General features: G+C 70.4%; 86 protein-coding genes and 6 pseudogenes (1 of these 92 only partly in view). 30 read left to right on the forward strand and 62 right to left on the reverse strand.

Translation table 11 applies throughout. The features are described from left to right. Nucleotides 1-1,903 carry the end of a GH92 family glycosyl hydrolase gene (locus ACZ6S6_RS08695; RefSeq protein ID WP_469704440.1) on the forward strand. 1,943 nt of this gene lie to the left of the window's left edge, so the window shows 1,903 of its 3,846 coding nt (coding positions 1,944-3,846); the start codon falls outside the window, past its left edge; the stop codon is at nt 1,901-1,903. 87 nt (nt 1,904-1,990) lie between these two features. Here ACZ6S6_RS08695 and ACZ6S6_RS08700 read toward each other — a convergent pair whose 3' ends face one another. The 3 genes from ACZ6S6_RS08700 to ACZ6S6_RS08710 form a co-directional block, all read right to left on the reverse strand. Continuing rightward, nucleotides 1,991-3,058, reverse strand: coding sequence for a WxL protein peptidoglycan domain-containing protein (locus ACZ6S6_RS08700; protein WP_469704441.1), 1,068 nt, complete (start codon nt 3,056-3,058; stop codon nt 1,991-1,993). Between the two features lie 74 nt (nt 3,059-3,132). Beyond that, nucleotides 3,133-5,109: a purple acid phosphatase family protein gene (locus ACZ6S6_RS08705; RefSeq protein ID WP_469704442.1), complete on the reverse strand. Its 1,977-nt coding sequence runs from the start codon at nt 5,107-5,109 to the stop codon at nt 3,133-3,135. A gap of 138 nt (nt 5,110-5,247) precedes the next feature. Continuing rightward, nucleotides 5,248-6,459: a HupE/UreJ family protein gene (locus ACZ6S6_RS08710; RefSeq protein WP_362965896.1), complete on the reverse strand. Its 1,212-nt coding sequence runs from the start codon at nt 6,457-6,459 to the stop codon at nt 5,248-5,250. Between the two features lie 238 nt (nt 6,460-6,697). Here ACZ6S6_RS08710 and ACZ6S6_RS08715 point away from each other — a divergent pair, with 238 nt between their 5' ends. Then, nucleotides 6,698-7,366 (forward strand): type 1 periplasmic-binding domain-containing protein, encoded by a 669-nt coding sequence (locus ACZ6S6_RS08715; RefSeq protein WP_362965894.1) that lies wholly within the window; start codon nt 6,698-6,700, stop codon nt 7,364-7,366. 217 nt (nt 7,367-7,583) lie between these two features. Here ACZ6S6_RS08715 and ACZ6S6_RS08720 read toward each other — a convergent pair whose 3' ends face one another. Further along, nucleotides 7,584-8,648, reverse strand: a complete 1,065-nt coding sequence (locus ACZ6S6_RS08720) for a lytic polysaccharide monooxygenase auxiliary activity family 9 protein (RefSeq protein ID WP_362965892.1) — start codon at nt 8,646-8,648, stop codon at nt 7,584-7,586. A 201-nt stretch (nt 8,649-8,849) separates the two neighbouring features. Beyond that, nucleotides 8,850-10,346 carry a hypothetical protein gene (locus tag ACZ6S6_RS08725; protein WP_469704443.1) on the reverse strand — a complete coding sequence of 499 codons (1,497 nt, stop codon included), beginning with the start codon at nt 10,344-10,346 and terminating at the stop codon, nt 8,850-8,852. Between the two features lie 282 nt (nt 10,347-10,628). Between ACZ6S6_RS08725 and ACZ6S6_RS08730 the strand changes: the two are divergent. Next, nucleotides 10,629-10,979 (forward strand): annotated as a pseudogene (locus ACZ6S6_RS08730) (transposase); the annotation flags it as partial. 151 nt (nt 10,980-11,130) lie between these two features. Here the strand turns inward: ACZ6S6_RS08730 and ACZ6S6_RS08735 are convergent. After that, nucleotides 11,131-11,775: a histidine phosphatase family protein gene (locus ACZ6S6_RS08735; RefSeq protein ID WP_469704444.1), complete on the reverse strand. Its 645-nt coding sequence runs from the start codon at nt 11,773-11,775 to the stop codon at nt 11,131-11,133. 218 nt (nt 11,776-11,993) lie between these two features. Beyond that, a complete protein-coding gene (gene yicI, locus ACZ6S6_RS08740; RefSeq protein WP_469704445.1) occupies nt 11,994-14,249 on the reverse strand; it encodes an alpha-xylosidase in 2,256 nt (751 codons plus the stop codon). 303 nt (nt 14,250-14,552) lie between these two features. Here yicI and xylA point away from each other — a divergent pair, with 303 nt between their 5' ends. From xylA to ACZ6S6_RS08765, 5 genes are all read left to right on the forward strand, one after another. After that, nucleotides 14,553-15,722 carry a xylose isomerase gene (gene xylA / locus ACZ6S6_RS08745; protein WP_469704446.1) on the forward strand — a complete coding sequence of 390 codons (1,170 nt, stop codon included), beginning with the start codon at nt 14,553-14,555 and terminating at the stop codon, nt 15,720-15,722. Nucleotides 15,723-15,868: 146 nt separating this feature from the next. Continuing rightward, entirely contained in the window at nt 15,869-17,131 is a 1,263-nt protein-coding gene (locus ACZ6S6_RS08750) for an ABC transporter substrate-binding protein (protein WP_469704447.1), read from the forward strand. Between the two features lie 9 nt (nt 17,132-17,140). Continuing rightward, nucleotides 17,141-18,100 carry a carbohydrate ABC transporter permease gene (locus ACZ6S6_RS08755; RefSeq protein ID WP_362967498.1) on the forward strand — a complete coding sequence of 320 codons (960 nt, stop codon included), beginning with the start codon at nt 17,141-17,143 and terminating at the stop codon, nt 18,098-18,100. Nucleotides 18,101-18,105: 5 nt separating this feature from the next. Continuing rightward, nucleotides 18,106-18,960, forward strand: a complete 855-nt coding sequence (locus tag ACZ6S6_RS08760; protein WP_362967496.1) for a carbohydrate ABC transporter permease — start codon at nt 18,106-18,108, stop codon at nt 18,958-18,960. A 14-nt stretch (nt 18,961-18,974) separates the two neighbouring features. Then, nucleotides 18,975-20,354, forward strand: a complete 1,380-nt coding sequence (locus tag ACZ6S6_RS08765; protein ID WP_362967494.1) for a GH1 family beta-glucosidase — start codon at nt 18,975-18,977, stop codon at nt 20,352-20,354. Nucleotides 20,355-20,427: 73 nt separating this feature from the next. Here the strand turns inward: ACZ6S6_RS08765 and ACZ6S6_RS08770 are convergent, their stop codons facing one another. Beyond that, complete coding sequence (locus tag ACZ6S6_RS08770; RefSeq protein WP_469704448.1) at nt 20,428-21,657, reverse strand: ROK family protein; 1,230 nt, start codon at nt 21,655-21,657, stop codon at nt 20,428-20,430. Between the two features lie 333 nt (nt 21,658-21,990). On the opposite strand from ACZ6S6_RS08770, the gene ACZ6S6_RS08775 reads away from it, so the two are divergent. Both ACZ6S6_RS08775 and ACZ6S6_RS08780 read left to right on the forward strand, forming a co-directional pair. Continuing rightward, nucleotides 21,991-22,842, forward strand: coding sequence for an FG-GAP repeat domain-containing protein (locus ACZ6S6_RS08775; protein WP_362962827.1), 852 nt, complete (start codon nt 21,991-21,993; stop codon nt 22,840-22,842). A 108-nt stretch (nt 22,843-22,950) separates the two neighbouring features. Continuing rightward, nucleotides 22,951-23,868 carry an FG-GAP repeat domain-containing protein gene (locus tag ACZ6S6_RS08780; RefSeq protein WP_362962825.1) on the forward strand — a complete coding sequence of 306 codons (918 nt, stop codon included), beginning with the start codon at nt 22,951-22,953 and terminating at the stop codon, nt 23,866-23,868. 131 nt (nt 23,869-23,999) lie between these two features. Here ACZ6S6_RS08780 and acnA read toward each other — a convergent pair whose 3' ends face one another. Beyond that, nucleotides 24,000-26,717 carry an aconitate hydratase AcnA gene (acnA, locus tag ACZ6S6_RS08785; protein WP_362962824.1) on the reverse strand — a complete coding sequence of 906 codons (2,718 nt, stop codon included), beginning with the start codon at nt 26,715-26,717 and terminating at the stop codon, nt 24,000-24,002. Between the two features lie 443 nt (nt 26,718-27,160). On the opposite strand from acnA, the gene ACZ6S6_RS08790 reads away from it, so the two are divergent. Further along, the gene (locus ACZ6S6_RS08790; RefSeq protein WP_362962822.1) at nt 27,161-27,772 is read left to right on the forward strand and encodes a hypothetical protein; all 612 of its coding nucleotides are present in this window, start codon (nt 27,161-27,163) and stop codon (nt 27,770-27,772) included. A 100-nt stretch (nt 27,773-27,872) separates the two neighbouring features. Here the strand turns inward: ACZ6S6_RS08790 and ACZ6S6_RS08795 are convergent. From ACZ6S6_RS08795 to ACZ6S6_RS08810, 4 genes and pseudogenes are all read right to left on the reverse strand, one after another. Beyond that, nucleotides 27,873-28,013: pseudogene (locus ACZ6S6_RS08795) on the reverse strand (ATP-binding protein); the annotation flags it as partial. A 212-nt stretch (nt 28,014-28,225) separates the two neighbouring features. Further along, complete coding sequence (locus ACZ6S6_RS08800; RefSeq protein WP_362962820.1) at nt 28,226-28,633, reverse strand: winged helix-turn-helix transcriptional regulator; 408 nt, start codon at nt 28,631-28,633, stop codon at nt 28,226-28,228. Between the two features lie 213 nt (nt 28,634-28,846). Next, the gene (locus tag ACZ6S6_RS08805) at nt 28,847-29,281 is read right to left on the reverse strand and encodes a VOC family protein (RefSeq protein WP_362962818.1); all 435 of its coding nucleotides are present in this window, start codon (nt 29,279-29,281) and stop codon (nt 28,847-28,849) included. A 9-nt stretch (nt 29,282-29,290) separates the two neighbouring features. Then, nucleotides 29,291-30,034, reverse strand: coding sequence for a TetR/AcrR family transcriptional regulator (locus ACZ6S6_RS08810; protein WP_362962816.1), 744 nt, complete (start codon nt 30,032-30,034; stop codon nt 29,291-29,293). Nucleotides 30,035-30,279: 245 nt separating this feature from the next. Between ACZ6S6_RS08810 and ACZ6S6_RS08815 the strand changes: the two genes are divergently transcribed. The 6 genes from ACZ6S6_RS08815 to ACZ6S6_RS08840 all read left to right on the forward strand — a co-directional run bounded on the left by ACZ6S6_RS08815 (nt 30,280) and on the right by ACZ6S6_RS08840 (nt 36,668). Next, nucleotides 30,280-32,550, forward strand: a complete 2,271-nt coding sequence (locus ACZ6S6_RS08815) for an MMPL family transporter (protein WP_469704451.1) — start codon at nt 30,280-30,282, stop codon at nt 32,548-32,550. Between the two features lie 250 nt (nt 32,551-32,800). Next, entirely contained in the window at nt 32,801-33,604 is an 804-nt protein-coding gene (locus ACZ6S6_RS08820; protein WP_362962812.1) for a class I SAM-dependent methyltransferase, read from the forward strand. Between the two features lie 142 nt (nt 33,605-33,746). Continuing rightward, entirely contained in the window at nt 33,747-34,157 is a 411-nt protein-coding gene (locus tag ACZ6S6_RS08825; RefSeq protein WP_469704454.1) for a VOC family protein, read from the forward strand. A 37-nt stretch (nt 34,158-34,194) separates the two neighbouring features. Next, nucleotides 34,195-34,677: a helix-turn-helix transcriptional regulator gene (locus ACZ6S6_RS08830; protein WP_469704455.1), complete on the forward strand. Its 483-nt coding sequence runs from the start codon at nt 34,195-34,197 to the stop codon at nt 34,675-34,677. A 372-nt stretch (nt 34,678-35,049) separates the two neighbouring features. Further along, nucleotides 35,050-35,673, forward strand: coding sequence for an RNA polymerase sigma factor (locus ACZ6S6_RS08835; RefSeq protein ID WP_362962808.1), 624 nt, complete (start codon nt 35,050-35,052; stop codon nt 35,671-35,673). Then, on the forward strand, nt 35,670-36,668 hold the full coding sequence (locus ACZ6S6_RS08840; RefSeq protein WP_469704456.1) for a hypothetical protein: 999 nt from the start codon (nt 35,670-35,672) through the stop codon (nt 36,666-36,668). The genes ACZ6S6_RS08835 and ACZ6S6_RS08840 overlap by 4 nt, the downstream gene beginning before the upstream one ends. A 156-nt stretch (nt 36,669-36,824) precedes the next feature. Here ACZ6S6_RS08840 and ACZ6S6_RS08845 read toward each other — a convergent pair whose 3' ends face one another. The 3 genes and pseudogenes from ACZ6S6_RS08845 to ACZ6S6_RS08855 all read right to left on the reverse strand — a co-directional run. Next, entirely contained in the window at nt 36,825-37,475 is a 651-nt protein-coding gene (locus ACZ6S6_RS08845) for an MOSC domain-containing protein (protein ID WP_362962804.1), read from the reverse strand. A gap of 61 nt (nt 37,476-37,536) precedes the next feature. Then, on the reverse strand, nt 37,537-37,863 hold the full coding sequence (locus ACZ6S6_RS08850) for a hypothetical protein (RefSeq protein ID WP_469704518.1): 327 nt from the start codon (nt 37,861-37,863) through the stop codon (nt 37,537-37,539). Between the two features lie 73 nt (nt 37,864-37,936). Further along, nucleotides 37,937-38,326: pseudogene (locus ACZ6S6_RS08855) on the reverse strand (hypothetical protein); the annotation flags it as partial. Between the two features lie 297 nt (nt 38,327-38,623). Here ACZ6S6_RS08855 and ACZ6S6_RS08860 point away from each other — a divergent pair. Next, a complete protein-coding gene (locus tag ACZ6S6_RS08860) occupies nt 38,624-40,153 on the forward strand; it encodes a helix-turn-helix domain-containing protein (RefSeq protein ID WP_362962800.1) in 1,530 nt (509 codons plus the stop codon). Nucleotides 40,154-40,837: 684 nt separating this feature from the next. Here the strand turns inward: ACZ6S6_RS08860 and ACZ6S6_RS08865 are convergent. The 7 genes from ACZ6S6_RS08865 to ACZ6S6_RS08895 form a co-directional block, all read right to left on the reverse strand. After that, nucleotides 40,838-42,604 (reverse strand): hypothetical protein, encoded by a 1,767-nt coding sequence (locus ACZ6S6_RS08865; RefSeq protein ID WP_469704458.1) that lies wholly within the window; start codon nt 42,602-42,604, stop codon nt 40,838-40,840. Between the two features lie 314 nt (nt 42,605-42,918). Next, nucleotides 42,919-43,554 carry a response regulator transcription factor gene (locus ACZ6S6_RS08870; RefSeq protein WP_362962837.1) on the reverse strand — a complete coding sequence of 212 codons (636 nt, stop codon included), beginning with the start codon at nt 43,552-43,554 and terminating at the stop codon, nt 42,919-42,921. Further along, nucleotides 43,554-44,762 carry a sensor histidine kinase gene (locus ACZ6S6_RS08875; RefSeq protein ID WP_469704459.1) on the reverse strand — a complete coding sequence of 403 codons (1,209 nt, stop codon included), beginning with the start codon at nt 44,760-44,762 and terminating at the stop codon, nt 43,554-43,556. Before ACZ6S6_RS08875 ends, ACZ6S6_RS08870 begins: the two co-directional genes overlap by 1 nt. Nucleotides 44,763-45,032: 270 nt before the next feature. Then, nucleotides 45,033-45,680: a DedA family protein gene (locus ACZ6S6_RS08880; protein WP_362962794.1), complete on the reverse strand. Its 648-nt coding sequence runs from the start codon at nt 45,678-45,680 to the stop codon at nt 45,033-45,035. 33 nt (nt 45,681-45,713) lie between these two features. Next, nucleotides 45,714-45,923 (reverse strand): DUF2283 domain-containing protein, encoded by a 210-nt coding sequence (locus ACZ6S6_RS08885; RefSeq protein ID WP_469704462.1) that lies wholly within the window; start codon nt 45,921-45,923, stop codon nt 45,714-45,716. Between the two features lie 50 nt (nt 45,924-45,973). Next, on the reverse strand, nt 45,974-47,095 hold the full coding sequence (locus tag ACZ6S6_RS08890; RefSeq protein WP_469704521.1) for a DmpA family aminopeptidase: 1,122 nt from the start codon (nt 47,093-47,095) through the stop codon (nt 45,974-45,976). Nucleotides 47,096-47,240: 145 nt separating this feature from the next. Then, complete coding sequence (locus tag ACZ6S6_RS08895) at nt 47,241-48,581, reverse strand: multidrug effflux MFS transporter (protein WP_469704464.1); 1,341 nt, start codon at nt 48,579-48,581, stop codon at nt 47,241-47,243. A gap of 46 nt (nt 48,582-48,627) precedes the next feature. Here ACZ6S6_RS08895 and ACZ6S6_RS08900 point away from each other — a divergent pair, with 46 nt between their 5' ends. Beyond that, a complete protein-coding gene (locus ACZ6S6_RS08900; protein WP_469704466.1) occupies nt 48,628-49,185 on the forward strand; it encodes a MarR family winged helix-turn-helix transcriptional regulator in 558 nt (185 codons plus the stop codon). A 72-nt stretch (nt 49,186-49,257) separates the two neighbouring features. Here ACZ6S6_RS08900 and mnhG read toward each other — a convergent pair whose 3' ends face one another. The 6 genes and pseudogenes from mnhG to ACZ6S6_RS08930 form a co-directional block, all read right to left on the reverse strand. After that, nucleotides 49,258-49,611 (reverse strand): monovalent cation/H(+) antiporter subunit G, encoded by a 354-nt coding sequence (mnhG, locus tag ACZ6S6_RS08905; protein WP_362962786.1) that lies wholly within the window; start codon nt 49,609-49,611, stop codon nt 49,258-49,260. A gap of 5 nt (nt 49,612-49,616) precedes the next feature. Continuing rightward, nucleotides 49,617-49,943 (reverse strand): MrpF/PhaF family protein, encoded by a 327-nt coding sequence (locus ACZ6S6_RS08910; RefSeq protein WP_362962784.1) that lies wholly within the window; start codon nt 49,941-49,943, stop codon nt 49,617-49,619. Then, complete coding sequence (locus ACZ6S6_RS08915; protein ID WP_469704468.1) at nt 49,940-50,584, reverse strand: Na+/H+ antiporter subunit E; 645 nt, start codon at nt 50,582-50,584, stop codon at nt 49,940-49,942. Before ACZ6S6_RS08915 ends, ACZ6S6_RS08910 begins: the two co-directional genes overlap by 4 nt. Then, nucleotides 50,581-52,233 (reverse strand): Na+/H+ antiporter subunit D, encoded by a 1,653-nt coding sequence (locus ACZ6S6_RS08920; protein WP_362962780.1) that lies wholly within the window; start codon nt 52,231-52,233, stop codon nt 50,581-50,583. The genes ACZ6S6_RS08915 and ACZ6S6_RS08920 overlap by 4 nt, the downstream gene beginning before the upstream one ends. 128 nt (nt 52,234-52,361) lie before the next feature. Then, nucleotides 52,362-52,943 (reverse strand): annotated as a pseudogene (locus ACZ6S6_RS08925) (Na(+)/H(+) antiporter subunit C); the annotation flags it as partial. Continuing rightward, the gene (locus tag ACZ6S6_RS08930; protein ID WP_469704470.1) at nt 52,940-55,864 is read right to left on the reverse strand and encodes a Na+/H+ antiporter subunit A; all 2,925 of its coding nucleotides are present in this window, start codon (nt 55,862-55,864) and stop codon (nt 52,940-52,942) included. The gene ACZ6S6_RS08930 and the pseudogene ACZ6S6_RS08925, both read right to left, overlap by 4 nt. A gap of 357 nt (nt 55,865-56,221) precedes the next feature. Here ACZ6S6_RS08930 and ACZ6S6_RS08935 point away from each other — a divergent pair, with 357 nt between their 5' ends. The 5 genes from ACZ6S6_RS08935 (at nt 56,222) to ACZ6S6_RS08955 (ending at nt 61,693) form a co-directional block, all read left to right on the forward strand. Then, on the forward strand, nt 56,222-59,071 hold the full coding sequence (locus ACZ6S6_RS08935) for a nitrate- and nitrite sensing domain-containing protein (RefSeq protein WP_469704472.1): 2,850 nt from the start codon (nt 56,222-56,224) through the stop codon (nt 59,069-59,071). Then, complete coding sequence (locus tag ACZ6S6_RS08940; RefSeq protein WP_123463130.1) at nt 59,068-59,505, forward strand: roadblock/LC7 domain-containing protein; 438 nt, start codon at nt 59,068-59,070, stop codon at nt 59,503-59,505. Before ACZ6S6_RS08935 ends, ACZ6S6_RS08940 begins: the two co-directional genes overlap by 4 nt. Then, complete coding sequence (locus tag ACZ6S6_RS08945) at nt 59,502-59,909, forward strand: DUF742 domain-containing protein (protein WP_385026019.1); 408 nt, start codon at nt 59,502-59,504, stop codon at nt 59,907-59,909. Before ACZ6S6_RS08940 ends, ACZ6S6_RS08945 begins: the two co-directional genes overlap by 4 nt. 6 nt (nt 59,910-59,915) lie before the next feature. Next, nucleotides 59,916-60,485, forward strand: a complete 570-nt coding sequence (locus tag ACZ6S6_RS08950; protein WP_469704475.1) for a GTP-binding protein — start codon at nt 59,916-59,918, stop codon at nt 60,483-60,485. A gap of 74 nt (nt 60,486-60,559) precedes the next feature. Next, entirely contained in the window at nt 60,560-61,693 is a 1,134-nt protein-coding gene (locus ACZ6S6_RS08955) for an FAD-dependent monooxygenase (protein WP_362962770.1), read from the forward strand. A gap of 90 nt (nt 61,694-61,783) precedes the next feature. On the opposite strand, the gene ACZ6S6_RS08960 is transcribed toward ACZ6S6_RS08955, so the two are convergent. Together ACZ6S6_RS08960 and ACZ6S6_RS08965 are read right to left on the reverse strand one after the other, a co-directional pair. Next, nucleotides 61,784-62,185: a RidA family protein gene (locus tag ACZ6S6_RS08960; RefSeq protein ID WP_362962768.1), complete on the reverse strand. Its 402-nt coding sequence runs from the start codon at nt 62,183-62,185 to the stop codon at nt 61,784-61,786. Then, nucleotides 62,182-63,309 carry an acyl-CoA dehydrogenase family protein gene (locus ACZ6S6_RS08965; RefSeq protein WP_469704476.1) on the reverse strand — a complete coding sequence of 376 codons (1,128 nt, stop codon included), beginning with the start codon at nt 63,307-63,309 and terminating at the stop codon, nt 62,182-62,184. Before ACZ6S6_RS08965 ends, ACZ6S6_RS08960 begins: the two co-directional genes overlap by 4 nt. Before the next feature lie 196 nt (nt 63,310-63,505). On the opposite strand from ACZ6S6_RS08965, the gene ACZ6S6_RS08970 reads away from it, so the two are divergent. Then, on the forward strand, nt 63,506-65,143 hold the full coding sequence (locus ACZ6S6_RS08970) for an AMP-binding protein (RefSeq protein WP_469704477.1): 1,638 nt from the start codon (nt 63,506-63,508) through the stop codon (nt 65,141-65,143). Nucleotides 65,144-65,147: 4 nt separating this feature from the next. Further along, nucleotides 65,148-65,963 carry a PaaX family transcriptional regulator gene (locus ACZ6S6_RS08975; protein ID WP_362962762.1) on the forward strand — a complete coding sequence of 272 codons (816 nt, stop codon included), beginning with the start codon at nt 65,148-65,150 and terminating at the stop codon, nt 65,961-65,963. A gap of 11 nt (nt 65,964-65,974) precedes the next feature. Here the strand turns inward: ACZ6S6_RS08975 and ACZ6S6_RS08980 are convergent, their stop codons facing one another. Beyond that, the gene (locus ACZ6S6_RS08980; RefSeq protein ID WP_469704478.1) at nt 65,975-68,290 is read right to left on the reverse strand and encodes a bifunctional salicylyl-CoA 5-hydroxylase/oxidoreductase; all 2,316 of its coding nucleotides are present in this window, start codon (nt 68,288-68,290) and stop codon (nt 65,975-65,977) included. 4 nt (nt 68,291-68,294) lie between these two features. Then, entirely contained in the window at nt 68,295-69,122 is an 828-nt protein-coding gene (locus ACZ6S6_RS08985; protein WP_362962758.1) for an enoyl-CoA hydratase family protein, read from the reverse strand. A 211-nt stretch (nt 69,123-69,333) separates the two neighbouring features. Between ACZ6S6_RS08985 and ACZ6S6_RS08990 the strand changes: the two genes are divergently transcribed. Then, nucleotides 69,334-69,789 carry an ATP-binding protein gene (locus ACZ6S6_RS08990; protein WP_469704479.1) on the forward strand — a complete coding sequence of 152 codons (456 nt, stop codon included), beginning with the start codon at nt 69,334-69,336 and terminating at the stop codon, nt 69,787-69,789. A 103-nt stretch (nt 69,790-69,892) separates the two neighbouring features. Here ACZ6S6_RS08990 and argF read toward each other — a convergent pair whose 3' ends face one another. The 18 genes from argF to ACZ6S6_RS09080 all read right to left on the reverse strand — a co-directional run bounded on the left by argF (nt 69,893) and on the right by ACZ6S6_RS09080 (nt 89,791). Next, nucleotides 69,893-70,897: an ornithine carbamoyltransferase gene (gene argF, locus ACZ6S6_RS08995; RefSeq protein ID WP_362962754.1), complete on the reverse strand. Its 1,005-nt coding sequence runs from the start codon at nt 70,895-70,897 to the stop codon at nt 69,893-69,895. 172 nt (nt 70,898-71,069) lie between these two features. Further along, nucleotides 71,070-72,302, reverse strand: a complete 1,233-nt coding sequence (locus tag ACZ6S6_RS09000; protein WP_362962752.1) for an arginine deiminase — start codon at nt 72,300-72,302, stop codon at nt 71,070-71,072. A 103-nt stretch (nt 72,303-72,405) separates the two neighbouring features. Further along, the gene (locus ACZ6S6_RS09005; RefSeq protein ID WP_469704480.1) at nt 72,406-75,075 is read right to left on the reverse strand and encodes a polynucleotide kinase-phosphatase; all 2,670 of its coding nucleotides are present in this window, start codon (nt 75,073-75,075) and stop codon (nt 72,406-72,408) included. Next, nucleotides 75,072-76,547, reverse strand: a complete 1,476-nt coding sequence (locus ACZ6S6_RS09010; protein ID WP_469704522.1) for a 3' terminal RNA ribose 2'-O-methyltransferase Hen1 — start codon at nt 76,545-76,547, stop codon at nt 75,072-75,074. Before ACZ6S6_RS09010 ends, ACZ6S6_RS09005 begins: the two co-directional genes overlap by 4 nt. Nucleotides 76,548-76,590: 43 nt before the next feature. After that, a complete protein-coding gene (gene mmuM / locus ACZ6S6_RS09015; protein ID WP_469704524.1) occupies nt 76,591-77,523 on the reverse strand; it encodes a homocysteine S-methyltransferase in 933 nt (310 codons plus the stop codon). 201 nt (nt 77,524-77,724) lie between these two features. Then, on the reverse strand, nt 77,725-78,648 hold the full coding sequence (locus tag ACZ6S6_RS09020) for an LLM class F420-dependent oxidoreductase (RefSeq protein ID WP_362962746.1): 924 nt from the start codon (nt 78,646-78,648) through the stop codon (nt 77,725-77,727). Nucleotides 78,649-78,747: 99 nt separating this feature from the next. Continuing rightward, nucleotides 78,748-79,311 (reverse strand): DUF6099 family protein, encoded by a 564-nt coding sequence (locus ACZ6S6_RS09025; protein WP_469704482.1) that lies wholly within the window; start codon nt 79,309-79,311, stop codon nt 78,748-78,750. A 125-nt stretch (nt 79,312-79,436) separates the two neighbouring features. Then, on the reverse strand, nt 79,437-79,796 hold the full coding sequence (locus ACZ6S6_RS09030) for a nucleotide pyrophosphohydrolase (RefSeq protein ID WP_362962742.1): 360 nt from the start codon (nt 79,794-79,796) through the stop codon (nt 79,437-79,439). Then, complete coding sequence (locus tag ACZ6S6_RS09035) at nt 79,793-81,160, reverse strand: AAA family ATPase (RefSeq protein WP_469704484.1); 1,368 nt, start codon at nt 81,158-81,160, stop codon at nt 79,793-79,795. Before ACZ6S6_RS09035 ends, ACZ6S6_RS09030 begins: the two co-directional genes overlap by 4 nt. Before the next feature lie 154 nt (nt 81,161-81,314). Next, the gene (locus tag ACZ6S6_RS09040; protein WP_469704486.1) at nt 81,315-81,713 is read right to left on the reverse strand and encodes a cell division protein SepF; all 399 of its coding nucleotides are present in this window, start codon (nt 81,711-81,713) and stop codon (nt 81,315-81,317) included. 104 nt (nt 81,714-81,817) lie between these two features. After that, nucleotides 81,818-83,092 (reverse strand): cytochrome P450 family protein, encoded by a 1,275-nt coding sequence (locus ACZ6S6_RS09045; RefSeq protein ID WP_469704487.1) that lies wholly within the window; start codon nt 83,090-83,092, stop codon nt 81,818-81,820. After that, entirely contained in the window at nt 83,089-83,703 is a 615-nt protein-coding gene (locus ACZ6S6_RS09050) for a GTP-binding protein (protein WP_362962734.1), read from the reverse strand. Before ACZ6S6_RS09050 ends, ACZ6S6_RS09045 begins: the two co-directional genes overlap by 4 nt. Next, nucleotides 83,681-84,034: a DUF742 domain-containing protein gene (locus ACZ6S6_RS09055; protein ID WP_469704488.1), complete on the reverse strand. Its 354-nt coding sequence runs from the start codon at nt 84,032-84,034 to the stop codon at nt 83,681-83,683. Before ACZ6S6_RS09055 ends, ACZ6S6_RS09050 begins: the two co-directional genes overlap by 23 nt. Beyond that, nucleotides 84,031-84,456, reverse strand: a complete 426-nt coding sequence (locus ACZ6S6_RS09060) for a roadblock/LC7 domain-containing protein (protein WP_362962730.1) — start codon at nt 84,454-84,456, stop codon at nt 84,031-84,033. The genes ACZ6S6_RS09055 and ACZ6S6_RS09060 overlap by 4 nt, the downstream gene beginning before the upstream one ends. Then, a complete protein-coding gene (locus ACZ6S6_RS09065) occupies nt 84,453-85,823 on the reverse strand; it encodes an ATP-binding protein (RefSeq protein ID WP_469704490.1) in 1,371 nt (456 codons plus the stop codon). The genes ACZ6S6_RS09060 and ACZ6S6_RS09065 overlap by 4 nt, the downstream gene beginning before the upstream one ends. A 95-nt stretch (nt 85,824-85,918) precedes the next feature. Then, nucleotides 85,919-86,917, reverse strand: a complete 999-nt coding sequence (locus ACZ6S6_RS09070) for an MBL fold metallo-hydrolase (protein WP_362962726.1) — start codon at nt 86,915-86,917, stop codon at nt 85,919-85,921. A gap of 470 nt (nt 86,918-87,387) precedes the next feature. Then, the gene (locus tag ACZ6S6_RS09075) at nt 87,388-88,563 is read right to left on the reverse strand and encodes a Gfo/Idh/MocA family protein (protein WP_362962724.1); all 1,176 of its coding nucleotides are present in this window, start codon (nt 88,561-88,563) and stop codon (nt 87,388-87,390) included. A 427-nt stretch (nt 88,564-88,990) separates the two neighbouring features. Continuing rightward, complete coding sequence (locus ACZ6S6_RS09080; RefSeq protein ID WP_362962722.1) at nt 88,991-89,791, reverse strand: DeoR/GlpR family DNA-binding transcription regulator; 801 nt, start codon at nt 89,789-89,791, stop codon at nt 88,991-88,993. Between the two features lie 185 nt (nt 89,792-89,976). On the opposite strand from ACZ6S6_RS09080, the gene ACZ6S6_RS09085 reads away from it, so the two are divergent. Beyond that, entirely contained in the window at nt 89,977-90,861 is an 885-nt protein-coding gene (locus ACZ6S6_RS09085; RefSeq protein WP_362962720.1) for an SIS domain-containing protein, read from the forward strand. 169 nt (nt 90,862-91,030) lie between these two features. Here the strand turns inward: ACZ6S6_RS09085 and ACZ6S6_RS09090 are convergent, their stop codons facing one another. The 3 genes from ACZ6S6_RS09090 to ACZ6S6_RS09100 form a co-directional block, all read right to left on the reverse strand. Next, entirely contained in the window at nt 91,031-91,582 is a 552-nt protein-coding gene (locus tag ACZ6S6_RS09090) for a hypothetical protein (RefSeq protein ID WP_469704493.1), read from the reverse strand. A gap of 247 nt (nt 91,583-91,829) precedes the next feature. After that, nucleotides 91,830-94,535: a cellulose binding domain-containing protein gene (locus ACZ6S6_RS09095; RefSeq protein WP_469704495.1), complete on the reverse strand. Its 2,706-nt coding sequence runs from the start codon at nt 94,533-94,535 to the stop codon at nt 91,830-91,832. 189 nt (nt 94,536-94,724) lie between these two features. Next, nucleotides 94,725-95,414 carry a TetR/AcrR family transcriptional regulator gene (locus ACZ6S6_RS09100; RefSeq protein ID WP_362962714.1) on the reverse strand — a complete coding sequence of 230 codons (690 nt, stop codon included), beginning with the start codon at nt 95,412-95,414 and terminating at the stop codon, nt 94,725-94,727. A 70-nt stretch (nt 95,415-95,484) separates the two neighbouring features. Between ACZ6S6_RS09100 and ACZ6S6_RS09105 the strand changes: the two genes are divergently transcribed. After that, nucleotides 95,485-96,498: an NAD(P)-dependent alcohol dehydrogenase gene (locus tag ACZ6S6_RS09105; protein ID WP_362962712.1), complete on the forward strand. Its 1,014-nt coding sequence runs from the start codon at nt 95,485-95,487 to the stop codon at nt 96,496-96,498. A 120-nt stretch (nt 96,499-96,618) separates the two neighbouring features. Here the strand turns inward: ACZ6S6_RS09105 and ACZ6S6_RS09110 are convergent. The 8 genes and pseudogenes from ACZ6S6_RS09110 to ACZ6S6_RS09145 form a co-directional block, all read right to left on the reverse strand. Further along, nucleotides 96,619-96,705 (reverse strand): annotated as a pseudogene (locus tag ACZ6S6_RS09110) (IS5/IS1182 family transposase); the annotation flags it as partial. Between the two features lie 25 nt (nt 96,706-96,730). Then, entirely contained in the window at nt 96,731-97,327 is a 597-nt protein-coding gene (locus tag ACZ6S6_RS09115) for a hypothetical protein (protein ID WP_362962710.1), read from the reverse strand. A gap of 177 nt (nt 97,328-97,504) precedes the next feature. Then, entirely contained in the window at nt 97,505-98,092 is a 588-nt protein-coding gene (locus tag ACZ6S6_RS09120; protein WP_469704497.1) for a hypothetical protein, read from the reverse strand. Nucleotides 98,093-98,305: 213 nt separating this feature from the next. Beyond that, nucleotides 98,306-98,737 carry an SHOCT-like domain-containing protein gene (locus tag ACZ6S6_RS09125; protein ID WP_362962706.1) on the reverse strand — a complete coding sequence of 144 codons (432 nt, stop codon included), beginning with the start codon at nt 98,735-98,737 and terminating at the stop codon, nt 98,306-98,308. A gap of 17 nt (nt 98,738-98,754) precedes the next feature. Continuing rightward, the gene (locus tag ACZ6S6_RS09130; RefSeq protein WP_362962704.1) at nt 98,755-99,015 is read right to left on the reverse strand and encodes a hypothetical protein; all 261 of its coding nucleotides are present in this window, start codon (nt 99,013-99,015) and stop codon (nt 98,755-98,757) included. Beyond that, on the reverse strand, nt 99,012-99,374 hold the full coding sequence (locus tag ACZ6S6_RS09135) for a DUF2089 domain-containing protein (protein ID WP_362962702.1): 363 nt from the start codon (nt 99,372-99,374) through the stop codon (nt 99,012-99,014). The genes ACZ6S6_RS09130 and ACZ6S6_RS09135 overlap by 4 nt, the downstream gene beginning before the upstream one ends. A 438-nt stretch (nt 99,375-99,812) precedes the next feature. Further along, complete coding sequence (locus tag ACZ6S6_RS09140) at nt 99,813-100,214, reverse strand: Zn-ribbon domain-containing OB-fold protein (RefSeq protein WP_469704500.1); 402 nt, start codon at nt 100,212-100,214, stop codon at nt 99,813-99,815. A 158-nt stretch (nt 100,215-100,372) separates the two neighbouring features. Next, complete coding sequence (locus tag ACZ6S6_RS09145) at nt 100,373-101,077, reverse strand: TetR family transcriptional regulator (protein ID WP_363075872.1); 705 nt, start codon at nt 101,075-101,077, stop codon at nt 100,373-100,375. A 107-nt stretch (nt 101,078-101,184) separates the two neighbouring features. Between ACZ6S6_RS09145 and ACZ6S6_RS09150 the strand changes: the two are divergent. Beyond that, nucleotides 101,185-101,378 (forward strand): annotated as a pseudogene (locus tag ACZ6S6_RS09150) (electron transfer flavoprotein subunit beta); the annotation flags it as partial.

The raw sequence follows: 101,378 nt of genomic DNA on the forward strand, positions 1-101,378 counted from the left end.
GAACCTGGCCGCGGAGATCCCCGCCTCGCGCTCCTTCGGCCGGGTCGAGGACAAGGCCCAGGACACCTGGGACGACCTGCTGGGCAAGGTGGAGGTCGAGGGCGCGACCGCCGACCAGCTGACCACGCTGTACTCCAGCATGTACCGGCTCTACCTCTACCCGAACTCGGGCTTCGAGAAGGTCGGCGGCAAGGACAAGTACGCCTCGCCGTTCTCACCGCAGGTCGGCTCGGACACCCCGACCCACACCGGCGCCAAGATCGTCGACGGCAAGGTGTACGTCAACAACGGCTTCTGGGACACCTACCGGACGACGTGGCCGGCGTACTCCTTCCTCACGCCGAAGAAGGCCGGCGAGATGGTGGACGGCTTCGTCCAGCAGTACAAGGACGGCGGCTGGATCTCCCGCTGGTCCTCGCCCGGCTACTCGGACCTGATGACCGGCACCTCGTCGGACGTCGCGTTCGCCGACGCGTACGTCAAGGGCGTGAAGTTCGACGCGGAGGCGGCGTACGACGCGGCCCTGAAGAACGCCACGGTCGTCCCGCCGTCCTCGGGCGTGGGCCGCAAGGGCATGGAGACCTCTCCGTTCGTCGGCTACGCGAACACCGGCACGCACGAGGGCCTGTCCTGGTCGCTGGAGGGCTACGTCAACGACTACGGCATCGCCCAGATGGGCGAGGCGCTCTACAAGAAGACGCACAAGCAGCGCTACAAGGACGAGTCCGAGTACTTCATGAACCGGGCCCGCAGCTACGTCGAGCTGTTCGACGACAAGGCGGGCTTCTTCCAGGGCAAGGACGCCAAGGGCGACTGGCGGCTGCCGTCCGACCAGTACGACCCGCGGGTCTGGGGCTACGACTACACCGAGACCAACGGCTGGGGCTACGCCTTCACCGCCCCGCAGGACAGCAAGGGCCTCGCCAACCTGTACGGCGGCCGGGACGGTCTGGCCAAGAAGCTGGACACGTACTTCGCCACCCCCGAGACGGCGGGCCCGGAGTTCGTCGGCAGTTACGGCGGCGTCATCCACGAGATGACGGAGGCCCGTGACGTACGGATGGGGCAGTACGGCCACAGCAACCAGGTCGCGCACCACGTCACGTACATGTACGACGCGGCCTCGCAGCCGTACAAGACGCAGGAGAAGGTCCGCGAGGTCCTGGGCCGCCTGTACACGGGCAGCGAGATCGGCCAGGGCTACCACGGCGACGAGGACAACGGCGAGCAGTCGGCCTGGTACCTCTTCTCCTCGCTCGGCTTCTACCCGCTGGTCATGGGCAGCGGCGAGTACGCGATCGGCTCCCCGCTGTTCACCAAGACCACGGTGCACCTGGAGAACGGCCGCGACCTGGTCGTCAAGGCACCGAAGAACAGCGCGAAGAACATCTACGTCCAGGGCCTGAAGGTCAATGGCAAGAAGTGGACGTCCACCTCGCTGCCGCACGACCTGCTGGCCAAGGGCGGCGTGCTGGACTTCGACATGGGCTCCAAGCCGTCGGCCTGGGGCACCGGCAAGAACGCGGCACCGGTCTCCATCACCAAGGACGACGAGGTGGCGTCGCCGAAGAAGGACGTCCTGAAGGGTGCGGGCGCCCTCTTCGACAACACCTCGGCCACCTCGGCATCGGTCGAGTCGGTGGAGCTGCCGGCCCCCGCGGGCACGAAGGCGGTCCAGTACACGCTGACCTCGGACACGGCGGCGAAGGCCCCGACGGGCTGGGTGCTGCAGGGATCGGCGGACGGCACCTCCTGGAAGGACCTCGACAAGCGGTCCGGCCAGACCTTCGCCTGGGACAAGCAGACCCGGGTGTTCTCGGTGCGGGCGCCGAAGGCGTACGCGAAGTACCGGCTGGTGAACACGCGGGCGGCGACGCTGGCGGAGATCGAGCTGATCTCCTGAGTCCTCCGCCGAACGCATGAGGACGGGCCGCCCGCACACCGGGCGGCCCGTTCCCGTGTGCGCGGCCGGCCGGCCCGCTCCGGGCCCTCAGGAGAGCTGGTCGGTCTTGTCCCGCAGGGCTTGTTCCACCGCCTCACGCACCCGCTCCTCCTCACGCCGGGCGCGGCGGACGCGCGCCCGTCGCCGCAGCACGAACCCCGCCGCGGCCGCGCCCAGGAGGAGGACCAGGAGCAGCAGGAGGGTCCAGGGAACGGCCCAGCCGTGGGCCGTGGTCCGGACGGGGTCGAGTGCGGTGGTGGAGCCGGCGGCGTCGGTGACGAGCGGGGTGACGGCGACGGTGGCCGTGAGCCGGACGGCCGGGGTGACGTCGTGGACGGGGACCGTGACCTTCCAGCGCTCGCCCGGCAGCAGCTCCGGCGGCGCGGCGACGGTGCCGGCATCGGTGCTCAGTGTCCCGAAGGGGCCGTTGAGGGTGACCTTCTGGGTGCCGGAGAGCAGCGCGTTGCCGGTGTTGTGGAGGCTGTAGGTCACCGTGGCGTCGCCCGAGGCGAACGGGTTCGCGGAACCCCGGTAGTCGACGTGCACGTCCTCGACGGCGAGTGCGGGCCGCAGGGCGCCGCTGACCCGCAGCTTGATCCGGATGCCGAGGCGGCGGTCGACGGCGATGCCCTCGGTGTCGTCGGACTGCTTGAGCGACGTCAGGATGCCGCCCACGTAGTCGCCGGGGGTCGCGTTGTCCGGGACCTTGACGGTGAAGGGGATCTCGGCGCTCTTGCCCGGGGCTATCCGGACGCTCTTGCGGCCGGCCCGGACCCAGGAGCCGATGGAGCGGGACTTCTTCCCCTCGGTGAGGAGGTCCAGCTGGCCCTTCTCCGCCGTGAAGCCGTCGGCGGCGTAGACGGCGAGGTTCAACGGGTCGGTGCCGTGGTTGGCCACGACCAGGGCATCCTCGGCTCCACCGCCGGGGTTGACGGCGTAGCCGAAGCTCGACCGGTCCTCCCCGTAGTCGTTGGCGGCGGTCCGGACCGTCCAGGTGACGTCGCCCTCGGCCGCCCGTGCCGGGCCGGTGGAGGTGCCGAACGCCAGGGCCGCGAGGAGGACGAGGAGTGCGGTGCGGACGGCGGCGGTGCGGCGAGGTGGTGCCACTGCGTGCATGGGGTCTCTCTCGGAACGGCGGCGTGGCAGGCTGCGGCGTACCGGAGCCTGCCACGCCGGTGGAGCGGGGAGGGTCAGCTGCTCAGCGCGGTGATGGTGAGGGTGGCCCGGTAGCCGCCCTTCTGAACGGAGTCCGGGATCCTCAGATCGAGGTCGGCGCCCAGCTTGGCCGTGCCGCGGGCGTGCCCCTGGGGCGCGGAGCCGAGGCCCCGGGAGAGGGCCAGGCCGTCACCCTTGCCGCCGTAGCCGGAGGGGACCGACGCACCGGCCTTGGCTCCGGCGCCCTGGTCGAGGAGGTACGGCGACCAGCCGAGGTAGGAGCCCTCGAAGGTCTTCTCGGCGTCCTTGAACTGGCTCACGCCGGCCGAGACCGCCCACGGGGAGAGGGACCGGCGGGTGTCCGACACGAGGATCGGGTTGATCTTGCCGGAGGCGGTGAAGTGGTCACCGTTCTCCTCCTTGGCCGTGCCGAGGTCCACCAGGCCGTTGTAGCCGTCGATGGTCCAGCCGAACTCGCCCGGAGCCGGCTTCGGCACGTTCACCTGGAGGGACTGGCCGTCACCGTTGTACGGGTGGACGCTCACCTTGTCGACGACCGAGCCGACCGGCTGGGCGGCGGTGGTGTTCTTGCACCAGTCGCCCTTGGAGACCTGGGAGTTGGGGGCGTCGCAGCTGCCGCTGCGGATGTTCTCCACGACGAGCTTCTCGTCCCGCACCTGGACCTTGACGTAGCTGCGGACGTGCTCCTGGTTCTGGACGGAGTTGTACCAGTAGCTGTCCGGGTTCAGCGGGTCGGCGCCGTTGCCCGCGCCGCTGGTGCCGCTGGAGTCGGGCTGGGTGATGTCGTAGTACTTCGAACCCGAGGCCGAGTTGGCCGTGACGTAGAGGACGCCGCCGGGGCCGGGGTAGACGTCGGCCGCGCCGGGCTGCTCCCCGGGATCGGCCTTCTCACCGTTCTTGATGAGGTAGCTGCGGGAGTAGCTGTGGTCGTGGCCCTGGAGGACCATGTCGACGCCCAGCTTGGAGAAGGTCGTCGGGAAGTCGACCCGGCGGGCCTTGTTGTCCTTGTCCTTGGCGTGCGAGGCCGGCGAGTAGATCGAGTGGTGGTAGACGAGCACCTTCCACTTGGCTTCGGAGCCGTGCTCGTTGATGACGTCCGTGACGTACTTGGTGTGCGCCTCGTCGCCTCCGCCGCCCTGGGAGGTGGCGTAGCTGTTGCTGTTGAGGTCGATGAACAGCACATCCTTGTAGATGTACCAGTAGTTGCCGCCCGAGGTGTCGGACGCCGGGTTGCCGTTGGAGTACAGCGCGCCCGAGTTGTCGGTGTTGGGCGTCGAGAAGTGCTGCTCGTACGCCTTGCCGCCGACGTCGTGGTTGCCGATGGTGGCGGCCCAGGGGTACTGGCGCAGCTGGTCGGGCGCCAGGAAGGAGTTCCACTGGGACTCGTTGTTGGCGCTCTCGACCTGGTCGCCGCCGGAGACCAGGATCTCGGCCTTCGGGTTGGCCTTGGTGGCCACGTCCAGGGTGTCCTGCCAGCCGGCCTGGTCCTGCGCCAGGTCCCCGGAGGAGCCTATCTGCGGGTCGCCGAGGAACAGGAAGTCGTACTCGCCCTCGAAGTCCTGGGTCGCGAAGGAGTACGCCTTGGACCAGTTGCCCTGGGTTCCGACGCGGTAGGAGTAAGCGGTGTTCTCCTTGAGGCCGGTGAGCGTGGCGCTGCGGTTGTAACCGCCGCTGGCCGCGATGTTCTTGGCGCCCAGGGCGTCGAAGACGGCGGAGCCGGCGGGGAACTCGCCACCGGTGAGCTGCGCGGTGGGGGCGAGCTGGACCTTCTGGGCGGTGTCGGCGGAGGAGTACCAGCTGACGGTGCGCTGGGTCTCGTTGGCGCCGACGCCCAGGACGATCCCGGAGAGCGTGGCGGATTCGGCCGCGGCGGCGGGCGAGGCCTGCCCGCCCGCGAAGGCCACGGCCAGACCGAGGAGGACGGCGGTGGCGCCGGTGGCCACACGGTGCCGCACAGGCCCTCGGGCCCGCTGGGAAGCGTTCGTTCTCATGAAGTATCGATTCTTTTGTGTACAAACGGTGGGCACGAAGTGCACACGCGAAGGAGGACACCAAGTTCTCCGCACGAGGTGAACGGCCCGCGAATGCGATGAGGGTGGAGGCTGAACATCAGCGCTGACCTGCGGTTCCTACGATTCGGTCACGCGCTGCACGAACCAGGCGAGGCCCATCGCGGCCACCCCCGCCGACAGCGCTCCGGTGACCCACCGGGCGGCCCGCGGCGATCGGCGTCCGAGCAGCAGGAGGAGCGGGAACAGCACGGCGATGAAGCCGAGTTGGACGGCCTCGATGCCGATGTTGAACACCAGCAGGGACCACAGCAGAGTCCAGGACCACGAGGCCTCGATGCCGAGGGCGCCCGCGAAGCCGAGGCCGTGCACGAGCCCGAAGCAGAACACGACGCCGAGCCGGGTCCACCCGGCCCGGTCCAGGGCGAACCGGCTCCCGCCCGGCGCCCGGAGTTCCATGACCTGGCCGCCGCCCCCTCGCAGGCGCCACAGGTGCCAGCCCGCGACCACGGCGATGGACAGTGCGATGACGGGCTCCACAAGCCCCGCGGGGACGTCGACCAGCCCCAGGGCGGCCAGCAGGAACGTCACCGAGTGGGCGAGGGTGAACGCGGTGGCGGCGAGGACGACTTCGCGGGGGCGCCGGGATCCGGCGATGAGGGCGAGCAGGAACAGGATGTGGTCGGTGCCCGTCAGCAGGTGCTCGGCGCCGAGGCGGAAGAACTCCCAGAAGCGCTCCGTCCAGGACTGGCTGATCGGGAAGGACGGGTGCCCGCTGTCGAGGGCGGCGCTGCCGGTACGGCCGTCGACGTCGTAGGTGACGATCGTCTTTGTTCCCTTGACGTAGCCCTCCGGGTCGGGGAAGAGGGCGCTGCGGATCTCGTGGTCGCCGGTGCCGTGTCCGGCGCAGGTCCAGTCGAGCGCGATCAGCGCGTAGGGCACGCCCTCCTCGGTGCCCATCCGGAACCCGCCGACGGGAGCGGGCTCGCAGGCGGTGCCACCCGTGGTGACCGAGAAGCGTTGGGTGACGTAGTCGACGACGGTCTCGCGGTGGGAGTCGAGGGCCGCGGCGCGGGCGCGGGCGTCCCCGTCCTCGAACGCGTCGGTTCCGGCGCGGAAGAGGGGGTCGTCGGAACCCGCGTCCGCGGCCGAGACGACGAGCAGGTCGTACTCCAGCTTCAGTTCGGTCCGGAGCGGGCCGTCACCGTCGGCGGTGACGTGCGCGTACACGACGGAGGTGAAGCCATGGGCGGCGGCGGGCCTGACGAGGCCGAGGAAGAGGAAGGCCGCCGCGGCGAAAACGAGCAGCAGGCGGCGGACACGGTGCGACATGAGTCTCCTTGGGGTTACCCGTGCACCGTGCTGGTCGCGGATGAACCGACGACGACCGGTCAGCGAACCATGAGAAAACAAACGTTCGAAAGCGGCCGGATCGATGGAGATCGTGTGGAACGGACGCGCAGGATGTGGGAAAAGCCGCTCCGCACCCGGCTCCGTCCAGCTCCCCGCCCGGCTCCGTCCAGCTCCTCGCCGGGCAGCCGCCACGCTTCCCTCCCGGAGGACGATCGCCTTGCACCGCCCGCCCCTCGCCGCCGTACTGGTGGTGGCCACCGCCCTGCTCACCGGATGCGCTTCGGGCGACGACTGGTCGCAGCGGCGCCCCAGCCCTTCCGCCGTCGGCGCGCTGGGTGCGGGCTTCACCGGTCCGGGCAGGTCGCCCGCACCGGAGTCGACGATCACGCCGGGCCCGGGTTCGTGGTCCGGGGTCCGGCCCGCGCCCGGCACCCGTGTCGTCCTGCTCAGCGCGGGCGGCGACCGCCCGGCGAAGACCCTGGCGAAGGCGGTGAAGGCGTGGGCGAAGGACGCGGACGTGGACCTGCGCACCGTGACCGCGTCCGGCGCCGCCGACCTCCTGCCCGCCGTCGAACGGGCCCTGGAGCTGCACCCGGATCTCGTCGTCAGCGCGGGCAACGACCTCATCGATCCCCTGACGACGGTCAGCCCGAGCCATCTCGCCCAGCAGTTCCTGGTCGTGGGCGCGGAACTCGCCGAACCCACCGAGAACGTGACGGCGGTCGACTGGTCGGGGGCCTCGTTCCGCGGCGAGGGACTCGGCATGTCATCGACGTACGACCCGGCCTCGTTCACCGACGCCCGCTGCGCGGCGGCCATCCGGGCCGGCGCCGCGGCGGTACTGACGGGACACACCGGGATCGTGGTGTGGCTGGACGAGTTCTAGGGGGCCGCGGGGCCGGACGGGACTTCGCGGACACGACGTGGGGCCGGTCTCATCGCCGAGGAATCGCGCACGGACGGCCGGTCTCATCGCCGAGGGATCGCGCGCGGACGGCCGGTCTCATCGCCGAAGGATCGCGCACGGACGGCCGGTCTCATCGCCGAAGGATCGCGCACGGACGGCCGGTATCCCCCCACGAGATGCCGGCCGTCCGCGTTCCTCACCCCACTGTGCAGGCGAGTTCGGTGGCGGGATCGGGGTCGCCTCCGGTGGAAACGTACCCGAAGGTCGCGGACTGCCCCGGGTCGAGGGATCCGTTCCAGTCCACGTTGTGGACCATCACGTCCTGGCCCTGGACGGTCATCGCACCGCTCCAGAGGCTGTCCACGCTCTGCCCGTCCGGCTGGGTCCAGCCGACCATCCAGCCGAGCATCGGTACGTCACCGGTGTTGGTGACGGTCACCTCGGACTGGTAACCGCCGCTCCAGCTGCCGGTGGTGGCTAGCGTCGCGGTGCACAGGCCGGGCGGCGGTTCGGTCGGGATCGTCGGGTCCTTGACCCCGGTCACCTCACCGTTGCCCCCGTCGAAGACCACGTCGGAGCAGGAGTAGAACGTCTCCTGGCTGTCGGAGCGCTCCCACACCATGTAGATGATGTTGCGGCCGTCCTTGCCGGCCGGAAGCGTCCCGGACCAGGAGTAGTTGGCCTCCACCGTCCCCGGAGTCCCGTTCAGCGGCGGGTGATCGACGTCGAGGAAGGGCGCGTCCTCCATATCGTCCCAGGTCAGCGGCTGCGTCGGGTCGTAGCCGTCCTTGGTGATGTAGACGTGGAACGAACCGGGGTGCGCCGCCCAGGCGTTGTACGCGAAGTCGACGGTCGCACCCGAGGTCAGATGGGTCAGCGGCCAGTCGGCGCTGGGCGTGTTGAAACCGGTGAAGTTGGGGTTCCCGCCGCTGCACAGCTCACCGTCCGGCACGAAGCCGCGGGTGCGGCCCGCGCCGTCGGAGCGGAGCACGGAGAACCAGTTGTAGAACGGCGTGGTGCCGCTCTCCTGCGCGGCGGCCCGGCAGGCGGGGTTGACGGGTTTGATCTCCCCGGTGTCGGTGAGAGCGTCCTGCCAGCACAGGAAGGTACGGCTGGCGGGCTTCATCGGCGTGCCATGGGCCTCGGCCCGGCCGCCGGAGGAGACGACGACCAGCCCGAGGGCGGGGAGGGTCGTGAGGAGGGCGAGCAGGGTCAGAAGCAGTGCTCTGGGCCGGGTAGAGGCCAGTAATCGGTCGATCACGATGTAGGTCCCTTCGCTGCGATGGCTTGGGAGCGCTCCCACTGCCCGGGGAGGCTAGCGCGGCGGAGCGGGACTGTAAACGGCCCCGGTTCCGGTTTTCGGCGCCCGCTGCCGCGGGTGGGTCCGGGGCGGGCGCCGGCGGGACGGGGCGGGCGGGCGCCACGTTCCGCTCATGCCGCAGCCGAGGGGCCAGGGCGCCTCTCAGAGGAGCTGATCCGGCGGGATCAGGAGCTGTTCCGCGGCGACACGGACCAGCGGAACCTCGCGGGCAAGATGGAGGTCGTCGGTGTAGGGGCTGTAGCGGCGGGTGGAAGCCTTGCTGTGGGTGATCGCGCAGCGGACGATGTATATGCGCGATGCCGTCTCGCGCTTCAGCCTCGCCTCTCCATCCGCGTCGAGTGGGCTCGTGAATTCCAAGTGGGGGACATCGACAAAGGGGAGGTTCCCGGCAGCGAAGTACTCGACAGTGCCCACGTCGCGCATGTCGAGCCGACTGAGGTCGGCGGCAAGCCGGCGCACGTCGAGGGAGACTTCGAGTAGATCCTGCACGGCCCTCAGTTCGGTGAACCTCACCTCGTCGTCCTTCACGCCGAGCAGGTCACGGGCTTGCTTCGCGGCCTTGCGGATGCCGTCGACGGGGCGCTGCAGAACACCCCCGACGGCCGCGACCCTCCGGCTCAGATTCTCGAACCACGCTTCCTCCATCTGGTACTCGAGCACGTGGTAGTACCCCATGAACGCGGCGAAGGGGTTGTCCGCAGCGATCGCCCGCAGATACCTCAGGGACAACTCCTCATCCGCAGCAGCGAGCGCACCGAGGAGCCGGTCACCCATGTGGCCGGTGGGGCTCCCCTGACCGATGGCGTCGACGAACTCCGCTGCCCGACCATGCAGCTGTCGTATGAACCGCGGCTGTGAAGGAGAGCTCTCCAGACGGTCGACGTCCAGAACCGGGGCGAGAACCACGTCGCTCTCATAAGCGAGGCGCGTGCGGAAGCTCGTCGCCAGCTTCTCAAGCTCGTCTGTACCTGTTCCGCGAGGACCTTCAAGACGTAGGGAGACGAGCTCTGGGCGGGCCATGACGCGCAGCAGACGCACTGCGGACACGCGGGTACGCGCACCCTCGGCGAGCCCCTTCTTCTCCTCCTGTTCGATCAGGAACTGGAACAGACGCTGCCGGTCCAGGAACTCCGTTCGTTCGAAGCCGACGCGGCGGAGCGCCAGACGCAGCAGCAGATCAATCGACGGGGGCCCCACGGTGACCGTGCACTCCCCGGCCGCGGTTCTGACCTTGTATGTCACGCTCTCGCCCTGCGGCCTCCTAAGCACCTCATGGGGCGTCTCGTCGCGGACCAGCATCTCCAGGGTGGCGGGTCCCTCGACCTGGGTGTCGGGCCTTCCTCTGGAGGCGATGAGCCGGTGGGCCGTCTCCACGATCGCGTCGAATCCGACCTCCGCCTCCCAGTCAGCGCGAGGCCGGTCGGGGGCGCGCCGGTAGGCATCACGGAGGACGTCGTCAATGTCATCGACACCGGTTCCTCCGCTCTCCAGGGTCGCGCCCAGCACGAAGACGAGGCGGTCGGCCGGTTCAGTCCGCGGTTCATAGTCGACGAGCTGTTGGCTCAGCACCCACACGATCGCCTCGGCGACCTCCTCAACATCAGAAAGGTCCGACAGCGGCCCGAAGTTGTCCCGCACCTTGCCCCCAGGAGATGGATCGCGCGGACCGGCCTGACAGCTCCTTCAGGAGCGATGCGGAACCGTCGCGATGCCGACGACAAGGCCAGCCGATCAATGTATCAGCGGCCAAGGCCCAACGCCCCAAATGATCTTAGTGAGCAGGGCTCGGTTCAGGCTCGTCGGACGCTCTGGATTTCAGCTGGCTGGTTCAGGCCCTGTCGGGAAAGTCGGGATGGTCCGTACAAGGCGAAGCAAGATCATGCAAGTCATGGCACGGCCAGGGATCGCGGGCGTGACGGGTTATTCGGGGTTTTCAAATCCCCGGCAAGCCGGATCATCGATCACCTCGGGCCGATGCTCACCCTCCAGCCCCGCAAGCGGTTCGCGAAGGACACCGTGCTGATCGTGGACGGCACCATGGTGCCCACCCGTGATCACTCCATAGCCAAACAGTCCAAGAACTACCGATACTCCACCAACCACCAGGTCGTCATCGACGCCGACACCTGCCTGGTCGTCGTGGTCGGCCATCCTCTACCCGGGAACCGCAACGACTGCAAGGCGTGGGAGGAGTCCGGCGCGAAGGCCGCCGTCGGCCATGCGCAGCAGTTAGGCGCAGCTGGCGCAAATATCCCTGATGGCTGGTTTCCTGCGCGGAAACCAGCCATCAGGTGTTTCAAGCCTCAAGTCACGGGTTCCAGGGCCCTGTTGCCATGTCCCGCCGGGGAGCTTCCGCGCGGGTGCCTTCGATGTTCTTCCCGCAGACATTCCGCACAACCGACGGCGACCCGCCCGTTCAGCCTCAGGCCCGCTCCGGTGTCTCCGGAACGGCCGTGGGGAACAGGCTCTCCGGCAGGGTCACGTTCCACGCCGTGATGACCGGCTGGCCGTGCTCCCGGCCGAGCCGGGACACCGCCCCGGTGGCGAGCTGGAAGAGCGTGCCCTCGGCCGGGGTCAGGCCGAGGTAGCGGGCGGTCAGGACGCGCAGGAAGTGGGAGTGGGCGACGAGCACGATGTCCTCGTCACCGGTCCGTTCGGCCCCCTCCCGGACCTCCGCCAGCACCCGGTCGGCCCGCTCCCCCACCTCCGCGGGGGTCTCCCCCGGATGCGCCTCGGGGCCTGCGGTGACGCCGTCGGTCCAGAGGTTCCAGCCGGGGCGGGTGAGCCGGATGTCGTGGGTGGTGATGCCCTCGTAGCCGCCGTAGTCCCACTCGCGCAGCTCGGGGGTGACCCGGGGCGCGGCGAGCCCGGCGAGTTCGGCGGTGCACCGGGCCCGTACGGAGGGGCTGACCAGGGTGAGGGCGATGTCGCGGTCCGCGAGCAGCGGCGCGAGGGCGCGGGCCTGGCGTTCCCCGAGGGGCGTCAGGGGCAGGTCGGTGTGGCTCGTGTGCTGTCCGTTGCGGGACCACTCGGTCTCGCCGTGCCGGATCAGGATCAACTCGCCCATGTGAAGGCCATCCGCTCTCTGTGCCGTTTCCGCTCACCGAAGCCGCCCGGCGGGACCGGGCGGCTTCACACGCTGTCAGCGGTTCGAACCCGCTGATCCACGATCGCATTCCGGCCGTGGCGAGGGCGGCGGCGCGCCCGGAGACACCCGGATACCGCCGCGCCCTGCCCGGCCGGCCTGTCGGATCGGGCCGGGCAGGGCGGTCCGGTCCGGCTCGCTCAGCCCTTGGTGACGTCCAACGCGGTCCCGCCGACGACCACGACCTCGTACGGCCGGTCCGTGTCCGCCGTGACGCGGAGCGTGTCGTCCTCGCGGACCAGGTGGTACGTGGCGGCGGGGGCGCCGGTGAGGTCGGGGACGGTCACCGTGCGGGTGAAGTCGCCCAGGCCCTCGGGGGCGTACACGCGCAGCTCCAGGTTCTGCGTCCAGTCGCCGTCGGGGCGGGAGATGTCCGCGCCCAGCGGCAGGACCGCGCCGGGGCGGACCAGGAGCGGGAGGCTGTCGAAGCCGTGGGTGCCGTGGTGCCAGCCGGGCCCGGTGACCGTCTCGCCGGTCAGGAAGTGGGTCCAGGTGCCCTCGGGGACGTAGTACTCGACCTGCCCGTCCTCGCTGAAGACCGGCGCGACCAGGAGGTCGGGGCCCAGCAGGTACTGGCGGTCCACCGTGCGGGTGGCCGGGTCGTCGGGGAACTCCAGCAGCATCGGCCGCATGGTGGGGACGCCGGTGCGGTGGGCCTCGACGGCCGCGCCGTACAGGTACGGCATCAGGCGGTGCTTCAGCTCGGTGAACTGCCTGGCGACCGCGACCGCCTCGTCGCCGAACTCCCACGGCACCCTGTAGGACGAGGAGCCGTGCAGACGGCTGTGCGAGGAGAGCAGGCCGAAGGCGAGCCAGCGCTTGAAGACCGCCGGGTCGGGGGTGCCCTCGAACCCGCCGATGTCGTGGCTCCAGAAGCCGAAGCCGGACAGGCTCAGCGAGAGGCCGCCGCGCAGCGACTCGGCCATCGCGCCGAACGAGGACCAGCAGTCGCCGCCCCAGTGGACGGGGAACTGCTGGCCGCCGGCGGTGGCGGAGCGGGCGAACAGGACCGCCTCGCCTTGGCCGCGCTCCTTCTCCAGGAGTTCGAAGACGGCCTTGTTGTACAGGTGCGTGTAGTAGTTGTGCATCCGCTCCGGGTCGGAGCCGTCGTGCCAGACGACATCGGTGGGGATGCGCTCGCCGAAGTCCGTCTTGAAGCCGTCGACGCCCTGGTCGAGAAGGGTCTTCAGCTTGCTCTGGAACCAGGCGGTGGCCTCGGGGTTGGTGAAGTCGACCAGCGCCATGCCGGCCTGCCACTTGTCCCACTGCCAGATGTCGCCCTCGGAGGTGAGGACGAAGTAGCCCTTGTCGGCGCCCTCCGCGTACAGGGCGCTCTTCTGCGCGATGTACGGGTTGATCCAGACGCAGATCTTCAGCCCCTTCTCCTTGAGCCGGGTGAGCATGCCGACCGGGTCGGGGAAGGTGTCCGGGTCCCATTCAAAGTCGCACCACTGGTACTCGCGCATCCAGAAGCAGTCGAAGTGGAACACCGAGAGCGGGATGCCGCGTTCGGACATGCCGTCCACGAAGGAGGTGACGGTCGCCTCGTCGTAGTCGGTGGTGAACGAGGTGGTCAGCCAGAGGCCGAACGACCAGGCCGGGGGCAGGGCCGGGCGGCCGGTGAGCGCGGTGTAGCGGGTGAGGACGTCCTTGGGCGTGGGGCCCGCGACGACGAAGTACTCCAGGACCTGGTCCTCGACGCTGAACTGCACCTGGCCGACGGCCTCGGAGCCGACCTCGAAGGAGACCTTGCCGGGGTGGTTGACGAAGACGCCGTAGCCGCGCGAGGACAGGTAGAACGGGACGTTCTTGTACGCCTGTTCGCTGTTGGTGCCACCGTCGGCCTGCCACATGTCGACGACCTGGCCGTTCTTGACGTACGGGGTGAACCGCTCGCCGAGGCCGTGGATCGTCTCGCCGACACCGAGGGCGAGCTGGGCGAACATGTGGTGGCTGCCGTCCCGCACGGTGGCGAAGGCGGTGCCCTTGCGCCCGGCGGCGGTCAGGAGCCGGCCGTCCGCGTCCAGGAACTCCAGGCCGAAGTCGCCCCCGGTGGGCAGCCGGAGGGTGAGCGGGCCGCTGGTGAGTTCGGCGGCGGGGCCGGCGTCACGGGTGGTGGCCGTGGCGTCCTCGGTGGCGCCGGGCAGGGCGAAGTCCGGGCCGGGGCGGCGCTTGCCCGCGAGGTGGGTGACGCGGACCCCGATGACACCTTCGGCGGGGGCGTAGGCCTCCACCGTGATCAGGGGCGCGTTGAGCGTGTCACCGCGCCGTGTCACGCGCTTGACGGCCGCGTGAACGGTGAGTCGGTCGGCGTCGATCCGCAGGTCACGGAGGTCGGTGGCGTACGAGGCGTCCACACCGTCTCGCATCTGCCAGAAGCCGTCGGTGAACTTCATGGGGGTCTTCCTTAGCCGGTACGGGGGTGTTCTGGGTGCGTCGTCAGGAGTCCTGTTCCGGTTTTGATCGTACACAAAACAAATAATTTTCGAAGCGCTTCGACAGTGCCGAAATTGGCGGTGCGGCCCACCTGGATCTCCAACCAACAACCTCCCGGCGCACGCTCAGGTTGGCTCTACGTGACGGGATTGCCACAGGAAGGGTCTAGAAACAAACGCCAAGATGCCGTATTAGTACTGCCAGCAAACAAATCGGTCGGACGGCAGCCCAGCCGTCCGGGCATGTCGACAAGAGGCAGCAGAATGTCGAACCGCTTCACCCCCACCCCCGCCGACAGGTTCACCTTCGGACTCTGGACTGTCGGCTGGCGCGGCAACGACCCCTTCGGTGACGCCACCCGTCCCGCCCTGGACCCGGTCGAGTCCGTCGAGCGCCTCGCGGAACTCGGCGCGCACGGTGTGACGTTCCACGACGACGACCTGATCCCGTTCGGCTCGACGGACTCCGAGCGCGCCGCGATCGTCACGCGCTTCAAGGACGCCCTGGACCGCACCGGTCTCAAGGTTCCGATGGCGACGACGAACCTGTTCACGCACCCGGTGTTCAAGGACGGCGGGTTCACGTCCAACGACCGTGACGTGCGCCGGTTCGCGCTGCGCAAGGTCATCCGCAACATCGACCTCGCTGTCGAGCTGGGCGCCGGGACGTATGTGGCGTGGGGCGGCCGTGAGGGGGCGGAGTCCGGCGGGGCCAAGGACGTACGGGTCGCGCTGGACCGGATGAAGGAGGCGTTCGACCTGCTCGGCGAGTACGTCGTCGGTCAGGGCTACGACCTCCGGTTCGCCATCGAGCCCAAACCGAACGAGCCGCGCGGCGACATCCTGCTGCCGACCGTCGGCCACGCCCTGGCCTTCATCGAGCGCCTGGAGCGCCCGGAGATGTACGGAGTGAACCCCGAGGTCGGCCACGAGCAGATGGCCGGGCTGAACTTCGCCCACGGCATCGCACAGGCACTGTGGGCGGGCAAGCTCTTCCACCTCGACCTCAACGGCCAGTCCGGCATCAAGTACGACCAGGACCTCCGCTTCGGCGCCGGCGACCTGCGCCAGGCCTTCTGGCTCGTCGACCTGCTGGAGAGCTCGGACTACACCGGCCCGCTGCACTTCGACTTCAAGCCGGTGCGCACCGACGGCATCGACGGGGTCTGGGAGTCCGCGAAAAACTGCATGCGCAACTACCTGATCCTCAAGGAGCGCGCGCTGGCGTTCCGCGCCGACCCGGCCGTCAAGGAGGCGCTGGCCGCCTCCCGGCTGGACCAGCTGGCGCAGCCCACCGCCGCCGACGGCGTGGCCGGGCTGCTGGCCGACCGCTCCGCGTACGAGGAGTTCGACGTGGACGGCGCGGCCGAGCGCTCGATGGCGTTCGAGGCGCTCGACCAGCTCGCCATGGAGCACCTGCTCGGCGTCGGCTGACGCCTCCGGGGTGCCCGGCGGACCGCCGGGCACCCCCGACTCCCCGGGTGCGGGCCTGCCGGATCCGTACCCGGGCGGACGGACTCATCCCGTCGGGACACAGTGGTCCCCCCGGGCCGGCACCCCTCTCACGCAAGGGCACCATCGTGAAAGCACCTTCCCCGGACGGCCTGCGCCAACGGCGCCGTCGTCACCACCGGCGGGTCATCGTTCCGCTCACCGTCGTCTCCGCGCTGGTCGGCGGCGTCGTGCTGGCCGGCTGCGGGCAGCAGCGGGACCCGGACGTGTACACCGTCATGAACTCGTCGACCGACGAGTCCTACCACCGCTGGGACGCCCAGACGCTGGCCCGGTGCGGCAAGCAGCTCGGGGTGAAGATCGAGCAGCAGAGCGTCCCGGCCGCCCAGGTGATGACGAAGGCCCTGCGGATGGCGTCCTCGAAGTCGCTGCCCGACGTCCTTCAGCTGGACGCCTCCGAGATGCCGACGTTCGCCGAGGCCGGCGGCCTGATCCCGCTGGAGGACCTCGGGCTGACCACCACCGACATCCCCCGGGGAATCGTCAACTTCGGCTCGTACGAGGGGACGTACTACGGCGCGGCGCGCACGGTGAACACCCTGGCGCTGTTCTACAACAAGGACATCCTCGACAAGGCCGGTCTCGAGGTGCCCGCCACCTGGGCCGAGATGCGGTCGACGGCTAAGGAGCTCACCCAGGGCAAGCGGTACGGACTGGCGCTGAGCGCGGGCGGCGCTGAGGACGGCGTCTTCCAGTTCACCCCGTTCATGTGGTCCAACGGCGGCGACGAGACGAAGCTCGACAGCCCGCAGGTGGCCGGGGCGCTGGACTACTGGAAGGGCCTGCTCAAGGACCGTTCGCTGTCCAAGTCGACGGTCAACTGGACCCAGGCCGATGTGAACGACCAGTTCATGGCGGGCAACGCCGCGATGATGATCAACGGCCCCTGGCAGGTGGAGACCCTCAACTCCAAGAAGGGGCTGAACTGGGGCATCGCCCAGATCCCGGTCCCGAAGGCCGGGGACGACTCGGTCGGTCCGCTGGGCGGCGGGATTCTGACCGTGCCCAACACCGGTGACAGCGCCCGCGAGCAGATGTCGGCGAAGATCATCGGCTGTATGGCGGGCGAGCAGGAGCAGATCACCTACGCGCTCAACAGCTGGATGGTCCCGGCCAACGAGAAGGCCGCCGCGGTGTGGCGCAAGAAGGTCCCGGAGCTGGCCGCCCTCTCCGAGCAGGTCGCCACCGCCCGTTCGCGTACCGCGAAGCTCGGCGCGGGCTGGTCGTCCGTCTCCCTCGCGCTCCAGAGCGCCTTCCAGTCCGCCCTCACCGGCGAGTCGAGCGAGGCCGCCCTCAAGCGCGCCCAGCAGCGCGCCACGAGCGGGAACTGAGGTACAGCAATGTCGACCACCACCGCCTCCGCAGCCGCCGGTCCGGCGCTCCCGGCCACCGCGGTCACGAAGCCGCCGAACCCGGCACGCGTCCGCCGCCGCAGGCGCCTGGCCCAGTGGGGCTTCATCGCCCCCGCCGTGATCTTCATGGCGCTCTTCTTCGGCTACCCGCTCGTCCGCAACATCGTGATGAGCTTCCAGGACTACTCGCCGTCCACGTTCTTCACGGGCGAGTCCCCGTTCAACGGAACGGCCAACTGGAGCAACGTCTTCAACGACGAGCTCTTCGGCAAGGCCCTCTGGCACACCGTCCTGTTCACCATCGGCTCGCTGATCGGGCAGTTCTGCGTCGGTCTGGGTCTCGCGGTGTTCTTCAGCCGCCGCTTCCCGCTCAACGGGATCCTGCGGTCGCTGATCCTGCTGCCGTGGCTCGTCCCGATGGTCGTCTCCGGTGTCGTCTGGCGGCGCATCCTCGACCAGGACACCGGCGTCCTCAACTCCTTCCTCGGCACGATCGGCGTCGGCGGCGACACCCCGTGGCTGACCAGCACGAGCATGGCGCTGATCTCGGTGATCCTGGTGAACATCTGGATCGGCATCCCGTTCAACATGGTGATCCTCTACGGCGGCCTCCAGGAGGTCCCCAGGGAGCTGTACGAGGCCGCCTCGCTCGACGGCGCCTCGGCCTGGCGGACCTTCCGCTCGATCACGCTGCCGATGCTGCGCCCCGTCATCACCGTGGTGCTGGTGCTCGGCTTCATGTCGACGGTGAAGATCCTCGACCTGATCCTGGCGCTCACCGACGGCGGGCCCGCCGACTCCACGCAGACCCTGGGCACCCTCACGTACCAGAACTCCTTCGTCCAGCTGGACTTCGGAGCGGGCGCCGTGGTCGGCAACATCCTGATCCTGATCTCCGCCGTCTTCGCGGTGTTCTACCTGCGGGCCAACCGCAACGAGGGGAAGTGACCGGCATGGCGAGCACTGTGCGTACCCCCGCCGCCCCCACGCGTCTCACCGGCCGGCCGAAGCGGCGCTGGGGCGCCATGGCCTTCGGCGTCGTGGTGCTGTGCGTGATGCTGTTCCCGCTGTACTGGATGGTGAACACCGCGCTCCAGCCGGCGTCCGGACTGCTGGAGGTCAGCCCCTTCCCGCACAGCCTGGACCTGTCGGGCTTCCGCTCGGCCATCACCGACCAGGGCCGCAACCTGCTGACCTCGCTGGCCGTCGCGCTCGGCGCGGTGATCATCTGCCTGGCCGTCTCGGCACCCGCCGCCTACGGGCTCGCCCAGTTCAAGCTGCGCGGCACCAGGACGATCGTCTTCGGCACCCTGATCACCCAGATGGTGCCGGGCATCGTCATCGCCAACGCCCTGTACAGCGCGTACGTGGACATGGGCCTGGTCAACTCCTACGCCGGACTGATGCTGGCCGACGCCTCGCTCGGCATCCCGTTCGCGATCGTGCTGATGCGGTCGTTCATGGTGTCCATCCCGCGCGAGGTCATCGAGGCGGCCGAGGTCGACGGTGCGGGCCGCTTCCGCACCTTCGTGCGGATCGTGCTGCCGATGAGCCGCAACTCCCTCATCACGGCGGGGCTGTTCTCGTTCCTGTACGCGTGGAGCGACTTCATGTTCGCGCTGACGCTGAACACCACGGACGACGTCAAGCCGATCACGCTGGGCATCTACCAGTACATCGGCGCCCATGTCGGCGACTGGGGCTCCGTCATGGCGGCGTCCGTGCTGTCGGCGATCCCGGCGGCCGTGCTGCTCGTCCTTTCCCAGAAGTACATCGCCGCCGGGATCACCGGCGGCTCGGTCAAGTGAGGACTGCGTTTTTCATGACTGACTTCCCCGTGTTCCCGCCCGGCTTCGTCTTCGGCGCGGCCACGGCCTCGTACCAGATCGAGGGCGCCGCGCGGGAGGACGGCCGCGGGCCGTCCATCTGGGACACCTACAGCCACACGCCCGGGAAGACCGACGGTGGTGACACCGGTGACGTCGCCTGCGACCACTACCACCGCTACCCCGAGGACGTGGCGCTGCTGCGCGAGCTGGGCGTGGACTCGTACCGCTTCTCCATCGCCTGGTCGCGCGTCCAGCCGGCCGGCGGCGGTGCGGTCAACCCCAAGGGGCTGGACTTCTACTCCCGGCTCGTCGACTCGCTCCTCGAAGCGGGCATCGAACCGGCCGCCACCCTCTACCACTGGGACCTGCCCCAGGCCCTGGAGGACCGGGGCGGCTGGCGGGTGCGCGAGACCGCGGAGCGGTTCGGGGAGTACGCCGGGATCATGGCGGAGCACCTGGGCGACCGGGTGCCGCGCTGGATCACGCTCAACGAACCGTGGTGCAGCGCGTTCCTCGGCTACTCGGTGGGCCGGCACGCGCCCGGCGCGAAGGAGGGGCGCGGCGCGCTGGCCGCCGCGCACCACCTGCTGGTCGGCCACGGCCTGGCGATGAAGGAGCTGCGGGCGGCCGGGGTCCGCGAGGCGGGCATCACGCTCAACCTCGACCGCAACGTCCCGGCCACCGAGTCGGACGCGGACCTGGCCGCCGTCGTCCGCGCGGACACCCAGCACAACCTGGTGTGGACCGAGCCGATCCTCGCGGGCCGCTACCCGGCGACCGAGGAGGAGACCTGGGGCGAGCTGATCACCGCGCAGGACTTCCGGCGCGAGGGCGACCTGGAGCTGATCTCCCAGCCGATGGACTTCCTGGGCGTCAACTACTACCGCCCCATCGTGATCGCCGCCGCCCCGCACCGCGAGGCGGACCCGGCGCTGCGCGTCGCCACCGACAACCGGTACAGCGAGGGCGAGTACCGGGGTGTCCGGAAGACGGCGATGGGCTGGCCGGTCGTGCCGGAGTCCTTCACCGATCTACTGACCGCGCTGAAGCAGACCTACGGGGACGCGCTGCCGCCGGTGCACATCACGGAGAACGGCTCGGCGGAGTTCGACACCGTGGACGCGGACGGCTCGGTGCACGACACGGACCGGGTCGACTATCTGCGGACCCATCTGACGGCGCTGCGGGCGGCGATGGACGCGGGCGTGGACGTCCGGGGCTACTACGTCTGGTCGCTGCTGGACAACTTCGAGTGGGCGCTCGGGTACGCGAAGCGGTTCGGCGTCATCCGGGTCGACTACGACACGCAGGAGCGCACGCCGAAGGACAGCTACCGCTGGTACCAGGGGCTGATCGCGGCGCACCGGGGATAGCCCGGGGCGCGCAGAAAGCCGCCCCGCCCGCCGGACGGCGGGCGGGGCGGCTTTCTGCGCGCCCCGGAGCGGGTCAGCGCGCCGCGTACGCCGCCGGGTCGGCCAGGACCCCGCGCACCACCCGGGCGGCCGCGCCCCTGGCCGCGTCGCCGGAGAGCGAGGAGGCCCGCAGTCCGCTGCCGTTGCCGTGCCACCGCCCCGACACCACCCGGTCGGCGAGCTGGGCCTGCGCCGCGTCCGCGAGCCACGGCATCAGATCGCGGTAGATGCCGCCCAGCACGACGGTGTCCAGGTCGAAGAGGTTGACCGCGCCGGACAGCACCAGGCCCATCCGGTCCCCCGCCGCCCGCAGCACTTCCAGCGTCCTCGCCTCGCCCGCGCGAGCCGGCCTCTCCAGCTCGACGAGGCCGCGCACGCCCGCCGCCGGGTCGATCCCGGCGGCCCGCAGCAGCGCCGCCTGACCCGCGTACTGCTCAAGGCAGCCGTGCGCCCCGCACCCGCACAGCGGGCCCTGCGGATCGACGACCACATGCCCCACCTCGCCGGCGAAGCCATGGGCGCCGCGCAGCAGTTCGCCGTGGAGCACCAGCGCACCGCCGACGCCGATCTCGCCGGTGAGGTAGAGGAAGCAGCCGCCGCCCCCGAGGGCACCGAACCAGAGCTCGGCCAGCGCCGCCAGATTGGCCTCGTTGTCCGAGCTGACCGCCAGCGCCCGGCCCGCCGGGCGCAGCGTGCTGAGGGCCTGGCCGAAGATGCCTTCGGCCGCGATCCGGTACCAGCCCAGGTTGGGCGCCTTGCGGACCATGCCGCCGGAGACCAGTCCCGGCAGCGCCAGCTCGACGCCGACGGCCCGCAGCCCCTGTTCGCCGGTCGAGGTGATGACCCGGTTGGTGAGCCGGGCCGCGTGGGCGAGCACCTCGGCCGGCGGGGTGTTCCGGTTGTCGATGTGCTCGGTGACCCGGACCCGGTCGGTGCCGGTGAGCCCGACCGCGCAGACCGATACGTAGTCGATGTTGATCTCGACGCCGAGCCCGGCCGGACCGGTGTCCGACACCTTCAGCACCGTGCCGGGGCGGCCGGCGCTGCCGCTGAACGTCTTGCCGGACTCGGTCAGCCGGCCCAGGGACAGCAGCTCCTCGACGAGCGAGGACACGGCGGCGCGGGTCAGCCCGACCCGGCTCGCCACCCGGGCCCTGGTCACCTCGCCCTCCTCCAGTACGGCACGCAGGACGAGGCCGAGGTTGTGGCGGCGCACGGACTCGGTTCCGGCCTTGGTGCCGGTCGGGGTGGCATGGATCTTCATCAGGCCTTCGAGCGTAGGGCCTCGCCCGCCGACGCCGCGCACATGTCCGGAGCGGCTGCCGCTCGCCGCGGGATGTGACGATCCGGTCGCACGGCATTCACCGCCCGGCCACGGCCGGGCTCCCCGGCCCGACGACGGCCTGCCCGTATCCCCTTCCTGACCTCGTCCGATCCCACAACACCCGCATATCCGGGCGAAGATGTCGCGGTGGCATCATTTCGCCAAACCCTTGGACACGTGAGGGACTCGTGAAAGGATCACCCTCAATTCCGTGGCGTGTCCCCGTATCCCGCGGCGCGTCACGCCTCGTCCCACCACCCATGGAGAACACACGTGGCCAAGACTTCTGGCCGTCGGCCCGGACGGGCTGCCGCCCGTCTCGCCGCCGCCGCGATAACCGCGGCCCTCGTCGGCACCGGTACCGCCGCCTTCGCCGCAGAGCCGGGTGACGCGCCCATGTTCGGCCTCGCCGGTCTGGACAGCGCGGGCACCTCGTACTACTACACCCCGTCCGGTGACGGCGGCCTCGAGAAGCGTGTCCAGCTCGACACCGGCTGGAAGGACGTCAAGTTCCTCGGCCGGGTCGACAACAACGCCGACAACGTCGCGGACGGCCGCTGGCAGCTCAGCACCAACGGCGACATCCACTACTACGCCAACGACAACTCCGCGGCGAAGAAGATCGGCTACGGCTGGGGCATCTACAACAAGCTGGTGTCCCCCGGCCAGTTCGGCGGCGCCGAGGGCGGCGACCTCCTCGGCCGCGATGCCAAGGGCGACCTGTACCTCTACCTGGGTTACGGCGACGGCACCGTCACCAAGCGCATGAAGGTCGGCTACGGCTGGGACATCTACAGCGAGATCGCCGGCAACGGCGACCTGACCGGCGACGGCAAGAACGACATCGTCGCCCGCGACAAGTCCGGTGTCCTGTGGCTCTACAAGGGCACCGGCAACCAGCACGACCCGTACGCCAAGCGCACCAAGATCGGCAGCGGCTGGAACCAGTACAACGCCCTGTTCGCCCCCGGTGACATCGACCTGGACGGCATCGCGGACCTGGTCGCCCGGAACGCCGCCGGCGAGCTCTACCTGTACAAGGGCACCGGCAACGCCGCCGCCCCGTACAAGCCCAAGGCAATCATCGGAACGTCGGGCTGGAACACCTACCGCCTGTTCTTCTGACCAAAAGAGCAGGTTTCGTGCGCAAAATCGTGACACGATTCGGCTGAATCCGTGGCCCGCCGTCAACTCGTGGCGGGCCACGACCGATCACGATCCATGGAGTACTTCGTGGCCGAAACCGCTGGCCGTAACCACAAGCGCACAGCCGCTCGCGCGGCAGCCGCGGCGCTCACCGCCGCCCTCGTCGCCACCGGCACCTCCGCCGTGGCCGCAGACTCCCCGCAGCCGTCGATCAGCGCGGCGCAGCAGCCGTCCGCCGCGGCTACGAAGGCGGCTGCGGCCGTCGCCCCCAACTTCGCCCTCTTCGGCGTCAACTCCGCGGGGACCGCGTACGCCTACAGGTCGAACCTCAAGGGCGGTCTCACCGCCCGCAGCCTCAACGGATCGGGCTGGACGGGCGTCAACGCCATGCTCCAGGTCGCCAACACGCAGAAGAGCAGCGGCGACAGCGACGGCATCTGGTTCCGTGAGAACAACGGGAACCTCGGCTTCCTGAAGTTCAACACCGACAAGCCGGTCGAGGCCGGCTACGGCTGGAACATCTACGACAAGCTGGTCTCCCCTGGCAACATCGGCGGCGCCGTCGCGGGCGACATCCTCGCCCGCACGCCCGGTGGTGACCTCTACGTCTACCTCGGCTACGGCACCGGCAAGGTGACAGCCCGTATCAAGGTGGGCTACGGCTGGGACATCTACAGCGAGATCGCCGGCAACGGCGACCTGACCGGCGACGGCAAGAACGACGTCGTCGCCCGCGACAAGTCCGGTGTCCTGTGGCTGTACAAGGGCACGGGGGACCAGAAGGCGCCGTTCGCCAAGCGCACCAAGATCGGCAGCGGCTGGAACCAGTACAACCGGCTGGTCTCCACGGGTGACATCACCGAGGACGGCCGGACCGACCTCCTCGCCCGGAACGCCGCGGGTGAGCTCTACCTGTACAAGGGCACCGGCAAGGCCGCCGCCCCGTACGCGGCCAAGGTGAAGGTCGGCACGAGCGGCTGGAACAGCTACAAGTTCCTCTTCTGAGCCACTCGGCAGTTCCGCGCGGACATGTTCCACCCGGCGGATGAGAGCCGGAACGTGCGCACCGGGACATGAGAGAGGGCCGCATCCCCGTCGCCGGGGATGCGGCCCTCTCGCCGTACTGCCTGCCGGCCCTACTTGCGGATCAGGCTGCGGAGCACGTACTGCAGGATGCCGCCGTTGCGGTAGTAGTCCGCCTCACCGGGGGTGTCGATGCGGACGACGCCGTCGAACTCCACACCGGTGTCGGTGGTGACCTTGACGGTGCGCGGGGTGGTGCCGTTGTTCAGCTCGGTCACGCCGGTGAAGGAGAAGGTCTCCTCGCCGGTGAGGCCGAGGGACTCGGCGGTCGCGCCCTCCGGGTACTGGAGCGGGAGGACGCCCATGCCGATGAGGTTCGAGCGGTGGATGCGCTCGTAGGACTCGGCGATGACGGCCCTGACGCCCAGGAGCGCGGTGCCCTTGGCGGCCCAGTCGCGGGACGAGCCGGAGCCGTACTCCTTGCCCGCCAGGATGACGAGCGGGGTGCCGGCGGCCTGGTAGTTCTGCGAGGCGTCGTAGATGAACGAGACCGGCGCGTCGGCCTGGGTGAAGTCGCGGGTGAAGCCGCCCTCGGTGCCCGGCGCGATCTGGTTGCGCAGGCGGATGTTGGCGAACGTGCCGCGGATCATGACCTCGTGGTTGCCACGGCGCGAGCCGTAGGAGTTGAAGTCACGGCGCTCGATGCCGTTCTCCGTGAGGTACTTGCCGGCCGGGGTGTCGGCCTTGATCGCACCGGCCGGGGAGATGTGGTCGGTGGTGACCGAGTCGCCCAGCTTCGCGAGGACGCGGCCGCCGGTGATGTCCTCGACCGGGGTCGTCTCCATCGTCATGCCCTCGAAGTACGGGGGCTTGCGCACGTAGGTGGACTCGGAGTCCCACTCGAAGGTGTTGCCGGTGGGGATGGACAGCGCCTGCCACTGGGCGTCGCCTGCGAAGACGTCCTGGTAGGACTTGTTGAACATGTCCTCGCCGATGGTGTTCGCCACGACGTCGTTGACCTCGGCCTCGGTCGGCCAGATGTCCTTCAGGTAGACCGGCTTGCCCTGCTGGTCGGTGCCCAGGGCGGCCCGCGTGATGTCGGCCCTCATCGAACCGGCGATGGCGTAGGCGACGACCAGCGGCGGGGAGGCCAGGTAGTTCATCTTGACGTCGGGGTTGATACGGCCCTCGAAGTTACGGTTGCCGGAGAGCACCGAGGTCACGGCCAGATCGTGGTCGTTGACCGCCTTGGAGACCTCGTCCAGCAGCGGGCCGGAGTTGCCGATGCAGGTGGTGCACCCGTAGCCGACGAGGTTGAAGCCGAGCTTTTCGAGGTAGGGGGTCAGGCCCGCCTTGTCGAAGTAGTCGGTGACGACCTTCGAACCGGGTGCCAGTGTCGTCTTCACCCACGGCTTGCGGGAGAGACCCTTCTCGACCGCCTTCTTCGCCACGAGCGCCGCCGCGACCATGACGGTCGGGTTCGAGGTGTTGGTGCAGGAGGTGATCGCGGCCACGGCGACGGCGCCGTGGTCGATCTCGTACGTCGAGCCGTCGGGGGCCATCACGGTGACCGGCATGTGCGGCCCGTCGTCCGGCGTGTTGGGCGGAACGTCGGAGGCGGGGAAGGACTCCTTGCCGGTCTCGTCGACCGTGTCCACGTAGTTGCGGACGTCCTGCGCGAACTGCTGGGAGGCGTTGGCGAGGACGATGCGGTCCTGCGGGCGCTTCGGGCCGGCGATGGAGGGGACGACCGTGGAGAGGTCGAGCTCCAGCCGCTCGGAGAAGTCCGGCTCGGCGGCCGGGTCGAGCCAGAGGCCCTGCTCCTTGGCGTACGCCTCGACGAGCGCGACCTGCTGCTCGTCGCGGCCGGTGAGGCGCAGGTACTTCAGCGTCTCGTCGTCGATCGGGAAGATCGCGGCGGTGGAGCCGAACTCCGGCGACATGTTGCCGATGGTGGCGCGGTTCGCGAGCGAGGTGGCGGCGACGCCCTCACCGTAGAACTCGACGAACTTGCCGACGACACCGTGCTTGCGGAGCATCTCGGTGATGGTCAGCACGAGGTCGGTGGCGGTGGTGCCGGCCGGGAGCTCGCCGGTCAGCTTGAAGCCGACGACGCGCGGGATGAGCATGGAGACCGGCTGGCCGAGCATCGCGGCCTCGGCCTCGATGCCGCCGACGCCCCAGCCCAGCACGCCGAGGCCGTTGACCATGGTGGTGTGCGAGTCGGTGCCGACGAGGGTGTCGGGGTACGCCTGGCCGTTACGGACCATGACCGTGCGGGCCAGGTGCTCGATGTTGACCTGGTGGACGATGCCGGTGCCCGGGGGGACGACCTTGAACTCGTCGAAGGCGCTCTGGCCCCAGCGCAGGAACTGGTAGCGCTCCTTGTTGCGGCCGTACTCCAGCTCGACGTTCTGGGCGAACGCGTCCTTGGTGCCGAACTTGTCGGCGATGACGGAGTGGTCGATGACCAGCTCGGCCGGGGCGAGCGGGTTGATCTTCGCCGGGTCACCGCCGAGCTCCTTGACGGCCTCACGCATGGTGGCGAGGTCCACGACACACGGCACACCGGTGAAGTCCTGCATGATCACGCGGGCCGGCGTGAACTGGATCTCCTGGCTGGGCTGAGCCTGGGAGTCCCAGCCACCGAGCGCCCGGATGTGGTCGGCGGTGATGTTCGCGCCGTCCTCCGTGCGGAGCAGGTTCTCCAGCAGCACCTTCAGGCTGTAAGGGAGGCGCGCGGAGCCCTCGACCTTGTCCAGCTTGAAGATCTCGTACGACTCGTCGCCCACGCGCAGCGTGCTGCGGGCGTCGAAGCTGTTCGCCGACACGACAGTCTCCTTCATCAATGTGCGCGTAACTCCGCGCCGCGCCTCACTACGGCGGGCGCCGCGTGGTGCTGCCTACAGCCACCCGGCCATCCGCTAAGGTAAGGCTTAGTTAGGTAGCCCTCACCGTGCGGCGGCCCGCTGTGCGCCTTCGGCATATATCTCGATGTCGAGATAACTCTAGTACATCGCCGGGGAAGGGTCATGTCGGGGCGCGCTTGACCGTCCCGTCTCAGTCGATCTGGTTCCAGTCTCAAATGATCTGGTCCGGTCCGCTCGGCGTCTCCGATGATCTGGTCCGCCAGACACCTGCCGGGCGGGAGGCAGCCCTCGCCGATTGAGCGCGGAGGCTGCTGGGGGCTCGTGCGTGGAGTTGTCACCGGTGACTGCGATGATCGCCCTGGCCAGCGTGGGCACGCTGGAATCGCGACTCTGGGGTGGCTCGAATGGATACGTGGCAGGAGCTTTCGGCGCTGGTGGAAGAGCGGCTGAAGGCGGTGTCGTCCGGCGAGCGTGGCGTGTTCGCCGCCAGCATCGCGGAACGCCTGATGAGCCGGCACGAGGCACTGCCGGAGGACGAGCAGGCGCCGTTCACCGTGAGCCTGCGACCGCTGCTGAATTCCGTGTGGGAGGGGGTCCTGGGCGACTCGACGGCGTTCTCGGTGGTCAAGCGCGGTGTCGGCGAGTACATGCTCAGCGAGTACTGCCACAACGACGGCCAGGACGGGCCGGACGACGCGGACGAGTCTGCCGCAGCGGCGACCTTGTATGCCGCACATGCCTACCTGTTCACCTGTCAGGAATTCGCCGTCTGGAACAGCGACCGGGCAGTTGAGGCGATCGACCAACACCTTCAGTACCTGGCTGATCAGGAAGAAGACGAACTCCCCGTCGACACGGACGAGGCGCTCACCTCCGAGTTGCAGCGGCAACTACGGGATCTGGACCTCATCGCACGCTACTCAAAGGATCTTCGCCACGCCGGCTTGGGACTGCCCGTCGACACGTCCATCCGACTCCGGGTGGAGCTACGCGCTCCTCTCTCCAGCCGTGAGTGAGCCCGCAGGGAGTCACCGCCTCGCCCTCGGGTGGGTCACACCACTGCTGGCCTGCGTCGACCAGACTGTTTGAGACGGGCTGTCTTTTCGCGTCTGTGCCGCGTTCGATGGCTGCGAGCCGGTTCTTGAGCCGGTAGCTGGGGCCGTTGATAGAGATGGCATCGCAGTGGTGAAGGAGTCGGCCGAGGATGGCGGTGGCGAGGACTTCGTCGCCGAACGCCTGTCCCCATTCGCTGAAGGTCGACCAAGCCGCTCGTAGCGCGGGCCACATCAGCCCACGTGAGCCACCCGCCTGACACCCCGGCACCGAGGTCCGCGCTGTCTCACGGAAGACAGTCCAGCCAGGTCAGCCCCGCCCCCGGCGACTGACTTCACTGAGACAGGACAGCGCTTGACCGCCCCCATCCGACCGAGGCGTTCACTCAGCGAACCCGGCCGCGGATTCCGGTTGTGTCAGCGGTCGGCCGTCTCTTCCTGGCCGCACTGGTTCGCACGGTCCACCTCGGCCATGTGTTCCTCGGCCCACGCACGGAGCATGGCCAGCGGTTGTTCCAGCGTCAGGCCGAGCGGGGTGAGCCGGTAGTGCACGCGCGGCGGCACGGTCGCCTCCACCCGACGGCCGACGAGGCCGTCACGGGTCAGCCCTCGAAGGGTGACCGAGAGCATCTTCTGCGAGACGCCGGTCATCCGGCGCTGCAGTTCCGCGAAGCGGACCTCCCCCGGGGACGCCTCCGCCAGCACTTTGATGGCCATGGACGTCCACTTCGTACCGATCCGGTCGAGCAGACGGCGGGTCGGACACTGCGGGTTGAACAGATCTCCACGATCCCCATGAGGGGGAGGCGGCGTCGAGGAGGTCACCTGGGGCTCACCACCTGTGGCAGAAGTGCGGTCTTGGCCCTCCCACAGTAGTTACGCTGCACCGCCCCGAGGAACTGCTCGCCCTTCTGGAACCGTTCCTCGCCTCGGCGGGGTCCACCGCCGGTCCTCGCGCGGGCCACGTGTGAACCACCCGGCGCCGCAGTCGGTGGCGTCCCCGTCCGGACCGGGGTGTCCTGCCCCAGACGCGGCCCGTCAGTCGAGACAGAACTCGTTGCCCTCGATGTCCTGCATCGCGAGGCACGACTCGTCGTAGCCGTCGGCACGCAGGAGTTGCACGCGCACCGCGCCGAACGCGAGCAGTCGTGCGCACTCGGCCTCCAGCGCGGCGACGCGCTCCTCGCCCACGAGCCCGGTGGCGACCCGGACATCGAGATGCACCCGGTTCTTGACGGCCTTGCCTTCGGGAACGCGCTGGAAGAACAGCCGCGGGCCCACACCTGAGGGGTCATGGCAGACGAACGCCGCACCCTGACGCTCGGGCGGCAGCGAGCGGTCGAAATCGTCCCACGTGGCGAACCCCTGCGGCGGCGACGGTACGACGTACCCCAACACCTCGCACCAGAAGCGAGCGACGCGCTCGGGTTCCGCGCAGTCGAAGGTGACCTGGACCTGCTTGATCGACGTCATCGGGCCAGCTTACTGACGCGTACTGATCACGGGGATCTGTCGGCGGACATCGTCCAGCAGGTTCCGCATCGCGATGCGGAAGATCTCGGCCTGGTGGTCGCCGAGGAAGGCCGCGTGCCCGAACACCTCCAGGATGACAAGGCCGTTCAGGTGCCCCCACGCGCTCATCAGGAGAGCGGTCGCGGGGGGCGGCAGATGTCCCAGACCGTAGTGCGGCAGCTGTTCCAGATGCGCCCGGAGCCCGGGTGAGAGCGCGGGGGTCTCGGCGGCGGCGAGCTGCGCCTCGCTGAACCCGTCGAACATCTCGCGCTCGAAGATCGCGCTCATCCGGCGCATCGCCCGGGTGGTCGGGCCGTCGACGGGTGCCGCGTAGTCCCGCAGCGGCGTTCCGTAGAGAAGCTGGAAGCGCTCGGGGTGGGCGACGGCCCATCGGCGGTAGCCCTCGGCCGCGATCACCAGGCGTGGCAGGGCCGGGTCGTCCGGCTCGGTGTCGACGGCAGCCTGCACGGCATCGGCCAAGTCGCCGTACGCCTTGGTGATGAGCTCGGTGACGAGAGCCTCCCGGCTCGGGAAGTAGTGGTAGAGCGCCTGCACGGTCATCCCCAGGTCCCGGGCGACCGCGCGCAGGGACAGGGCCGCGGGGCCGTTCTCGGTGATGTGGCGCTCGGCCGCGTCCAGGATCTCCCGGGTGGCGGCGGCCCGGCGGCGCTGGCGCAGGGTGGGCGGGGCCGTTGCGTGTTCGTCGGCAGGCATGCGGGGGACGGTACGGCGGTCGCCGTATGCCGGGCAAGAAGAACTTGCCTGCCGTGAAGAAAATCTCACACTGCCAAATCTTCTGTCCCGTCACTAACGTCACTCGCGGCGACAACGAGTGCGACACCGCACCTGATTCGGACGGGGCGAAGAGCTCCGCGGAGCAGTGCGCCGGCAGCACCCCCTTGCTCGACTCCGGCCGCTTCGAGCCGACTTCACCGTATGGACACCTAAGGAGATCGTGCGTGTTTGAACGCATAGCCGAACTGGCGATTCGCCGGCCCCGGCTGATACTCATCGTCGCCGTCGTGGCTGTCGCCCTCATGGGCGTCCTGGGCTCCGGCGCGTTCGGCAAGTTGCTCGGGGGCGGCTACGACGACCCGGCCTCCCAGTCCACCCGGGCCGGGAAGGTCATCGACGAGAAGTTCGGCGGAGAGACGAACCTGGTCCTGCTGGTCCGCGCCTCCGAGGGCCGCGTCGACGCCCCGGCCGCGGAGCGGAGCGGCCGGGCGCTGCTGGCCGGCCTCAAGAAGGAGAAGAGCCTGGAGAACGTGGTCTCGTTCTGGGACACGGGCAGCGATTCCCTCCGTTCCGAGGACGGCCGCGAGGCCATGGTGCTCGCCCACGTGAAGGGGGACGACACCGAGCGGGACGAGAACGCCAAGAGCGTCATCGACGCCTACACCGGGCCGTACAAGGACACGCTCACGGTCCGGGCGGGCGGCGCCGCCGCCGTGACCAGTGAGATGGGGAAGCAGTCGGGCGAGGATCTCCTCCTGGCCGAGGGCATCGCCATACCGCTGACGCTCGTGCTGCTCCTGATCGTCTTCGGCAGCGCGGTCGCCGCCCTGCTGCCGCTGGTGATCGGAATCATCGCCATCGCGGGCACGTTCGCGGAACTCTTCCTCCTCGGCAGCGTCACCGATGTCTCCGTCTTCGCCGTCAACCTGACCACGGCGCTGGGGCTCGGCCTCGGCATCGACTACGCCCTGCTGATGATCAGCCGGTTCAGGGAACAGCTCGCGACAGGCGCGGGCGTGGACGACGCCGTCCGGCGGACGGTGAGCACCGCGGGCCGAACGGTCGCGTTCTCCGCCGCGACCGTGGCGGCCGCGCTCGCCGCCCTCCTGGTGTTCCCGCAGTACTTCCTGCGCTCGTTCGGCTACGCCGGGGTCGGGGTCGTCGCCATCGCGGCCCTCAGTACCCTGTTCGTCATGCCCGCCCTGTTCGCCGTCCTGGGTCACCGGGTCAACAGCGGGCGGATGCCGTGGGCGAAGCCGGGGCGCTCCAGCACCCGGGCACCGATGTGGGGACGGCTGGCCGGAACCGTCATGCGGCGGCCCGCGCTCACCGCGCTGCCCGTGCTCGCGGTCCTGCTGGTCGCGGCGGGCCCGCTCCTCGGCATCACCTTCGGCACCCCGGACGAACGCGTGCTGTCCCCGGACGCCGAGAGCCGTCAGGTCTCGGAGGTCCTGCAGAAGAAGTTCAACGGCAATGACGACGCGGCCCTCCACGTCGTCATCGACACATCGGTGAGCAAGGCCCCTCTGACGTCGTACGCGGTCGAACTGTCCGGTCTCGACGGCGTCGCCCGCGTCGAGACCAGTGCGGGAACCTACACCGCCGGACGGTCCGCGGCCGCCGGCCCCGGCGACACCGCCCTCGGCCGCCCCGACGCACAGCGGATCAACGTGGTGAGCGCCCTGCCGCCGAAGTCGGACGAGTCCCAGAGCCTGGTCGGCGAGGTGCGGGCGGTCGCCCCGCCCGCCGGATCACACGCCCTGGTGGGCGGAACCGACGCCGTACTGGTCGACGCCAAGGGTGCGATCGGCAATCGCCTCCCGCTCGCGGTGGCCCTGGTCGTCCTCACCACGTTCCTGCTGCTCTTCCTGTTCACCGGCAGCATCGTGCAGCCGCTGCGTGCGCTGGTGCTCAACGTGATCAGCCTGGGAGCGACCCTCGGCGTCATGACCTGGATCTTCCAGGACGGCCACCTCTCCTCCCTGCTCGGCTTCACAGCGCAGCCGATGGAGGTGTCCATGACCGTGCTGATGTTCTGCATCGCCTTCGGCCTCTCCATGGACTACGAGGTCTTCGTCACCAGCCGCATCAAGGAACTCCACGACCTGGGCGAGGACAACGAGTCCGCCGTGACCAACGGCCTCGGGCACACGGGACGCATCGTCAGCGCGGCGGCGTGCCTCCTGGCGGTGAGCTTCTTCGCCTTCGGGACGGCCGAGCTGAGCTTCATGCAGCTGTTCGGCCTGGGCAGCGGCCTCGCCATCCTCATCGACGCCGTCGCGGTACGCGGCATCCTGGTGCCCGCCGCGATGCGGCTGCTCGGCCGGTCGGCCTGGTACGCGCCCGGCTTCCTGCGCACGTTCCACGGGCGGTTCGGCCTCAGCGAGGGCGGCCCCGCGCCCGAACCGGCAACGGCCGCAGCCGCAGCCGCAATCGCCGGCTCGCCGGAGTACGTGACCGAGCCGCCGTACGCGAAGGACTCGACGCAGGTCTGACCACACCCGGTCCGGATGCCCCGCGAAGGTGCCCGCCTCCCCCACCGGAGGCGGGCACGTTCACGCGGCATCCGGACCGGGTCGGGGCGGATGGTGCCGGGCATGGTGAACTTCGAGTCCGGCGGACGGAACGGGTCCGACAGACGGAACGGGTCCGGCGGGCAGATCGGGTCCGACGGGCAGATCGGGTCCAGCAGCGGATCGGGTCCAGCGGCGGAGACGCGGGCGGAGAGAGACGGTGGGGCAGGGCATGACCGAGCACGGCAAGGACCACGGGTATCTGCTGGACAACCAGCAGTCGGAGGCGGGCGTCCGGTTCGGCGCGCTGGCCGAGCTGTTCGACCCGGTGACATTCCGGCACATCGACCGGATCGGCATCACCGAGGGCATGCGGTGCTGGGAGGTCGGAGCCGGCGGCCCCTCCGTTCCCGCGGGTCTCGCCGAACGGGTCGGCGCCACCGGGCAGGTCGTCTGCACCGACATCGACGTGTCCTGGGCCCAGGACGCCGCCTCCGACGTCGTCGAAGTCCTGCGCCACGACGTCGCGGCCGATCCGCCGCCGCCGGGTGGTTTCGACCTGGTGCACGCCCGGCTGGTCCTGGTGCACGTCGTCGACCGCGCCGAGGCACTGCGCCGCATGGTCCAGGCGCTGCGCCCCGGTGGTGTGCTGCTCCTGGAGGACGCCGATCCGGGGCTGCAGCCTCTGCTGTGCCCGGACGAGTCGGGCCCCGAACAGCGGCTGGCCAACCGTCTGCGGTCCGGGTTCCGGAAACTCATGGCGGCGCGCGGCGCCGATCTCTCGTACGGCCGGACGCTGCCCCGGCGGCTGCGCGAGGCCGGCCTGCTCGCCGTGGAGGCGGACGCCTGTTTCCCGATCACCTCGCCGGCCTGCACCGTTCTTGAGGCTGCGACCGTACGGCAGATCCGTGGCCGACTCGTGGCCGCGGGGATCGCGACCGACGAGGACATCGACCGCCATCTGGCGAACGTCGCCACCGGAGACCTCGATCTGGCGACGGCCCCGATGATCTCCGCCTGGGGCCGGCGCCCGTAACCGGCCGGGAGCCTTCGGCCGGGGTGCGCGCGAGGTGTGCCCGGGAGGGCACGGGGGTGGCGCGGCGGGCCGCGCGGTGGACGGCCGGATCGGTCAGGATTGGAGAAGCGAGGGTCGCGCGACCTTGCGTAGCCTGACCGTCATGGACATCACCATTCACACGAGCGCCCTCCCGCACGACGACCCGGACGCGTCCCTGGCCTTCTACCGCGACACCCTCGGCTTCGAGGTCCGCAGTGATGTCGGACAGGGCAGGATGCGCTGGATCACGGTCGGCCCGGCGGGTCAGCCCGACACGTCCATCCTCCTGGCGCCCCCGGCCGCCGACCCCGGGGTCACCGAGGAGGAGCGCCGCACCATCACCGAGATGATGGCCAAGGGCACCTACGGGTGGATCCTGCTGGCTACCCGGGACCTCGACGGAACCTTCGAGAAGGTGCAGGCGGGCGACACCGAGGTCGTCCAGGAGCCGACCGAGCAGCCGTACGGAATCCGCGACTGCGCCTTCCGCGATCCCGCGGGCAACATGGTCCGCATCCAGGAACTCCGCTGAGCCGTCCCGGTTTCCGCACCCGCCGGCAGTCACCGTCATGAGAAGGAGTCCTCTCGTGTGCCATCCCTCGTGGGCGCGGGCCCGCGCCGCAGAGCAGCGACTGCGCGACCTGGCACTGCTGCGCCGGGTCCGCGACCGGATCGACCGGGAGTACGCGCAGCCGCTGAACGTGGAGGCGCTCGCCCGCGGCGTGAACATGTCCGCAGGGCACCTCAGCCGCCAGTTCCGGTCGGCGTACGGCGAGTCGCCGTACTCGTACCTGATGACGCGTCGCGTCGAGCGCGCGAAGGCGCTGCTGCTCCGTGACGGTCTCAGCGTCACCGAGATCTGCTTCGCGGTCGGCTGCGCGTCGCTGGGCACCTTCAGCACCCGCTTCACCGAGCTGGTCGGGATGCCGCCCAGCGCCTACCGGCGCCGTGCGACGGGCGCCGCGGCGGGGATGCCGCCCTGCGTGGTGAAACAGGTGACCCGACCGGTCAGGAATCGAGAGGCGCCCGCCCCGGAGCCACAACTAGCGTGATGGGCTTGGCATCCATCGAATCCATCGCCCTCGAAGTGGACGACCCCACGGTCTCCTAGCGCTTCTCCACCTCCACCTCCGCCTTCGGACTGCATACGCAGCTGCGCCTGCGGGCCTCGGAGGCACCCTGGCCAAGGACGTCGGGGTCTCCCCCGACGGCACCGGATCTCACCGGATCTCACCGGATCGTGATCGGCGGCAACGCCGGTTCCGTTCACCGGCCCGGACGGGTTCGCCCGGGGGGCCGCGTCGCCGGCGCTCACGCCCTGACGGCCCCTCGCGAGCCACTCCCGCGGCGAGCGCGAACGGAACCGTCGCCCGGTGACAAGTACAGGGTGAGACCGTCGCCCGGCGGTCGGAGACGGAGACTCCGTGAAACCGGTTGTCCGGCAACATAAGGGGCGCGGTGACCGCGCCCCTGAGCACGAAGGCGACAACGACAGCGACGCCCAGCTGACGCGGTCGGCGGCCGGCGACGCTGCGGCGTTCACCCCGCTGGTGGAGAAGTACTCGACCGTCCTGCATGGCTACTTCGCCCGGCGCATGCCCGGCGCGGCTGACGATCTGCTGGCCGAGGCATGGTTGCAGGCGTTCGCCGCACGGTGCACGTTCGACCCCGCACGCGGCTCGGCGAGGGGCTGGCTGTTCGGGGTGGCCCGCAACGTACTGTCCCAGCACCTGCGACGGGCGGGGCGGAAAGAGGCCGTACCGGGACCGGAGATCACCGACCCCTGGCAGGCGGTGGACCAGCGGCTCGACGCGGCCGCACTGGCACCGGCCCTGCGCCAGGGGCTGGCCGAACTTCCGGTCGAGGAGAGGGAGTTGCTGCTCCTGGTCAGCTGGGAGCAACTCACCCCTGCGGAGGCGGCCACCGCTGTGGGCATCCCCGCGGGCACGGCCCGCTCGCGGCTGCACCGGGCCCGCGGCCGGCTGCGCGACCGGCTCGCCCCCCACCCGGTGGGCCGGCAGCTGAGCGTGACGGGAGACCTGGCGTGAGTCCGTACGACGCCATGGGGCGGACCGGCATGAATCCGTACGACGAGGTGGAGCAGACCGGCATGAGGACACACGGCGTGAAGGAGAGCGGTATGGACGAGCGAGGGACGCTGCTGGACTTCCCGGGCGCCGATGAACTGGTGGCCGCGGGGCAGGTCGAGCAGCCGTCGGCACAGGCACTGTCCGACGCGCTGGCGCGGGTCGAGACGGCGGTGGCGGTGGCGGCGGAGGCGGCCGGGCACGGGACGGGCGCCGTTGCCGTGACGCCGGTCCGGCGGCTGTCCCCGCGCCGCCGGATCCTCGTCGGCATGTTCACCGCCGCCGCGGTCGCGGCCGGCGCGGTGACGTACGCGAACGCCGGTGACGGGTCCGCGGCGCCCACGGGCCCGCAGGGCGGGACACAGGCGGCCGGCGCGTCCGTCTTCCTGAACGACATGTCCACCGTTGCCGCAAGCCAGTCGGTCACCACGGGGAAGTACTGGAAGACGCACACGCCGATCGGGGACACCTACCTCTCGCAGTCCATGGACTTCTACGTCACGAACGGCGGCAAGGCCTACAAGAAGGGTCGCCGGCCGGACTGGGCGTTCGGGCCGAAGGACGTCGACTGGAAGGGTCTGGATCAGCTGACCACCGACCCGGCGAAACTGCTCCAGCTGCTGCAGGCACCGCCGAAGGCCAAGGCCATCGCCCCCTTCGACCAGGCGACCGCCCTGCTCGGCGACGCCCCTGCGAGCCCGAAGCTGCGGGCAGGGGTGTTCAAGGCGATGGCCGGACTGAAGGGCGTCAAGCTCGTCGGGTCCGTCAAGGACAGCACCGGACGCGGCGGGACGGCCCTTGAGTTCCAGGAGGCCAAGAGCCTCGGCCGGGTGACCGTCGACCCGAAGACGAGCGCGATCCTGGAGTACACCTTCACGTGGACGTCGGGACCGAGCAAGGGCAAGGTCACCCACCACACGATCCTGTCGATGGGCTTCACGGACAAGATCGGCTGAACCTGATGGCGGGACAGGACGAGCGCTGAGAAACGGGGCAGGGTGGCGGGTGGCGTACGCGCACAGCTCCCCCACCACCCTGCCCCGCCACCCACTCCCATCACCGGCTCCCGTCGCCCGCTCCCGTCCCCCACTCCCGCCGCCCGCTCCCGTCCCCTACGCAGAGGTCCGCCGACGGACCAGCTCCTTGCCCTCCTCCGGCAGCGCGTCGGCGGCCAGCAGCCGCGGCAGCAGGTCACCCTCCAGGGTCATGGCCCGGAAGACGAGGGCTACGGTCACGTCGTGATCCGGCCGGTGCACGACCTCGACCGGGTCGTCGGCGCGGATGTCGCCGGGCTCGATCACACGCAGGTACGCCCCGGGCAGCGCGGCCTGCGTGAACCGCTTGATCCAGCCGTCACGCCCCAGCCAGCCCTGGAACGTCCCGCACGGGATCCGCGCGCAGGACACCTCCAGGATCACATCCGGCCCGATCCGCCAACGCTCGCCGATCAGGGCGCCGTTGACGTCCAGCCCAAGGGTCGTGAGGTTCTCCCCGAAGACTCCGTTGGCCAGTGGCCGGCCCAGCTCGGCCGCCCAGCCGTCGAGGTCCTCGCGGGCGTAGGCGTAGACGGCCTGGTCGGAGCCGCCGTGGTGCTTCACGTCGTAGACCCGGTCACCGGCGAGGCCGACCGCACCGGTGCCCTTGGGGCCGGGGGCCGTGACGGCGACCGGCCCGTCGACAGGCCGCTTGTCGATACCGGTCGAGCTCAGCCCCTTCCAGGGGTTGGGACGGGGGCGACCTGTATTGACGGAGAGCAGCTTCATTCCGGGACCATACGACCGTCCCCGCGCCGGGGCGACACATTTATCCTGCCGTTCAACCCCGTCAGGGGCTGACGTAGTCGCCCCAGCCGAATGTGGCAACGTAGGCCCGCCGGAGGGCATCCCCGCCACGTCCGCCCCGGAGGCGAATGACCGCCCATGCGAGGGCAAACCCGGCGATGACGCACCCGGAGACGATCAAGGTCCAGCGAGGGCCCGCGGAACTGGCGATGACGACCAGGGCGATGACCGTCACGAACAGTCCGATGTGGGCACCGCCGACGTCTGCGCGCAGTGCTTTCCGTATGGCCTGACGGTCAGCACGGATGTCTCGGGTGTACCGGTCCGACGACGCTCCGGCGTCCTCGCCCGACTTGCTGTCATGCGTCATGAGATCCACCCGTCGAAGTCGTGCAGCCCACGCCACGAGCAGATGACGACGCTCCGTCACCGGTGTCGGCGCGGTGGGTCAGGTGGCCGTCCGTGAGCCGCCAGAAGTGCTGGTGAGGAGTCAGCTGCCAGGTTTCGTCGGCGGTGATCGCCTGCGTGATCCATTCGTGTAGTTGCGGGAGGGCGTGCGCTCGCAGAACAGCGCGGGTGGCAGCACGTTCAGTGGCTTCGACCGGGTGGACGTCAATGCTGAAGCCGACCATGTCCGGATGGATGCCGCGGCCGTAGTTGCGGGGGTTCGGAGCGACCCATGCCGCTCCCAGGACGATGGTCCCGCTGTCATGCCCAGAGAGGAACCGCAGGTCCGTGACGTGGGTCAGGTGAGGGCCGAGACACTCGTTGATGTCGGTGGTGGTCAGTGGCCAGGCAAGGTGCCGGGGCAGTCTTCGATTTCGGGCGGACATGACAGGCAGAATGGCAGAAGGTCACTATCGGCTTCACGGGCGTTCCGTTCGGCGGCGGCTCGACCTTGTGCCGCAGCTCCACGAACATCCCGCCGCCCGACGCCGACCACTCGGCACCGGCGACCGCACCCGATGGACACGCTCCACGTGCCGAACCCGCACCAGGGGCGGACCATGGAGTCGGGCGACAGCGCCCGTGCTCAGCCGCGCCCCCGCGCTGCGGCCCTGCACCCGCCCGTCACTCGAACACCACACCCCACCAACAGCCTCATCTCATATCTGAGATAGCCTTTCGGTATGTCAGACGACTACCTCGTACGTATCGGCAAGCTCATCCGTGACGCCCGTCAGCACCGGGGCTGGACACAGAGCCAGCTTGCCGAGGCGCTCGCCACCAGCCAGAGCGCCGTGAACCGCATCGAGCGCGGCAATCAAAACATCAGCCTTGAGATGATTGCCCGTATCGGTGAAGCACTCGACAGTGAGATCGTGTCGCTCGGCTACGCCGGCCCCATGCACCTGCGGGTGGTCGGCGGGCGCCGGCTGTCCGGCGCCATCGACGTCAAGACCAGCAAGAACGCCTGCGTGGCGCTGCTCTGCGCCTCGCTGCTCAACAAGGGCCGTACGGTGCTGCGCCGGGTGGCCCGCATCGAGGAGGTCTACCGCCTCCTGGAGGTGCTGAACTCCATCGGGGTGCGCACCCGGTGGATCAACGACGGCACCGATCTGGAGATCGTCCCGCCCGCCCGGCTCGACATGGACGCCATCGACGCGGACGCCGCCCGCCGGACCCGGTCGATCATCATGTTCCTGGGGCCGCTGCTGCACCGGATGGACCAGTTCAAGCTGCCGTACGCGGGCGGCTGCGACCTCGGCACCCGGACCATCGAGCCGCACATGATCGCGCTGCGCCGCTTCGGCCTGGAGATCGCCGCCACCGAGGGCATCTACCACGCCCAGGTCGACCACGCCGTCACACCCGGCCGCCCGATCGTGCTGACCGAGCGCGGTGACACCGTGACCGAGAACGCGCTGCTGGCCGCCGCCCGGCACGACGGCACCACCGTCATCCGTAACGCGTCCTCCAACTACATGGTCCAGGACCTCTGCTTCTTCCTGGAGGCGCTGGGCGTACGGGTGGACGGGGTCGGCACGACCACGCTGACCGTGCACGGTGTGCCGACCATCGACGTGGATGTCGACTACTCCCCGTCCGAGGACCCGGTCGAGGCGATGAGCCTGCTCGCCGCCGCCGTCGTGACCGAGTCCCAGCTGACGATCCGCCGGGTGCCGATCGAGTTCCTGGAGATCGAGCTCGCGGTGCTGGAGGAGATGGGCGTCGACTGCGACCGTACGTCGGAGTACGCGGCCGACAACGGACGGACCCGGCTGGTCGACCTGACGGTCAGGCCCTCCAAACTGGAGGCGCCGATCGACAAGATCCACCCGATGCCGTTCCCCGGCCTCAACATCGACAACGTGCCGTTCTTCGCGGCCATCGCCGCCTCCGCCCACGGCCAGACCCTCATCCACGACTGGGTCTACGACAACCGCGCCATCTACCTCACCGACCTCAACCGCCTCGGCGGCCGGCTCCAGCTCCTGGACCCGCACCGGGTGCTCGTCGAGGGTCCGACCCGGTGGCGCGCGGCCGAGATGATGTGCCCGCCCGCACTGCGGCCGGCCGTGGTGGTGCTGCTCGCGATGATGGCGGCCGAGGGCACCTCCGTACTGCGCAACGTCTATGTGATCAACCGCGGCTACGAGGAACTGGCGGAGCGGTTGAACTCGGTGGGTGCGCAGATCGAGATCTTCCGGGACATTTAATACGCGAGTGCCGCCGCACTCCTCCCTGACCTGCTGCCCAGTGGGTCAGGGAGGGGTGCGGCGGCATCTCTGGGACTTCTCTGGGACTTCTCCGGAACTTTGAGCCCGCGGGGCGGGCTACGGGCCCACGCTCCACAGGCTCTGCCGACCAGCCGTGGCTACGCGAAGATCGCGTCGATGGCGGCGCTGCCCCGTGAGCCGACGCGAGGCAGGGAGTGGGAGTACTTCCGCAGCGTGAACCCGGGATCGGAGTGTCCCAGCCACTGCGTCAGGGAGACGATCGATTCTCCAGCCTCCAGTTCCTCGGAGGCGTAGAAGTGGCGCAGGGCGTGGAAGCCGTGCTCCCAGGAGGGCTCCTACATGCGAGCACCGTCATCGTTCCGCTCCTCCAGCGGAGCGAGCACCCCCGCTGCGGCAAGAGCGGGCTTCCACACGTAGGAGTTGAAGCAATTCCGGTTGATGGCCTTCCGCTCGCGTCCCGTCACCAGGAGGGGGCCTTGGCCCAAGGCCCCCTCCAGCAGTTCACCCGTCGCCTCGTCGGTGACAGAGTTACCGGGCGCCGCCTGGTGACGGCGTGACCCTGGGAGCCCGTCGCGACGGCTCCCCCCAGTCATCGTCCCGATGTGCACGTCTCTGCCGCCCTGCCCGGTTCGTTCCGGGTGGCGTCCGGCTGTCCGCCCTCGTTCACCGCATCCCCGCCCTGTTACTGGTGTTGTCGGCCCGGCCTCGCTCGCCCGTGGCAACCGCACCCCCGATGACCTGGCCGAGTGCCGTCCCGCCAGCCATGTGCCTGATGAAGAGCCCGCCGTCTCCCACGTTGACGATCTGCTGCTCGAAACGGTCCGTCCGGTAGCCGCTCTGCTCCAGGGCGTCCCGGACGCCCGAGGCGATCCGGTCCTGAACCGTCTTGATGTACCGGCTCACGTCCATCTCCTGGAACAGAGAGGAAACCGGTGCGCTGCCCATCTCCCGGACGGACTTGACGGGTGCACCCGGCATCGCGCTCTCCGGCTCCGTCAACCAGGTCCGGAACACCATGAGACCGGTGCGCAGAGCCGAGATCCCGGTGGCCGCCGAGACACTCGGTGCCGCGAAGAAGGCCCTGACGACATCGCTCGGCCAGTCCCGGGCGGCCACGGACGTGCTCGGCCCGAGGAGGAGCGCCCGCAACACCGTGCGTGGCAGGTCCCGCACCCGGCCGGAACGGGCGGCTACCGCATCGACCTCCATGAACGCGTCCTTGATCGGACCGAGCACATGCGGAGCGACTTCCAGGACGAGCATCCGCCCCTGTGTGTGCACCCGCACGAAAATGGTGACCACGACCTGTTCGTCCCACGCACCGATCCTGACGCGCAGGAAGTGGCGGCGGGCCTCGGCCCCCTCGTCCACCGACGCATCGATGTGCTGCCGAATCTGCTCGCGTCCGAAGACGGCCGCATCGCCTCGGGCTGCGCCGGGAGGCAGATAGACGAACTCCTCGATCTCCAGGTCCTTGAGCCTGTCCCTGCCGGTGCGGGACGCCGACTCACGGAGCGACTCCAGACGCGGCCTGATCAGATCAATGATGTTCCGCGGCGTGAGGACGGTGTCACCGGCGGCACCCTGAACCGGAATGGTCGCTTCGTCGGCGCCCTCGTCACGCTTGCGCTGCAACTCCAGGGCCAGCGACCAGGGTTGATGCGGGACCCCCGCACCGACGAAGGGGAGCTGAGGGTTGTAGACCGCCCCTGACGCGTGCTGTTCGCTCGCGATGAGCCGCTGCAGCCGAAAGTACCGCTCCGAGTCCGGCAGCTGAACCGCACGGCCTCCCACCTGTCGGAGACGGAACGTCTCCGCGGCGAGAGCGCTGCGGAGGGCCAGGGTCACACGAGCCCGATGCACCCATACGACGAACGCGATCAGCAACGGAAACAGCACGACGGCGGGAGTGCTCCTCCATGCGAACAGGGCCGCGATCCAGTAGCCGGCGTTGAGTGCCCAGAACACGAGTGTGAGGACGACGGCCCACACCTTGCGGATGAACCGCAGCTTCCGGATCCCGTCGAGCAGCGGCGCCCCCATGTATCGGTCGACCGGGAGACCGGAGACGTATCTGGCCAGCAGCATGCCCAGGCACACCAGGGCGTACCACGGCGCCCAGAGGTGCTCGAGAACAAAGCCCGGGACCGGGAGCTCGACCCAGTCGAGCTTTTTGCTTCCCGCCGTCGCGAAGAAGCCGATCCAGACGACCAGCAGCGCGACTGCGGCCATGACCTCCTGACGCCGGGCGCGCAGTGCGTGCGCAAGCACGGACAGGACGTCAACTCCCAGCGAAGGTGCGACGGTTCGTTCCTCGTGCCTGACGAGTTCGTCGACGACCTGCCGACGGAAGACCGGGCTCAGATAACTTCCCGCGCAGAGCAGCCTGGTGGCCTCACTACCGGCATGACGCGGTGATGATCCATTCATGGTTTCCCATTCAATTTTCCCGTAAGGCCTTGCCCCAGATGGGTCGTTTACGCTAGCCGGTCCCTGTCAGGGATCCAAACGGAAAGGGCGCTAGTCCCCGAAAGATTGATTTCTCCACCGGGGAGCGTCCGGAGCGGAACCTCCCGCCGCTGCCCGCACGCGGACCATGGCGAGCCGTAGTAGCGGAGGCAACCCGACACAAGCCGACCGGCCGCAGGACGTGGACGAGTTCCCCCGTCTGCTCAAGGACATCCCGTGACCGTTCCCAGGCCGTCTCAGCGTTGCCAGGCACTGAGCCTGGTCCGGGACAGCCCTTAGGACTCCAGATAACGCAGTACGGCGAGAATGCGGCGGTTGTAGCCGGTGGTCCGGGGGAGTTCGAGCTTGTCGAAGACGGCGTTGAGATTCTTCTCGACCGTGCTCATCGAGATGTGCAGCTTCTCGGAGATGGCCGCGTTGGTATACCCCTGCACCAGTTCCTCAAGGACACTGCGCTCGCGTGGGGTCAGCCGGGCGAGCGGGTCGACGTGCGTGGTGCGGAACACCAACTGGCGTACCACTTCAGGGTCGATGGCGACGCCGCCGCCGTGGATACGATCCAGCGCGTCGAGGAACTCCTCCACCTGCGCCACCCGGTCCTTGAGCAGATAGCCCACCCGTTCGGCGTTTTCGGACAGCAGCTGGGCTGCGTAGTTGCGCTCGATGTGCTGGGAGAGCACGAGGACGCCGATGTCGGGCCAGCGCTTGCGCACCTCGATCGCCGCGCGCAGCCCCTCGTCCGTGTGGGTGGGCGGCATCCGGATGTCCAGCACGACGATCTCCGGAGGCTCCTCCTCGACCCTCCGCAGCAGGGTCTGCGCCTCCCCCACCGCCGCGCGCACGTCGTGGCCCTCCTCGATGAGCAGGCGAACGAGCCCTTCCCGCAGGAGAGTCGAGTCCTCGGCCAGCATTACGCGCACGGCAGCTCCGCGATGATTTTGGTGGGGCCCCCCGAGGGGCTGTGGACATGGAGGCGTCCGTCGAGCGCGTCGACCCGGCTGACCAGCCCGTTGAGCCCGCTGCCCGCCGCGTTCGCACCCCCGACGCCGTTGTCCTCGATCTGGACGACGAGGAGGTTCGGGTACTGGCGGACGTCTACGGAGATCGCGCTCGCCGTCGAGTGCTTGGCGGCGTTCGTCACGGCTTCGGAGACGATGAAGTAGGCGGCGGTCTCGACCGACGGGGGCAGCATCCCGGTCAGTCCGAGATCCATCCGAATGGGGATGCTGCACCGATCGGAGACACCGCCCAGCGCCTCCTGGAGGCCCAGGTTGTCCAGCGCGGTCGGGTAGACGCGCCAGGCCACCTCCCGCAGTTCGGTCAGGACCTCCTGCGATTCCTTGTGCGCCTGGAGCAGTAGTGCGTCGGCCTGCTCGGGCGTACGGCCCCGGCGGGCACGGCCCAGCAGCACGGCCAGGGCCACCAGGCGCTGCTGCACGCCGTCGTGGAGGTCGCGCTCGATCCGGCGGCGCTCGGCGTCGACGGCCTGCAGCACGGCGGCCCGGCTGGTGGCCAGTTCGTCGATGCGCTGCTGGAGCAGTTCCCGTTCCGAGGGACCGAAGCACTCCCGGGCGAGGCGCGCGTCGAACGCCTCCAGCGAGAACAGGCCCTGCACGTCCAGGAAGAGCAGCACACTGCCGAGCAGCACCTGGGTGAGCAGCTCCTGCCAGCCGAGCGTGCCGCGCACCACCCCGCCGAGCAGCAGCCCGGCCAGGACCACGCCGAAAAGGAGCAGCCCGGTCACGATGCCGGTGAGCATCCCGACGTAGGTGCGGGTCGCGAGGTACCGGAGGATGCGCTGACCGGCGATGTGGCGGGCGGGGAAACGGTCGCCGAAGAAGAACGAGCGCCGCCGGCGTTCCCAGGAGGTGAGCCGGCGGGCGCCGCCGGTCAGTACGACCAGCGCGTGCCGGCGCGTACGGGGCCACAGCAGCGCGGGGCCGAGCACCGTGCCGACGGTGAGGAAGTAGAGAAAGCCGACCAGGGCCGTACAGCAGCCGACGAACAGCCCGACGGCCCTGCGAGGTAGGGCGAAGGGCGCCCGCGCCGCCTCGCCGGGCGCGGGGCCCGGTGCGGAGTGAAGGTAGTGACCAGTGACGTCTGCTGAATCCCCCTGCACGGTCAGCGAGCGTACTCGGGCCGCGCAGCCGGGGCAAAGCGTTGCCCGGGGGGACAGGGACGGAGCGTGAACGCTCACGAGGAACGCTCGTGCTGCGCCGATGAGTTGCGCGAACGGGCCCTGACCACCACGTACAGCACCAGGGCGAGGGCGACCAAGACCAGGACGACCTTGCTCAGCGCACCGGTGTACATCTGCCCACCCGCTGGATTCGTGGTACCTGAATGAAATTTCGCAGAACATGAATGACAAGCAATCAGCGACGGCCGGTTACATGCGGTGGCGGCCCCGGGAGCGCGACATACGGGAGACGAAGAAGTACCCGATGGCCATGACGGCGAGCAACGCCACCGCCTTCGACACCATTCCGCCGTATTCCTCCACCAGCGTCCAATTGTCCCCCAGCCAATATCCCGCCATGACGAACGCAGCGTTCCAGATGAGACTTCCCATCGCGGTCAGCCAGATGAATGTGACCACCGGCATACGCTCGATTCCCGCGGGCACGGAGATCAGGCTCCTGAGCACGGGCACCATGCGGGCGAAGAACACCGCCTTGCCGCCGTGGCGGGCGAACCACGCCTCCGCCTTGTCGATCTCGTGGGCCTTGACGAACGGGATCCTCACCATGATCCGCCGGGTCCGCTCGCGGCCGAGGGCCGCGCCGACGAGGTACACCACCAACGAACCCACGACCGACCCGATCGTGGTCCACACGATCACGGCGACCGGGCTCATCCGCCCCTGTCCCGCCGTGAATCCCGCCACCGGGAGCACAACCTCGCTGGGAATGAAGGGGAGGACGGTGTCCACGGCGTTGGTCAGGCCCGCACCCGGCGCACCGAGGGTCTCCATGAGGTGGACTGCCCAGCCGGCGACCCCGCCGGCCGGCTCCGCTCCACTGATCGCTGCCATCATGACCATCACGCTACGAGCGGGGGAGGCCGCGCACTATGCGGCCAACCATCGAACCGCCCTGCGGAAAACCGTAGGTTCGCCGGATGGATTCGGGCATGCGCGCGCCACCGCGCCGGGGGCGGGGTGGGAAGCGAAGCAATGTTTTGAACTGACCGCCAAGACCTCGATACCGATGAGGCGGCCCCGACCGTCGAAGTCGAGGTTGATCATGCCGTCGCCGTCCACCGGATCGCAGGGATACATGCGTGCGGAGTTCTCGGCCGCACCAACCGGCCATCAGCCTGGAGGTCTGGTCAAAGACCCGGTTCGTGGGCGAGGGCAGGCCCGGCCCCGCGTGCCGCCAGCAGTTCGGACACCCTGTCCAGCGGCAGTGCCTGGACGTGGTGGCCGTCGCGGCCGGTCATCGAGTGGGCGCCGGTGAGCACGTTGAGCACCGCCTCCTCCACCGACTCGACGACCGCGCCGTAGAAGGGGTCCATCCGGCCCCACGGCACGAAGCGCATCGACTCGTACGGGGCGCTGCCGTCGTTGGCGGGGAACGTGCTGGTCAGCGCGGACTCGTTGGCCGTGGAGAAGGCCAGGAAGATGTCCCCGGAGAAGTGGCTCCCGGTGGTGCCGGTGCGGGCGAGGCCCAGGGTGACGCGGCGGGCCAGCGCCTCGCACTGTCCCGGGAGCAGCGGGGCGTCCGTCGCCACCACCACGATCACCGAGCCCGCACCGGGCGGCACCTGGCGCTCGCCCTCCGGTGCCGGGCCGGGGCTGTCGGGCAGTTCCGGGCCCACCGGCACACCGGCCACCACCAGTTCGCGCCGCGTACCGAAGTTGGCCTGGACGAACGCGCCCACGGTGTAGCGGTCCTCGCCGTACTCCACCACCCGCGACGCGGTCCCCGAGCCGCCCTTGAAGCCGTAGCAGCGCATCCCCGTCCCGCCGCCGACGCAGCCCTCCTCGACCGGGCCGGTGGACGCCGCCTCGATGGCCGCCGCGGCGTGGCCGGACTCCACGGCCGTGCCGTGGATGTCGTTGAGGTGGCCGTCCCAGGTCTCGGTGACGACCGGCAGCAGCCACTCCGGCGCCATGCCCCGGCAGTTGGCGCGCACCCACTCGATCACGCCGCGGTGCACCGGGCCGACCGCGTACGTATTGGTGATGAGCACCGGCACGGCGAGTGAGCCGCTCTCCTCGATCCAGGCGGTGCCGGTCATCTCGCCGTTGCCGTTGAACGAGTGCCAGCCGGCCGCGCAGGGCAGGCCCACAGCGTCCCGGCCACGCGGCAGGAGCGCGGTCACTCCGGTGCGCACGTCGTCGCCCTCGCAGAGGGTCACATAGCCGACCTCGACACCGGGAACGTCCGTGATCGCGTTCCACGGCCCCGGCTCGCCGGTCAGGGGTATGCCCAGCTCGCGTGCCCTCATGCGGTTCTCGTCCACAGGTTCTTCCCTCGCGCCGTCGTCAGCCATGCGCGCAGAGAATACGGGACCGGCCCGGCGCCCCGGCAGGAACGGTTCAGGCCGTCCGGTGCGCCTGGCGGTAGATGTTCCTCCGGCTTGTTCGTCGCTGTCAGGGCCGTTCGCCGGCGGCCGATTCGGCGGACTCCGCTGATCCGGCCGGTTCGGCGGCGACCTCGCCGTGGCTCAGCCACGGCCGGGCGAGCAGGATCAGGGCGAGGCCCGCCAGGGCGAGCGCGGTGAGCACGATGACGGCCATGGGTGTCGAACTGTCCTCGCCGAAGACGCCGACGAGCGGTGCGGCGAGCGCGCCGAACAGGAACTGGAGGCCGCCCAGCAGCGCCGACGCCGCACCCGGCGCAACGCGCCCCAGGGTCTGGCCGATGCTCATCGTGGCGGGGAAGACCAGGCCGATGCCGGCCATGGTGACGAAGAGGCAGATCCAGGTGGCCGCGAGGGTCTCCCCGGCCAGGGCCGGGACCACGAGCAGCGCCACGGCGCCGGTGCCGGAGACCGTGAGCCCTGCGATCAGGAGCGTGTTCATCCGGACCCGGCGGGAGAGCCGCGCGAACGTGACACCGGCGATGAGCATCCCCACCGCGTTCGACGCGAAGATCAGCGAGTACACCGTGGCCGAGACACCGTGCACGTTCTCGAAGACGAAACTGGATCCGCTGATGTAGGCGAACAGCGCCGCCGAGGTGAAGCCGAGCACGAGCACGTACCCCATGAAGGCCCCGTGGGTGAGCAGTGCGCCCATCGTGCGCAGGGAGCCGGCCAGTCCGCCGCTGTGCCTCCGCTCGGGCGGCAGCGTCTCGGGGACCTTGCGCAGTACGGCGGCCAGGAGCAGTGCGCCGATCACGGCGAGGACCAGGAAGACGGTGCGCCAGGTCGAGAACGACAGGACGGCGCCGCCGATGACGGGTGCGGCGATCGGTGCGATGCCGATGATCTGGGAGAGCAGCGCGAAGTAGCGCGGCACGTCCGCGCCCCGGAAGCAGTCGGTGATGACCGCTCGGGCCAGTACCATGCCCGCCGCGCCCGCGACGCCCTGGAGGAAGCGGGCCGCGGTGAGCAGTTCCACGTTCGGTGCGACGGCGCAGAGCAGCGAGAACAGGATGAAGCCCGCGACTCCGGACAGCAGGAGCCGGCGGCGGCCCCAGCCGTCGCTCATCGGGCCGATCAGGAGCTGCCCCACCACCAGGCCGGCCAGGAACGCGGTCAGGGTGAGCTGCACGGCCGAGCTGTTCGCATGCAGCGCGGCCCCCATCGAGGGGAAGCCGGGCACGTACATGTCGGTGGCCAGCGGTGCCACGGCGGTGAGTGCGCCCAGCACGGCGACCAGGGCGGAGACCTGCTTGGGCGAGGCGAGCGGGGTGAGCGGCCGCGTTGCGGCGGAGGGCGGCGCAGCCTGGGACGCCGCCTCGTCGGAGGCGGGGGAAGGGGTTAGCATGGGGTGAAAGATAACCGATGGTTCACTGGTTAACAAAGGAGTGCTGGTGCAGTCCCATCCCGATGGTGTCCGCGATCAGTGGGTCAGCCGCAACCCCGGCCTGGACGCCTCCGCCATGGAGGTCGTGGCGCTCGTCAAGCAGGTGTCCTCGCTCTTCGACCGCGCCCTCGAACCGCTCTACGAGGGGGCCCCGCTCACCGCACCGGAGGCGGACCTGCTCATTCCGCTCCGCTGGGCGACCGAGCCGTCCATCGCCCGCCGGCTGGCCGACAACATGGGAATGTCGCGGGCCGGGGTCAGCAAGACGCTGGCCAAGCTGGAGAAGCGCGGCCATATCGCCCGCACTCCCAATCCGGCCGACCGGCGGGCCGCGCTGGTGACCATCACGGAGTCGGGGAAGCAGGCCATCGACGAGCTGTTCCCGCGTCAGCTCTCCGTCGAGGCACAGATGTTGTCAGGGCTCGGCACGGACCGGGCGAAGGTGCTCGACGCGCTCGCCCGTCTCGCCGAGGTGATGGAGGACGGGCTGGCCAACCGGGTACGCGGTCACGGCCGCGACATCGGCCTCGGTCTGTCCAACATCCGCGGCGCCCAGGCGCCTTGACCGGGCCGACCTCCTCGCCGTCCTCCTCCTCGCCGTCCTCCACCTGCCGCGTCGCCCGGCGGCGGAGAACGCCTAGTTCTCTTCCGTCAGTTGCTCGTCCAGCTCGTCGAAGAGAAGCTGACCGTGTTCGACCTGCCCCGTCCGGTACGCCGAGCGCGCGACCAGGTGCGAGGCGACCGGGCCGGTCAGCAGCTGGAAGAAGCCGATCAGCCCCAGGGTCGCCATGTCCATGCCGCTGCGCAGCCGCAGCGCGACCCCCGCCAGCACGATCAGCATGCCGAGCGACTGCGGCTTGGTCGCCGCATGGCTGCGGGACAGGACTTCCGGCAGCTTCAGCATGCCGATCACACCCAGCAGGCAGACGGCCGCGCCGATGAGGACCAGGACCGCGCCTGCTGTGTCGGTGATCTGAAGCCAGACACTCATGGTGTTTACCTGCCTGTCCTCTTGGGGCCGTCGGCGCGCGCGCGGCCCGGCGGCCGGTCGCGTACGGCGATGAAGCGCGCGATGCCCACCGAACCGGTGAAGCCGAGGAAGGCCAGCACCAGCATGATCGGGAAGTAGAACGGGTCGCGTGCGAAAGCCGACTTGGCGCCGAGGCCGGCGATGATCAGGGCCGCGCAGACATCCAGTGAGATCGCGCGGTCCAGCATGGAGGGGCCCAGCCAGATACGGGTCAGCAGACCCGCTCCGGCGATGACGATCACGACGACGGCCGCGATGAGCAGCACCCGGTCGACGGTCTCCGGAACGCTCATGCGTCCTCCCCCTGGTCTCCCGGCTGCTCGCCGGTGTGTGGTGCGGTCGGTGGCGGAACGGCGACGCGGGCGATCTCGTCGCGGGTGCCGAAGGCCCGGACGGTCAGCTCCTCCAGGCGCCACACGGAACGCCGGGCCGCGTCCAGTTCGGCGGGCCGGTCCGCGTCGAGGACGTGCAGGAAGACGGTGGCCGTGGCGCGGCGCACCTCGACGACCGATCCGCCGGGCACGTTGGACACCGTGACGGCGGTCGCCGTGAGCATCAGGTCCGAGCGGCAGCGCAGGGGTACGGCGATCACGGCGGCCTGGTGCGGCCCCTCGGCGAAGATCTGCCGGGTGACCCGCACGGCGGAGGTGTACATGTGGAGGAGCAGAAAGCCGGCCAGCCGCAGGATGCCCCAGGGGTGCAAACGAAGCCCGAGGTCGACCTGCGGCAGCGGGAACGCCAGGCAGACCGCGATCGCGACCACCGCGCCGGTCAGCAGATTGGCCCAGTGCAGGCCGGACCAGAGCAGTACCCAGATGACGGTGAGCCAGGCGATCAGCGGCAGGTCGAGCACCCGCCCGCGGCGGCCGCCGAACTGGCAGCTGAACGGCGGCAGGTCCTTGTCCCGGTAGGAGAACCTGATCAGTCGTCTCACCTTCCGAGCACCGCCTCGATATAGGGGGAGCGTGCGATGAGTTCGGCGGCCGAGCGGTCGGTGTACGAGGTCAGCGGCCCGGCGAACACGGTGAAGGCCAGTCCGAGCGCGACCGTCGCGGCGGTGGCCCAGGTCATCCGCCGCGGCAGCTTCGTCGTCGTGGTGACGGCGTGACCGTGCAGCGTGGCCGCCACCGCGCGCCCGGCCGGCTGGTGGCGGGTTCGTACCCCTTCGTCGCCGGTGCCGGGCATCCGGTCCGGGCCCTCGTCGGCGTCGCTGTCGTCCTCCTCGTCGGACTCCAGGACCGTGCCGTCCAGCGCCTGCCCGGGGGGTGCGGCCCGCCAGAACGCCAGGTTCCACACCTTGGCCATCACGTACAGCGTGAGAAGGCTGGTCGCCGTCGATCCGATGACGAGGGTCCAGGCCCAGACACCGCCGTCGGCGACACCGGCGCGCATGAGCCCGAGCTTGCCGATGAATCCGGACAGCGGCGGGATCCCGGCCAGGTTCATCGCGGGTACGAAGAAGAGGACGGCCAGGAACGGTGCGGCTTTGGCGATCCCGCCGAGCCGCGTGAGTTCGGTGGTGCCGCCCCGCCGTTCGATCAGGCCGGCCACCAGGAAGAGCGTGGTCTGCACGGTGATGTGGTGGACGACGTAGACGATCGCGCCGCCGTACGCCTCCCGGGTGGCGAGCCCGATGCCGAAGATCATGTAGCCGATGTGGCTGATGAGGGTGAAGGAGAGCAGCCGCTTCAGGTCGGTCTGGGCGACGGCCCCCAGGATGCCGACGACCATCGAGGCGAGGGCGGCGGCCATCAGCAGATCGCCGAGCCGGTTGCCGGGGAAGAGCAGAGTCTCGGTGCGCAGCATGCAGTAGACGCCGACCTTGGTGAGCAGTCCGGCGAAGACCGCGGTGACCGGAGCGGGCGCGGTCGGGTAGGAGTCGGGCAGCCATGCGGCGAGCGGGAAGACGGCGGCCTTGATGGCGAAGACGGTCAGCAGCATCGCCTGGATCAGGGTCTGGACGCCCAGCGGGAGTGCGGCCAGGCGCCCGGCCAGCTGGGCGAAGTTGGCGGTGCCGGTGGCCGCGTACGTCATGGCGATGGCGGTGAGGAAGAGCATCGAGGAGAAGAGGGAAATGATCACGTAGGTGGAGCCCGCGCGGACCCGGGAGCCGGTTCCGCCGAGCGTGAGCAGGACGAAGCTGGCGACCAGCATGATCTCGAAGCCGACGTAGAGGTTGACCAGGTCACCGGCGAGAAAGGTGCAGGAGACCCCGGCGACCAGGATCAGATAGGCGGGGTGGAAGACCGCCACGGGTGTCTCCTCGTCCCGGTCGGCCATGCCCTGGCCGATGGAGTAGACGAGGACGCAGAGGGTGACGGCGGAGGAGACCGTCAGCATCAGCCCGGAGAGCCGGTCGGCGACCAGGGTGATGCCGAGCGGCGGCGCGAAGTCGCCGAGGTTGACGGTGAGCGGGCCGTCCATGTCGGCGGCGATCATCAGGGTGACCGAGAGGCCCAGTACGGCGGTGAGCACGGCGACGCTGATGAAGCGCTGGAACTGTTTGAGCCGGGTGCCGAAGGCGAGGCTCAGGCCGGTGGCGCAGAGCGGCAGCAGCACCGGCAGCGGGACGAGTTCGTTCACCCGGTGTCTCCTCGGTTCGGGTCGTCGGGGGTGGTGCCGGGAGCGGTATCGGGAGTGGTGCCGGGGGTGGTATCGGGAGTGGTGCCGGGTCCGCCCGGTGCGGCGGGGCCCGGTTCCTCGGGAGTGCCGGGGCTCCCGTCCTCCGCCTCCGCCGCGTAGTGCTCCGGGTCCGCGCCCAGGACGTCGTGCCACAGGTCCCCGGACGCGTCCCGGCCGCGGGCCTGGAGGGCGCGGTCGGCACGCAGCCTGGCTCTCAGCCGGCGGCGCTCCGCGCGGTAGCGGCGGCGCTCCTCGTCCGTACGCTCCGACTCGGCCCGGTACTGCTCGCGCAGTTCGTCGCGCTCCCCCAGCACCTCGGCGCGCAGCACGATGCGCCGGTCCTCGTCGTCGTCGTGGACCTCGTCCGTGCCGGTCAGCTGGTGGCTGCGGTAGGCCATGGCCAGGAGGAACGCGGTGGTGGCGAGGGTGATGACGATGGCGGTGAGGGCGATGGCCTGGGGCAGCGGATCGGTGACCTCGCTCAGCGCGACGCCGTAGAGCAGGGGTTCGCGGCCGGCCGCGCCGGTGGCGGACAGGACGAGCAGGTTGATGCCGTTGCTCGCGATCACCGCGCCCAGCAGGATCCGGGTGAGGGGCCGGGTGAGCATGAGGATGCCGCCGACCGCGCACAGCACCGCGGCGGTGGCGAGGAGCGAGGCGCTGACGGTCATGGCGCGGAGCCCTCCGTCCCGGGCTCCGGCCGGACAGCCGGACCGGCCGCCCGGCCCGTCGCCTGTTCGGCGGCCCGCTCGATCTGCCGGTCGATCTTGGCGCCGAGGGCCCGCACGATGTCCAGCACCACGCCCAGCACCAGGAGATAGACCCCGAAGTCGAAGATCACCGGCGTACCGAATTGGTAATCACCGATCAGCGGCAGATGTCCGTGGTGGGTCCAGGCGTGCAGGACCGTGCCGTGGGCGAGGCCCAGCAGGGCGACCCCGGTGGAGAGGAAGAGGCCGAGGCCGGTGAAGAGTCCCGGCTGCAGCGGGGCGGCCTCGGCGAGTTCGAAGCGGCCCCCCGCCAGGTAGCGGGTGATCAGGGCGACTCCGGCGACCATCCCGCCGACGAAGCCGCCCCCCGGCATGTTCTCGGCGCAGAACAGCAGGTACACCGAGAGCACCAGGATCGGGTGGAACAGCAGCCGGGCCACCACCTCGAAGACCACGGAGCGGTGCTCGGGCGCCAGCGTGGCGCCGGCCGCCAGCCAACCGCGCTCCGGCGCCCCCTCGTCGCCGTGCGGCAGCCCCGCCAGCCGGGTCGTGGTCACCGACCAGGCGGTGCGCCCCTGTCTCTCCGGGGGCGCACCGGCTCCCTCGGCACGGCGGTGCAGATAGATCAGGCTCGTCACACCGATCGCCGCGGCGGCGAGCACGGCGGACTCCCCCATCGTGTCCCAGGCCCGCAGGTCGACCAGGATGGTGGCCACCACGTCCTTGAGCCCGTGGTGCGCGGTCTCCTCGACCATCGCTGCGCCCGCCGGCTTCGCGGTACGCGCGGCCGCCGCGACCCATACCACCACGCTCAGGGTCGCCGCCGCGGCCAGCGCCACCGGGATGCGCACGGCACGGCGCCAGCCGCTGACGGACTCCTGGAAGTGCACCGGCATCCGTCGCAGCACCAGCACGAACACGATCATCGACACGGTCTCCACACAGAACTGCGTGAGCGCCAGGTCCGGACCACCCTGGACGACGAAGAGCAACGCGGTCCCGTATCCGGTGAGTCCGCCCAGCACCACGGCCTTCATGCGCCGTCTGACAGTGAGGCAGAACAGTGCCGCCGCACAGGTCAGTACGGCGACGGCGCCCTGGAGCGGTACGTCCCAGAGCCGGGGCGCGACGGCGCCTTCCCAGGGGCGGTCCACACCGAGCACCGCCAGCTGCCCGCCGAGCATCGCGAGCAGCGTGGTGGCGAGGTAGACGGAGAGCGAGCCGCGCTGGACGAATCCGGTGATCTGGAGGGAGAGCCGCTCCAGGCCGAGCAGCAGATGGCCGAAGACGTTGTCGGCGGTCGGCCAGGCGATCCGCCGGGAGAGCCGGGTGACCTCGCCGCGCCACACGAAGAGCGCGGCGCCGCCCGCCAGGGCGAGGGCCGAGAGCAGCAGCGCGGTGCCGAATCCGTGCCAGAGCGCGAGATGGTACGGGTGCGCGGGGGCGGGAAAGGTGTCCGCGTACGCGCTCAGCAGCCGGTCGGTCCACCCGACGCCGGGCCCGAGGACCAGCCCGCAGGCGGCGAGCAGCGCGGGCGGGGCGAGGAAGGCCCAGCCGACCCGGTGGACCGGGGTGTCGGTGACGCCGGGCTTGCGCAGGAAGGCCCCCCAGACGAACCGGGCGGTGTAGGCGACGGTCAGCATCGACCCCACGACGGTGATGCCCAGCGCCCAGCGGTCCGCGGGGCCGCCGTGCAGCAGCGCCTCGAAGGCGGCCTCCTTCGCGGCGAAGCCCAGCAGTGGTGGCAGGGCGGCCATGGACGCGGCGGCGATCACGGCGACGGCGCAGACGTGCGGCAGCGCCCGTCCGACGCCGGAGAGTCTGCGCAGGTCCCGCGTGCCGGCCGCGTGGTCGACGATGCCGGTGACCAGGAACAGCGGTGCCTTGAACAGGGCGTGACCGAGGATCATCACGGCGGCGGCCAGCGCCGCGTCACGGCTGCCGACACCGGCGAGCAGCGTGAGGAAGCCGAGCTGGCTGACGGTGCCGTAGGCGAGGACGAGCTTGAGGTCGTTGAGCCGCAGCGCCCGCCAGCCGCCGAGCAGCATGGTCGCGGCGCCGAGGACCATCACGAGGGGCCGCCACACGGGCACGTCGGCGAATCCCGGTGCGAGGCGGGCGACCAGGTAGACGCCGGCCTTGACCATGGCGGCGGCGTGCAGGTAGGCACTGACGGGGGTGGGCGCGGCCATGGCGTTCGGGAGCCAGAGGCTGAACGGCCAGATCGCCGACTTGGACAGCGCCCCGCACAGGATCAGCACCACGGCCACCGAGACGGCGATGCTCGTCGGGGGCGGGTCGGCGAGGATCGCGGAGATCCGGTAGGTGCCCGACGCCTGACCGACGATCAGGAAGCCGACCAGCATGGCGAGGCCGCCGAAGGTGGTGACGGTGAGTGCCTGGAGGGCGGAGCGGCGGCTGTGCCGGTGCTCGCTGTTGTATCCGATCAGCAGGTAGGAGAAGACCGTGGTCAGCTCCCAGAACACATAGAGCGAGATCAGGTCGTCGGTGAGGACGAGAGCGAGCATCGCCCCGGCGAAGGCGAGCAGGTTCCCGGCGAATCCCGCGAGTTGCGGGGTGTCGTCGGTGAAGTACGAGGCGCAGTAGAGCAGGACGAGCGTGCCGATACCGGCCGCGAGCAGCACCATCAGTTCGGCGAGCGCGTCGAGGCGCAGGCCGAGGGCGACGTCATAGGCCGGGATCCAGTTCCACGACCAGGTGACCGAGGATCCGGAGGCCGCGGTGTCCCACTGGGCGAGGGCCCAGCAGGTGGTGGCCGCCGGTGGCAGGGCGAGTACGACGAAGGCGCGCCTGCCCAGTCGCCGGACCAGCGGGCGGGCGCACGCGGCCAGGACGAAGTGGCAGACGATGAGCGCGGTCATACGGCTCCGCGGGGAAATGCGGCGCGGGGTGTCGCGGAACAAGGGGTCGCGGAACAGGGGGTCATCGAACGGACAAAGGGCACTAAATACAGATATATCCCTGAACCGGCTTCACCCGTACGGCGCGCCGCGCCCACCCGGTCGCACTCAGATCGGTCGCGGCAGCTCCGCGCGTAGATGGTGAAGATGTGAGTGATCGATGTTGTTCATGTGAGCCCGCTTCCTTTTCATTTTTACAGTGTGGCTAATATCTATCTGTCGAAGTTCTAAACGGATTTGACCAGTCGTGAGGCTGGCATCATCGCCAAGGAGCATGCCCTGCGCACGCGCGCGTCTCGGCGGAGCGACTCGACCACCATGTCGCTGCGGACGGCCCTGCTCGTACTGGCCATCGTCCCCGGTGTCGCACTGGCCGCCCTCTGGGCCGTCACCAGTGGTCAGACTCTGCTCGACTTCCAGAGCCAGGCAGCCCAGGGGCAGTTGGCCCAGAAGGCCGGCCAGCCGTCCAATATCGTGTATTACAACCTGCAGGAGGAGCGTCGGCTGAGCGCCGAGACTCTGGCCCGCCACGGAGGTGTCACCGACGCGCTGCGCAAACAGCGCAAGCTGACCGACGAAGCGATCACCAGCTTCCAGTCTCTCTCGGGCGTGACCGCCGACGACGCACCCGGCGAGGTCCGGGACGCGGTCGGCCAGGCCCGCGACGCGATCAATCAACTGCCCGCGCAGCGCACCCTCGTGAACGAGGGCGGCAATGACCAGCAGAAAGCCGTGTACGGCTACTACACGGATCTGATCGCGGTCGACCTGAAGCTGTTCACCGCGCTCAGCCATGTGGACAACGGCAAGATCACCACACTCTCGCAGCCGCTGGTCGACCTGTTCTGGGCCAAGGAGATGATCTCGCGCTCGGACGCCCTGCTGGCCCGTGGCTGGCCGAAGGGCAAGCTGAGCACGGAGGACCTCCAGCAGATCCGGCAGGCCGTCTCCGGCCAGTCGTTCCAGTACTCCGACAAGGTCGCCCCCTACCTTCCGCCCGACGAGAAGGCGATGTGGGACGAGATCGCGAGCAGTCCCGCCTGGAAGACCAAGACCCAGGTGGAGACGCAGGTGCTGCGGCCCGCCGACCCGGACAGTGCCGGATTCGTCAGCCTCGGCGCCCAGGAGAAGACCTGGCGCGGCGCGATGGACCAGCTCACACCCCAGCTCGTGAAGCTGATGGAGCACCGCACCGCCCTGGTGGTCGAGAACGGCAAGGACAGCGTCATCTCACTGCTGATCAGGGTCGTCCTGACCACAGTGATCGGCCTCCTCGCGGTCATCGCGGTCATCTGGATCACCTGGCGCCTCACCCGTAACCTGCGCCGCCGAATCGGCCGGCTCCAGGAGCGGGCCGAGGAGCTGGAGAAGACGCTGCCCGATGTCATCGACCGGCTCGCCCAGGGCGAACGCATCGATGTCGAGGCCGAGGCCCGTGCCATCGCGCACGACACCAAGAGCAGTAAGTCGGACGAGCTGACGCAGCTCGGCAACGCCCTCAACCTGGCCCGCACCAGCGCCGTGCAGGCGGCCGTCAAACAGGCCGACCAGCACCGCGGCTTCGAGCGGCTGCTGCAGCGCATCGCGCGCCGCACCCAGCAGTTGATCGGCCAGCAGCTGAAGAAGCTGGACGAGCTGGAGCGCAAGCACGAGGACCCCGAGATCCTGGACGGCCTCTTCGACCTCGACCACCTCACCGCCCGGCTCCGGCGCTACGAGGAGAACCTGGTGATCCTCGCCGGCGGCTCCCCGCACCGGCGCTGGCGCAAGCCCGTTCCGCTGCTGGACGTCATGCGTTCCGCCCAGGGCGAGGTGCAGGACTACCGGCGCGTGGTGCTGGATCTGGACGGCACCCCGTGGCTCACGGAGCGGGCCGTCGGACCGGTCTCCCACGTGCTCGCCGAGCTGATCGAGAACGCCCTCAGCTTCTCCAGGCCGCCGAGCCCCGTCGAGGTCAGGGCCGCCCGGGTGAGCCGGGGTCTGGCCATCGAGGTCGAGGACCGCGGGCTCGGCATGGACGAGCAGCAGCTCTCCGAGGCCAACGAGCTGATGAGCCGTCCGCCCAGGATGGACGTGCTGGCCCACTCCGACGACATCCGTCTCGGCCTGTACGTGATCGCACGCCTCGCCGACCAGCACGGCCTGCGGGTGGAGTTCCGCCCCTCGGCCTTCGGCGGCACCCGCGTCGTCGTGCTCGTCCCCGACGCGCTCACGGTCCCCGAGCCGCGCACCGGCCCGGTGGGCGTGCCGTCCCCCGAGGAGGCCGTCCCGGCCCCCGCGCCGGCCACGCCCCCGGCGCCCGCCGCGACCGGCGACGGAGAGGCGCTGCCCAGCCGGGGCCGCGGCCAGGCCCTCGCCGGGGTCACCGCGCTGCACGCCTCCGGCGCACCCTTCGACGCCACCGCGGCCCCGTACACCGCGGACCCGTACACCGTGGCGACCGAGCCCTTCCCCGACCGGGAGGGGCCGCAGCCGCAGCCCGCGCCCGCCGACGACCCGTTCGGCGACACCGAGCACCCGTTCCCGCCGTACACCGGAACCGCACCCGGGACATCCCCGTACGGTTCCGCCGGACCGGCTTCCCCGTACGGCGGCTCCCACGAGGACCCGTACGCCCCGGCCGAACAGCCGTACATGAAGGCTGAGGGCCAGTACCCCGTACCGCACCAGCCGTACCCCACGCCGGAGGAGCCGTACATGACTCCGCAACAGCCGTACACGGGACCGTACCCGGCGGGCGTCGCCGGGGACCCGAACGGATTCCCGCTCCCCGGTGTCCGGCAGCCGGAACCGGCCGCCGGACACCACGCACAGCTGCCGGTGGCCGAGCCCGACCATCCGGCTCCGCCGTCGCCGGAGGCCATCGCTCCCGATGGCGGGTCCGGCCGGCCCGCGCTGCCGGCCCCGGCCGCCGCGGAACCCCCGTTGCCGCGCCGGGTGCGGCAGGCGAGCCTCGCCGACGAACTGCGGATCGCCCCGGCCGCCCGGCCTGCCGCGTCGCAGTCGCCGAACCGGGACGAGAACCCACTGCTCCGGCCGGCCCCCCGTCGGGCCGGAGCCGCGATCGGAGCCTTCCAGCGCCGGTCCCGCGCCGCCCGCGCGACCGATGAAGCGCCGACGGAGCCCGACCCGCCCTCCCGCCATTCCACGAGAGAAGAACGGTCATGACACGCACAACCGCCACTCACCAGGACCTCGACTGGCTGCTCGACGGTCTCGTGGACTCGGTGGCCGAGACCCTGAACGCCGTGCTGCTCTCCGACGACGGCCTGGTGGTGAGCCATTCGCGCACCGTCGAGCGCGCCGACGCGGAGCGGCTGGCCGCCATCTGCACCGGCCAGCAGAGCCTGGCCCGCGGTGTCGGGCAGCTCTTCAACGGCGGCGGCGTGCACCAGGTGATAGTCGAGCTGTCGGACCTGTGGCTCTTCATCATCTCGGCCGCCCAGGGCACGCACCTGGCCGTCGTCGCCTCCCAGGAGGTGGATGCCGAGATCATGTCGCTGGCCATGCACAACCTCGTCCAGCAGGTCGGCCAGAAGCTCAGCACCCCGGTGCGCGGTGACTTCGACGCCTTCGGCGGCGGGGACGGGCCGCACGCGTGACCCCGCACTGGGAGGACGAGGAGACGGAGGAGGACGGCGCGGGCACCATGGTGCGCCCGTACACCATCACCCGTGGCCGGACCGCCCCCGAGCGGGACGACTTCACCCTCATCACCGTACTGACGACCGCACACGACCCGCGGGACGAACACGGCGCGGCGGCCCGGCCCGGCCGGCTCCAGCCGGAGCACCGGATGATCCTGGACCGCTGCCGGCGTCCCGCGGCGGTCGCCGAGGTCTCCGCGGACCTCAACCTCCCGGTCTCGGTGACCAAGATCCTGCTGGCGGACCTGGTGTCCCACGGCCTGCTGCTCGCCCGCGCCCCGCTCTCGGTGGCACGGGCGGCCGGCGGTGCGGACATGGGCGTGCTGGCCGCTGTTCGCGACGGACTCCGGAGACTCTGAGTAAAGATGACAAGCAGTTACGCGGCCCCCGCCGCCGTCAAGATCCTTATCGCCGGTGGCTTCGGCGTCGGCAAGACCACCCTGGTGGGCGCCGTCAGCGAGGTCGCGCCCCTGCGTACCGAGGAGTTCCTGACCAAGGCCAGCATCGGCGTCGACGACCTGGCCGGTGTCGGCCAGAAGGACACGACCACCGTGGCGCTGGACTTCGGCCGGATCACGGTCAGTCCCGAGCTGGTCGTCTACCTCTTCGGTACACCGGGCCAGGAGCGTTTCTGGTTCATGTGGAACGACCTGGTCAACGGCGCACTCGGTGGCGTCGTGATCGCCGACACCCGTCGGCTGGAGACCAGTTTCGCCTCGATCGACTTCTTCGAGAGCCGCGACATCCCGTTCGTGGTGGCGATCAACTGCTTCCACGGCCACAACACCCGTACGGCGGACGAGGTCAGGACGGCGCTCGACCTCGACCCCCATGTCCCCCTGCTGGTCGGTGATGTGCGCGACCGGCCGTTCGGCCGGGACGTGCTGCTGGCCCTGGTGGACCACCTGATGAGCCTGCCCGTCGCGGCCGGCTGACGTGCCCCTTTCCCGCAAGTCCTTTCGCTGATTCAGGCTGATTTCCGCTGACTCCCGCTCTGGAGAGATCCCCTATGGCAACACCCCTGCGCGTCCTGATACACGGCGGCGGCATCGGCGGGCTGACGCTCGCCACCGCCCTGGCCCGGCGCGGCCACACCGTCGAGGTCGCCGAGCTCCGCGACCAGCTCGACGCACTCGGCGTCGGCATCATCCAGCCGTCCAACGCCCTCCACGTCATGCGGGAGATCGGGGTGCTCGACGACTGCCTCAAGGCGGGCTTCGAGTGGGAGGTGCTGACCATCGCGGACCCGGCCGGCAACACCCTGGCGGAGATTCCGCAGCCCCGGATGGGCGACGCGCCCTCCAACAACGGCATCCCCCGCCCCGCCCTGGCCCAGGTGCTCGGCGCCGCCGCCACGGCGGCCGGGGCCACGATCCGGTTCGGCACCACCATCGCCAAGCTCGCGGACGACGGCGAGGGCGTGGACGTCACCCTGTCCGACGGCTCGGCCGCACGCTGGGACCTGGTCGTCGGCTTCGACGGCATCGGCTCACCGCTGCGCAGCCGGCTGTACGGCAACCGCTTCGTCCCCGAGTACACCGGCTTCGCCAACTGGCGTGTCACCATGCCCCGTCAGGAGCGGGTGCGGGGTGTCGTGATGAGTACCGCGGGCCAGGCCGCCAAGGCGCTGCTCACCCCGATCACGGACGAACTGATGTACCTGGGCGCGGTGTTCGCGGAGTCCGAGGACTTCCGGCCCGACCCGGACAAGGCCCACGAGCAGCTCAAGGAGCGGCTCCCGATGTTCTCCGGGCCCGTCGCCGAGGCGCTCGCCGCGGTCACCGGGCCCGAGGACGTGGTGTACTCGCGGATCTCCCAGGTGACCGTCGAGGAGCCGTGGCACATCGGCCGGGTCGTCCTGGCCGGTGACGCCGCGCACGCGAGCACCCCGCACATCGCGCAGGGTGCGGCGATGGCCGTGGAGGACGCGCTGGTGCTCGCGGAGTCGCTGGACGCCGAGCCGGACGTGGCGGCCGCGCTCGACCTCTGGGAGGGGCGCCGCCGCCCCCGTGCCATGTGGGTGCAGGCCATGTCGCGTGCCGTGCTCAAGCAGGAGACGGGCGGCGAGACGACGCCCGAGGAGGACGAGCTGCTGAAGGTCGGCATACCGGGTGCGGCCCACGTGCTGGTGAAGCCGTACTGATCATGCGCTGAGCGCTCCGTACGCGTCGGTACGCCCCCTGCGGGCCCGGATTTCCGGGCCCGCAGGGGGCGTTCGCGGTGTCCGGCCCGCTCAGGGCAGCACCGCCACTCCGTCGATCTCGACGAGCGCCTGCTCGTCCCAGAGCCGCGCCGCCCCGATGACGGCCATCGCGGGGTAGTCGCGGCCCGCCAGCCGCCGCCAGATCCGCCCGAGTTCGGCGGCGTTCACCCGGTAGTCGGCGACATCGGTGGCGTAGACCGTGACCCTGGCCAGGTCCGCCGGGGCGCCGCCCGCCGCGCGCAGGGCGGCGAGCAGATTGGTGAGGGCGGTGGCGAACTGCTCGGGCAGGGTGGACCCGACGATGGCGCCCCGCTGGTCGAGAGCGGTCTGCCCGGCCAGGAAGACCAGTTGGCTCCCGGTGGCGGTGACCGCGTGCGAGAAGCCCGCGGGCGGCGAGAGTTCGACGGGGTTGATGCGGTGGATCGGGCTCATGCGGACGGCTCCCGGTTCGCGTAAAGCTCCTTGGCGATGATCGTGCGCTGCACCTCGCTGGCACCCTCGTAGATCCGCGGGGCGCGGACCTCCCGGTAGAGGTGTTCGAGCAGATGGCCGCGGCGCAGGGCGCGGGCGCCGTGCAGTTGGACGGCCGTGTCCACGACGTACTGCGCGGTCTCGGTCGCGAACAGCTTCGCCATGGCGGCGCGGCGCGGGACGCCGGGCTCCCCCGCGTCGTACGCGGCGGCGGCCGCGTACACCAGCAGCCGGGCGGCCTCGGTGCGGGTGGCCATCTCCGCGACCTGGTGGGCGACCGCCTGGAGATCCTTGAGCGGGCCGCCGAACGCGGTGCGCTCCCCGGTGTGCACGACGGTGGCGTCGAGGGCGGCGCGGGCCATGCCGACGGCGAAGGCGCCGACGCTCGGCCGGAACAGGTTGAGGGTGTTCATGGCGACCCGGAAGCCCCGGTCAGGTTCCCCGAGCACGTCGTCGGGGGTGACCGGTACACCGTCGAAGGCGAGGGCCCCGATCGGGTGCGGCGAGAGCATGTCCAGGGAGTCGCTGCTCAGCCCGGGGCGGTCGGCCGGGACCAGGAACGCGGTGACGCCGCGGGCTCCGGCGCCCTGCGTCGTACGAGCGAAGACGGTGTAGAAGTCGGCCTCGGGGGCGTTGGAGATCCAGCACTTCTCGCCGGTCAGCCGCCAGCCGTCCGGCGCGGGCGCGGCGTCGAGCGCGAGGGCCGCCGCGTCCGACCCGGCCCCCGGCTCGCTGAGCGCGAAGGCGGCGACGGCGCGGCCCGCGCGCACCTCGGGCAGCCAGCGTTCCCGTTGGGCCGCGGTGCCCGCCTGGAGCACGGGGTAGGTGCCGAGCCCCTGGAGCGCCAGGGCGGTCTCGGCCTCCGTGCAGCCCCGGGCGAGGGATTCGCGCAGCAGGCAGAGGTCGAGGGCGCCGGAGTCCAGCAGCCGCTCCAGCAGGCCCAGCTCGCCGAGGGCGGCCAGGAGCGGCCGGTTGACGTGACCGGGCTCGCCCTTCTCCGCGAGCGGGCGCAGCCGCTGCTCGGCGAGGGTGCGCAGTTCCTCGCACCAGGCGGTCCGGTCCGGATCGAGCGAGAATGCCGTCATACCGGCGCCTCTCTTGTCGGAGTCCCGTCGGAAGCATGACGCATGCCGTTCGCTCGCGGGCTCTGTGCGTGCCTTCTGCCGTGAGCTCTGCGCATGCCTTCTCTCGCGCCTTGCCTGAGTATCCCGTTTTATCGCGGACCGTTGACTACCGTCACTCAAACGATACGCTCCAGAGGCGACAAGGGGGCGATCCGTCATGGACCCGAAGACCTCAGCGCACATCGACAGTTTTGCCAGGGAACATCTGCCACCCGCCGACCAGTGGCCGGAACTGGTATTCGACCTGCCCGAGCTGCACTATCCGGACCGGCTGAACTGCGCCGTCGAGCTCCTGGACCGTACGGCGGACCGCTTCGGAGCCGGCCGCCCCGCCTTCCGCACGCCGGACGGCGCGGTGATGAGTTATGGGGAGCTGCGGGACCGGGTCGACCGGATCGCCCATGTCCTCACCTCGGACCTGGGGGTCGTCCCCGGCAACCGCGTACTGCTGCGCGGCCCCACCACGCCCCACCTCGCCGCCTGCTGGCTGGCGGTGCTCAAGGCCGGCGCGATCGCCGTCACCGTACTGGCCCAGCAGCGGGCCGCCGAACTCGCCACGATCTGCTCGATCGCCCGGATCAGCCACGCCCTGTGCGACGTCCGCTCGGTCGACGATCTGGCGAGGGCGCGGGTGCCGGGGCTGCGGATCACCGCGTACGGCGGCGACGCCCCGGACGACCTGCTGCGGCTCGCCGCCGCCCGGCCCGGCCCCTACCCGGCCGTGGACACCGCGTCGGACGATGTCGCGCTGATCGCCTTCACCTCGGGGACCACCGGCCGCCCCAAGGGCTGTATGCACCTGCACCGCGATGTGCTCGCCATCGCCGACACCTTCTCCCGGCACGTCCTGCGGCCGGTGCCCGATGACGTGTTCGCCGGCAGCCCGCCGCTCGGCTTCACCTTCGGGCTCGGCGGCCTCGTGGTCTTCCCGCTGCGGGCCGGTGCCTCGGCGCTCCTGCTGGAACAGGCCGGCCCCAAGCTGCTGCTGCCGGCCCTCGCCGCCCACCGCGTCTCGGTGCTCTTCACGGCTCCCACCGCCTACCGGGTGATGCTCGACCAGCTCGACGCGTACGACCTCCCGGCGCTGCGCCGCTGTGTGTCGGCGGGCGAGAACCTGCCCGTCGCGACCTGGCGGTCCTGGTACGAGCGGACCGGTCTGCGCATCATCAACGGCATCGGCGCCACCGAGCTGCTGCACATCTTCGTCTCCGCGGCCGACGACGCGATCCGCCCCGGCACCACCGGCCTGCCGGTACCCGGCTGGCAGGCCCGGGTGGTGGACCGGGACGGCGCGGCGGTGCCGGACGGCGAGCCCGGACTGCTGGCCGTACGCGGACCGGTCGGCTGCCGCTACCTCGCCGACGAACGGCAGCGGGAGTACGTACGGCACGGCTGGAACCTCACGGGCGACACCTACGTCCGCGACGCGGACGGCTACTTCCACTACGTGGCCCGCGCCGACGACATGATCATCTCCTCCGGCTACAACATCGCGGGCCCCGAGGTCGAGGACGCGCTGCTGCGCCACCCGGAGGTGGCGGAGGCCGCGGTGGTGGGCCGCGAGGACGAGCTGCGCGGCCGGATCGTGGCGGCGTACGTGGTCCTGCGGGAGGGCTCCACCCTCTCGGCCGACGCGCTGCGCGCCTTCATGAAGACGGAGCTGGCCCCGCACAAGTGCCCGCGCCTCATCACGTTCCTGCCCGCACTCCCCCGTACCGCGACGGGCAAACTGCAACGGTTCCGGCTGCGTGCGGACGAACAGGGTGCCGGCCCTCCCGCGCCGGGCCGAGAATGATCACATGGCCGAACCGCACGCACCCCGCTCGCTGATCGTCACCCTCTACGGTGCCTACGGCCGGACCCCCGGCGACGCCCCGCTCCCGGTCGCCGGACTCATCCGGCTGCTGGGTGCCGTCGGCGTGGACGCCCCCGCCGTACGGTCCTCCGTCTCCCGGCTGAAGCGGCGCGGGCTGCTCGTCGCGGCCCGTACGGCGGACGGGGCCGCCGGCTACGCGCTCTCGGCCGACGCCCGCCAGCTGCTCGACGACGGCGACCTGCGGATCTACCGGCACCCGGCACCCCGGCTCGGCGACGGCTGGGTGCTCGCGGTGTTCTCCGTACCGGAGGCCGAGCGCCACAAGCGGCACCTGCTGCGCTCGCGGCTTGCCCGGCTGGGCTTCGGCACGGCCGCCCCCGGCGTCTGGATCGCCCCGGCCGGGCTGTACGACGAGACCCGGCACACCCTGGAGCGCCTCGAACTGGCCCCGTACGTCGACCTGTTCCGCGGCGACCACCTGGGTTTCGCCGCCACCGCGGAGTCCGTGGCGCGCTGGTGGGACCTGGACGCGATCGCCCGGCTGCACCGCGAGTTCCTGGATCGGCACGAACCGGTGCTGCGGGCCTGGGAGTCGCGGGGGGACGCGGCAGCCGATCCCGAACTCGCCTACCGCGACTACCTGACCGCGCTGGACTCCTGGCGCCAGGTGCCGTACGCGGACCCGGGGCTGCCGCGCGAGCTGCTGCCGGACGAGTGGCCGGGGGGCAGGTCGGCGGAGGTCTTCGGACTGCTGCACGAGCGGCTGCGGGACGCGGGGGCGGAGTTCGTGCGCGCGTGATACAAGGGCTGTCAGCCCAGAGTGAGCCGCGGTTTCGGTGCGTCGGTCCGGCCGGCCGGCGGGGTGCGGCTGCCCGCGCGGTACGGGAGCGGCCAGGGCGCGCCCGGACCCGAGTAGCCCTGCCCGGCCGCCGCGTGCAGCGTCCAGTGCGGGTCGTACAGGTGCGGGCGGGCCAGGGCGCAGAGGTCGGCGCGGCCGGCCAGCAGCAGGGAGTTGACGTCGTCCCAGGAGGAGATGGCGCCCACCGCGATCACGGGCACGCACAGGGTGTTGCTAATCCGGTCGGCGTACGGGGTCTGGTAGGAGCGCCCGTACTCGGGCTGCTCGTAGGGGACGACCTGGCCGGTGGACACGTCGATGGCGTCGGCTCCGTGGGCGACGAACGCGCGGGCGATCTCGATGGCGTCCTCGGCCGTGGTGCCGCCCCGCGCCCAGTCCGTGGCGGAGATCCGGACCGTCATCGGACGGTCCTCGGGCCACCGTTCGCGGACGGCGTCGAAGACTTCGAGCGGGTAGCGGAGCCGGTTCTCCAGTGATCCGCCGTACCGGTCGGTGCGGTGGTTCGTGAGCGGCGAGAGGAAGCCGGAGAGCAGGTAGCCGTGGGCGCAGTGGAGTTCGAGGAGGTCGAATCCGCAGGCGTCGGCGCGGTGGGCGGCGTCGGTGAACTGCTCGCGCACCGCGTCGAGACCGGCCCGGTCCAGGGCGTGCGGTACCTGGTTGACCCCTTGCGCGTACGGGATCGGGGAGGCTGCCACGAGTGGCCAGTCGCCCTCGTCGAGCGGCTGGTCGATGCCGTCCCACATCAGCTTGGTGGAGCCCTTGCGGCCGGAGTGGCCGAGCTGGACGCCGATGGCGGTGCCGGGCGATCCGGTGTGCACGAAGTCGGTGATCCGGGTCCAGGCGGCGGCCTGTGCGTCGGTGTAGAGGCCGGTGCAGCCGGGGGTGATGCGGCCCTCGGGGCTCACGCAGACCATTTCCGTCATGACGAGCCCGGCGCCGCCGAGCGCCCTCGCCCCCAGGTGGACGAGGTGGAAGTCCCCGGGGACTCCGTCGGTGGCCGAGTACATGTCCATGGGCGAAACGACGACGCGGTTGCGCAGCTCAAGGCCGCGCAGCCGCAGCGGGGTGAACATCGGCGGGGTGCCGGGCGGGCAGCCGAACTCCTCCTCGACGGCCGCGGCGAACCCGGCGTCGCGCAGCCGCAGGTTGTCGTGGGTGACGCGGCGGCTGCGGGTGAGGAGGTTGAACGCGAACTGGCGGGGCGGCTGGTCGACGTACGTGCCCAGCTCCTCGAACCAGCGCAGGCTGGCGGCCGCGGCGCGCTGGGTCGACTCGACGACGGGGCGGCGCTCGCTCTCGTACGCGGCGAGGGCCGCGGGCAGGCCGGGCTGCTCCTCGATGCAGGCGGCGAGCGCGAGGGCGTCCTCGACGGCGAGTTTGGTGCCGGAGCCGATGGAGAAGTGCGCGGTGTGGGCGGCGTCGCCGATGAGGACCGTGTTCCCGTGCGACCAGTGCGCGTTGACGACGGTACCGAAGGTGAGCCAGGAGGAGTTGTTGGAGCGCAGCGGCCGGCCGCCGAGCGCGCCGGCGAAGATCGCGGCGCAGCGCCGGGTCGACTCGGCCGGGTCGCGGGTGTCGAATCCGGCGGCCCGCCAGACCTCCTCGCGCATCTCCACGATGACGGTGGACGCGTCCGGGGAGAAGGGGTAACCGTGCAGCTGCATCACGCCGTACGCGGTCTCGGCGGTCTCGAAGCGGAAGGCGTCCAGGGCGAAGTCGGCGGCGAGCCAGATGTAGCGGCAGCGGTGGGTGGTGACGCGGGGGCCGAAGCTGTCGGCCTGGGCGGTGCGGGTGGGGCTGTGCACCCCGTCGGCGGCGATCACCAGGTCGTACGAGGCGGCGAGTTCGGCGGCGGGCGGGGCCTCCGTACGGAAGTGGAGCCGGACCCCGAGGGACGCGCAGCGCTCGTGCAGGATCTCCAGGAGGCGGCGGCGGCCGAGCGCGGCGAAGCCGTGACCGCCGGAGGTCTGGGTGTGGCCGCGGTGGACGATGTCTATGTCGTCCCACCGGACGAACTCCTTCTGGAGCGCGCGGTGGACGGTGGGGTCGGCGTGCTCGATGCCGCCGAGCGTCTCGTCGGAGAGGACGACGCCGAAGCCGAAGGTGTCGTCGGGGGCGTTGCGCTCCCAGAGGGTGATCTCGCGCTCCGGGTCCAGCCTCTTGAGCAGCGCCGCGGCGTAGAGCCCGCCGGGGCCGCCGCCGATGACGGCGATACGGTGCGGGCCGGCGGACGGGTTGTCGGGGCGCGGGCCCCCGGGCGCCGTCATCGCGCTACCGGCCTTGCCACTTCGGCGGCCGCTTCTCGGTGAAGGCGGCGTGGAACTCGGCGTAGTCCTCGCCGTGCATCAGCAGGGCCTGGGTGGCGGCGTCCATCTCGACGGCGGCGGCCAGCGGCATGTCGAGTTCGGCGGTGAGCAGCGCCTTCGTCTGGGCGAGGGCGAGGGCGGGGCCGTCCGCGAGGCGACGGGCGAGCTCGGCGGCCCGCTCGTCGGCGCGGCCCTCCTCGGTCAGTTCGCTGATCAGCCCGATGCGGTCGGCCTCGGGCGCGTGGACGGGTTCGCCGAGCATCAGCAGCCTGGTGGCATGGCCGAGCCCCACCATCCGGGGCAGCAGATAGGCGGCGCCCATGTCGCCGCCGGAGAGCCCGACCCGGGTGAAGAGGAAGGCGAACCGGGCCGTCGGGTCGGCGACCCGGAAGTCGGCTGCCAGCGCGAGGACGGCGCCCGCTCCCGCCGCGACCCCGTGCACGGCCGCGATGACGGGGAACGGGCATTCGCGCAGGGCCCGTACGACCTGACCGGTCATCCGGTTGAAGTCCAGCAGCTGGGCGGTGTCCATCGCGAGGGTGGCGCCGATGATCTCGTCCACATCGCCGCCGGAGCAGAAGCCGCGCCCCTCACCGGCCAGGACCAGGGCCCGCACGGTGCGCTCCCTGGACAGCTCGGCCAGCAGATCACGCAGATCGGCATAGGCGCCGAAGGTCAGCGCATTGAGTTTCTCGGGGCGGGCGAGCGTGACGGTGGCGACCCCGTCGCGCGTGGTGACCCGGAGATGGCGCCAGTTCTCCGTGCGTGGTGCGGAGCTGGGAAACGGGCTCATGGAGGGTGATCCCCTTCAGCCGTCGGGCTGCTGCTTGCGTCGAATTTATCACTCGTACGTGACTCCCGTCACGAGTACGCAATATGCAGAGCGTGAGGCCGCTGTGACGAAAGTCCCCTTCGTACCGGTCGACAGGCCCTTGTCCGGGCCGTGAGGCTTCGTATGGTTGAAACCAAGAAGTAATGCGTTCCATGAACGTCTCGACCCCCGAATGGAACCCCCCGCCGTGCCGTCCGATGCCCGCGCCCCCGCACCCGCCTCCTGGCGGATCACACTGCCGCACTCGGCCGCGGCCGTGCCGATGGCCCGCGCCCTGATCCGTACGGCGCTGGCGGACATCGAGGCGCCGGCAGACAGCGACACCGCCGAACTGCTCACCGCCGAACTGGTCGCCAACGCGGTGAAACACACCCCGGGCGACGATCCCATCGACCTGGTGGTGGAGTTGCTGCCGACCGGCTGCCAGGTGGAGGTGCACGACCGCGACCCCGCCCCGCCTGGCGACCTCTCCCGTCCCGTGCCGGGCAGCGAGCCGGACCCCTGGCAGGAGCACGGCAGGGGGCTGCTGCTGATCCGCACCCTCAGCTCGTCCTGCGGTCACCGCCCGACGGAACGCGGCAAGGCCGTGTGGTTCACCCTGCCGTCGCCCGCCCGTCCGGTGGCCTGACCGGGCGGGCGCGAGGCCCTGCGGTCTACGCGAGGGCGTGCGGTCTACCCGCGTTCCGGCCGGCCCGCCGCGGGGCGGCGTCGAGGTCCGCGGCGAGACCCGTTCAGGACCCGGCCAGCGTCGCGACCAGTACGGCCTTGATCGTGTGCATCCGGTTCTCCGCCTCGTCGAAGACGACCGAGTGGGCGGACTCGAAGACCTCGTCGCTGACCTCCAGTTCGGTCAGACCGTGCCGGGCGTGGATCTCCCGCCCGACCTTGGTGCCGAGGTCGTGGTAGGCCGGGAGGCAGTGCAGGAACTTCACGTCGGGGTTGGCGGTGGCCCGCAGGACGTCCATGGTGACGGCGTACGGCGCGAGGGCGACGATCCGCTCGTCCCAGACCTCCTTGGGCTCCCCCATCGAGACCCACACGTCGGTGGCGACGAAGTCGGCGCCGCGTACGCCCTCGGCGACGTCCTCGGTGAGCGTGACGGTCGCCCCGCTGCCCTCGGCGAGCCTGCGGGCCTCCGCGACGATCCCGTCGGCGGGCCAGTAGGCCTTCGGTGCGACGATCCGCACGTCCATGCCCAGCAGGGCGCCGGTGACCAGGTAGGAGTTGCCCATGTTGAACCGGGCGTCGCCGAGGTAGGCGAAGGCGATCCGCTCCAGCGGCTTCGTGCTGTGCTCGGCCATGGTGAGGTAGTCGGCGAGCATCTGGGTGGGGTGCCAGTCGTCGGAGAGCCCGTTGAAGACGGGCACCCCGCCGTACGCCGCCAGCTCCTCGACGGCCGCCTGGCTGTCGCCCCGGTACTCGATCCCGTCGAACATCCGGCCGAGGACACGTGCGGTGTCCTTCACCGACTCCTTGTGACCCATCTGGGAGCCGGAGGGGTCCAGGTAGGTGGTGGAGGCACCCTGGTCGGCGGCGGCCACCTCGAACGCGCACCGGGTACGGGTCGAGGTCTTCTCGAAGATCAGCGCGATGTTCCGGCCCCGCAGCCGCTGCACCTCGGTCCCCGCCTTCTTCGCGGCCTTCAGCTCCGCGGCCAGGTCGATCAGGCCGCGGAACTCCTCGGCCGTGAAGTCCAGCTCCTTGATGAAGTGGCGGCCTGCGAGGTCTATGGCCATGGTGACTGCTCCTGGGTCGGGCGGGGGGACGCATACGGTAACCCTGGAAGTCTATACGATGCAATGCATCGCTATACAGAGCGGTTTTGATACCCGCATACCTCACCCATACCCGCAACCGTAGGCACCGGACCAGCCACACCACTTACACCGGTCACACCGCTCGCACCGGTCACACTGGATCGCGGACCACCGGGCAGCTCATGCAGCGGGGTCCGCCCCGGCCCCGGCCCAGTTCGCTGCCTCGGATCTCGATGACCTCGATTCCTTCCTTGCGCAGGTGGGTGTTGGTGGTGGCATTGCGCTCGTAGGCGACGACGACGCCCGGTTCGACGGCCAGGACGTTGCAGCCGTCGTCCCACTGCTCGCGCTCGGCGGCGTGCACGTCCTGGGTGGCGGTGAGGACCCGGATCGAGTCCAGGCCCAGCGCCTCCGCGATGGCGCGGTGCATGTGCTCGGGCTGATGGTCGGTGACCTTGAGGTCACGCGGGCCGTCTCCCGGCTCGATGGTGTACGAGCGGAGCATGCCCAGGCCCGCGTACTTGGTGAAGGTGTCCCCGTCGACCATCGTCATCACCGTGTCCAGGTGCATGAACGCCCGGCTCTTGGGCATGTCGAGCGCCACGATCGTGCGGGCGGACCCGGCGTCGAAGAGTCCGCGGGCCAGCATCTCCACCGCCTGCGGGGTCGTGCGCTCGCTCATCCCGATGAGGACGGCTCCCCGGCCGATGACCAGCACGTCGCCGCCCTCGATGGTGGAGGGGTAGTCGTCCTGCCCCTCCGACCAGTGGTGGAAGGCGCCCGCGTCGGGGCCGGTGAAGAGCGGATGGTGCCGGTAGATCGCCTCGAAGTGGACGGTCTCGCGCTGCCGGGCCGGCCAGCGCATGGCGTTGATGGAGACCCCGTCGTAGATCCAGGCCGAGGTGTCACGGGTGAAGAGGTGGTTCGGCAGCGGCCCGAGCAGGAAGTCGTCCAGGTCCATGACGTGGAAGCGCACCGAGGTCGGCTCGCGGTGCCGCTCCAGGAACTCCCGTTTGGTCATCCCGCCGACCAGCGCCTCGCAGAGTTCGGTGGCGTTCAGTTCCTCGAAGGCGGCTCGCAGATGTTCGGTGGCGAGCGGGCCGTACTCCTTCTCCTCGAAGACCCGGTCCAGCACGAGCCGCCGGGCCACCGGGATCTCCAGCGACTCGCGGAGCAGATCCCCGAAGAGGTGCACCTCGACGCCTCGGTCACGCAGCACGTCCGCGAAACCGTCGTGCTCCTGGCGCGCCCGGCGCACCCAGAGCACGTCGTCGAAGAGCAGCGCGTCCTTGTTGCTCGGGGTGAGCCGTTTCAGTTCCAGATCTGGGCGGTGCACGATGACGCGGCGCAGCCGCCCGGCCTCGGAGTCGACATGGAATCCCATGCCCACATCCTCACCGCGCGGAGCGCCGTTCACCCGGCGAATCGCCTGCCGGTTCTTCCGGCGGACCGGGACCCCTGCTGCCTCCCGGCCCGCCGGACGGGTCCTACAGCCGGGGGTCCACCGGCTCCGACTCCAGTGCCAGCACCGCGAAGACCGCCTCGTGCACCCGCCACAGCGGCTCGCCCCCGGCCAGCCGGTCCAGGGCTTCGAGACCCAGTGCGTACTCGCGCAGGGCGAGCGACCGCTTGTGGCCGAGGAACCGGCCGCGCAGCCGGTCCAGGTTCTCCGGGCGGGTGTACTCGGGTCCGTAGATGATCCGCAGGTACTCCCGGCCGCGCACCTTGATGCCGGGCTGGACCAGCCGGCCCTTGCCGTCCCTGACGAACGCGCCGAGCGGCTTGACCACCATGCCCTCGCCGCCGCGGCCGGTCATCTCCCGCCACCAGTCGATGCCGGAGCGGACCGACGCCTCGTCGGCGGTCTCGACGACGAGCCGCCGGGTGACCTGGAGCAGCCCCGTGGGGTCGTGCTCCACCAGCCGGTCCAGCCAGGCCAGCTGCTCGTCATGGGGAACAGCGGCGAGCGAGCGGCCCTGCACGGCGAGGATCTGGAACGGTGCCAGCCGCACCCCGTCGAGCCCCTCGGTGCTCCAGCAGTACCGGCGGTAGGCCTCGGTGAACGCCGCCGCGTCCTGGGCCCGGCCGTGCTGCCGGTCCGCGAGCGCGCCGACGTCGATGCCACGCTCCACCGCTGCCGCGAGGGCGGCCTCGGCCGCGGGGAAGACTGCGCCCGACGCGGCGCCGACCGCCGCGTACTGCGAGCGGAGCAGTCCGGCCGCCTTGAGGGACCAGGGCATCAGCTCGGCGTCGAGCAGCACCCAGTCGGTGTCCCACTCCTCCCACAGTCCGGCGGCGGTGACGGCCGCGCGCAGCCGGCCGAGGATGACCTCGGTCAGCGCGGCGTCGTCCAGGAACGGGCGTCCGGTGCGAGTGTGCAGAGCGCCTGTCGGGCCTCCCCCGCCTCCGGCGGCGGGGACGGCGTCCCCCGTCCCGAAGCGTTCCCGTGCCACGTCCGCGTCCCGGCAGACCAGGGCGACCGCCCGTGAGCCCATGTGCTTCTCCTCGCACACGACTCTGGCCACGCCGTCCGCCCGGTACTGCGCGAACGCCTCGGCCGGATGTTCCAGATAGCCCTCCTCCTTCGAGGTGGCCGTCGGCGCCATGGTCGGCGGGAGGTAGGTGAGCAGCCGGGGGTCGACGGCGAACCGGCTCATGACCTCCAGCGCGGCCGCCGCGTTCTCCTCGCGCACCGCGATCCGGCCCATGTGCTGGGTCTCCACGATCCGGCGGCCCTGTACATCAGCGAGGTCCAGCGGACGGCCTTCACGGCCGCCCGGCGCCTCGGTGGTCAGCGGCTTCACCGGCTCGTACCAGACCTGCTCGGCCGGTACGTCGACGAGTTCGCGCTCCGGCCAGCGCAGCGCGGTCATCTTCCCGCCGAAGACGGCGCCGGTGTCCAGGCAGATGGTGTTGTTGACCCAGGAGGTGGTGGGTACGGGAGTGTGGCCGTAGACGACGGCGGCGCGGCCCCGGTACTCCTCCGCCCACGGGTAGCGCACCGGCAGGCCGAACTCGTCGGTCTCGCCGGTGGTGTCGCCGTACAGGGCGTGCGAGCGGACCCGCCCGGAGGTGCGCCCGTGGTACTTCTCGGGCAGTCCGGCGTGGCAGACGACCAGACTGCCGCCGTCCAGTACGTAGTGGCTGACGAGCCCGTCGATGAACTCCCTGACCTGCTCCCGGAATTCCGGGCTCCTGGCGTCCTCCCGCTCCAGCTGCTCGATGGTCTCCGCGAGTCCGTGGGTCTGCTGGACCTTGCGGCCCTTGAGGTAGCGGCCGAGCTTGTTCTCGTGGTTGCCGGGCACGCAGAGCGCGTTGCCGTCCGACACCATCGACATCACACGGCGCAGCACGCCGGGGCTGTCGGGGCCGCGGTCGACGAGGTCGCCGACGAAGACCGCCGTACGTCCTTCGGGGTGCGCGCCGTCCGCGTAGCCGAGCTTGCCGAGCAGGGTCTCCAGCTCGGAACTGCAGCCATGGATGTCGCCGATGATGTCGAAGGGGCCGGTGAGATGGCGGAGGTCGTTATAGCGGCGCTCACGCACCACTTCCGCGCGCCCGGCCTCGTCCTCGGTGCGCAGGATGTGGACCTTGCGGAATCCCTCGCGCTCCAGGCCGCGCAGCGAGCGGCGCAGCTCGCGGCGGTGGCGCTGCACGACGTGGCGGGGCATGTCGGCGCGGTCCGGGCGGGCCGCGTTGCGTGCGAGGCAGACCTCCTCCGGCAGGTCGAGCACGATGGCGATGGGCAGCACGTCGTGTTCCCGGGCCAGCTTCACGAGCTGACGGCGGCTCTCGGGCTGGACGTTCGTGGCGTCGACGACGGTCAGCCGTCCGGCGGCCAGGCGCTTGCCCGCGATGTAGTGCAGGACGTCGAAGGCGTCCCGGCTTGCGCTCTGGTCGTTCTCGTCGTCGGCGACGAGGCCCCGGCAGAAGTCCGAGGAGATGATCTCGGTCGCCTTGAAGTGCCGGTGGGCGAAGGTGGACTTGCCCGAGCCGCTCGCCCCGATGAGTACCACGAGAGAGAGGTCGGTCACCGGCAGGGTGCGCGTGGCGCTGTCGCTGTTGCTGTTGCTGGTGCTGTCGCTAGTGCTGGTGCTGGTGCTGTGACCGGTGCTTTCGCTGGTGCCGGCGCCGGTGCGGTCACTGGTACTGCTCATGCGGCTTTCGCCCCCTTCTCGGTCTCGTCGGCCACGGTCATGGTGAAAACCGCCATCTGGGTGGGCGGCCCCACCTCGGGATCGTCGGGGCCCACGGCCACGAACTCCACCGCGTACCCGTGCCGGCGGGCCACTTCGCCCGCCCATTCCCGGAACTCCGCCCGGGTCCATTCGAATCGGTGGTCGCCGTGCCGGACATGCCCGGCCGGGAGCGTCTCCCAGCGGACGTTGTACTCGACGTTCGGCGTGGTCACCAGCACGGTGCGGGGCCGGGCCGAGCCGAACACCGCGTACTCCAGCGCGGGCAGCCTCGGCAGGTCGAGATGCTCGATGACCTCGCTGAGCACCGCCGCGTCGTACCCCTTGAGCCGCTTGTCGGTGTACGTGAGCGAGCCCTGCTGAAGCGTCACGCGGGCAGCCTGCCGTTCCCCCATCCGGTCCAGCTTCAGCCGGCGCGAGGCGATGGTGAGGGCGCGCATCGAGACGTCTACCCCGACGATCTCCGTGAAGCGCACGTCCTTCAGCAGCGCCTGCACCAACTGGCCCTGCCCGCAGCCCAGGTCGAGCACGCGGCTCGCCCCGGCGCCGCTCAGCGCGGCCAGGATCGCGGTCCGCCGCTGCTCGGCGAGCGGCACCGGCCGCTCCTCGGTGTCGGCCGTCTCGTCGACCGCGTTGTCGATGCTCTCGACGTCGAGGTCGTCCGACTCGGCGAGCCGGACCAGCTCCAGCCGCTCCATCGCCTGCCTGGTCAGCCCCCAGCGGCGGGCCAGGTACCGGCTGGTGATCAGCTTCTGCTCGGGGTGATCGGCCAGCCAGCCCTCACCGGCGCGCAGCAGCTTGTCCACCTCGTCGGGCGACACCCAGTAGTGCTTGGCGTCGTCGAGCACCGGCAGCAGGACATACAGCTGCCGCAGCGCGTCCGCCAGCCGCAGCTCACCCTCCAGTACGAGCCGTACGTACCGCGAGTCCCCCCACTCGGGGAACCGCTCGTCCAGCGGTACGGCCACCGCGTCCACCCGCGACCAGCCGAGCGGACCGAAGAGCTTGCGCACCAGCTCGGCACCACCACGGGCCGGGAGGGCGGGCACCTCGATCCGCAACGGCAGCGTCTCCTCGGCCCGCTCGGGCATCGCCCGGCAGGCACCGCTCAGCGCGGACTTGAAGACGGTGCTCATCGCGACGGACAGCAGCGAGGAGGCCGCGTACGGGCGGTCGTTGACGTACTGGGCGAGTGCCGCGTCGGGGGCACCGCCCCGGCCCTTGCCCTTGCCCCGCCGCACCAGCGCCACGGGATCCACCTCCAGCAGCAACGCCGCCGTGCAGTGCTCCACGGACGCCTCGGGATAGAAGACATGCGCGGTGCCATGGGAAGTGGAGAACGTCTGCGCCTTCTCGGGATGCTTGTGCAGCAGGAATCCGAGATCGGTGGCGGGACGCTCCGGGGTGCCGGTTGTACTGATCGTCAGGAACACCCGTCCGATTATGGTCCGGTTCACTCCCCCTCACCAGGCAATTTCACCCCGTCCCCGGATCTTCTGGCCCTCCTTCCGCGTGGTTCCGTTCCACGTGATTCCCTTCCGTGTGGTTCGCCGCCGGTGCGCCGAGCAGCGCGGCCAGTTCCGCGATGGTGTCCGGACCAACCCGGCAGCAGCCGCCGACCAGCCGCGCACCGGCCGCCCGCCAGGCCCGGACCCGGCCGGGATCGAACGTGGCGCCCCCGGTCCATCCCCGTCTCCAGGCATCCCAGCGTTCACCGCTGTTCGGATAGACGACGACCGGCTTGCCGGTCGCCTCCGCCGCCATCCGGACGGCCCGGTCCGCGTCGGCCGGATCGCAGCAGTTCACCCCGACCGCCACCACCTGGTCCCGCCCCGTCGCGAGGCCGAACGCCTCCTCCAGGGGCTGTCCCGCCCGGGTCACCCCGCCTGCCACGGTGTAGGAGAGCCAGACCGGCAGCCCGCACTCCCCCGCGACCCGCAGCAGCGCCTCCGCCTCATCGCTGTCCGGCACCGTCTCCAGTGCCAGCGCGTCGGGGCCGGCGGCGGCCAGCGCCTCGATCCGGGGCCGGTGGAAGCGTTCCAGCTCCCGGACCGAGAGCCCGTACCGGCCCCGGTACTCGGCGCCGTCCGCCGTCACCGCCCCGTACGGGCCGACCGAGGCGGCGACCCACACATCCCGCTCCACCGAACCGGCCGCCCGCCGGGCCAGCTCCACACTGCGGGCGAACAGCGCGGCCGCCTCCGCCCGCCCGATACCGCGCCGCCCGAACCCTTCGAAACTCGCCTGATAACTGCCGGTGATGAGCACCTGCGCACCCGCCCGCACATACGCCGTGTGCGCCGCCTCGATCTGCTCGGGCCCGTCGGCGAGCAGCCGGGCGGACCACAGCGCGTCGGACAGATCGCAGCCCTGCGCCTCCAGTTGGCCGGCGAGGCCACCGTCGAGCAGGACCGTCCCCGCCGCAAGGGCCGCTGCGAGGGGCCGGGACGGCGTCCCGGCGAAGGGCCGGGCGGAACCGCGGGAGTCGCGGGCGGAATCGCCGCCGGAGTCGCGGGCGGGGTCGCGGGCGGAGTCGCGGGCGGAGTCGCGGGCGGAGTCGCGGGCGGGCTGCACAGGTGTTCCTCTCCTCCCCGGTCAGGTCAGGTCAGGTCAGGTCAGCTGGGACTGGACCTGTGACGAGATCAGTTCCAGGTGGGCCAGGTCATCGAGATCCAGCACCTGGAGGTAGATCCTCGAAGCCCCGATGGCTTCGAACCGGCCGATCTTGTCGACCACTTCGGCGGGCGAGCCCGCCAGGCCGTTCGCCTTGAGCTCCGCCACGTCCCGCCCGATGACGGCGGCCCGGCGCGCCACCTCGGCGTCGTCCTTTCCGACGCAGACGACCAGGGCGTTGGAGTACACCAGGTCGTCCGGTCCCCGGCCCGCCGCCTCGGCCGCTTCCCTGACCCGGCCGAACTGCTGCTCACTGTCCTCCAGCGAGGCGAACGGGATGTTGAACTCGTCCGCGTACTTGGCGGCCAGCCGCGGTGTGCGCTTCGCGCCGTGCCCGCCGATCAGTACCGGCACCTTCGCCTGCGCCGGCTTGGGCAGCGCGGGCGAGTCGGTGAGCTGGTAGTACGTGCCGTCATAGCTGAATGTCTTGCCGACCTCGGTCGACCACAGCCCGGTGATGATCGCGAGCTGCTCCTCCAGGCGGCCGAACTTCTCCTGGGGGAACGGGATGCCGTACGCCTTGTGCTCGTCCTCGAACCAGCCTGCGCCCAGGCCCAGTTCGACGCGGCCGCCGGACATCTGGTCGACCTGTGCCACCTGGATGGCGAGCACACCGGGGAGCCGGAACGTCCCCGCCGTCATCAGCGTGCCGAGGCGGATCCGCTTCGTCTCTCGCGCCAGCCCGGCCAGCGTGATCCAGGCGTCCGTCGGGCCGGGGAGACCGTCTCCCCCTCCCATGTGCAAATAGTGGTCGGAACGGTAGAAGGCATCGAAGCCGAGGTCCTCGGTCGCCTTGGCGACGGTGAGCAGGGTGTCGTAGCTCGCCCCTTGCTGGGGCTCGGTGAAGATTCGAAGATCCATGCATCCATCCTGCACCCCCGGACACCGCTCGTCCCTCTCCTGCCTCCTTTCACCGCCGCGGTGTCCGGGGCATCCCGGGCATCCGGGACGGCGGGTCGCTCAGGGCCGGCCGGCGGCCGGTCCCGCCGGTCCCGCCGGTCCCGCCGGTCCCGCCGGTCCGTGGAGCACGCCGTGGGGGCCGTCCCGCTCCCTGCCGCGCTCCAGATCCTGCTGGCGCTCCCGGTCCCGTTCGTCGAGCAGCCGGAGCATTCCGCGGACCCGGTCCGTCGACTCGTCGGCGGCGTCGATCGCCTCCATGCACTGCCAGTACAGGCTCTGTTCATCGGTCTCGCACGCCACCCCGACCAGGGCTATCCCTACTTCCCCGAGCAGCGCGCCCAGCCCCGTCAGCGCGGCGCGCGGATCAGCGACTTCGGAGAGCTGTGTCGCCCTGGCTACCCCGGCCCGCGCCGCCGGATGGTCAAGTGCCCCGTTACTTCTGCCACCGATCTCACTGAGGCCTCCCGCCTCGCCCCGTAACTCCTTGGGACCGCTCGCCGCCAGCCGGCTTCCGACCGCCTGTGCCAGCGCCTGGGCCTGCCAGGCCTCCGCGATGATGTCCGGCGTGCCCCTGCTCTGGGACAGAGCCCGCCTGATGACCGCTACCAGCCGCTCCGCTTCCATGTGTTGCCCCCGTTCGGTACGAAAACCCGCTCACCTCTTCCATTACCCACAGTGAGGGTGGCGGTACCGGAAGGCCAGGGGATTTCGGAAATCTGTGGACACCCTGTCGACTGTGAATAAGTCGATCACTCCGAAGAGTGACGATCGGGGGTATCCATACCCTTCGTGGCCGGGAAGCGCACCTCGTTCCGCTCGATCTTGGCCGCCAGCGCCGCCAGTGCGTCGATGCCCAGCACCTCGCAGAACTGCAGCAGATACGCGAGGACATCGGCGACCTCGTCCGACACCCGGTGCGCGGTCCCGGGATCGTCCATCACACGGGCCGACTGTTCCGGCGTCAGCCACTGGAAGATCTCCATGAGTTCGGATGCCTCGACGCTCAGCGCCGACGCCAGGTTCTTGGGGGTGTGGTATTGCTCCCAGTCGCGTGCGGCCGCGAATGCGGCGAGTCGTCGTTGCAGGGCGGGTACGTCGAGTTGTGTCACAGCCCCAGGTCTACCACCGTCGCTCCGACCGTCCCGCGGGCCCGTGCCGCGCCCGCCTCCGTCACCGTGCCGAGCAGCCGGACGTGGCCGGCGGCCGCCGCCGAGGCCGCCGCGGTCAGCAGCTCCCGCGTCTGCTGTCCGTCCAGGTCCCGGTCGAGCCCGTCGGCCAGCACTGTCAGGGTCTGCAGAGCCTGCGGCACCTCCGACTCGCCGCCCGCCGGGTCCGCCCCCGGCCCCATGAGCAGGGCCACGGCCAGTGCCAGGTAGCGGAGTTCGCCGTCGCCGAGCCTTTCCAGCGGGGTGCCGTGACCGTCTCCCCGGGCCACGACCGCACGGACCAGCCCGTCCGCCGGCCGCTCGACGCCGATCCCGGTCACCGGTCGCGCGAATCCGGCGTTCGCCAGCGCGACCAGCCGGGCATGGCGCCGCCCGTGCCCGTATCCGTACCCCTGTCCCCGCCCCTGCCCGTTGCGCGCGGCATGCAGTACCGCCGCGAGGTTCCCGCAGTCGCGGCGCAGCCGGCCCTCGCCCGGCGGCACCGGTGTCCGCATGCGATGAGGCCGCGGTTCGCAGGCGAAGGCCGGGCGCAGGGCCACCACCATCTGTTCGGCGGCGGCCAGCACCTGTAGCTGACCCGGTGTCCGGCCCGCGACCCGCAGTGGCAGCAGTGCCGTGCCCAGCCGGTCGTCCGGCAGCTGTTCCCGCCTCACCGGGAGCTCGTCCGCGGTGTGCCAGGCCGCCTGGAGCGTCGGCCGCCCCGGATCGCGGAGCGCGGTGCTCAGCAGCGTCTGCCCGGCCCGGGTCAGCCGCTCGCCGACGATCCGGAGGGTGGGCTCGGCCTGGACGGCGAGTTCGAGCCGGACCGGCCCGGCCGGGCCGTCCGCCGTGCACCCGATCCGGAACCCGCGCCGCCCCTGCCGGTCGGCCGCGGCCCCTTCGGGCACGCACCCCGCCGGATCGGGGAACACCTCGGCGAGCGACGCCCCGGCTGCCAGCCGGGACAGCGCCTCGTACGCGCGCAGCGCACTCGACGCGCCACTGCCCGAGGGACCGGCGAGGAGGGTGAGCGGGGCCAGCGGCACGGTCGTGCCCCGATGCGCGGCGAAGGCGGAGAGCCGCAGCTCGGTCACCACGGGCCCGGCCCAACGCCCGGACCGCGGCACGGCATCGGCGTCGGCATCGGCATCGGCATCGGCATCGGATTCAGAGCCGCCATCGGAGCCGGGGTCAACTGCGGATGCGGGATCACACCACGGTCCGGAGCCGGGATCGGCTGCGGATGCGAGGTCACGCCACGGTCCGGAGCCGGGGTCGGCCGCGGATGCGGGGTCGGGTGCGAGGGCGCCTGGGCGGGGTGCGGTCATGCCCCGGACCGTACGCAGGCGGCTCCCCGGCGAACCGTTCCGCCGGATCGGCCGTCCTTCGATCGGAGTAAGCCGCCACCCGCCCGCATACCGCGCCACCGATCTGGGTAGCCCGGATGCGCGACCGTCCCGCAGCGCCCTCGCGGCAGCCCTTCTAGGCCCCCGGCACGCCCGCCGCCGTCACGCCCTCGACCTCCATGCCAATGGGCGACAGCAGGAAGACGTTCCGGTCCACCCGGTGCATTCCGCTGCCCAGCCCGAAGACGACGCCGCTGGTGAAGTCCAGGATCCGCTTGGCCACATCGGGCTCGGCGCTGGTCAGATCGAGCAGCACCGGAATCTGCGTGACCAGGTACTCGGCGACCTCGCGTGCGTCCGCGAAGATCTGGACCCGCAGCACCACCATGCGCCGCTGCTCCGCGCTCTCCCGCTCCTCCGGAACCGTCCGGTGGTCCACTCGGGAGGGCCACTCGTTGCGGCTGCGCAGCGGTACGACCTGGGCCAGTCCCTCCCACTGCTCGTCGGTGACGTCATACCTGTCGTACCTGCTCACCGGACCACCCCGTCTGTGCATCGGTTGGCGTTGCGCCGGCTGCGCTCACTGTTCATCGGGCAATTCTCTCGCTCCTCACCCGTTCGGCCTACCAGCGACACGGTTCAGGACCCGATCGACACCGTCGAAGTGCTGCCGGGCTCAGTCGCGGAGCGCTCGTCCGGGCCGGCGGTCGCCCTGGTGTCGAGGGGGGTGAAACGTACCGGAAGATGCGCCAGGGCCCGGTGGAACGGGCCGGGTCGCCACAGCAGTTCGCTCACCGGAACAGCCAGTTCCGCATCGCACAGCTGGCTGGTGAGCTGCTCGATCGCGGTCATCGCGATGAGCAGCGCGGGCTGCTTCGCGGGGCACCGGTGCGGTCCCGCCGACCAGGCGAGATGGGCGCTGGCCCCGGAGCGGGCCCCCGCGTCCGGGGCGGCCGGTGCGGACTGGGTGTTGGCGGCCCCGAAGGAGACCAGGACCAGCTGTCCGGCGCGCAGCCGGACGCCGTGGAACTCGGTGTCGTGGCGCGGGTAGTGCGCGGCCAGGTTGGCCAGCGGCGGGTCCTGCCACAGGACCTCGTTGATCGCCTCGTGCGCGGTCATCGCGCCCCCGTGCAGCGAGCCCGCGTACCGCTCGTCGGTGAGCATGTGCAGGGTGGCGTTGCCGATCAGGTTCGTCGTGGGGTCGTGGCCCGCGCTCATCACCAGGGTGATCTGGCGCACCGTCTCGTCGTTGTCGAGACGGGCCGGGTGAGCGAGGAAGTACGAGGTGAGATCGCGGCGCGGGCGGGCGCGCCGGTCGGCGACGAGGCGGGTGACGACCTCGACGAGGTCGGCGTACGCGGCGGCGGCGCCCTGCGCCGAGTTCATCATGCCGCCGATGCCGTCGACGATCCGTTCGCCGTCGTCGGGGGCCACGCCGAACCAGGTGATGAAGACGTGCAGCGGGAGCCGCCGGGCGTACTGGGCGATGAGATCGCCGGTGCCGGTGGCGGCGAACTCGCCGATGAGCTGCTGGGCGACCCTGGCCACCTCCGCCCGCAGGATGTGCGGTTCGATCAGCGCCAGGGTGTCGTTGATGACGTCGCGGTAGCGGGCGTGCTCGTCGCCGTCGCTGAAAAGCGCGGTGGGGCGGTGTCCGAGCACGGGCAGCACCGGCGAGTCCGGCGGGACCGTCGCCTGCCAGGCGCGGGGGTCCTTGCTGAAGGTGTGGGTGTCGCGCAGCAGGTCGACGGCCGCCTGGTAGTCGGTGACGAGCATCGCCTCGACGCCGGGGGCGATCCGGACCGGTACCAGTGGCCCGTCTTCGCGCAGCCTGCGGTAGTGGCCGTGCGGGTCGGCCGCGAAGTCGGGGCCGTACAGCGCAAGGGGCTGCGGCGGCTGTACGAACAGGGTCATGACGGGTCCTCGGGTTGCGGCATTCGGGTCAGCACGTGTTCGGCCAGCGCGATCAGGGCGTCGATGCTGCCCCGGCGTTCCCTGGCATCGCACTGGATCAGCGGGGTCCCCGGGGCGAGGTCGAGGTGTTTGCGCAGGACCTCGTCGCTGTGGGCGGGCGCGTCGGGGAAGCGGTTGACCGCGACGGCGTACGGCAGCCCCTGTTCCTCCACCATGTCCATGACCGCGAAGGAGTCGCCGAGCCGTCGGGTGTCCACCAGGACGAGCGCGCCCAGCGCGCCACGTGCGATGTCCTCCCACAGCGGCAGGAAGCGCTCCTGGCCGGGTGTGCCGAACATGTAGAGCACCAGGTCGTCCGGGACGGTGAGACGTCCGAAGTCGATGGCTACCGTGGTCGTCGTCTTGTCGGGGAGTCCGGCGGTGTCGTCGAGCAGGGTGCTGGACTGGGTCATCGCCTCCTCGGTGTGGAGTGTGGGTATTTCGGAGAGCGTACGGATCAGGGTCGTCTTGCCCACGCCGAAGGGACCCGTGACGACGAGCTTCATCAGGGTCCGGGCGGCGGTCGGCAGATAGCCGACGCCGGTCCGGTCAGTGGAGGGAGCGGAGTCCAACGAGCAGCCTCTCGACGAGCGACCGGTCGATCTCCCCGGCACTGGGTATCGGCGGTCGGGTGAGCAGAAGTCCGGCGGCCGCGAGATCCGTGGCCAGGAATACGGTGGCGCTGACCGGCAGGTCCAGATGGGCCGCGCACTCGACGACGGTGAGTGCGCCCGGTTCCAGCAGTTCGCACAGCCTGCGCTGTTCCGAGCCGGTGTCGGGGAGCAGGACCGCATCGGTGCGTACGAGCACGGCGAGCCGGTCGAGCGCGGGGCCGGCGGGCCGGGACCGGCCGCCGGTGACCAGATAGGCGGGGATCAGACGGCGTCCCGGTCCGGAGCTCATGGCCGGGCGGCGGTGTCCGGTTGACGGGCGGGCGCGTGCATCGCCCGGGTCAGCGCGGTGACCTGTACCTGCATCTGGTAGGCGATGTCGCCGAGTTTGGCGCCGGGTTCGGCGAACAGAGCGAGCGTGGTGTTGTTCCCGGCCGGTACGACGACGGCGAAGCCCAGCTCGGACTCGACGACCGTCTGGGCCAGTTTCGGGCCCTCGACGTCGGTGAACGCCGTGGTGAAGGCGCGAGCCGCGGCGTGCAGGGTCGCCGTCATCGCGGCGACCCGTTCGCCGGACGCCCGGTCGAGACCGGGTGAGGCGCCCTCGATGAGGCCGTCACCGGTGGCGACCACGGCATGCTGGACTCCGGGCAGTTCCAGCAGCGGGGTCAGCACCCATGCGAGGTCACCGGTGGTGGGGCTGGGGGCGCTCACGTCTCGTCGTCTCCTTGGTCGTCCTGGTCGCCCAGGTGGTCGTGGCCGTCCGAATGCGGTGCGGGGGCCCGCCCGGCGACGCTCCTGCCGTTGAGGGTGCCCTGCTGGAGCGCCGCCCAGGAAGACTCGGCCTGCTCCGGTGTACGGGACACCTGTCCGGCGGCCGGGTCGGTGGCGGGTGCGGCGGACGCGACCGCCGCCGGACGGGGTGCGCGCCGGCGCCTGCTGGGCAGGCCCGCCGGCTCCGCGGCGGCGGTCTCCGGCGGGTCCTGCGCGGGAGGCGCGGGGGCGTCCGGCTCCGCCGCGGCAGGGTGCGCCGATACGGGCGCCGGTGCCAGGGCGGAGAGGGTCCGGTCCTCCTTCAGCACGGTCAGCAGATGGGCGGGGACACGCAGGATCGTCCGCATACCGCCGAACGGCGAGGCCTCGATGTGGCAGTGGAAGCCGTACTGCACCACGAGCCGGCCGACGACCGCGAAGCCGGTCTGCGGCGGGTCGCCCAGCTCGGTGAGGAGCACCTCGGAGCGGCCGGCCAGCAGAGCGCGGGCCCGGTCGAGCGCGTCCTCGTCCATGCCGATGCCCGCGTCGTCGACGACCAGGAACGCGCCCCGGCCGCCGCTCTGCTGGAGCGTCACCGTCACATCGGTGTCGGGGTGCGAGTACGCGGTGGCGTTCGCCAGCAGTTCGGCGAGGGCGATCGCGAGGGGTTCGGCGGCCCTGGCGACGAGCGCGAGCCGTTCCTCGCGCAGATGGTTGGCCACCTTGATCCGCTCGTAGCCGGCGACGCGGGACTGGGCACCGAGCACGATCTCGACGAGCGGTGAGTTCTGCCGGGCGAGGCCGGGCCAGGCGTCGCACAGCACGGCGGTGGACTGGGTCCGGCGCAGGGCCAGTTCGTTGCGGAAGTCCAGTTGCAGGATGCGCGGGTCGTCGTACTCGTGCTGGAGCTCGTGCAGCAGCTGCTGGGACTGGTTGAGCAGCGACTGGATCTTGGCCGAGGTGCCGCGCATCGCCGCACGGGCGGCCGCGTCGACGCGCTGCCGTTCCTCGATGACGGCGGTGCGTGCGGCCTGTACGGCTTCGGTGAGCAGCCGGGCGGAGTCGCCGTCCACCTCGGCCGCCTCGCGCAGTCCGGGAACCTGGGCGCTGGGGTGGGAGAGGGCGACCGCGACGGCCGGGATCCGTTTGTGGGCCAGTTGCCGGATCTCGTCGACGAGTGCGGCGGTACGGGCCTCGGCGGCCTTCAGCTGCCGTTCGGTCAGCTCGGCGTGGGTCACGGCGAGCTGTTCCGAGCGGGCGGACCCGTACGAGCGCGTCGCCGCCGCCACGGCGGCCACGACGGCGATCACCGCCACGATCCATCCCATGCCGTTACCGCATTTCTGTCGTCGGGTCGGTCCTCCGGCCGGGGCGGCGGCGGAGGATCAGGCGGACGGCCCGGCCTGTGCGGCGGGCCGGACGGTCACTCCGGCGCGCCCGCGGGCTCACCGGCCTGCTCGACTTCCTGTGCCAGCACGGCCACCTCGGTCATCACCTCGAGCACGCCCGGCAGCGCGGAGCCGTCGAGCTGCCGGTACTCGCTGCCGATCGTCACCACCAGCCGCTCGGGGAGTCCGAGTTCGGGGTGACGGCCTTCACCGATCACCCGGCGGGCCGCCTCCAGGGCGGGTACCCCGGCGGCGTGGAAGGAGTGCGCACGCTCCCGTACGTACTCCAGATAGACGATGTGGTCGCGTACCCCGGCCCGGTCCAGGACCGGCCCGTGGCCCGGCACGACGGTCTCGGCTCCGGTGGCCAGAACCTGTTCGCAGGCAGCGATCACATTGCTCAGCGGGCCCGCCCAGTGGATCGGGTGGTCCCCCGGCTGCTGGAGTGTCGAGGAGAAGATGATGTCGCCGCTGAACACGGCGCTCTGGGCGGGCAGGTGGACCATCAGGTCACCCGTGGTGTGCGCGGACGGCAGGGCGGAGATCTGGACGGGGTACTCCCCCAGGGTCAGTTCGAGCTCCCCGGTGAAGTAGGTGGTGGGCTGGACCGGTTCGGTCTGCGACCAGTCGAACGGGCCGAAGTGGCGGCCGAGGTAGGCGCCGAGCGGTCCTGCCGGATCGCTGCCGTTGACGAGCGCGTGCTGCTGTTTCGGGGTCGGCTCGTAGTGAATGTGGTCCCGGGCCTCACGGGTCGCGATGATCTCCGCGTCCGGCAGTACGCCCGCGCCCCAGAAGTGGTCGCCGTTGGCGTGCGTGACGATCACCCGGTCGATGGAGACACCGTCGGGCAGCAGCTTCGTGCTCTCGGCCAGGAACTGTCCGGCCAGTACCGGGTCGTACGGGGTGTCGATCCAGAGCGCGCCACGGGGCGAGACGAGAAGGCCGCAGTTGGCCAGCCCCCAGCCCCGTTTCGGCGGGAGCCACGCATGCAGGCTCCGGCCCAGGTCAACGACGTCTCCACCCGTGATCGACATGGACGCGATTATGCCGACCCCCTTCCGGTCGTGCGTTCGAACTCGGCCACAATTATCTCCCGTTGGCTTGAAATCGCCGCTCCAGCACATCCGGGGCGGTTGACCGGTGACCCTGCGAGAGCACCGGAGCCGCCCCCCTTACGGGACTATCCGGACAGTCAGGTCAATTACGCCCGACCGTCCACCGCCACGTCGTCATTGCACAACGGGCGGACGTCAAACCGGAAGAGGCCGATTACCCACTGAGCATGGCTGAAAACAGACGCCGCAAAGCCCCCGGCGGGCCGCTGGAAAGCGACCTGCCGGGGGCCTTGTGACACGCGGTGTCCCAGGATCCGTCCGGCGGATCATGTCCGGCCGGACGGGCCTTCGCGGACAGGGGGGTGGTCCCGAGGTCCGCGGCCCGGGTGGGACCGCCGTGCCCCGCCGGACAGGGCCGAGGCCCTGCCCGGCCTTTTCCGGTCAGATCCTCAGGTGCGGACCTGACCGCGTTCGAAGTACTCTGCCAGCTCGGGGTCGAGGGCGGGCACGTCGTACGGTGCGCCGCCCTCACGCAGGGAGCGGGTCGCGAGCACACCGGCGGCGACGCTCATCCGGGCGGCGACCGGCGAGGTGTCGGTGACACCCCCGTCGCGCACGAAGCGGCAGAACTCCTCCATGATCCGGGTGTCCCCGCCGCCGTGCGAGCCGCCGGCCTCCGGGACCCGGTAGGTGATGTCGGCGTCGGCGCGGTATCCGCTGGGGCCGGTGTTCCAGACCTTGACCTCGTCACCGGGGCTGTCGCCGAAGTTCTCCAGCCGCCCCTCGGTGCCGATGACGGTGTAGTTGCGCCAGTAGTCCGGGGTGAAGTGGCACTGCTGGTAGGCGGCCACGACGCCGTTGTCGAGCTGCATGTTCATCACCGAGACGTCCTCGACGTCCACGATGTGGTGCAGGTCCTTGCGGGCGGTCGGCGGCCAGTCGAATTCGCGCAGCCAGTTGTCGGGGCGCGGGGTGTCCGGCTCGCGCCGCGGCAGGTCACCGTAGACGAGCAGGTCGCCCAGCGCGTTGACACGCCGGGTGTAGCCGCCGGCCAGCCAGTGCAGCACGTCGATGTCGTGCGCGGCCTTCTGGAGGAGCAGCCCCGTGGTCCGGGTCCGGTCCGCGTGCCAGTCCTTGAAGTAGTAGTCGCCGCCGTAGCCGACGAAGTGCCGCACCCAGACGGCCTTGGGCTCGCCGATGTCGCCGCGGGCGATGATGTCGCGCATCAGCCGTACGACACCCATGTGCCGCATGTTGTGGCCGACGTAGAGCCGGGTCCCGGTCTCGTACGCGGCGCGCAGGACGTTGTCGCAGCTCTCGACGGTGATCCCGAGCGGCTTCTCGACGAAGACGGCCTTGCCGGCCCGCAGCGCGTCGATGGCGATGGCCTCGTGGGTGTCGTCCGGCGTCGCGATGACGACCGCGTCGAGGTCGTCCCGGCCGAGGAGCAGTTTGTAGTCATCGACCGCGACGTCCGTGTCGAACCGCTCGGCCTCACGGCGGCGCACCTCGGGGTCGAGGTCGCAGACGGCGGTGATCGCCGAACCCTGTCCGGGGTGGTGGGCGGACATCGCGATGGAACGGCGCAGGCCGAGTCCGATGACGCCGAGTCGCAGGTCTGACACGGGGGTTCCCTCTCTGTCTGTACGGGTGGTGCGGGTAGTGCGGGTGGTGCAAGTGGGCGGTCTCCGGGCTACCGGCCGGCGAAGAAGGCGCGACCGCTGCCCCTTCGCCGCGACAGGCACATAGTTCACGACGGCGCACCGCGGTGGCAAGAGTTGTTCATTTTGATGACGTAACAAACATTTAATGGCACGTAAAAGCCACTGCCAGTCGCTCGCAGGGCGCCCGAGGGCCTGAAATGCACACAGAAGCATCCCGGATCCGGGCACCGGATGCTCGATCATGCATGCATCTGTGCACATTCCAGCACGTCAGAACACAGTCGGGGTAGGCACGCAGAACGGCGGGTCACCACACCCCTCGGGTGGGACGACCCGCCGTTCGGACAACTCACACCGCGCGGACTGCGGACCGCGGAAGGCGGACAACTCAGACAGCGATGACCGTGACGCCGGCCTCGGTGAAGCGGGCCGTCACCTCAGGCGTGATGCCCTTGTCGGTGACCAGGAAGTCGACCAGCCCCAGGTCGAAGACCCGGGCGAAGGCCCGCTTGCCGATCTTCGAGGAGTCGGCCGCCACCACCACCCGCTGGGCCTGCTGGGCGAGCAGCCGGTTGATGCTGGCCTCGCCCTCGTGGTGGACGTACGCACCGCGTTCGGTGTCGATGGCGTTGACGCCCAGGACGGCGACGTCCAGCGTGATCTCGCCCAGTACCCCGCTGGCCAGCGGGCCCGTCAGCTCGTACGACTGCGGCCTGGCCACCCCGCCGGTCACCACGATCTTGATCTGCGGCCGGATCACCAGCTCATTGGCGATGTTGAGTGCGTTGGTGACCACCGTCAGGGTCGGCTGGCCGGCCACCCCCGCGGCGCCCTCCCCCACCAGGTCGGGGCGTACGGCGAGCGAGCGGGCCACCTCGGTGATGGTCGTGCCGCCGGTCAGCCCCACCACCTCGCCGACCGCGACCAGTTCGGCGACGGCGCGGCCGATGGCCTGCTTCTCCGGGGCGTTGCGCCCCGTCTTGTAGCGCAGCGCCAGCTCGTAGCTGACACCGTGCGCGACCGCGCCGCCCCGCGTGCGGGTGAGCAGCTGCTGCTCGGCGAGCTGGTCCAGATCGCGGCGGATGGTCGCGGCCGAGACATTCAGAGTCCTGGCGGCGTCCTCGACGTCCACCCGGCCATGCTTACCGACGAGCTCCAGCAGTGCGTTCCACCGGGAATCCCTGGACACGTGAACTCTCCTTACGGGTCCGGGCTGCGGACACCCATCCCCTTGGGCGCGGTCACCGGACTCGCGCAAGCGTCGCACAGGGCTCCGGCGAGTCAAGCCACTTGCAAGGAGAATGCTTGATAATGCTTGCACATCCCGTATATCGTGCGTTAACGAGCATCCAATCACCAGTACGGAGTGCAAAAGTGTCATTTGTCGAGATCGAGACAGCCAGTCAGCCGGACTGCTGGCGCCGTGCCGCGGACCTGGCGCAGAGCCAGGCGGCCGCACTGCCCGTGACCGGCGAGCGCATCGCCGTGGTCGGCTGCGGCACCTCGTTCTACATGGCTCAGGCCTACGCCTCGCTCCGTGAGGAGTCCGGACAGGGCGAGTCCGATGCCTTCGCCGCCTCCGAGTTCCCGTTCGGCCGCCGCTACGACCGGGTCGTCGCCCTCACCCGCTCCGGCACCACGACCGAGGTGCTCGAACTCCTCGACCGGCTGCGCGGGGTGACCCCCACGGTGGCCATCACCGCCGACCCGGAGACCCCGGTGATGACGTCCGCGGACGCGGTCGTGGTCCTCGACTTCGCCGACGAGCAGTCCGTCGTGCAGACCCGGTTCGCCACCACGCTGCTGACGCTGCTCCGCGCCCACCTCGGCCTGCACACCGACGCCGTGGTCCGCGACGCGGAGACCGCGCTCGCCGAGCCGCTGCCCGAAGGACTGCTGGACTGCACCCAGTTCACCTTCCTCGGCCGCGGCTGGACGGCCGGTCTCGCCAACGAGGCCGCGCTGAAGATGAAGGAGGCCTCGCTGTCCTGGACGGAGGCGTACGCCGCGATGGAGTACCGCCACGGCCCCATCAGCATCGCCACCACGGGCACCGCGACCTGGATGTTCGGCACCGCCCCCGAGGGCCTGCGGGAGCAGGTCCTGGCGACCGGCGCCCGCTGGGTCGAGAGCGGGCTCGACCCGCTGGCCGAGCTGGTACGCGTCCAGCGCCTGGCCATCGCCCGCGCCACCGCCCGCGGCCTGGACCCGGACAGCCCGCGCCACCTGACGCGTTCCGTGGTGCTGGCCGACGCCTGAGCCCGTGCCGGACTCTGGCCGACGCCCGAGCCCGTGCCGGACATCGTCGGGAGCAGCGTGCACGCCGCATCGGTGTCCTGAGGAGCCGGCCGCCCTGCGCCGGGCGGCCGGCTTCCCCGTACTCAACGCCCTTCGCGGCGCGGGCACGGCCGGCCGGGTCAGCTGCCGGTCAGGACTCCTCGAAGTAGGCGTCCAGGACCGCGTCGAAGCCTTCCGTCCACTCCTTGAGGCTGCTCCTGGCAGCCGCCTCGACCTCCGCGTTGAACCAACGCATGGTCGACATATGGACCGTGATCGTGAACCGGCGGCCGAACCGGGCCGGCTTCAGTTCCACCGCGCCGATCTCGTCCCAGCGGAAGTCGGCCTCCTGGTCGTCCAACGTGAACCGGATGCCGTCACGGTCCGCGGTGATCGAGCCGCGGCGGTCGCTCACCTCGAACGCGGGGCCGTCCCCGTCCTTGCTCTCCTTCTCCTCCTCGTCGTCCGCCGCCTCGGCGACGGCCTCGCCGTCGGGCTCCGCGTCCTCGGACACGGCCTCCGCTACGGCATCGTCGGGCACGGCACCGTCGGACACGACGTCCTCGGATGCCGGCTCCTCGGTCCGCTCCGGCTCCTCGTCCGCCTTTCCGGTGGCTCGGGGGGTCGTGAGACCAGGGATGTACGCCGGGTCTGTCCCTGCGGCGTACGCGGGCTGAGTGTTCGGATCTATGCGCTGCTCCACGGCGGGCAGTATGGCCGACGAACCTGTACGGGGCCAGTGAGCCCGTGTTCACCCGCCCTCGCTCGTGCCTGCGGACGGTGACGGGGGCGTGAACGTGGACGGTGACGTGGACGCGAACGTGGACGTGGCGGAACGGGGCGGGGCGGTGGCGGGGCGGACCCGCCGGTCCGGTTCCGCCCCGCCACCACCCACCGCCCATCACCCACTGCCCGTCAGATGCCGGCTGTCAGGCGTCAGGCGTCGGGCGTCAACCTTCGGTGCAGGCCTCGCCCCCCAGAGCGAACGCGGTCGGGTTGCCGTTGCCGCCCGACAGGGTGCCGGTGAAGCCGAAGCCCGCCGACTCACCGGCCGCCACCTTGCCGTTCCACGAGACGTTGGCAGCCGTCGCCCTCGCCCCGTCCTGACCGGAGACCGCGTTCCACATCTGGGTGATCCGCTGGCCGTCCGGGAAGGTCCAGCCGAGCTGCCAGCCGTCCAGGGCCGTGCTCCCGGTGTTGGTGAGCGTCACATCGGCCTGGAAGCCGTCGGCCCACTGGTTGGTGACCTCGTACGTCACCGAGCAGGCCGCGCCCTCCGGCGGATTCCCCGGGTCGGTACCGGGGTCGGTGCCCGGGTCCGTACCGTCGCCGTCCGAGGAGTCCCCGTACATGATTCCGCGCCCGTTGGTCGAGACGTACACCCGCCCGTAGACCCTCGGGTCGCCGGTGATGGCCGCGCCGATCCAACCCCACTGGTGCGCTTCGTCGTTGATCCGGGTCCAGCTGGTCCCCGCGTCCGTGGAACGGAAGACGCCGCGTACCCCGCCGATCTTCGCGGTGATGAAGAGCGTCTGGTACGAGGCGCCCGCGGCCGCCTTGCCGAAGCCGACGGAGTCCGCCTGCTCGACCCCGGACAGCTCGGCGAACGTCGCCCCCGAGTCGGTGGAGTGCCACAGCCCGTAGGCCCCGGTCGCGCTGCCTCCCGCGAGCCACACATCGCCCTCGGTGCCCGGCACCGCCTTGAAGCGGACGTTGCCCTCGGCGGGCAGGCCGCTCGACGCCTTCGCGGTGAACGTGGCGCCACCGTCCGTCGAGACGTAGAAGGTTCCGGCCGCGTACCCGTAGAACTTCTTCGGGTTCTTCCGGTCGGACTCGACCGTCGCCCCCGCCGGTATCCCGGTGGACGCCGACCATGACCTCCCGTACCCGGTGGTGTGCTGCACGCCCGCGCCCTCCGGGCTCCACACGAAGCCGCTCGCGTCGGCCGCCGCTGCCACCGTGCCGCCGCCGGTCACCCCGGAGGGCTCGGAACCCTGGAACCAGTTGGCCCCGTTGTCCGTGGAGAAGCCGATGTGCGGGGCGGCGTCCGCGTCCCCGACCCGTACGACGGTGCCGGGGCTCGTCTCCGCGAAGTCCAGACTCGTGGTCGAGGTGAGGTTCGGCGAGGTGAACATCATGTCGGGCACGGCGTCGAGATCGGTGTGCCGGAAGCCCCCGACGTCACCGAGTGCGCTGAGCAGCGGGGCTCCCGAGGGCGGGCTCGCCAGGTCGTTGACGGCCGTCTCCTCCAGCCCCTTCACCATCGGGGTGATCCTGAACCGGCTGCCGGAGTCCCAGTTCTTGAGGTTCTCGGTGCCGTAGATCGTCGCGCCGGTCCCATACATCATCCGGTTGGAGTCGAACGGGTCGATCTCCAGCGCCTCCGTCATCCAGCCCAGCTTGGGCGTGGCCTCCGGCGGCGCCGGACTGGCGCCCCAGGTGAGCCAGGGCACGGAGGAGACGTCCTGGGTGAAGCGGTTGGTCCGGTCCGGGTAGCTGCTGTAGTCCCAGGCCTGAGTCCAGGTCGCCCCGCTGTCCGTGGAGCGGAAGATCTGGGTGTCCGGCCACCAGGAGCTGTACGCGGTGGCCATCAGGGTGCCGGGCTGCTGCCGGTCCACGGACAGCCCGCTGAATCCGTAGTACGTGTCGGCCTCGGCGACCGGACTGACGTCCTTCCACTCACCGGTCGCCGTGGCGTACCGCCAGATCCGGCCCTTGCCGCCGTCGTAGGGGCCGCCGGTGTCGCTCAGCGTCAGATACAGATAGCCGCCCGAGGAGTCGAGCACGCCCTTGTGGGCCAGGTATCCGGTCGGCTGCCCGGCGATGCGCGACCAGGTGGCCCCGCCGTCGGTGGAGCGGTAGACGGTGTTGTCCTTGTCGGCCACCCCGACGTAGATGTCCTGGGTCGCGCTGCCCGCGCTGCCGGTGCGCTCGTCGAAGGTCACCCAGACGACGCCCTGGTTGTCGTTGCCGTATCCGCTGGTGTCGGACGGGTCCTGGGAGTAGTTGCCGGGGTTCGGGAAGGCCGTCACCTCCGACCAGGTCACGCCCGAATCGGTGGACCGCCAAAGGCCGTTGCCGCTGGGCGCGCCCAGGTACAGCACGGAGTTCTTGTTCGGATCGACGGCGAGGCGCTCCCCCATGCCGCGGCCCGGCATATTGCCGCCGAGCTTGAACGGGAGCGTGCTCGCCTGCCAGCCGGCGCCCCGGTCCGAGGAGCGCAGGACCGCGCCATTGGTCGGGTCCCAGCTGTTGGTGTACGTCCCCACGGCCGCGTACACGTTGTCCGGGTCGGCCGAGTCCGAGGCCAGGCTCACCACCCCGGACCAGCCCCAGTGGTCCCAGTCCACCCAGTCGAGCAGCGGCGTCCACTGCTTGCCGGACTGGTCCCAGCGGTAGGCGCCGCCGATGTCGGTGCGCGCGTAGGCGAGGTTCTTCTCCGACCGGTTGAAGACGATGCCGGGCACGAAGCCGCCACCGTCGATGCGCACGTTCTTCCAGTCGTATGTGTCCGCGGCGAGGGACACATCGGATGCTTCGGCGGCACGGGTTGCATCGGCGGGGCGTGCCGATGCCGGAGCGCCGGCGGCGAACAACCCGGCGGTGAGAGTGAGTGCCGCCAACAGGGCGGCCAGGGGTCTGACGCTTGAGCGCACGGAAACGTCCTCTCCGAACGAGACCGCCGACAACGGCGGTACAGGGCGGGTACGGATGTGGGAGCGCTCCCATTCGCGTCCTGATGGTAGCGGCGCGAACCCGCCGGGAGAAGGGTGGTACGCGGGGTTCATCGGATGACTTGGCAACGCGGCGTTCCTGGCACGACCGAGGCGTAACGACGTGCGGTCTCACGGACCTTGAGGGGGCTGGTGGACGCGGCGCAGCTCCAGCGGGGCCGGCGGCGGCAGGGGCGCCGCTCGGTCGGCCCGGAAGGACTGGAGCAGGTAGCCGGTCAGCCGCCGGGACGCGGCCGCCGAGACCTCCGGGGACTCTCCGCCGACGCCGTTGTTCGCGAGCAGCAGGAGCGTGACGTCGCTGGGGTCGAAGTCGGCTCGGAGCTGCCCCGATTCCTGGGCGCGGCGGACCAGTTGGACGACGCCCTCCTCGGCGCAGGCGCGCCGGCCGCCGAAGTCGACGGCGTCGGGGAACCGGGAGAGGAACGCGGCCGTGAAGCCCCGGTCGGTGGCCTGCATCGCGCACACCTTCTCGATGAGGGAGCAGAAGCCGCGCCACGGATCGGGATCCCGCAGCGCCTCGTCGAGGGCCGTGACGCACAGGGCGAGTTGCTCGGAGAACGCCTCCCTGACGAGTGCGTCCCGGGTGGGGAAGCGCCGGTAGAGGGTGGCGACCCCGACGCCGGCCCGGCGGGCGATCGCGGTGACGGGCACGTCGATGCCGTGGGCGGCATAGGCCTCCCGGGCGGCTTCGAGGATGCGGTCACGGTTGTGCCTGGCATCGGCCCGCAGCCCGGCCGACGATGCGGACGGCATCGATTCAGCGGCAGGTGCGGGGCGCTTCCGAGAGGGCTGAGCAGACATGTCTCTCACTTTACGGTAAGTGGAAGGGGCCATCCACTTAGGCTGCTAGCTTGAGGAGAAGGAAGCGGAAATGGCTGTTCCGCTCACGGCTCCCGAGACAGAGCAGGACGAGAACTTGAACGAGATGCGCGCGGTCCTCTACGACCGGTACGGCCCCCCGGAGGTGCTGTACGTGGGCCAGGTACCCGTGCCGGACATCAAGCCCGACGAGGTGCTGGTCCGCGTCCACGCGGTCGGGGTCAACGGCGGTGAGCTGTACGGCCGGGCCGGGAAGGTACGGCTGGTGACGGGGCGCCGCTTCCCCAAGCGCACCGGGATCGACTTCGCGGGCGAGGTCGCCGCCCTGGGCCCGTCGGCGGCCGGGGTGCGGGTGGGTGAGCGGGTATGGGGCGTTCTGCCGCGACGGCTGGGCAGTGCGGCGGAGTACGTCGCCGTCCCCCCGCGGAACATCTCGCCCGCCCCGGAGAACCTGACGCCCGAACAAGCCGTCTCCCTGCTGGCCGGCGGGACGACGAGCCTGACCGCCCTGACCGTCAAGTCCGGCCTCCGGCCCGGTGAACGGCTTCTGGTGCGCGGCGGGAGCGGCGGGGTCGGCAGCGTCGCGGTACAGATCGGCAAGGTGCTCGGCGCCCATGTCACCGCTCTCGCGGGTGCGAAGAACCTCGACTTCGTCCGCGGCCTGGGCGCCGACGAGGCCTTCGACTACCGGACGACCGGCCCCGCCGAACTGGGCGCCTTCGATGTCGTCCTGGACACGGTCGGCACCGAGCAGCGCGCCTACCGGCGGCTCCTGGCTCCGGGCGGGCGCATGGTGGCCGTGGCCTTCGACATCGAGCACCTGCTCCCCTCCCTCTCCTACCTCCTCGCCTCGGCCGTCCACGGCTCCCGGCGGGTGCGCTTCTTCAGCGGCAACCCGCACACCGAGCTGCTCGCCCGGGTGGCCCGGTACGCGGAGGACGGCGCGATCCGCCCCGTCGTGGACACCGTCCACCCCCTCGCGGACGTCGCGGTCGCGCACCGGGCGCTTGAGGACGGCGGCGTGCGCGGCAAGCACGTCATCCGGATCGGGCCGGCGGATCGGTAGCCACTGAGCCTTTTCCAACCGCACGCTGACGCGTGGTGAAGGACGAGGGCGGCCTGGACGATCGTTGTGACGCGGTTGGTGCTGCAGCGGAGTTTCTGTATGCGGCGCCAGGTCTTCATTGCCGTGACGCTTGTGTTTACCCGAGTAGTACGGGGTGTCGGCGGCGATCCGGTCGATCGGCGGCAGGGCACCGTCCAGGATCACGAACGGGGAGTTGGCGAAGGGGTGGGGTTCATGCGCGGGAGCGGGACAGAGCCGCTGTCTTGCGGGAATCGCAGAAGGCGAACGCGAACGGCCCCAGCACCGCGGCGCCCGCACTCGCGGCGAGCGCCGCGCCGGGCCGGAACCATACCGGGAGTTCGGCGAACAGATCGCCGGCGGTGAACACCAAGCCGATGAGCGTCACCGTGGTCAGCAGGATGCCTCCCACCGTGACGAGCGCACTGCACTGAGCGAGAAGCCTCCATGCCCGTGCGCGTCCCGCCCCGGGGCCCTCGGGACGAAACGGTTCCAGGGCCCTCCTGACCTCGACCGGCCACCGGACGACAAGCACGTCGTCCATGTCGTCGGGGTCGTGGGTGTTGTGTCGGAGTCCGACGGCCTGTCCGACCAGGCCGCGTCCACGGCCGGGTACCGACAGCGGGCAGGTCACCCTCCGGCGGAGAACGCCGTGTCCCGACACGTCGGCGCTGATGATGAGCGTGTCGGGGCCTTGTACCTCGCTGGGGCCGTCTTCGATCGAGTCCTCGATCACGCCGACGGCCAGATGCCCTTCGGCGAATGGTTCCTCTGTTGGGCGGGCCGGTTTGCCGGGGCGTCCGAAGGTCATCGACGGTTCTCCGTCCTGTCGTCGGGGCATCCGTCGAAGAGCACGTCGTGTTCGTCGTCGGGGTCGGATGTGTTGTGGCGGAAGCGGGGCGCCCGTCCGGCCCAGCGATCGTCCGGCCCAGCGATCGTCCGGCCCCGACGAGTCTCCCAGACTCTCTGCGCTCCGGCAGGCGCATGATCACGCCACATTCGCGTCCGCGCCGGAGAACCCATCGAACAGAACGTCGTGCACGTCGTCAGGATCGAGGGTGTTGTGACGGAAGCGGATCGGTCCTCCGAGCCGCCGACGAGGGTTGTTTCCGTCCCGGTACACCTTCCGGCGCAGGACGACTCCGTCGGGCAGCTCTGCGCTGACCCTCAACTCGTACGACGCAGGGTCGTCGCCACCGCCGCCGGGGCACTCGATCACCCTGTCGACGCGGCCTATCGACACATACCCGTCCGCGAAGCATGCCGCGAGGCGCTTATCACTGCTTATGGCCATGAGGATGCCTCCGCCGAGCGGCACCCCGGCGGCAGTGCCCCACAGCCACCAGTACACGTCCGTGCGATCGATGCCGGCAATGTCGAACCAGATCGCCAACGCGAGCGTGGCGAACGGAGCGAGGAGGAGCAGCGGGATACTGGCCAGCACCGCCATCACGCCGATCGTCTCCATCCGCGACCACCGTCGGATGCGCTTTCGGGTCTCGGGCGTGTCCGTCTTCGACATCCAGTCCGCAGTCTGGTCACCAGCGTTGTGGATCCACTGGCCAAGCCACTTCATCGTCCCCTCCTTCGCGCTGCCCTCCGGGGGCTCGGGGACGAGCGCCCGTCGGTGCGCCTCGAGTACTGGGCCGCCGACAATCCCATCAGGATGCCCTTCCGCAGCCGTCACCTCAAGCGGTAGCAGCGCCACCACAACAGCACACGCCAGGATTCGGTGCCCGGCGGGCGCGGGGCAGGCTGCGCCCGAGCGGCGCCCTGGGCCGTGGCGGTGTTACTCGCAGAACACCTGCACCTTTCCGCTGGGGTCGTCGACGTCGACGGTGACCTCGTCGAGGTGCTCGATGAGGTCCTCAAGGTGCTGCGGCTTGAGTTCGGTGAGGTCGATCGGTACCCCTGACCTGTTCAGCTCCGCGTTGACCTTGGTGAGCGCCTGCGGCGGGAGGAGGCTCGCGATCCGGACCCCCGCGCGCAGCAGCTGCAGCGGGATCTGAATGTTGACCCGGCTCGGCCCGTCGCCGCCGCCGTCCTCCGAGTTCACCACCAGACGCAGGTACTTGGGCCGCGACTTCGGGCGGGGCGCGGCCCCCTGCAAGGTCTCGGGCTGTTGGCGTTCGAGAGCGTCGATCAGCCGCTCGGCCTCGTCGGCGGTGACCTTGCCGTCGGCCAGCATCTGCAGGATCTGGCGGCGTTGCTCGTTCATCATCGTTCTCCCCTTCTGATTCATCTGACGCTTATCAGCACGGCCGTCGGGCCCTGCTCCATCTCGAACCGGGTGCCGGGCAGGGCCCACAGGAGTCGCCAGGCAGTGCACAGCGCGCCCACCGGACTCACCCGGAAGACGAGGCAGGCGACCAGTCCGGCCGACACGGCGAGCAGCAGCAGAGGTGACAGCACAACGGCCAGCGGCAGGACGGGGGCGTACAGCCGTCGCCGGCGGCCGTCGGAACGGCGGTAGCGCACCGTCACCAACTGCGGGATCACCGGGGCCTCTCCAGCTCGGCCAGCGCCTCCTCGGCGCTGATCTCACCCCGCTGCAGACGGTCAACGACGTCGGCGCCGGCGGGCGCCGGGTCGGTGTCGACGAAATCGAGGGCTTCGGCGATCCGCTTCAGCCGGGACTTGATCGTCGGGTAGCTCACCCCGAAGATCCGCTCCATCTCCTTGATCGAACCGTGCGACCGCACGAACGCGGCAACGAACACCTGGTCGTCGACGCCGAGCTGCGCCAGCTGCGGGGGCTCGAACTGCCCCTCGACCGCGACGCCGTTGTCCGCGAGCCGGACCCGCTCGACCACGAACGGCCGCCCCTGCGTCAGGTCCGTCAGTTCCTGCCAGTCCACCCTCGGCTCCCCACACTCAGTGATGCGCTCACATTCATTTTTACATTGAGTTTTTTAAGTCGTCAACGAATGAAGCTTAAGTTTTCTGACTTGATCTTCAGATACCTCAAGCATGCATCCAACCGAGCGCGATGCGTCGGCGGGCACATTTCGGACACATGGGGACGCCTGACAGGGAGAACGAGTCGAGCGAGGGGTGAGACGACGACGCTCCCGGAAGGGGCGGGCATGCGTTGGCCCGCCGGCTGACGAGGCCCTTCGTCGACTGGGGTCGTGTGGTCAACGGCCTGGGCCAGCGGGTTCATCGACCGCCGTTGTTCGAGCAGCCGGACGCAGCTCAGCGCCCGTTCGGCCGGGTGGATCCGGTCACGGATCGCCCCGGCGGCCCGGAGGGGCTCACTTGCTCCACGGCCGGCCCTCGGCCCTGGCCGCGATGTGTCAGTACCAGTTGGCCGTGAGGGGCGGATCGCACAGTTCGAGGACCACCTCACCCGCCTCGGAGGTCGTGCCGTCGACGGGCCGGACCCGGTCGCCGACACTCACGAGGTGGGGTGCCGCGCCCACGATCCGGCACCGGTACACGAAGCCTTCAGGGAAGCGGACCAGGGACTCGTTCCGCATGACCCGCGAGTAGCGGTTCACCACACTGGACCGCACGACGACGCCGTGACCATTGCTGCGTTCGGGTTCGAGGTCGCTCGACGCGCAGGCGGGACACAGCAGTTTACGGAAGGAGGCGGTGCCGCACCATCGGCACACCTGGTAGACCAGCCCCGCCACGGTGTGGGACTCCGCCGCGTCGCCGGCCGTCCGCCCCACATCGGTTCCGGTACTGAACACGTCTCGGCCTCCCGCGCTCGACTCGGTGCGCCGCACCTACGGCGACGGGCACACCGGCACCGTATGGCACTTAGTGCCAGCACGTAAAGGTACTGAGTACCGAAAGTTGCCTCCGACCGGCGGCTCGATCCCTCCGGCGGCTCAATCCTTCCGGCGGCTCAATCCTTGCCGAGAGCCGATTCGATGCGCTGCACCACGCGCCACATGGGGGCGCCCTTCGCCGCGACCATCACGATCACCTCGTCCTCGCGGGCGCTCACGGCAGGTGGCCCGGCCGCCCGGCCCCACACCGTGCGTACGAGTTCGAGCGCCCGGTCCACCTCGGCCCCGGCATCACCCTCACCGCCCGAACGCAGCCAGGACCGGAGACCGTTGTTGTGCGCCGCGACCACCGAGGCGGCGATCACCTCGGCACGGAGCGCGGCGTCCCGGGTGCCGGCGCCGCGCCGCTCCAGATACCCGGCGAGGGTCCGCTCGTAGCGGCGCACGACGGAGAGTTCGTAGGTACGCAGACCGGGCACCTCCCGGGTGAGCCGGTAACGCTGCACGGAGAACTCCGGGTTCACGGCGTACATCCGCAGCACGAGCCGGGCCGCGTCGCACACCGTGTCCACCGGATCGCCGTCACCGGCGGCCTCCAGGAACTCGGTCATGTCCGCGAGGCAACGCTCGTGATCGGGGAAGACCGCGTCCTCCTTCGACGGGAAGTAGCGGAAGAACGAACGCCGCCCCACTCCCGCCCTGGCGACGATGTCGTCCACCGTGGTCCGCTCGAACCCGCGCTCCATGAAGAGCCCGAAGGCCGCCTCGGCAAGCACGTCACGCATCGGCGGCTTCTTGGCTGGTCCACGGTCCTCAGTCATGGCGGAAACGTAGCACCAGAAGCGGATATCCGGCACTTGGTACCTTTACTCAGGGTACTGAGTGCCATAGGGTCGGCATACGAACCGCATCAGTGAGGAGAGCCGGCGTGAGCTTGAGGATCGTTGTCTGTGTGAAGTACGTGCCCGACGCGACCGGTGACCGGCATTTCGCCGATGACCTGACGTTGGATCGTGAGGATGTCGATGGTCTGTTGTCGGAGCTGGATGAGTACGCGGTCGAGCAGGCGTTGCAGATCGCGGGCGAGGTGGATGGTGCGGAGGTCACCGTGTTGACGGTGGG

The sequence above is a fragment of the Streptomyces sp. NPDC048671 genome (assembly GCF_055587045.1).

Coding starts and splice junctions, on each gene's coding strand:
- mnhG (WP_362962786.1), bottom strand. CDS start 49,611: ATGAGTGTCTGGCTTCAGATCACCGACACAGCAGGCGCGGTCCTGGTC.
- ACZ6S6_RS08770 (WP_469704448.1), bottom strand. CDS start 21,657: ATGAAGATCCATGCCACCCCGACCGGCACCAAGGCCGGAACCGAGTCC.
- ACZ6S6_RS08790 (WP_362962822.1), top strand. CDS start 27,161: ATGGATACGTGGCAGGAGCTTTCGGCGCTGGTGGAAGAGCGGCTGAAG.
- ACZ6S6_RS08825 (WP_469704454.1), top strand. CDS start 33,747: ATGGACATCACCATTCACACGAGCGCCCTCCCGCACGACGACCCGGAC.
- ACZ6S6_RS08990 (WP_469704479.1), top strand. CDS start 69,334: ATGGAACCCCCCGCCGTGCCGTCCGATGCCCGCGCCCCCGCACCCGCC.
- ACZ6S6_RS09000 (WP_362962752.1), bottom strand. CDS start 72,302: ATGGGATTCCATGTCGACTCCGAGGCCGGGCGGCTGCGCCGCGTCATC.
- ACZ6S6_RS08930 (WP_469704470.1), bottom strand. CDS start 55,864: ATGACCGCGCTCATCGTCTGCCACTTCGTCCTGGCCGCGTGCGCCCGC.
- ACZ6S6_RS08985 (WP_362962758.1), bottom strand. CDS start 69,122: ATGAGCCCGTTTCCCAGCTCCGCACCACGCACGGAGAACTGGCGCCAT.
- ACZ6S6_RS08970 (WP_469704477.1), top strand. CDS start 63,506: ATGGACCCGAAGACCTCAGCGCACATCGACAGTTTTGCCAGGGAACAT.
- ACZ6S6_RS08820 (WP_362962812.1), top strand. CDS start 32,801: ATGACCGAGCACGGCAAGGACCACGGGTATCTGCTGGACAACCAGCAG.
- ACZ6S6_RS08940 (WP_123463130.1), top strand. CDS start 59,068: ATGACACGCACAACCGCCACTCACCAGGACCTCGACTGGCTGCTCGAC.
- ACZ6S6_RS08805 (WP_362962818.1), bottom strand. CDS start 29,281: ATGACGTCGATCAAGCAGGTCCAGGTCACCTTCGACTGCGCGGAACCC.
- ACZ6S6_RS08705 (WP_469704442.1), bottom strand. CDS start 5,109: ATGAGAACGAACGCTTCCCAGCGGGCCCGAGGGCCTGTGCGGCACCGT.
- ACZ6S6_RS09115 (WP_362962710.1), bottom strand. CDS start 97,327: ATGACCTTCGGACGCCCCGGCAAACCGGCCCGCCCAACAGAGGAACCA.
- ACZ6S6_RS08710 (WP_362965896.1), bottom strand. CDS start 6,459: ATGTCGCACCGTGTCCGCCGCCTGCTGCTCGTTTTCGCCGCGGCGGCC.
- ACZ6S6_RS08955 (WP_362962770.1), top strand. CDS start 60,560: ATGGCAACACCCCTGCGCGTCCTGATACACGGCGGCGGCATCGGCGGG.
- xylA (WP_469704446.1), top strand. CDS start 14,553: ATGTCGAACCGCTTCACCCCCACCCCCGCCGACAGGTTCACCTTCGGA.
- ACZ6S6_RS08700 (WP_469704441.1), bottom strand. CDS start 3,058: ATGCACGCAGTGGCACCACCTCGCCGCACCGCCGCCGTCCGCACCGCA.
- ACZ6S6_RS09035 (WP_469704484.1), bottom strand. CDS start 81,160: ATGACCGCACCCCGCCCAGGCGCCCTCGCACCCGACCCCGCATCCGCG.
- ACZ6S6_RS08860 (WP_362962800.1), top strand. CDS start 38,624: ATGTCAGACGACTACCTCGTACGTATCGGCAAGCTCATCCGTGACGCC.
- ACZ6S6_RS08810 (WP_362962816.1), bottom strand. CDS start 30,034: ATGCCTGCCGACGAACACGCAACGGCCCCGCCCACCCTGCGCCAGCGC.
- ACZ6S6_RS08760 (WP_362967496.1), top strand. CDS start 18,106: ATGGCGAGCACTGTGCGTACCCCCGCCGCCCCCACGCGTCTCACCGGC.
- ACZ6S6_RS08865 (WP_469704458.1), bottom strand. CDS start 42,604: ATGAATGGATCATCACCGCGTCATGCCGGTAGTGAGGCCACCAGGCTG.
- ACZ6S6_RS09025 (WP_469704482.1), bottom strand. CDS start 79,311: ATGGAAGCGGAGCGGCTGGTAGCGGTCATCAGGCGGGCTCTGTCCCAG.
- ACZ6S6_RS08960 (WP_362962768.1), bottom strand. CDS start 62,185: ATGAGCCCGATCCACCGCATCAACCCCGTCGAACTCTCGCCGCCCGCG.
- ACZ6S6_RS08895 (WP_469704464.1), bottom strand. CDS start 48,581: ATGCTAACCCCTTCCCCCGCCTCCGACGAGGCGGCGTCCCAGGCTGCG.
- ACZ6S6_RS09045 (WP_469704487.1), bottom strand. CDS start 83,092: ATGACCCTGTTCGTACAGCCGCCGCAGCCCCTTGCGCTGTACGGCCCC.
- ACZ6S6_RS08755 (WP_362967498.1), top strand. CDS start 17,141: ATGTCGACCACCACCGCCTCCGCAGCCGCCGGTCCGGCGCTCCCGGCC.
- ACZ6S6_RS08765 (WP_362967494.1), top strand. CDS start 18,975: ATGACTGACTTCCCCGTGTTCCCGCCCGGCTTCGTCTTCGGCGCGGCC.
- ACZ6S6_RS09100 (WP_362962714.1), bottom strand. CDS start 95,414: ATGTCTGCTCAGCCCTCTCGGAAGCGCCCCGCACCTGCCGCTGAATCG.
- ACZ6S6_RS09125 (WP_362962706.1), bottom strand. CDS start 98,737: ATGATGAACGAGCAACGCCGCCAGATCCTGCAGATGCTGGCCGACGGC.
- ACZ6S6_RS09020 (WP_362962746.1), bottom strand. CDS start 78,648: ATGGATCTTCGAATCTTCACCGAGCCCCAGCAAGGGGCGAGCTACGAC.
- ACZ6S6_RS08735 (WP_469704444.1), bottom strand. CDS start 11,775: ATGGGCGAGTTGATCCTGATCCGGCACGGCGAGACCGAGTGGTCCCGC.
- ACZ6S6_RS08965 (WP_469704476.1), bottom strand. CDS start 63,309: ATGACGGCATTCTCGCTCGATCCGGACCGGACCGCCTGGTGCGAGGAA.
- ACZ6S6_RS09005 (WP_469704480.1), bottom strand. CDS start 75,075: ATGAGCAGTACCAGTGACCGCACCGGCGCCGGCACCAGCGAAAGCACC.
- argF (WP_362962754.1), bottom strand. CDS start 70,897: ATGGCCATAGACCTCGCAGGCCGCCACTTCATCAAGGAGCTGGACTTC.
- ACZ6S6_RS09105 (WP_362962712.1), top strand. CDS start 95,485: ATGGCTGTTCCGCTCACGGCTCCCGAGACAGAGCAGGACGAGAACTTG.
- ACZ6S6_RS08950 (WP_469704475.1), top strand. CDS start 59,916: ATGACAAGCAGTTACGCGGCCCCCGCCGCCGTCAAGATCCTTATCGCC.
- ACZ6S6_RS08880 (WP_362962794.1), bottom strand. CDS start 45,680: ATGATGGCAGCGATCAGTGGAGCGGAGCCGGCCGGCGGGGTCGCCGGC.
- ACZ6S6_RS09145 (WP_363075872.1), bottom strand. CDS start 101,077: ATGACTGAGGACCGTGGACCAGCCAAGAAGCCGCCGATGCGTGACGTG.
- ACZ6S6_RS09065 (WP_469704490.1), bottom strand. CDS start 85,823: ATGGGATGGATCGTGGCGGTGATCGCCGTCGTGGCCGCCGTGGCGGCG.
- ACZ6S6_RS08975 (WP_362962762.1), top strand. CDS start 65,148: ATGGCCGAACCGCACGCACCCCGCTCGCTGATCGTCACCCTCTACGGT.
- ACZ6S6_RS09055 (WP_469704488.1), bottom strand. CDS start 84,034: ATGAGCTCCGGACCGGGACGCCGTCTGATCCCCGCCTATCTGGTCACC.
- ACZ6S6_RS08890 (WP_469704521.1), bottom strand. CDS start 47,095: ATGAGGGCACGCGAGCTGGGCATACCCCTGACCGGCGAGCCGGGGCCG.
- ACZ6S6_RS09120 (WP_469704497.1), bottom strand. CDS start 98,092: ATGAAGTGGCTTGGCCAGTGGATCCACAACGCTGGTGACCAGACTGCG.
- ACZ6S6_RS08850 (WP_469704518.1), bottom strand. CDS start 37,863: ATGACGCATGACAGCAAGTCGGGCGAGGACGCCGGAGCGTCGTCGGAC.
- ACZ6S6_RS08885 (WP_469704462.1), bottom strand. CDS start 45,923: ATGTATCCCTGCGATCCGGTGGACGGCGACGGCATGATCAACCTCGAC.
- ACZ6S6_RS08830 (WP_469704455.1), top strand. CDS start 34,195: ATGAGAAGGAGTCCTCTCGTGTGCCATCCCTCGTGGGCGCGGGCCCGC.
- ACZ6S6_RS08845 (WP_362962804.1), bottom strand. CDS start 37,475: ATGAAGCTGCTCTCCGTCAATACAGGTCGCCCCCGTCCCAACCCCTGG.
- yicI (WP_469704445.1), bottom strand. CDS start 14,249: ATGAAGTTCACCGACGGCTTCTGGCAGATGCGAGACGGTGTGGACGCC.
- ACZ6S6_RS09070 (WP_362962726.1), bottom strand. CDS start 86,917: ATGTCGATCACGGGTGGAGACGTCGTTGACCTGGGCCGGAGCCTGCAT.
- ACZ6S6_RS08910 (WP_362962784.1), bottom strand. CDS start 49,943: ATGAGCGTTCCGGAGACCGTCGACCGGGTGCTGCTCATCGCGGCCGTC.
- ACZ6S6_RS08870 (WP_362962837.1), bottom strand. CDS start 43,554: ATGCTGGCCGAGGACTCGACTCTCCTGCGGGAAGGGCTCGTTCGCCTG.
- ACZ6S6_RS08935 (WP_469704472.1), top strand. CDS start 56,222: ATGTCGCTGCGGACGGCCCTGCTCGTACTGGCCATCGTCCCCGGTGTC.
- ACZ6S6_RS08980 (WP_469704478.1), bottom strand. CDS start 68,290: ATGACGGCGCCCGGGGGCCCGCGCCCCGACAACCCGTCCGCCGGCCCG.